Annotated in this window: 104 protein-coding genes and 2 pseudogenes (1 of these 106 only partly in view); 51 read left to right on the forward strand and 55 right to left on the reverse strand. The window is 70.0% G+C overall.

Going from position 1 to position 113,991, the window contains the following annotated elements; translation table 11 throughout:
* Positions 1-278 precede the first annotated feature (278 nt).
* Together G9C85_RS15460 and G9C85_RS15465 are read left to right on the forward strand one after the other, a co-directional pair.
* Entirely contained in the window at positions 279-1,091 is an 813-nt protein-coding gene (locus G9C85_RS15460) for an HpcH/HpaI aldolase/citrate lyase family protein (protein WP_205254388.1), read from the forward strand.
* Complete coding sequence (locus tag G9C85_RS15465; RefSeq protein WP_166041673.1) at positions 1,092-2,198, forward strand: MBL fold metallo-hydrolase; 1,107 nt, start codon at positions 1,092-1,094, stop codon at positions 2,196-2,198. It begins immediately after the preceding gene.
* Between the two features lie 52 nt (positions 2,199-2,250).
* On the opposite strand, the gene G9C85_RS15470 is transcribed toward G9C85_RS15465, so the two are convergent.
* A complete protein-coding gene (locus tag G9C85_RS15470; RefSeq protein WP_166041675.1) occupies positions 2,251-2,901 on the reverse strand; it encodes a helix-turn-helix domain-containing protein in 651 nt (216 codons plus the stop codon).
* Positions 2,902-3,005: 104 nt separating this feature from the next.
* Between G9C85_RS15470 and G9C85_RS19140 the strand changes: the two genes are divergently transcribed.
* Positions 3,006-3,137 carry a hypothetical protein gene (locus G9C85_RS19140; protein ID WP_275690787.1) on the forward strand — a complete coding sequence of 44 codons (132 nt, stop codon included), beginning with the start codon at positions 3,006-3,008 and terminating at the stop codon, positions 3,135-3,137.
* Positions 3,124-4,191, forward strand: a complete 1,068-nt coding sequence (locus G9C85_RS15475) for a YeiH family protein (protein ID WP_166041677.1) — start codon at positions 3,124-3,126, stop codon at positions 4,189-4,191. Before G9C85_RS19140 ends, G9C85_RS15475 begins: the two co-directional genes overlap by 14 nt.
* 35 nt (positions 4,192-4,226) lie before the next feature.
* On the opposite strand, the gene G9C85_RS15480 is transcribed toward G9C85_RS15475, so the two are convergent.
* Both G9C85_RS15480 and G9C85_RS15485 read right to left on the reverse strand, forming a co-directional pair.
* Positions 4,227-4,988 (reverse strand): cyclopropane-fatty-acyl-phospholipid synthase family protein, encoded by a 762-nt coding sequence (locus G9C85_RS15480; RefSeq protein ID WP_166041679.1) that lies wholly within the window; start codon positions 4,986-4,988, stop codon positions 4,227-4,229.
* Between the two features lie 153 nt (positions 4,989-5,141).
* Positions 5,142-5,378 carry a hypothetical protein gene (locus G9C85_RS15485; protein WP_166041681.1) on the reverse strand — a complete coding sequence of 79 codons (237 nt, stop codon included), beginning with the start codon at positions 5,376-5,378 and terminating at the stop codon, positions 5,142-5,144.
* Between the two features lie 197 nt (positions 5,379-5,575).
* Here G9C85_RS15485 and hutU point away from each other — a divergent pair, with 197 nt between their 5' ends.
* From hutU to G9C85_RS15500, 3 genes are all read left to right on the forward strand, one after another.
* Positions 5,576-7,426, forward strand: coding sequence for a urocanate hydratase (gene hutU / locus G9C85_RS15490; protein ID WP_166041683.1), 1,851 nt, complete (start codon positions 5,576-5,578; stop codon positions 7,424-7,426).
* Positions 7,423-8,673 (forward strand): imidazolonepropionase, encoded by a 1,251-nt coding sequence (gene hutI, locus G9C85_RS15495; RefSeq protein WP_166041685.1) that lies wholly within the window; start codon positions 7,423-7,425, stop codon positions 8,671-8,673. The genes hutU and hutI overlap by 4 nt, the downstream gene beginning before the upstream one ends.
* 109 nt (positions 8,674-8,782) lie before the next feature.
* A complete protein-coding gene (locus G9C85_RS15500; RefSeq protein ID WP_166041687.1) occupies positions 8,783-9,103 on the forward strand; it encodes a tRNA-binding protein in 321 nt (106 codons plus the stop codon).
* Positions 9,104-9,136: 33 nt separating this feature from the next.
* Here G9C85_RS15500 and G9C85_RS15505 read toward each other — a convergent pair whose 3' ends face one another.
* The 7 genes and pseudogenes from G9C85_RS15505 to G9C85_RS15535 all read right to left on the reverse strand — a co-directional run bounded on the left by G9C85_RS15505 (position 9,137) and on the right by G9C85_RS15535 (position 16,514).
* A complete protein-coding gene (locus G9C85_RS15505) occupies positions 9,137-9,907 on the reverse strand; it encodes a response regulator (protein WP_166041689.1) in 771 nt (256 codons plus the stop codon).
* Positions 9,908-10,047: 140 nt separating this feature from the next.
* Positions 10,048-10,824, reverse strand: a complete 777-nt coding sequence (locus G9C85_RS15510) for an SIMPL domain-containing protein (protein WP_166041691.1) — start codon at positions 10,822-10,824, stop codon at positions 10,048-10,050.
* 184 nt (positions 10,825-11,008) lie between these two features.
* Complete coding sequence (locus G9C85_RS15515) at positions 11,009-11,755, reverse strand: ABC transporter ATP-binding protein (RefSeq protein ID WP_166041693.1); 747 nt, start codon at positions 11,753-11,755, stop codon at positions 11,009-11,011.
* A 34-nt stretch (positions 11,756-11,789) separates the two neighbouring features.
* Positions 11,790-12,605 (reverse strand): ABC transporter ATP-binding protein, encoded by an 816-nt coding sequence (locus tag G9C85_RS15520; protein WP_193570785.1) that lies wholly within the window; start codon positions 12,603-12,605, stop codon positions 11,790-11,792.
* 256 nt (positions 12,606-12,861) lie between these two features.
* Positions 12,862-14,118, reverse strand: a pseudogene (locus tag G9C85_RS15525) (branched-chain amino acid ABC transporter permease); the annotation flags it as partial.
* Positions 14,119-14,216: 98 nt separating this feature from the next.
* Positions 14,217-15,164 (reverse strand): branched-chain amino acid ABC transporter permease, encoded by a 948-nt coding sequence (locus tag G9C85_RS15530; protein WP_166041695.1) that lies wholly within the window; start codon positions 15,162-15,164, stop codon positions 14,217-14,219.
* A gap of 12 nt (positions 15,165-15,176) precedes the next feature.
* The gene (locus G9C85_RS15535) at positions 15,177-16,514 is read right to left on the reverse strand and encodes an ABC transporter substrate-binding protein (RefSeq protein ID WP_166041697.1); all 1,338 of its coding nucleotides are present in this window, start codon (positions 16,512-16,514) and stop codon (positions 15,177-15,179) included.
* Between the two features lie 180 nt (positions 16,515-16,694).
* On the opposite strand from G9C85_RS15535, the gene G9C85_RS15540 reads away from it, so the two are divergent.
* Positions 16,695-17,531 carry a proline dehydrogenase family protein gene (locus tag G9C85_RS15540; protein WP_166041699.1) on the forward strand — a complete coding sequence of 279 codons (837 nt, stop codon included), beginning with the start codon at positions 16,695-16,697 and terminating at the stop codon, positions 17,529-17,531.
* A gap of 83 nt (positions 17,532-17,614) precedes the next feature.
* On the opposite strand, the gene G9C85_RS15545 is transcribed toward G9C85_RS15540, so the two are convergent.
* Positions 17,615-18,334, reverse strand: coding sequence for a helix-turn-helix domain-containing protein (locus G9C85_RS15545; protein WP_205254389.1), 720 nt, complete (start codon positions 18,332-18,334; stop codon positions 17,615-17,617).
* A 177-nt stretch (positions 18,335-18,511) separates the two neighbouring features.
* On the opposite strand from G9C85_RS15545, the gene G9C85_RS15550 reads away from it, so the two are divergent.
* Complete coding sequence (locus tag G9C85_RS15550) at positions 18,512-19,492, forward strand: DMT family transporter (RefSeq protein WP_166041702.1); 981 nt, start codon at positions 18,512-18,514, stop codon at positions 19,490-19,492.
* Positions 19,493-19,656: 164 nt separating this feature from the next.
* Here G9C85_RS15550 and G9C85_RS15555 read toward each other — a convergent pair whose 3' ends face one another.
* The 5 genes from G9C85_RS15555 to G9C85_RS15575 form a co-directional block, all read right to left on the reverse strand.
* The gene (locus G9C85_RS15555; RefSeq protein ID WP_166041704.1) at positions 19,657-20,274 is read right to left on the reverse strand and encodes a hypothetical protein; all 618 of its coding nucleotides are present in this window, start codon (positions 20,272-20,274) and stop codon (positions 19,657-19,659) included.
* Between the two features lie 34 nt (positions 20,275-20,308).
* Positions 20,309-21,163 (reverse strand): ABC transporter permease subunit, encoded by an 855-nt coding sequence (locus G9C85_RS15560; protein WP_166041705.1) that lies wholly within the window; start codon positions 21,161-21,163, stop codon positions 20,309-20,311.
* Positions 21,160-22,140 (reverse strand): ABC transporter ATP-binding protein, encoded by a 981-nt coding sequence (locus G9C85_RS15565; protein WP_166041707.1) that lies wholly within the window; start codon positions 22,138-22,140, stop codon positions 21,160-21,162. The genes G9C85_RS15560 and G9C85_RS15565 overlap by 4 nt, the downstream gene beginning before the upstream one ends.
* 73 nt (positions 22,141-22,213) lie before the next feature.
* Positions 22,214-24,538 carry a S9 family peptidase gene (locus G9C85_RS15570; RefSeq protein ID WP_166041708.1) on the reverse strand — a complete coding sequence of 775 codons (2,325 nt, stop codon included), beginning with the start codon at positions 24,536-24,538 and terminating at the stop codon, positions 22,214-22,216.
* Positions 24,539-24,623: 85 nt separating this feature from the next.
* Complete coding sequence (locus tag G9C85_RS15575; RefSeq protein WP_166042182.1) at positions 24,624-26,024, reverse strand: PQQ-binding-like beta-propeller repeat protein; 1,401 nt, start codon at positions 26,022-26,024, stop codon at positions 24,624-24,626.
* Positions 26,025-26,454: 430 nt separating this feature from the next.
* Between G9C85_RS15575 and G9C85_RS15580 the strand changes: the two genes are divergently transcribed.
* Both G9C85_RS15580 and csg read left to right on the forward strand, forming a co-directional pair.
* Positions 26,455-27,396, forward strand: a complete 942-nt coding sequence (locus tag G9C85_RS15580) for a COG1361 S-layer family protein (RefSeq protein ID WP_166041710.1) — start codon at positions 26,455-26,457, stop codon at positions 27,394-27,396.
* A gap of 595 nt (positions 27,397-27,991) precedes the next feature.
* Positions 27,992-30,625: an HVO_2072 family ArtA-dependent S-layer glycoprotein gene (gene csg / locus G9C85_RS15585; protein WP_166041712.1), complete on the forward strand. Its 2,634-nt coding sequence runs from the start codon at positions 27,992-27,994 to the stop codon at positions 30,623-30,625.
* Positions 30,626-30,739: 114 nt separating this feature from the next.
* Here csg and G9C85_RS15590 read toward each other — a convergent pair whose 3' ends face one another.
* The 3 genes from G9C85_RS15590 to G9C85_RS15600 all read right to left on the reverse strand — a co-directional run bounded on the left by G9C85_RS15590 (position 30,740) and on the right by G9C85_RS15600 (position 32,760).
* Complete coding sequence (locus G9C85_RS15590) at positions 30,740-31,765, reverse strand: Cdc6/Cdc18 family protein (RefSeq protein ID WP_166041713.1); 1,026 nt, start codon at positions 31,763-31,765, stop codon at positions 30,740-30,742.
* A 120-nt stretch (positions 31,766-31,885) separates the two neighbouring features.
* Entirely contained in the window at positions 31,886-32,290 is a 405-nt protein-coding gene (locus G9C85_RS15595; RefSeq protein ID WP_166041715.1) for a hypothetical protein, read from the reverse strand.
* Positions 32,287-32,760, reverse strand: coding sequence for a hypothetical protein (locus tag G9C85_RS15600; protein WP_166041717.1), 474 nt, complete (start codon positions 32,758-32,760; stop codon positions 32,287-32,289). Before G9C85_RS15600 ends, G9C85_RS15595 begins: the two co-directional genes overlap by 4 nt.
* 319 nt (positions 32,761-33,079) lie before the next feature.
* Here G9C85_RS15600 and G9C85_RS15605 point away from each other — a divergent pair, with 319 nt between their 5' ends.
* The 8 genes and pseudogenes from G9C85_RS15605 to G9C85_RS15640 all read left to right on the forward strand — a co-directional run bounded on the left by G9C85_RS15605 (position 33,080) and on the right by G9C85_RS15640 (position 42,581).
* Entirely contained in the window at positions 33,080-34,147 is a 1,068-nt protein-coding gene (locus G9C85_RS15605) for a phytoene/squalene synthase family protein (RefSeq protein WP_166041718.1), read from the forward strand.
* Positions 34,148-34,339: 192 nt separating this feature from the next.
* Positions 34,340-35,803 (forward strand): phosphomethylpyrimidine synthase ThiC, encoded by a 1,464-nt coding sequence (thiC, locus tag G9C85_RS15610; RefSeq protein WP_166041720.1) that lies wholly within the window; start codon positions 34,340-34,342, stop codon positions 35,801-35,803.
* 108 nt (positions 35,804-35,911) lie between these two features.
* Positions 35,912-36,949 (forward strand): hypothetical protein, encoded by a 1,038-nt coding sequence (locus tag G9C85_RS15615; RefSeq protein WP_166041722.1) that lies wholly within the window; start codon positions 35,912-35,914, stop codon positions 36,947-36,949.
* A gap of 128 nt (positions 36,950-37,077) precedes the next feature.
* A complete protein-coding gene (locus G9C85_RS15620) occupies positions 37,078-37,680 on the forward strand; it encodes a hypothetical protein (protein WP_166041723.1) in 603 nt (200 codons plus the stop codon).
* Positions 37,658-37,957, forward strand: coding sequence for a hypothetical protein (locus tag G9C85_RS15625; RefSeq protein WP_193570786.1), 300 nt, complete (start codon positions 37,658-37,660; stop codon positions 37,955-37,957). Before G9C85_RS15620 ends, G9C85_RS15625 begins: the two co-directional genes overlap by 23 nt.
* A 312-nt stretch (positions 37,958-38,269) precedes the next feature.
* Positions 38,270-38,545: pseudogene (locus G9C85_RS15630) on the forward strand (hypothetical protein); the annotation flags it as partial.
* 290 nt (positions 38,546-38,835) lie between these two features.
* On the forward strand, positions 38,836-41,253 hold the full coding sequence (locus tag G9C85_RS15635) for a type B DNA-directed DNA polymerase (RefSeq protein WP_166041725.1): 2,418 nt from the start codon (positions 38,836-38,838) through the stop codon (positions 41,251-41,253).
* Between the two features lie 275 nt (positions 41,254-41,528).
* Positions 41,529-42,581 (forward strand): NADH:flavin oxidoreductase, encoded by a 1,053-nt coding sequence (locus tag G9C85_RS15640; RefSeq protein ID WP_240148929.1) that lies wholly within the window; start codon positions 41,529-41,531, stop codon positions 42,579-42,581.
* A gap of 71 nt (positions 42,582-42,652) precedes the next feature.
* On the opposite strand, the gene G9C85_RS15645 is transcribed toward G9C85_RS15640, so the two are convergent.
* The gene (locus G9C85_RS15645) at positions 42,653-43,603 is read right to left on the reverse strand and encodes a DUF4397 domain-containing protein (protein WP_166041726.1); all 951 of its coding nucleotides are present in this window, start codon (positions 43,601-43,603) and stop codon (positions 42,653-42,655) included.
* A gap of 317 nt (positions 43,604-43,920) precedes the next feature.
* Between G9C85_RS15645 and G9C85_RS15650 the strand changes: the two genes are divergently transcribed.
* Entirely contained in the window at positions 43,921-44,535 is a 615-nt protein-coding gene (locus G9C85_RS15650) for a hypothetical protein (RefSeq protein ID WP_166041728.1), read from the forward strand.
* Between the two features lie 455 nt (positions 44,536-44,990).
* On the opposite strand, the gene G9C85_RS15655 is transcribed toward G9C85_RS15650, so the two are convergent.
* Positions 44,991-47,438 carry an AAA domain-containing protein gene (locus G9C85_RS15655; protein ID WP_166041730.1) on the reverse strand — a complete coding sequence of 816 codons (2,448 nt, stop codon included), beginning with the start codon at positions 47,436-47,438 and terminating at the stop codon, positions 44,991-44,993.
* A 464-nt stretch (positions 47,439-47,902) separates the two neighbouring features.
* Here G9C85_RS15655 and G9C85_RS15660 point away from each other — a divergent pair, with 464 nt between their 5' ends.
* From G9C85_RS15660 to G9C85_RS15670, 3 genes are all read left to right on the forward strand, one after another.
* Entirely contained in the window at positions 47,903-49,654 is a 1,752-nt protein-coding gene (locus G9C85_RS15660; protein WP_166041731.1) for a DUF4397 domain-containing protein, read from the forward strand.
* Positions 49,655-49,720: 66 nt separating this feature from the next.
* Positions 49,721-50,521, forward strand: a complete 801-nt coding sequence (locus G9C85_RS15665; RefSeq protein WP_166041733.1) for a hypothetical protein — start codon at positions 49,721-49,723, stop codon at positions 50,519-50,521.
* A gap of 710 nt (positions 50,522-51,231) precedes the next feature.
* Positions 51,232-51,603 carry a helix-turn-helix domain-containing protein gene (locus G9C85_RS15670; RefSeq protein ID WP_166041734.1) on the forward strand — a complete coding sequence of 124 codons (372 nt, stop codon included), beginning with the start codon at positions 51,232-51,234 and terminating at the stop codon, positions 51,601-51,603.
* Between the two features lie 57 nt (positions 51,604-51,660).
* Here the strand turns inward: G9C85_RS15670 and G9C85_RS15675 are convergent, their stop codons facing one another.
* Complete coding sequence (locus G9C85_RS15675) at positions 51,661-52,119, reverse strand: nucleoside deaminase (RefSeq protein ID WP_166041736.1); 459 nt, start codon at positions 52,117-52,119, stop codon at positions 51,661-51,663.
* Between the two features lie 110 nt (positions 52,120-52,229).
* Between G9C85_RS15675 and G9C85_RS15680 the strand changes: the two genes are divergently transcribed.
* On the forward strand, positions 52,230-52,508 hold the full coding sequence (locus G9C85_RS15680; RefSeq protein WP_166041738.1) for a hypothetical protein: 279 nt from the start codon (positions 52,230-52,232) through the stop codon (positions 52,506-52,508).
* A gap of 15 nt (positions 52,509-52,523) precedes the next feature.
* Here G9C85_RS15680 and G9C85_RS15685 read toward each other — a convergent pair whose 3' ends face one another.
* Positions 52,524-53,420 (reverse strand): universal stress protein, encoded by an 897-nt coding sequence (locus tag G9C85_RS15685; RefSeq protein WP_166041740.1) that lies wholly within the window; start codon positions 53,418-53,420, stop codon positions 52,524-52,526.
* Positions 53,421-53,624: 204 nt separating this feature from the next.
* On the opposite strand from G9C85_RS15685, the gene G9C85_RS15690 reads away from it, so the two are divergent.
* Together G9C85_RS15690 and G9C85_RS15695 are read left to right on the forward strand one after the other, a co-directional pair.
* Complete coding sequence (locus G9C85_RS15690; protein ID WP_166041743.1) at positions 53,625-54,875, forward strand: hypothetical protein; 1,251 nt, start codon at positions 53,625-53,627, stop codon at positions 54,873-54,875.
* Between the two features lie 234 nt (positions 54,876-55,109).
* A complete protein-coding gene (locus tag G9C85_RS15695; protein ID WP_166041745.1) occupies positions 55,110-55,832 on the forward strand; it encodes a hypothetical protein in 723 nt (240 codons plus the stop codon).
* An 82-nt stretch (positions 55,833-55,914) separates the two neighbouring features.
* Here the strand turns inward: G9C85_RS15695 and G9C85_RS15700 are convergent, their stop codons facing one another.
* Entirely contained in the window at positions 55,915-56,718 is an 804-nt protein-coding gene (locus G9C85_RS15700; RefSeq protein WP_166041747.1) for a hypothetical protein, read from the reverse strand.
* Between the two features lie 306 nt (positions 56,719-57,024).
* On the reverse strand, positions 57,025-57,654 hold the full coding sequence (locus G9C85_RS15705; RefSeq protein ID WP_205254390.1) for a peptide-methionine (S)-S-oxide reductase: 630 nt from the start codon (positions 57,652-57,654) through the stop codon (positions 57,025-57,027).
* 202 nt (positions 57,655-57,856) lie between these two features.
* Between G9C85_RS15705 and G9C85_RS15710 the strand changes: the two genes are divergently transcribed.
* Complete coding sequence (locus G9C85_RS15710; protein ID WP_166041751.1) at positions 57,857-59,347, forward strand: RtcB family protein; 1,491 nt, start codon at positions 57,857-57,859, stop codon at positions 59,345-59,347.
* 69 nt (positions 59,348-59,416) lie between these two features.
* On the opposite strand, the gene G9C85_RS15715 is transcribed toward G9C85_RS15710, so the two are convergent.
* Positions 59,417-59,866 (reverse strand): universal stress protein, encoded by a 450-nt coding sequence (locus G9C85_RS15715; protein WP_166041753.1) that lies wholly within the window; start codon positions 59,864-59,866, stop codon positions 59,417-59,419.
* A gap of 225 nt (positions 59,867-60,091) precedes the next feature.
* Positions 60,092-61,207: a YhjD/YihY/BrkB family envelope integrity protein gene (locus G9C85_RS15720; protein ID WP_166041754.1), complete on the reverse strand. Its 1,116-nt coding sequence runs from the start codon at positions 61,205-61,207 to the stop codon at positions 60,092-60,094.
* Positions 61,208-61,455: 248 nt separating this feature from the next.
* On the opposite strand from G9C85_RS15720, the gene G9C85_RS15725 reads away from it, so the two are divergent.
* Entirely contained in the window at positions 61,456-62,877 is a 1,422-nt protein-coding gene (locus G9C85_RS15725) for a PQQ-binding-like beta-propeller repeat protein (protein ID WP_166041755.1), read from the forward strand.
* 31 nt (positions 62,878-62,908) lie between these two features.
* On the opposite strand, the gene G9C85_RS15730 is transcribed toward G9C85_RS15725, so the two are convergent.
* Both G9C85_RS15730 and G9C85_RS15735 read right to left on the reverse strand, forming a co-directional pair.
* Positions 62,909-63,763, reverse strand: a complete 855-nt coding sequence (locus tag G9C85_RS15730; RefSeq protein ID WP_166041757.1) for an ABC transporter permease subunit — start codon at positions 63,761-63,763, stop codon at positions 62,909-62,911.
* Positions 63,760-64,746 (reverse strand): ABC transporter ATP-binding protein, encoded by a 987-nt coding sequence (locus G9C85_RS15735; protein WP_166041759.1) that lies wholly within the window; start codon positions 64,744-64,746, stop codon positions 63,760-63,762. The genes G9C85_RS15730 and G9C85_RS15735 overlap by 4 nt, the downstream gene beginning before the upstream one ends.
* 204 nt (positions 64,747-64,950) lie before the next feature.
* On the opposite strand from G9C85_RS15735, the gene G9C85_RS15740 reads away from it, so the two are divergent.
* From G9C85_RS15740 to G9C85_RS15750, 3 genes are all read left to right on the forward strand, one after another.
* Positions 64,951-65,472 (forward strand): hypothetical protein, encoded by a 522-nt coding sequence (locus G9C85_RS15740; RefSeq protein WP_240148930.1) that lies wholly within the window; start codon positions 64,951-64,953, stop codon positions 65,470-65,472.
* Positions 65,473-65,596: 124 nt separating this feature from the next.
* Entirely contained in the window at positions 65,597-67,321 is a 1,725-nt protein-coding gene (locus G9C85_RS15745; RefSeq protein WP_166041761.1) for a histidine kinase N-terminal 7TM domain-containing protein, read from the forward strand.
* A 97-nt stretch (positions 67,322-67,418) separates the two neighbouring features.
* Entirely contained in the window at positions 67,419-68,072 is a 654-nt protein-coding gene (locus tag G9C85_RS15750) for a type 1 glutamine amidotransferase (RefSeq protein ID WP_166041763.1), read from the forward strand.
* A gap of 34 nt (positions 68,073-68,106) precedes the next feature.
* On the opposite strand, the gene G9C85_RS15755 is transcribed toward G9C85_RS15750, so the two are convergent.
* The 6 genes from G9C85_RS15755 to G9C85_RS15780 form a co-directional block, all read right to left on the reverse strand.
* Positions 68,107-69,444 carry a bifunctional metallophosphatase/5'-nucleotidase gene (locus tag G9C85_RS15755; protein WP_166041765.1) on the reverse strand — a complete coding sequence of 446 codons (1,338 nt, stop codon included), beginning with the start codon at positions 69,442-69,444 and terminating at the stop codon, positions 68,107-68,109.
* Positions 69,445-69,590: 146 nt separating this feature from the next.
* Complete coding sequence (locus G9C85_RS15760; RefSeq protein ID WP_166041767.1) at positions 69,591-69,776, reverse strand: hypothetical protein; 186 nt, start codon at positions 69,774-69,776, stop codon at positions 69,591-69,593.
* An 83-nt stretch (positions 69,777-69,859) separates the two neighbouring features.
* The gene (locus G9C85_RS15765; RefSeq protein WP_166041769.1) at positions 69,860-70,672 is read right to left on the reverse strand and encodes an MOSC domain-containing protein; all 813 of its coding nucleotides are present in this window, start codon (positions 70,670-70,672) and stop codon (positions 69,860-69,862) included.
* 118 nt (positions 70,673-70,790) lie between these two features.
* Positions 70,791-71,225, reverse strand: coding sequence for a DUF2237 family protein (locus G9C85_RS15770; RefSeq protein WP_166041771.1), 435 nt, complete (start codon positions 71,223-71,225; stop codon positions 70,791-70,793).
* Positions 71,226-71,318: 93 nt separating this feature from the next.
* The gene (locus G9C85_RS15775) at positions 71,319-71,930 is read right to left on the reverse strand and encodes a hypothetical protein (RefSeq protein ID WP_166041772.1); all 612 of its coding nucleotides are present in this window, start codon (positions 71,928-71,930) and stop codon (positions 71,319-71,321) included.
* Positions 71,931-71,979: 49 nt separating this feature from the next.
* Positions 71,980-72,522 carry a hypothetical protein gene (locus G9C85_RS15780; protein WP_166041773.1) on the reverse strand — a complete coding sequence of 181 codons (543 nt, stop codon included), beginning with the start codon at positions 72,520-72,522 and terminating at the stop codon, positions 71,980-71,982.
* Between the two features lie 862 nt (positions 72,523-73,384).
* Between G9C85_RS15780 and G9C85_RS15785 the strand changes: the two genes are divergently transcribed.
* The 6 genes from G9C85_RS15785 (at position 73,385) to G9C85_RS15810 (ending at position 77,737) form a co-directional block, all read left to right on the forward strand.
* Positions 73,385-73,702 carry a hypothetical protein gene (locus G9C85_RS15785; RefSeq protein WP_166041775.1) on the forward strand — a complete coding sequence of 106 codons (318 nt, stop codon included), beginning with the start codon at positions 73,385-73,387 and terminating at the stop codon, positions 73,700-73,702.
* A gap of 187 nt (positions 73,703-73,889) precedes the next feature.
* Positions 73,890-74,141 carry an MTH865 family protein gene (locus G9C85_RS15790; RefSeq protein ID WP_166041777.1) on the forward strand — a complete coding sequence of 84 codons (252 nt, stop codon included), beginning with the start codon at positions 73,890-73,892 and terminating at the stop codon, positions 74,139-74,141.
* A 120-nt stretch (positions 74,142-74,261) separates the two neighbouring features.
* The gene (locus tag G9C85_RS15795) at positions 74,262-75,131 is read left to right on the forward strand and encodes an MBL fold metallo-hydrolase (RefSeq protein WP_166041779.1); all 870 of its coding nucleotides are present in this window, start codon (positions 74,262-74,264) and stop codon (positions 75,129-75,131) included.
* 57 nt (positions 75,132-75,188) lie between these two features.
* Positions 75,189-75,623 carry a universal stress protein gene (locus G9C85_RS15800; RefSeq protein ID WP_166041781.1) on the forward strand — a complete coding sequence of 145 codons (435 nt, stop codon included), beginning with the start codon at positions 75,189-75,191 and terminating at the stop codon, positions 75,621-75,623.
* Positions 75,620-76,087, forward strand: a complete 468-nt coding sequence (locus tag G9C85_RS15805; RefSeq protein WP_166041783.1) for a pyridoxamine 5'-phosphate oxidase family protein — start codon at positions 75,620-75,622, stop codon at positions 76,085-76,087. Before G9C85_RS15800 ends, G9C85_RS15805 begins: the two co-directional genes overlap by 4 nt.
* 72 nt (positions 76,088-76,159) lie before the next feature.
* Positions 76,160-77,737 carry a succinic semialdehyde dehydrogenase gene (locus G9C85_RS15810; protein ID WP_166041785.1) on the forward strand — a complete coding sequence of 526 codons (1,578 nt, stop codon included), beginning with the start codon at positions 76,160-76,162 and terminating at the stop codon, positions 77,735-77,737.
* Between the two features lie 34 nt (positions 77,738-77,771).
* Here G9C85_RS15810 and G9C85_RS15815 read toward each other — a convergent pair whose 3' ends face one another.
* From G9C85_RS15815 to G9C85_RS19300, 4 genes are read right to left on the reverse strand one after another with little or no spacing between them, the layout of a single operon-like run.
* On the reverse strand, positions 77,772-79,265 hold the full coding sequence (locus G9C85_RS15815; RefSeq protein WP_166041786.1) for a hypothetical protein: 1,494 nt from the start codon (positions 79,263-79,265) through the stop codon (positions 77,772-77,774).
* Complete coding sequence (locus G9C85_RS15820) at positions 79,262-80,536, reverse strand: DUF58 domain-containing protein (protein ID WP_166041788.1); 1,275 nt, start codon at positions 80,534-80,536, stop codon at positions 79,262-79,264. The genes G9C85_RS15815 and G9C85_RS15820 overlap by 4 nt, the downstream gene beginning before the upstream one ends.
* The gene (locus tag G9C85_RS15825) at positions 80,533-81,510 is read right to left on the reverse strand and encodes a hypothetical protein (RefSeq protein ID WP_166041790.1); all 978 of its coding nucleotides are present in this window, start codon (positions 81,508-81,510) and stop codon (positions 80,533-80,535) included. The genes G9C85_RS15820 and G9C85_RS15825 overlap by 4 nt, the downstream gene beginning before the upstream one ends.
* A complete protein-coding gene (locus G9C85_RS19300) occupies positions 81,510-82,592 on the reverse strand; it encodes a DUF4129 domain-containing protein (RefSeq protein WP_166041792.1) in 1,083 nt (360 codons plus the stop codon). Before G9C85_RS19300 ends, G9C85_RS15825 begins: the two co-directional genes overlap by 1 nt.
* Positions 82,593-82,722: 130 nt before the next feature.
* Between G9C85_RS19300 and G9C85_RS15835 the strand changes: the two genes are divergently transcribed.
* Both G9C85_RS15835 and G9C85_RS15840 read left to right on the forward strand, forming a co-directional pair.
* Complete coding sequence (locus tag G9C85_RS15835) at positions 82,723-83,775, forward strand: M48 family metallopeptidase (RefSeq protein ID WP_166041794.1); 1,053 nt, start codon at positions 82,723-82,725, stop codon at positions 83,773-83,775.
* A gap of 94 nt (positions 83,776-83,869) precedes the next feature.
* Positions 83,870-85,744 (forward strand): PGF-CTERM sorting domain-containing protein, encoded by a 1,875-nt coding sequence (locus G9C85_RS15840; RefSeq protein ID WP_166041796.1) that lies wholly within the window; start codon positions 83,870-83,872, stop codon positions 85,742-85,744.
* 98 nt (positions 85,745-85,842) lie between these two features.
* On the opposite strand, the gene G9C85_RS15845 is transcribed toward G9C85_RS15840, so the two are convergent.
* Positions 85,843-86,628, reverse strand: a complete 786-nt coding sequence (locus G9C85_RS15845) for an SDR family NAD(P)-dependent oxidoreductase (protein ID WP_166041797.1) — start codon at positions 86,626-86,628, stop codon at positions 85,843-85,845.
* A gap of 328 nt (positions 86,629-86,956) precedes the next feature.
* Between G9C85_RS15845 and G9C85_RS15850 the strand changes: the two genes are divergently transcribed.
* Complete coding sequence (locus tag G9C85_RS15850; protein ID WP_166041799.1) at positions 86,957-87,496, forward strand: NUDIX domain-containing protein; 540 nt, start codon at positions 86,957-86,959, stop codon at positions 87,494-87,496.
* 70 nt (positions 87,497-87,566) lie between these two features.
* Here G9C85_RS15850 and G9C85_RS15855 read toward each other — a convergent pair whose 3' ends face one another.
* The 5 genes from G9C85_RS15855 to G9C85_RS15875 all read right to left on the reverse strand — a co-directional run bounded on the left by G9C85_RS15855 (position 87,567) and on the right by G9C85_RS15875 (position 93,105).
* On the reverse strand, positions 87,567-88,403 hold the full coding sequence (locus G9C85_RS15855) for an ABC transporter permease subunit (protein ID WP_166041801.1): 837 nt from the start codon (positions 88,401-88,403) through the stop codon (positions 87,567-87,569).
* On the reverse strand, positions 88,400-89,335 hold the full coding sequence (locus G9C85_RS15860; protein WP_166041803.1) for an ABC transporter ATP-binding protein: 936 nt from the start codon (positions 89,333-89,335) through the stop codon (positions 88,400-88,402). Before G9C85_RS15860 ends, G9C85_RS15855 begins: the two co-directional genes overlap by 4 nt.
* 162 nt (positions 89,336-89,497) lie before the next feature.
* On the reverse strand, positions 89,498-90,433 hold the full coding sequence (locus G9C85_RS15865; protein ID WP_166041805.1) for a helix-turn-helix transcriptional regulator: 936 nt from the start codon (positions 90,431-90,433) through the stop codon (positions 89,498-89,500).
* A gap of 31 nt (positions 90,434-90,464) precedes the next feature.
* Positions 90,465-92,786, reverse strand: coding sequence for a nuclease-related domain-containing DEAD/DEAH box helicase (locus G9C85_RS15870; RefSeq protein WP_166041806.1), 2,322 nt, complete (start codon positions 92,784-92,786; stop codon positions 90,465-90,467).
* 70 nt (positions 92,787-92,856) lie between these two features.
* A complete protein-coding gene (locus G9C85_RS15875) occupies positions 92,857-93,105 on the reverse strand; it encodes a hypothetical protein (RefSeq protein ID WP_166041808.1) in 249 nt (82 codons plus the stop codon).
* A 158-nt stretch (positions 93,106-93,263) separates the two neighbouring features.
* On the opposite strand from G9C85_RS15875, the gene G9C85_RS15880 reads away from it, so the two are divergent.
* The 3 genes from G9C85_RS15880 (at position 93,264) to G9C85_RS15890 (ending at position 96,696) form a co-directional block, all read left to right on the forward strand.
* Positions 93,264-94,388, forward strand: a complete 1,125-nt coding sequence (locus tag G9C85_RS15880) for a prepilin peptidase (protein ID WP_166041810.1) — start codon at positions 93,264-93,266, stop codon at positions 94,386-94,388.
* A 117-nt stretch (positions 94,389-94,505) separates the two neighbouring features.
* The gene (locus tag G9C85_RS15885) at positions 94,506-95,927 is read left to right on the forward strand and encodes a M48 family metalloprotease (RefSeq protein ID WP_205254391.1); all 1,422 of its coding nucleotides are present in this window, start codon (positions 94,506-94,508) and stop codon (positions 95,925-95,927) included.
* Between the two features lie 64 nt (positions 95,928-95,991).
* A complete protein-coding gene (locus G9C85_RS15890) occupies positions 95,992-96,696 on the forward strand; it encodes a 5-formyltetrahydrofolate cyclo-ligase (protein ID WP_166041812.1) in 705 nt (234 codons plus the stop codon).
* Between the two features lie 52 nt (positions 96,697-96,748).
* On the opposite strand, the gene G9C85_RS15895 is transcribed toward G9C85_RS15890, so the two are convergent.
* Positions 96,749-97,810 carry a zinc-dependent alcohol dehydrogenase family protein gene (locus tag G9C85_RS15895; RefSeq protein ID WP_166041814.1) on the reverse strand — a complete coding sequence of 354 codons (1,062 nt, stop codon included), beginning with the start codon at positions 97,808-97,810 and terminating at the stop codon, positions 96,749-96,751.
* Positions 97,811-97,987: 177 nt separating this feature from the next.
* Between G9C85_RS15895 and G9C85_RS15900 the strand changes: the two genes are divergently transcribed.
* The 3 genes from G9C85_RS15900 (at position 97,988) to G9C85_RS15910 (ending at position 99,390) form a co-directional block, all read left to right on the forward strand.
* Positions 97,988-98,680 (forward strand): HAD family phosphatase, encoded by a 693-nt coding sequence (locus tag G9C85_RS15900; protein ID WP_166041816.1) that lies wholly within the window; start codon positions 97,988-97,990, stop codon positions 98,678-98,680.
* On the forward strand, positions 98,677-99,102 hold the full coding sequence (locus G9C85_RS15905; RefSeq protein WP_166041818.1) for a RidA family protein: 426 nt from the start codon (positions 98,677-98,679) through the stop codon (positions 99,100-99,102). The genes G9C85_RS15900 and G9C85_RS15905 overlap by 4 nt, the downstream gene beginning before the upstream one ends.
* 147 nt (positions 99,103-99,249) lie before the next feature.
* On the forward strand, positions 99,250-99,390 hold the full coding sequence (locus G9C85_RS15910) for a hypothetical protein (RefSeq protein ID WP_166041820.1): 141 nt from the start codon (positions 99,250-99,252) through the stop codon (positions 99,388-99,390).
* A gap of 46 nt (positions 99,391-99,436) precedes the next feature.
* Here G9C85_RS15910 and hutH read toward each other — a convergent pair whose 3' ends face one another.
* Positions 99,437-101,032, reverse strand: coding sequence for a histidine ammonia-lyase (gene hutH, locus G9C85_RS15915; RefSeq protein ID WP_166041822.1), 1,596 nt, complete (start codon positions 101,030-101,032; stop codon positions 99,437-99,439).
* A 306-nt stretch (positions 101,033-101,338) separates the two neighbouring features.
* On the opposite strand from hutH, the gene G9C85_RS15920 reads away from it, so the two are divergent.
* Positions 101,339-101,923: an NUDIX domain-containing protein gene (locus tag G9C85_RS15920; protein ID WP_166041824.1), complete on the forward strand. Its 585-nt coding sequence runs from the start codon at positions 101,339-101,341 to the stop codon at positions 101,921-101,923.
* Between the two features lie 51 nt (positions 101,924-101,974).
* On the opposite strand, the gene G9C85_RS15925 is transcribed toward G9C85_RS15920, so the two are convergent.
* Positions 101,975-102,271 carry a hypothetical protein gene (locus tag G9C85_RS15925; RefSeq protein WP_166041826.1) on the reverse strand — a complete coding sequence of 99 codons (297 nt, stop codon included), beginning with the start codon at positions 102,269-102,271 and terminating at the stop codon, positions 101,975-101,977.
* 123 nt (positions 102,272-102,394) lie between these two features.
* Here G9C85_RS15925 and G9C85_RS15930 point away from each other — a divergent pair, with 123 nt between their 5' ends.
* A complete protein-coding gene (locus tag G9C85_RS15930; protein ID WP_166041828.1) occupies positions 102,395-103,393 on the forward strand; it encodes an aldo/keto reductase in 999 nt (332 codons plus the stop codon).
* A 41-nt stretch (positions 103,394-103,434) separates the two neighbouring features.
* Here G9C85_RS15930 and G9C85_RS15935 read toward each other — a convergent pair whose 3' ends face one another.
* The 4 genes from G9C85_RS15935 to G9C85_RS15950 all read right to left on the reverse strand — a co-directional run bounded on the left by G9C85_RS15935 (position 103,435) and on the right by G9C85_RS15950 (position 106,900).
* The gene (locus tag G9C85_RS15935) at positions 103,435-104,139 is read right to left on the reverse strand and encodes an energy-coupling factor transporter transmembrane protein EcfT (RefSeq protein WP_166041830.1); all 705 of its coding nucleotides are present in this window, start codon (positions 104,137-104,139) and stop codon (positions 103,435-103,437) included.
* 37 nt (positions 104,140-104,176) lie between these two features.
* On the reverse strand, positions 104,177-104,875 hold the full coding sequence (locus G9C85_RS15940; RefSeq protein WP_166041832.1) for an energy-coupling factor ABC transporter ATP-binding protein: 699 nt from the start codon (positions 104,873-104,875) through the stop codon (positions 104,177-104,179).
* Positions 104,872-105,456, reverse strand: coding sequence for a biotin transporter BioY (locus tag G9C85_RS15945; protein ID WP_166041834.1), 585 nt, complete (start codon positions 105,454-105,456; stop codon positions 104,872-104,874). The genes G9C85_RS15940 and G9C85_RS15945 overlap by 4 nt, the downstream gene beginning before the upstream one ends.
* Before the next feature lie 121 nt (positions 105,457-105,577).
* The gene (locus G9C85_RS15950; protein WP_166041836.1) at positions 105,578-106,900 is read right to left on the reverse strand and encodes an MFS transporter; all 1,323 of its coding nucleotides are present in this window, start codon (positions 106,898-106,900) and stop codon (positions 105,578-105,580) included.
* A 113-nt stretch (positions 106,901-107,013) separates the two neighbouring features.
* Here G9C85_RS15950 and G9C85_RS15955 point away from each other — a divergent pair, with 113 nt between their 5' ends.
* Complete coding sequence (locus tag G9C85_RS15955; RefSeq protein ID WP_240148931.1) at positions 107,014-107,805, forward strand: response regulator; 792 nt, start codon at positions 107,014-107,016, stop codon at positions 107,803-107,805.
* 37 nt (positions 107,806-107,842) lie between these two features.
* Here the strand turns inward: G9C85_RS15955 and G9C85_RS15960 are convergent, their stop codons facing one another.
* A complete protein-coding gene (locus G9C85_RS15960; RefSeq protein ID WP_166041840.1) occupies positions 107,843-108,838 on the reverse strand; it encodes a ZIP family metal transporter in 996 nt (331 codons plus the stop codon).
* 132 nt (positions 108,839-108,970) lie between these two features.
* Between G9C85_RS15960 and G9C85_RS15965 the strand changes: the two genes are divergently transcribed.
* Positions 108,971-110,107, forward strand: a complete 1,137-nt coding sequence (locus G9C85_RS15965) for a hypothetical protein (protein ID WP_166041842.1) — start codon at positions 108,971-108,973, stop codon at positions 110,105-110,107.
* Here the strand turns inward: G9C85_RS15965 and G9C85_RS15970 are convergent.
* The gene (locus tag G9C85_RS15970; protein ID WP_166041844.1) at positions 110,098-111,789 is read right to left on the reverse strand and encodes a glycosyltransferase family 39 protein; all 1,692 of its coding nucleotides are present in this window, start codon (positions 111,787-111,789) and stop codon (positions 110,098-110,100) included. The two genes, G9C85_RS15965 and G9C85_RS15970, sit on opposite strands and share 10 nt — an antisense overlap.
* Entirely contained in the window at positions 111,786-113,177 is a 1,392-nt protein-coding gene (locus tag G9C85_RS15975; RefSeq protein ID WP_166041845.1) for an arylsulfotransferase family protein, read from the reverse strand. Before G9C85_RS15975 ends, G9C85_RS15970 begins: the two co-directional genes overlap by 4 nt.
* A gap of 138 nt (positions 113,178-113,315) precedes the next feature.
* On the opposite strand from G9C85_RS15975, the gene G9C85_RS15980 reads away from it, so the two are divergent.
* On the forward strand, positions 113,316-113,991 hold the start of the coding sequence (locus G9C85_RS15980) for an ABC transporter substrate-binding protein (protein WP_166041847.1). Its footprint extends 1,178 nt past the window's final position; only the first 676 of its 1,854 coding nucleotides appear in the window; it begins with the start codon at positions 113,316-113,318; the stop codon falls past the right edge of the window.

The raw sequence follows: 113,991 nt of genomic DNA on the forward strand, positions 1-113,991 counted from the left end.
GCGCACCCGCCGAGTGAGGTTCGTCATGGGATGGCACACGACGAGCGGCGTGAAAGCGGTTTGCGTCACCGACGCGTTCGCCGCCACTACCGACCGGTTGCCGTCACCGACGCGTTCGCCGCCACTACCGACCGGTTGCCGTCACCGACGCGTTCGCCGCCACTATCGACTCGACCGTCGCTGTTCGTGCCGCGGTCGCGGGCTGCGGCACGGTCTCCCGCGACGCCGGACTCGCCGCGACGCGTTGGTTTTTACGCATGCGTGGGCTTTCGGACCGTATGCAAGATGCATTCGCCAGTCGCCTCCGCGGCCGCGAGTCGCTCGTCGGCGCGTGGTGCACGGTCGGGCACCCGGTCGTCGCCGAGGTGCTCGCCGCCGAACCCGTCGACTTCGTCGTCCTCGACGGCGAGCACTCCGAGAACGACCTCGGGGACCTCGCGGACTGCGTGCGCGCCGTCGACGCCGCGAACCATCGCGCTCGGGAGCGCGAGGGAGCAGACGCGACACAGACTGCGACCGTCGTCCGCGCGAGCGGCCCGGACCGCGCCGAGATCAAGCGCCTCCTCGACCTCGGCCCCGACGGCGTGCTCGTCCCGCAAGTAGAGTCGCTCGCGGACGCCGAGGCGGCCGCACAGGCCAGCCAGTACCCGCCCGAGGGCGTGCGGGGCGTCGCGGGCGGTCGGGCCGCCGACTACGGCCGGACGCTCGGCGACTACTACGAGCGCGCGAACGACGACGTCGCGACGTTCGTCCAGGTCGAGACCACGGGCGCGCTCGACGACGCGGACGCCATCGCCGACCTCGACGGCGTCGACGCGCTGTTCGTCGGCCCCGCCGACCTCTCGGCGCGCCTCGGCGCGTTCGCCGAGTTCGACGACGCGGCGTTCGCGGACGCGGTCGCGGACGTCGTCGCCGCCGCTCACGGCGCGGACGAACCGATCGCTGTCGGCACGCTCGCGACGAGCACGGCGAACGCGCCCGAGCGAAAGCACGACTGGGGGATGGACTACGTCGTCGGCGGCGTCGACGTCGCGCACCTCCGCGAGGGACTCGGCGGGTACCTGGACGCACTGGACGGAGGTGCGGACTGAATGGGCGGCGAGAGGACGCGCGTCGAGCGCGTCGCGGTGACGACGCCCGAGTACGACGCACCCGAGGGCGGGAACAGCGCGTGGGTGCTCCCCGAGGACGGCGTCGTCGTCGACCCCGGCCCACCCGGCGACGTCCCCTGGGAGCAACTCACCGAGGGACTCGCCGACGCCGGACTCGCGCTCGCGGACGTCGAGCACGTCGTCCTCACGCACTGGCACGTCGACCACGTCGGGCTCGCGCCGCGGCTCGCCGACGCCGCGGACGCGACGGTCGCCATGCACGAGCGCGACGCACCGCTCGTCGGCGACTACGCGAGAGAGCGCGAGCGCCGCGTGGAGCGCGACGCGGCGACGCTCGCGCGCTGGGGCGTCCCCGACGAGCACGTCGCGTCGGTCCGGGGCGCGGACTCGCGGACGCCGTTCCCCGACGAGTTCCCCGTGACCGCGCTCGCCGGGGGCGACCGCGTCGGCTCGCTGTCGGTCCTCGCGACGCCGGGACACACGGCCGGACACGCCGCATTCGTCGTCGTCGAAAGCGACGCGGATGGAGAGAGGGCCGGTAACGGCGACACCGGGCGCGCGATAGTCGGCGACGCCGCGCTCAGGACGGTCACGCCGAACGTCGGCGGCGGCGACACCCGGTTGGACGACCCGCTCGCGGCGTACCGCGGGACCCTCGACGCGCTCGCTGCGCGCGCCGACCGCGCGCTCCCCGGGCACGGGACCGCGTTCGACCTCGACGAGCGCGTCGCGGAGATCCGGACGCATCACCGCGAGCGCGCCGGGAACGTCCGCGACGCGCTCGTCGCACTCGACGGAGACGCCGCCGACGACGCTGGAGACGACCGGTCATCCGCCGACGGCGCGACGCCCTGGGCGGTCGCGGAGGCGTGCTTCGGGGAGATGGCGGGCTATCACGTCAAGTTCGGCGCGGGCGAGGCGTTCGCGCACCTCCGCGACCTGACGGCGCTCGACATCGCGGAGTGCGTCGGGAGCGACCCGCTCCGGTACGCACCCGCGAACGACGGCGGTGACGTCGGCGCCGACGACGGTGACGCCGACGCGGCCGCGCGGCTCGACGACGCCTGGTACGTCGACGAGAACTGACCGCAGACGGGACGCGACTGGACCGACTGGTACGAGGCACGCTCGCCGTCGGTCAGGCGAACAGCTCCTCGACGAGCGTCCCGATGAGCTTGTTCTCCGCCAGCCGGAGGTGTTCCTCGAACGTTCGCCGGTCGATCCCCATGTCGTCGGCGAGCGCCTCCGTCGTGCTGTCCCGCGGGATGGCGTAGTAGCCGCCCTCCCAGGCGTTGACGACGGCTTCCTCCTGGCGCGCGGAGAGGTCGGGGACGAGCGAGTCGAGCGAGAGCAACGGTCGGTCCTGCGTGACCGTGTCCACCTCGCGCTTGGAGCGCACCGTCACCCGGAACGACTCCTGGACGTCCTGGTAGAACCGCGTGAGGTTCTCGGGGTCGAGCGTGAGGACGCGGACGACCTTCCCGCCGCTCTCGTACCGGAGCGGCGGGAGCAGCAGGCAGTCGTGGCGTTCGAGGTACTCCTCGACGTTCCCTTCCGTGAACGGGCGGAGGCACTCCTCGGTGATGAGCACCTTCTCTTCGCCGCGCGAGATGACGTCCTTCAGGCCAACGGCCGCCTCGATCTCGCTGGCGACGACGTCGTCTTCGTCCCCGCGGACGTGCAGGAGGTCGCAGTGGTCGTTGCACCAGAGTTCGATGCTCACGTCGCGTCCGGCCGTCGCGTCCTCGTACGCGACGTCGCCGCGGATGTGGAAGGTCGCCTCGTACATGCTCGTACTCGAACGGTCGCCCACGACGGTAAAGAACCCCACCACGTGCTGCTCTCTCTTCGCGGTGTTGGATTGCGTGGCCGGTCGACGGCGACGGGTTCGTGATGAGTGCGCTGCTCATGGACGCCTTGGACTTCGCGGTCGACGAGAGCGAAGAGACCATCGACCACGTCGTCGCGACTGCGGTGCAGTTAGGCGTCTCCATCTCCTTGTGCTGGACAGATGACCGACGGTGACGGGCGCGGGACCACCACAGACGACCCAGAGGAGAGTCTCGGTCGGTCGGTCCCTGCGGTCGCGCGCGAGTACGCGCCCGGCGTCGCCGCACTCGTCGTCTTCGCCGTCGCCGCGCGCCTCGCGAGCGACCTGGTCCCGCACGCGAGCGCGCTCGTCGTCGCCGTCGCGTTCGGCATCGTCGTCGCGAACACGGTCGGCGTCCCGGACGTCCTCGCGGCCGGCGTCCGCACGCACAAGTTCTGGCTCGCGGCCGGCATCGTCCTCATGGGCGCGCGCGTCTCGCTGTCGACGCTCGTCTCGGCCGGGCCTCAGATCGCCGTGCTCGTCGTCGGCGTCGTCGTCGCCACCGTCCTCCTCGTCGAGGGACTCTCGGCGCTCGTCTTCGACGTCCAGGCGGAACTCGGGTCGCTGCTCGCCGCGGGCGCGAGCGTCTGCGGCGTCTCCGCCGCCGTGGGCGTCGCCGGCAGCATCCGCGCCAGCGAGGACCAGCTCGCGTACGCCGCCGGCACCATCCTCCTCTTCGACGTCGTCACGCTCTTCGTCTATCCCGCGCTCGCCGGCCCGCTCGGGCTCTCCGACCGCGCGTTCGGCGTCTGGGCTGGACTCACGATGTTCTCGACGGGTCCCGTGACTGCCGCAGGGTTCGCGGTCTCGGACGTCGCGGGCCGCTGGGCGACCATCACGAAACTCACGCGGAACCTCCTCTTGGGCGTGCTCGTCGGCGCGTACTCCATCCGGTACGCGAACGCGAGCGAGTACGACACCGCCGGGAGCGCGTTCTCGCCGCGAGAGCTCTGGCGGACGTTCCCGAAGTTCGTCCTCGGGTTCTTCGCCGTCGTCCTCGTCGCGTCCACGCCGCTCGTCTCCGACGCCGCACGCACGCAACTCACGCACGGCTACCGCTGGCTGTTCCTGCTCGCGTTCGCCGGTCTCGGCCTCAGCGTCGAGTTCGAGGACCTCCGCTCGACGGGCCTGACGCCGATCGTACTCCTGCTCACATCGCTCCTCGTCGTCAGCGCGCTCGCGTTCGTCGCCGTCGGCGTCCTCCTCTGACCCGGGCGGCTCCGACGAGTCGGTCGCGTTTCGCACTACGCCCGTGCGACGACGAGGAGCCGTTCGGCGTCCTGGTCGAACGGGTCGCCGTCGAGCGTCCCATACGCCTCGACCCCATCGAACCCGGCGTCCGCGAGGAGTTCGGTGAGTTCGTACGCGGAGTAGAGCCGATGCGAGACGTCGAACTCGCGGACGTCGCCGTCGACGACGAGCCGCCACGTGTTCTCCATCCACGACCAGTCGTCCGCGACAGCGTGCTCTTCGAGGACGTAGCCGTCGTCGAAGTCCTCCCACGTCCGGGCGCGGAAGTCGCTCGCGAGCGTCTCCTTCGACGCGAGGTCCATGACGAGCGTGCCGCCGGGCGCGAGCACGTCGTGGAGGTTCCGGGCGACGCGCGCGTCGTCCGCGCGGTCCTCGAAGTACCCGAAGGACGTGAACAGGTTCAGCGCGAGGTCGAACGCGCCGTCGCGGCGGAACTCGCGCATGTCGGCCTCGACGAACTCGACGGCCTCGGCGACGCCGCGGTCGGCGGCGCGCTCGCGCGCCTCCTCGACGTACGCCGCGGTCGCGTCGACGCCGGTCACGTCGAACCCACTGTCGGCGAGCGCGACGCTGTGCCGACCCGGCCCGCAGGGCAGGTCGAGGACCGCGTCGCCGGGTGAGACGTCGACACCGGGGAGCGCGAGCACGCTATCCAGTTCGTCGCGCGCGTCCGCGAACCGCTCCGCGGGGAACATCGCGTCCCGGAACGCCTCCCAGAACCGTTCGTCCTCGTGCCACGGTCGCTCCGTTTCCATAGGCGACACGTCGAGGCCTTGACTTCAATGCGTGCCGATGCTGCAGTCTCGCGCTGCCGGACCGGTCTCCGTCGGTCCTGGCCGTGGCGACGCCGGAACGAGTCCGTCCATCGGGACGAGGACGTCCCCCGGGACGAGCCCGACGGACGCGACTTACTCCTTCTTGTGCGTGAAGATGACCGCCTGGTCGTCGACGCTCCCGACGCAGAGGTCGAGCTGGCGGGAGAGGTTGAGGCTCGTCGGGTTCTCCTTGCAGACGACGAGGTCGTCGAACGGCTCCTCGCACGCCGGGCACGTGACCGCGACGGTGTTCTGGTAGCTCTTGATCGCCTGGTTCTCCTCTCGGCGCGTGAGCGAGGCCACGAGTTCGTCGAAGTCGACGTCGTCCATACCACGCCTAACCGCGCCCGCCGACATAAATCCGTGCGAGAGCGAGCCACGATTCGCTCGCCGGCCGAGCGGGTAGGTCACCGTTCGCTGCGAGCGGTGGTCAACGCGCGACGGTGGCGAGCACCCCACCCCGGTATTTGAACGACCCCGCTTGTGGTGGGTCAAAGGCAAACCGGCCGGCGGTCGAACGCCCGAGTATGGCGAGCAACTCCGGCGGCGGAAACCTGGACGTCGGCGACGTGAGCGACCAGTACCGCGAGTACGAGGGCGCACCGACCGGCACCGACATCGAGTGCGAGGGCTGGCGGCAGGAGGCTGCCCTTCGCATGCTGAACAACAACCTCGACCCGGAGGTCGCCGAGAACCCCGAGGAGCTCGTCGTCTACGGCGGCACCGGGCGCGCGGCCCGGTCGTGGGACGCGTACGACGCCATACTGGCCGAGCTGCGCGAGCTCCCGGACGACGAGACGCTGCTCGTGCAGTCCGGGAAGCCCGTCGGGCGGTTCGAGACGCACGAGCGCGCGCCACGCGTCCTCATCGCGAACTCGAACCTCGTCGGCGCGTGGGACGACTGGGAGCACTTCCACGAGCTCGAGGCCGAGGGGAAGATCATGTACGGCCAGATGACGGCGGGGTCGTGGGCGTACATCGGCACGCAGGGCATCATTCAGGGGACGTTCGAGACGCTCGCGGAGGCCGCCCGACAACACTTCCCCGACCAGGAGGGCCTGCGCGGAACCATCACCGTCACCGCCGGGCTCGGCGGAATGGGTGGTGCACAGCCGCTCGCGGTGACGATGAACCACGGCGTCTGCATCGCGGCGGAGGTCGACGAGCACCGGATCGACCGCCGCATCGAGACCGACTACTGCATGGAGAAGACCGACGACCTCGACGAGGCCATCGCGATGGCCGAAGACGCCGCCGAGAGCGGCGAACCCCTCTCCATCGGCCTTCACATGAACGCCGCGGACATGTTCGAGGGGATGCTCGAGCGCGGATTCGTCCCGGACGTCGTCACCGACCAGACGAGCGCGCACGACGAACTCGAGGGCTACTACCCGAGCGGGTACACGGTCGAGGAAGCCGACGAACTCCGGCGCGAGAACACCGAGCGGTACGTCGAGGAGAGCCTCGACACGATGGAGCGCCACGTGCAGGGCATCCTCGACATGCAGAACGAGGGCGCGGTCGCGTTCGAGTACGGGAACAACATCCGCGGGCAGGTCCAGGACCACCGCGACTTCGAGGAGGCCTTCGACTTCCCCGGGTTCGTGCCGGCGTACATCCGGCCGCTGTTCTGTCGCGGCAAGGGGCCGTTCCGCTGGGCGGCGCTCAGCGGGAACGAGAACGACATCGCGCGCACCGACGAGGCCGTGCTCGAACTGTTCCCTGGGAAGGACGACCTGGCGCGCTGGATCGACCTCGCTCGCGAGCAGGTGTCGTTCCAGGGGCTCCCGAGCCGGGTGTGCTGGCTCGGGTACGAGACGACGCCCGTGAGCGAGACGCCGCTGGACGCGACGCACGTCGACGAGGACGCGGAACTCACCGAGCGCGCGCTGTTCGCGCTCCGCATCAACGAGCTCGTCGCGAGCGGCGAGATCGACGCGCCGGTCGTCGTGACGCGCGACCACCTCGACGCGGGCTCGGTCGCGAGCCCGAATCGCGAGACCGAGGCCATGAAGGACGGCACGGACGCGGTCGCGGACTGGCCGATCCTGAACGCGCTCCTCAACACCGCGTCGGGTGCGGACATCGTGAGCGTCCACGACGGCGGCGGCGTCGGGATCGGGAACTCCCTGCACACGAACAACCACGTCGTCCTCGACGGCACGGACCTCGCCGCGGAGAAGGCCCGGCGCGTGTTCACGACCGACCCCGGGATGGGCGTGATCCGGCACGCCGACGCCGGCTACGACGAGGCGCTCGACGAAGCCGACCGGAGCGGTGTGGCGGTACCGATGCGCGACCGGCACGAGCCGCCACGCGGCTCGGAAAGCGCGAGCGGCGACGCCGCGAGCGACGCCGCGGACGAGGAGGCAGAATGAGCGCTGGAAACCTCCAGACGGTCGTCCACGGCGCCGCCGAGGTCGTCGTCGGGAAGCGCGACGGCGCGTGGCCTGGCGGCGACCCCGCCGACGAACTCCTCGAGGTCCACGAGGACGCGGCGATAGCGGTCGTCGACGGCGAGGTCGCGGCGGTCGGCCCGACCGAGGACGTGCTCCGCGAGTACCCGGCGGAGAACGCTGACGAGGCGTACGACGCGAGCGGTCAGTCGGTCGTCCCGGGGTTCGTCGACCCGCACACGCACGCGGTGTTCGCTGGCGACCGGAGCGACGAGTTCGAGGCGAAGCTCCGCGGGAAGTCCTATCAGGACATCCTCGCAGAGGGTGGCGGCATCCTCCGCACCGTCCGCGCGGTCCGCGAGGCGAGCGAGAATGCGCTCGCGGCGAACCTCCGCGAGCACCTCGACGCGATGCTCGCGTACGGCACGACGACCGTCGAGGTCAAGTCCGGGTACGGGCTCGACACCGAGACCGAACTGAAGCTCCTGCGCGCGGTCGACGACGCCGCGAGCGACCATCCCATCGACGTCGTGCCGACGTTCATGGGCGCGCACGCCATCCCCGAGGGCGAGGACGCGGACGAGTACGTCGACGCCGTCGTCGACGAACAGATTCCGGCCGCGGCCGAGCAGGGCGTCGCTGAGTTCTGCGACGTCTTCTGCGAGGAGGGCGTGTTCAGCGTCGAGCAATCCCGTCGGGTCCTCGAAGCCGGCGAGGAAGCCGGACTAACGCCGAAGGTGCACGCCGAGGAACTCGCACATATTGGTGGCACGAAACTCGCTGCGGAGGTCGGTGCGGCGAGCGCGGACCACCTCCTGCACTCGACGCGGGAGGACGTCGACGCGCTCGTCGACGCGAACGTCGTCCCCGTCGTCCTCCCCGGGACCGCGTTCGGCCTCGGTGCGGACTACGCGGACGCCGAGACGATGCTCGACGCGGGCGCGCCCGTCGCCGTCGCCACGGACTTCAACCCGAACTGCCACAGTCGCTCGATGGGGTTCGCGCAGTCGCTGTGCTGCGTAGAGATGGGGATGACGCCCGCACAAGCGCTCGTCGCCGCCACCGAACACGCGGCCATGGCGCTCGACCGTCCCGCGAGGGGCCGACTCGACGAAGGCAGCCGCGCCGACATGGCTGTCGTCGACGCACCCAGTCACGTCCACGTCCCCTACCAATTCGGCGAGAACACCGTCGACGCCGTCTTCAAGGCCGGCGACCGCGTCGTCTGAGCGAAGCGGACGGCCTGATCGTCTGGCCGAGCACAGTCGGCCAGGCGACGTGGCGCCCGTCGACGCGACCGCCGACACCTCTTTCGTCGTCGACCGAGACGACTCCGCCATGAGCGACCTGTTCGAGACGACATTCCGCGTGGCGACCGTCGAGGACGCCGAGCCGTTCCCGGAGGCGCGCAAACCCGAGCTCGTGAAGGTGCAACTGGACTTGGGGGACGAGACCCGCCAGTCTGCCGCGCAACTCGGCTACAACTACGACGTCGAGGATCTCGTCGGCCGCCAGGTGCTGTGCGCGACGTCGCTCGGGACGGTGACCATCGCGGGGTTCGAGTCCGAGGCGCTCGTCGTCGGCGTCCCAGACGACGACGGCAATCCCGTGCTCGTCGTCCCGGACGACGACGTACCGAACGGCGGCGGCTTGTACTGAGGTACGAGCTGTACTGACCGCTGACCGGATCGTTCAGTTCTCGCGGACGACTTCCCGGACCCGGTCGGCGAGCACGTCGAGTCCCGCGGCGTCAGTCTGCTTCCGGAGGTACTTGGTCGCGCCGTTGTTCAGCGCCTCGCTCGCCACCGCCTCGCTGCCCATGCCCGTGTAGAGGATGAACGGGACGTCGGGATCGACGTCCCGGATCGCGCGCAGGAAGTCCAATTCGGTCATTCCCGGCATGTCGTAATCGCTGACGATACAGTCGAACGACCGGTCTCTGAGAGCCTCGACGGCGGCGGCGACGTCGGTCTCGGTGGTCACTGAGATGTCGGGGTGGTCGCGAGCGAACCGTTTCACGACGAGCGCCGCGAGGTCCTCGAAGTCCTCCACGAACAGGACGTCGACGCGGCCGTCGGCGTGGGGTGCGGGCGCCGACCCGGTCGCGTCGGTGACGTCGTCGGCGAGCGCGACCGCCAGCCAGGCGTCGAGGCGTTTCGGGTCGACTTCGAGCGCGACCACGTCCGCGTCGCGCCTCCACGACGCGATGCCGAGCCCCTCGAGCTTCGGGAGGTGAACGTGGTAGACCGCCGCTTCCAGCGCGTCCGAGTTCCGTGTTTCGCCTGCGCGGAACGTCGTCGTGCGGAGGACGTCCACGAGCTCGTCGACGGTGGACGCCCCGTGGTGGGCAAGGTGGAAGAGCAGGCGCCGTCGCACCTCGTCTTCCAGCGCGGCGCTGAACTCGTCCGCCGTCGCCGCCTTGGTAGGCGACGGCGGCCGGTCAGTAGTCGGAGTATCTGGCATTACGCTTCCCGGGAGGATGCGGGCAGATATCGTCGTTGTGCTGGTTTGCGGGTGCGTGCTCGCCAGTTCGTGAACAGTTGCCGACGGTCACTCTGCGATCGGGACCTGACGGGATTCGCATCGCCGAGTGCGACCGATCTTCACGCCTGGGTCGCGTTGTACGTCACCTCGACGGTCACGGACACCGACACCGGGCTGACGTCGATGTTGGTTCCCCCGGCGTCCGCCGCCTCCGCGAAGCGACCGTCGCTCGCGGTGCCGCCGACGCGGACGTGCCGCACGGAGTCGATACGCAGGTTCGTGCTCGACGCGACGATCGTCGCCTGCTCGCGGGCGTCCGAGACGGCGCGGTCGATGGCCGTCTCGCGCAGTTCGTCCAGTTGCTCGTCGGACAGCACGAACTGGACGCCGAACACCTCGCTCGCGCCGTTCTCCACGGCCACGTCGACGAGTTCGCCGACGGCGCTCGTGTCGTTCGTCGTCACTTCGAACGTCTGTCTGGCGACGAACGCGCTCTGGTTCTGGCGGTCATCTGGTGCGACGCTGAAGTCGATGGTCCGCACCGAGTCGTTCGAGAGGCCGGCGTCGGCGAGCGCGTTCCGCAGGTCGCTGCTGTTGTTCGCGAGCGCCGCCGTCGCCGCGCTCGCGGAGTCGGCTCGCGCCGTCGTCGCGACCAGGATCACCGCCTGGTCCGGTTGGGCCGACACCGACCCAGTCCCGGATACCGTTATCGTCGACTCGTTCTGCTGGCTCGAGCTCTCGGCCGTCGGGGCTTCACTCGGGATTGCCGGTGACTGGTCGCCGGTCGTGCTCGCGTCGGCGCCGAGGGCGGGCCCGGCGAGGACGCCCGCGCCGAGAACCATCGTGCCGAGAAGTATCGCTACGACCGTCGCGCCGTTCCGATGATCGAATCGCATGCTCGTCCTTCACCGGGAACCCGCATTGTAATCGAGACGTTATCGGGTACGAACCCGGCACGTCGCGGACGAACCCGTCGGTCGCTCCCGGGTCACGGTCGGCGAGAAACCCGATGCTAGTCCGTCATCGGTGAACGTGCGAAAACGGAGCGGTCCCGTTCGACCGGGACCCGGTGGCTGCCGCCTACCCGCCGAGGTAGAGCCGCGAGACCTCGGGGTTGTCGAGGAGGCCGTCGGCGTCGTCGGCGTACGCGACGGTTCCCTGGTCGAGGACGTAGCCCTTGTCGCTGATCGAGAGGCCCTTGCGGGCGTTCTGTTCGACCATCAGGATCGCCGTCCCGAGGTCGTTCACCGCCATCACGTCGTCGAACACCTCGTCCGCCGTGTTCGGCGCGAGGCCCGCGGACGGCTCGTCGATGAGGAGCACGTCCGGTTCCATGACGAGCGCTCGCGCGAACGCGAGCACTTGCCGCTGGCCGCCCGAGAGCGTCTTCGCCTTCGCGGACTGCTTCTCGGTCAGTAGCGGGAACCGGTCGTAGAGTTCGTCGATCACCGGCCCGATGTCGTCGCTCCGGGCGACGCCGCCCATGCGGAGGTTCTCCTCGATCGTGAGGTTCCCGAACACGTTCTCGGTCTGGGGGACGTACCCGATCCCGGTGCGGACGATGTCCTCGGGCGCCATCCCGCCGATGTCGTCGCCGTGGTACCGGACGTGGCCCGTCCACGGCGTCAGCATCCCGAACACGGTCTTCAGGACCGTCGACTTCCCGGCGCCGTTCGGGCCGACGAGGCACGCGATCTCGTCCTCCGCGAGCGTCATCGACAGGTCGTCGAGCACCTGCACGTCCCCGTAGCCGGAGTCGACGTTCTGGACGTCCAGCACGACGTTCTCCTCGGGGTCGCGTTCGATGACGCCAGTGCTAGCGCTCATTCGCCGGCCCCTCCGTCCCGCAACGCATTCGTGGTCATTGGCCGGGGCCTCCGAGGTACGCGTCGATGACGCGGTCGTCGTTCCGGACGGCGTCCGGCGTGCCCTCTACGAGCACGCTCCCCTGGTCGAGGACGATGATCGGGTCTGCGAGGTTCATGATGAAGTCCATGTCGTGTTCGATGATGCAGAACGTCACGCCCTGCTCGTTGAGGCGCGCGATCTGGTCGCGGAGCTTGTTCGCGAGCGTCGGGTTGACGCCGGCGACGGGCTCGTCGAGCAGGAGCACCTCGGGTTCGGCGAGCATCGCGCGAGCGAGCTCGACGAGCTTCATCTGACCGCCCGAGAGGTCCGTCGCGGACTGTGCGGCGAGATGCTCGATCTCGAACTCCTCCAAGATGCGGTGGGCGTCCTCGAGGTTCTTCCGTTCCTGCTCGTGGACGTCGCCGGGGCGCGTGAACAGCGAGACGAACGACTCGCCGATCTGGTCCTGCGCGCCGACGAGCATCGCCTCGCGGACGGTCATCCCCTCGAGCTTGCGGGGGGTCTGGAACGTCCTGATGAGGCCGTGGTCGGCGACCCGATGCGGTTCCGCGTCCGTCACGTCCGCGCCGTTCACGCGCACGTGCCCGGAGTCCTCCTCGTAGAACCCCGTGATGAGGTTGAACAGCGTGGACTTCCCGGCACCGTTCGGACCGATGAGGCCCGTGATGGTGCCCTTCTCGACCTGGAACGACGCGTCGTTCGTCGCGACCAGGCCACCGAACGTCTTCCTGAGGGTGTCGACCTCGAGGACCACGTTCTCCTTGTCGAGGTTCGGTCCGTCCCGCAGTCGCGGCTGCTGTTCACTCATCGGAATCACCTCGGTGGACCGTGCCGTCGCTATCGTCCGCGTCCGCGCGGTGAGCCGTGGAGTCGGTATCGTCCGCGTCGGCGTCGTCGGCCGCCGATTCCGCGTCGGCGTCGTCGGCCGCTGACTCCGCGTCCGTGTGGTCGGCCGCCGGGTCGGCGTCGGACGTCTCTGCGACGCCGGTATCATCCTCGCCGACGTCGCTCGCGTCCGCGTCGTGGACGGTCGAGTCGACGCCGTCGTGCGCTCGTGCCGGCTCCTCGTCGGGGCCGGGCGAGTCGTCGACCTGCGAGCCCGTGACGACGCCGCCGGCGACGTCCGCGGACCGCGCGGCGCTCGGCCAGATGAGCTCGCGCTGTGGCGGCAGCACGCCCTCGGGGCGGTACCGCATGACGAGGATGATGACGACGCCGACGACGAGGAGGCGCGTCGACGCGAAGTTGTTCACGATCGTCGCGTACGTCGACTCGATCACGGCGAGGAACGCGGGCAGGTCGACGGGCAGCGTCTCCGGGAGTGCGCCGCCGATGAACCGCGTCCCCTCCTGGATCGCGATGATGACGAACCCGCCGAACATCGCGCCGCGGTTCGACCCACTCCCGCCGAGGATGACCGCGATCCACACGTAGAACGTGTTGATCGGGTTCAGGTCGCCGGGACTCACGTAGAGGTTCAGGTGCGCGTAGAACACGCCCGCGAGCGCCATGATGACGCTCCCGAGGACGAACGCCTGCATCTTCAGCGCGTACGTGTCCTTCCCGAGTGCCTCCGCGAGGTCCTCGTCGCTCCGGATCGTCCGGAGGACGCGCCCCCACGGCGACTGGTGGACGCGCCGCAGGACGACGTACGTCACTGCGACGAACGCCGCGACGAGGAAGACGTTCAGCAACTGCTGCCAGAACGACTCTCCGAGCGTGAACCCGAGGATCCGCGTCGTCCAGAGACCGGGGAGTCCGACCTCGAGTGCCTGGAACCGGAGTCCCGGCATCGCCTGCGGGAACGTCCCGAGGAGCGGCCAGCCGTCGAAGAACCCGGGGATGCCCCGGAGGCCGGCGCTCCCGTTCGTCCACCCGCGCTGGTTCAGCATCACGAGCCGCACGACCTCAGCGAGCCCGAGTGACGCGATCGCGAGGTAGTCCGCGCGCAGGCGGAGCGTCGGGATCCCGATGATCACGGCGAGCACCGCCGCGAGCGCGAGCCCGACGACGATGCCGACGAGCGGCACCGGGACGAACCCGAGGATCGGGTCCATACCGCCGGTCAGCGGCGACGAGTCCGCCGTCAACAGCGCGGTCCCGTACGCGCCGAGGCCGAAGAACGCGGCGACGGAGAAGTTGATCAGTCCCGTGTACCCCCACTGGACGTTCAGGCCGAACGACAGCAGGATGTACATCCCGACGAGGCCGACGAGGTACATGAAGTACGTCGGGCCGAGGCCGCCGGAGACGAGCCCCCAGAGCAGGAGCGCGAGCAGTCCCGCGACGAACGCGGCGACGCCCCGCTCGGCTCCCGTCAGCGTCGACCAGTAGCCGTGTGGGTCGCTGAGAACGCCCGGCCGCTCGGTCTCGCCGGGCTCGCTTCCTTCGGTAGGCTCGCCGGTCTCGGTGGTCTCGCTCACGTCGCTGACTCACCCATTATGCCGTTCGGTCGCGCGAGCAGGACGGCGACCATGATGACGAACGCGACCGCGTTCGCGTACTCGATACCGATCGGGATCCCCCAGTCGGTCGGGACGAACGGCGCGTACTGGCCGAAGTTCGAGAGCAGCGGCATCATCTGGTTGATCATCCCGATGAGGAACCCGCCGAGCATCGCGCCGTACACCGACCCGATGCCGCCGAGGATCACCGCCGCGAACACGACGAGGAGGATGTCGAACCCCATGCGCGGCGAGAGCTGGTTGAAGAGGCCGAGGAAGCCGCCGCCGGCGCCGGCGAGACCGGCGCCGATGATCCACGTCCAGATCTCGATGCGATTCGTGCGGATCCCGCTCACTCGTGCGAGGTCGGGGTTGTCCGCGGTCGCGCGCATCTTCCGGCCGAGGTCCGTGTACTGCAGGACGACGTGGAGTGCGGTGACGAGGATGACCGCGGAGAACACGATCGCGAGGTCGTGCTCGGTCAGGCGCACGCCGTACGGCAGGAACGCTTCGATCGGCCGCAGTACCTGGATCCCGTACTCCGTGAAGTCCGCGCCGAAGCCCATCCGGATGACCGACCGGTAGACGAACGCGACGCCGATGCTCGTGATCAGGAGGCCGATCGAGCCGATCTCGACGGGTTCGTAGATGATCTTGTGCGTGATCACGGCGACGAGCGCCGCGACGAGCGTCCCCGCGAGGAGCGCGACGAAGAACCCGTACGGGACGCCGAGGAGACTCCCGCCGAGCGTGCCGACGGCGCCAAACGTCACGAGCGCCGCGTACGCGCCGACGGTCATCGTGTCGCCGTGCGCGAAGTTCGCGAAGTTCGCGATCGAGTACACGAGGGAGAGCCCGATGCTGGCGAGGACGATGATGCTACTGAAGACCAGGCCGTTCGCGACGAACTCTAGGACGGACATCGTTCGGAGTTGTTACTCCGAGGAGATGGTGCCCGTCGAGACGTACTCGTGCTCCTGGACCTCGAAGATCTGGAGGAACCCGGCGGGGTCCCCGTTCTCGTCGAAGTCGATCGGGCCCGAGACGCCCTGGTAGTCGATGTCCGACGCCGACCCGTCGTCGCCGAGGACCTCCACGGCGTCGGCGTACGTCGCGACCTCCTCGCCCTCGGGGCGCGTGACGTCGCGGACGGTGTCCTGGAGTGCGCTCGCCGTGAAGTCGCTCGCGGTGGCGATGCTGAGCGCCGCCGTGACGACGCAGTCGTACGCGTACGCGGACCACGCGGTCGGCTCGGTGTCGTACTCGTCCTGGAACCGGGAGGCGAACTGCTGGTAGTTCTCTTGGTCGATCGCCGCGCTCGGCGCGACGACCTTCATGCCGTCGAGACTGCCCTCGGGCGTGTTGTTCAGGACCTCCGGCCCCTTCACGGAGTCGGCGCCGTAGAACTGGGCCTCGTACCCGCTGGAGTACGCTTCCTGTGCCATCGTCGCGAACTCGGGCTGGTACGTGATGAACAGCCACGCGTCGGCGTCGGCGTTCGCCATCCCGGAGACGACGCTCGAGTACGACGACTGGCCCTGGTCGTGGCTCTGGTTGTACGCGACGTCGCCGTCCCACGCCTCGGTGAAGGCGTCCGTGATGCCCTGGCCGTAGTCGTTGTTGATGTACGTGACGGCGACGGAGTCGTAGCCGTCCTCGGCGATGATCTCCGCGAGCGCGCCGGACTGGACGCGACCGGTCGGGCTCATGCGGAGCAGTCCCGGGAAGTCGGTGAGTGCGGGGCTCGTGGAGTTCTGACTGAGCTGGACGACGTCCGTGTTCTGGATGACGGACTGGTAGATCGCGAGGCTCACGCCGGAGCCGACCGCGCCGATGACGAACGGGACTTCGTCCTGGTTCACGAGCTTCTGGGCCGCGCTCACGCCGGGCTGGGACTCGGACTGGGAGTCCTCGGTGATGATGTCGAGGTCGCGATCGCCGATGCCTGCGTCGTTCACGTCCGCGAGTGCGAGTTCGACGCCGCGCTGGTTGCGCTCCCCGAACGCGGACAGCGATCCGGTGAGGGAGTCGACCATCCCGATCTGGTAGGCGGAAGTGTCACCGCCATCTCCACCGTCGCCGCCGTCGCCGCCGTCGCCGCCATCGCCGCCATCGCCACCATCTCCACCGTCGCCGCCGTCGCCGCCGGCGTCGGTCTCGGTCTCCGTCTCGTCGGTCGTGGTGACGCAGCCCGCGAGCAGCCCGACGCTGCCGATGCCCACGCCTTTCAGTACGTCTCTGCGAATCCGTCCGCGCTTGTTATCAGGTGCCATAGCGGTATACAGTAGTCATTACGAACTAGAGGCCTATAGTACCGCCCGACCATGGTCGGATCTTGTCGAAAATCGCACGGAGAAGGCCTGAGGGCTCCCTAATCGTTACTTGCTGATGTGTCCGGAACGAAACGGCTGGTCGGGTGTCCATATACCACGACCCGGGCACCGTGTTCGTGCATGATCCCGCCGATAGCGAGCAACTTCGTCGCGGGGAAGACGCCCGCGACCGCGCTCGACCACGCGGCCCAGACGAACCGGGACGGCGTCGCCGTCATCCTCAACCTCCTCGGCGAGCACTACCACGACCGCGAGGACGCGGACGCGGACGCAGACGCCTACGTCGACCTCGCGTCGGACCTCGCCGCGAGCGACGTCGACGGCTGCATCTCCGTGAAACCCAGTCAAATCGGACTCGGAGTGAGCGACGCGGCGTTCGAGGAGAACCTCGCACGCATCGTCGACGAGGCGACCGACCGCGGCATCTTCGTGTGGATCGACATGGAGGACCACGAGACGACCGACGTCACGCTCGACGCGTTCGAACGGCACGCCCGCGAGACCGACGGGAACGTCGGCGTCTGCATCCAGGCGAACCTGAAGCGCACGCGCGACGACCTCGAACGCCTCGCAGCACTCCCCGGGAAGGTCCGCCTCGTCAAGGGCGCGTACGACGAACCGAAGGAACTCGCGTACGCGGACAAGGCGCGCGTCGACGAGGCGTACCGCGACCTCCTCGCGTACGCGTTCGAGCACTTCGACGACGGCGTCGCCGTCGGTAGCCACGACCCCGCGATGATCGAGTACGCGAAGGAACTGCACGACGAGCACGGCACGCCCTACGAGGTCCAGATGCTCATGGGCGTCCGCGAGGACGCACAGCGCGACCTCGCCGCCGACGGCGTCGACGTCTACCAGTACGTCCCCTACGGTGGCAAGTGGCTCCAGTACTTCTACCGCCGCATTCGCGAACGCAAGGAGAACGTCCTGTTCGCCGCGCGCGCCGTCCTGACCTGACCCGACTGCGACTCGGTTCGACGTCTCGGTACCCGGGACGTGCCGCCGACTCGGCCTCGCGGAGACTCGCTCTCGGGACGCCGTCAGTCGTCCGGGTCCAGGAGCTTCGATTCGGCCTTGCGGAGGTGCTCGAGGAGCGTGGTCTTGGAGACGTCGAGGTCGGCGGCGAGGTCGCGCGTCGAGCAGCCCCGCGGCCACTCGTAGTAGCCGGCTTCGCGCGCGTGCTCGAAGACCTTGCGCTGGGTCGGGGTGAGGGAGTCGAGCCGGCGTTCGCGCTCGCTTCGTGGACTGCCGCTGTCGGGGCCGGTGATCGCAGCGACCGAGACTTCGGCGCCGGCGTCCTCGCGGACGCGGTCGAGGGAATCCTCGATGTTCTCGCGGTCGCCCGTGAAGCAGACCTGCCACTCCTCGCTGCCGTCCTCGATGCGGACGGGCGCGCTGTGCACGAACCCGTGCTCGAGGAGGGTCGGGCAGACCATGTCCGCGGGGTCGTACTCGAGGAAGAACTCGCGGACGACGTTCCCGGGTGCGTCGCGAGCGCGACCGAAGCGCTCCTGGAGTTCGAGGAGTTCGCCGGCGTGCTCGGACGCCTGGATCTCCTCTAAGAGCGCGTCGACCTCCGCCTGGGTCTCGCCGAACGCGGTGAACAGGCCGTTCACGGACTCGGGTGCCGTCATCGGGGTGTTGTAGATGGCGTGTGCCAGGACGCCGCCCGGTACCTTCTCGGTGCTCTCGATCGCCCAGCAGTTCGGGTGCCAGAGCGAGAGCGTGAGGCGCGTCCCGGCGTTCGCCGCTTGACTCATCCTCGTATCGTACATGCCCAGTAGATATGTGTGTAGCGGTGTGACAGGTCGGGCGACCATGGTCGGCGTCCGGCAAGAACTGCCACCGTCCGCGATCGAACCGGCGACGTCTGGAACCGGCAACTACCATGGACCCCGGCACGTTCAAGACCCCCGCGGCTTGACGTTCGATGACTGATGGCCGGTCCTCGCTTCGCCCGCGTCCGCTCGAACGCGTTCGCGCTCGCGCCCCTGTTCGCGAGCGTGCTCTGGGGCGGGATGTACGTCGTCTCGAAGTGGGGGTTCGCGTCGATCCCGCCCGTGACGCTCGCCGCGCTCCGCGTCGCCGTCGGCGCGGCCACGCTCCTCGCGGTCGTCGCCGTCGCGTACCCCTCGCGGGAGTTCTCGCGAGCGGACTGGCGCGGGTTCGGCGTCCTCGCCGTCTGGGTGTCCGTCACGCTCGTCACGCAGTTCCTCGGGACCGACCTGACGACCGCGAGCGAGGGCGCGCTCGTCACGGTACTCACGCCCGTCGCGACGCTCGCCCTCGGTGTGACCGTCCTCGGCGAGTCGCTCACGGCGCGCAAGACCGGCGGGATGGCGCTCGCGCTCGCCGGGACGGGCGTCGTCCTCGCGAGCCGGTACGACCTCGCGACGTTCGGCGCGGGCGCGGCCTCGGGCGTGGCACTGCTCGTCCTGGCGAGCGCCGGGTGGGCCGCGTACACCGTCTGGGGGAAGCGCCTCGTCCGCGAGTACTCGGCGCTGGAGACCGCGACGTACTCGTCGCTCCTCGCCACGCCGCCGCTCGTCGTCGCGGCCGGGGTCGAACTCGCCGTCACCGACACCGCGCTGTCGACGATCCCGGTGACGCCCGAGACCGTCGCTGCGGTGCTCTACCTCGGCGTCGCCGCGACCGCCGTCGCCTGGTACGCGTGGTACAAGGGCGTCGAGTACGTCGACACCGGTACCGTCGCCGTGTACTTCTTCGCCCAGCCCGTCGTCGGCGCGGCACTCGGCGCCCTCTTCCTCGACGAGTCACTCGGCGTCGGGTTCGTCGTCGGCGGCGTCGTGATGGCCGTCGGAATCTACGTCGTCAGCACCGCCCGATCACAGACCGACGCCGATGCGGACCCGAAGACGGCGTCCGCGGCCGACGTCCCCCCGGACTCGCCGGACTGAACGCGCTTCGCTGAGACGACTGGCGGTCCCTACCGGAGCGATTGCCGCGCTCTGTTCGCGCTCTATCTCGTCGCCTCCCCTGTCACCAGCCGATACCCACCTAGGGCGGACTCCGTCGTCCCCCTCCGTGGTCGCGTCATCGGTGGTTCGACGAGCGGTGCTCGTCAGGGCTTCGACGAGACGTATCCGCCAGCCCCGGTGAGGACGACGCCGAGCATCGCGGCACCGAACCGGAGGAGTGCGGGCTCCGCGGTGAGGTCGGGCTGGGTCGTCCGCGTCTCCATGACGTCGTAGCGCGCGATCTGCGCTCGCACTTCCTCGACGGACATGTTCCGGCCGACGGTCTCCTCGCCCACCGCGGCCTCCTCGCTCCGGTTCACGAGGTGCTGGGCGGACTCCACGCGCTCGTCCGCCGGCGGGAGCGACGCATTCGGGGGCCGTTCGACGACGACGTACGCGAGACCGCGGTACGCCGTGGCGTTGTCTAGGTCGCCGAGTTCGCCCGCCGTCGGGTACCGGAAGTCGGACGCGCCCTCGTCGGCCGCGACGGCGTACGTTCCACCGTTCTGGAGCGTCTCGACGTAGAGCGCCTTGCCGCGCTCGGAGAGCGATTCGTACTCGACGACGCGATACCCCTCCGCTTCGAGCTGGGTCTCGTTCTGGAACTCGGTGCGGTGGGTGTCGTGCTCCAGGACGGGTTGGAGCGGCGCGAACGCTGGCGCGACGAGCAAGAGTAATCCGACGGCGATCAGGACGTGCGAGCGAGTCGGTCGAGCGATCATGGCGAACACGTGGAGTGGTGCGTTGCGAGTGCGGTCATAGGAGGTCTGCGCGGGAGAAGCGTTGGTAGCCGAGCGCGAGCGGTACGACGATCCATGCGGCGAGGACGACGAGTGCGACCTCGTCTGCGAGGTACCACGGGAGGGCGCCGGTCGCGTCCGCGGTCCGCCGGAACACCGACGCCTGCTGTTCGGGTGGCAGGAGGAGGTTCGTCGCCTTCCGGTAGGCGACGTACGGGCTCGTGAACGTGATGGCGTTGTAGAGGTCGAGGTTCGGCTCGAACCCCAGCATCCGCGTGTGGAACCAGCGGACGATGGCTGTGATGCGGACGCCGGGGACGACGTAGAGGAGCACGAGCAGGAAGTAGCTCCCGATGGCGGCCGTGACGGCGCGACTCCGCGTGGCGACGGCCGCCGAGACCGAGATTGCGATGCTCACGAACGCTCCCGCGTACGCGAGCGAGAGCGCGAGCAGGCCGAGGACGAGCCCGGCGAGTACGACGCCGTGCTTCGCGGCCGCGACCGTGGTCGCCGCCAGGAACGCGAAGCAGAGGCCCGCAGCGACGACGAGGAACCGGCTCGCGAGCTTCCCGAGGAAGACGTCCCGGCGCGTGTTCGGGAACGCGAGCAGGAACTTCACGCCCCCGCTCTCGCGCTCGCCGGCGATCGCCATGTACGTCGCGACGAGCGCGACGATCGGCAGGAGGAAGGCGAGCACCATCCCGAGGACGGAAAAGAGCGCCCGGACCGTCTCCGCGGGCGAGAGCTGGTAGCCACTGAAGCCGTACGCGATGCCGGCGAACAGGAGCGCGAGCACGGTCGCGAGCGCCCAGAGCCCCCGGGAGCGACTGGTGGCCGTGAGGTCATTCGTCGCGACGTCCCCGAGGGTCATCGGGACACCTCCGCCTGGGTCGTCGCGGGGTCGTCACCGGCGTCGCTCTCTTCGGAGGCCTCGCTCTCGCCGTCGCGACCACCGTCCGTGAGTTCGCTGAACAGCGACTGGAGCGAGGCGCCCTCCGAGCGGATGTCGTCGACGCTCGTTCGGCCCGCGAGGTGCGTCACGACCTCCGCCTTCGCGCCGGGGTGCGCGCACGCCACGTCCACCGTGGTGCCCTCGACCGCGACGTCGACGACGCCGTCGACGCGTTCGAGCGCGTTCTCGTCGGGGCGGTCGCCGCACTCGAGCGTGATGTTCGCGTGCCCGCCGAGGCCCTCCTGGAGTCCCTCGATGGTATCGACCGCGACGAGCCGGCCGTCGTTCATCACGCCCACGCGGTCGCACACCGACTGGACCTCCGAGAGGATGTGGCTCGAAAAGAAGACGGTCGTCCCGTTCGCGGCGCGCTCGCGGACGACGTCCCGCATCTGCTGCATACCGTTCGGGTCGAGTCCCGTCGACGGTTCGTCGAGCACGAGGAGGTCCGGGTCGTCGACGAGCGCCATCGCGAACGCGAGGCGCTGCTGCATGCCCTTCGAGTAGTCGGTCGCGTACCGGTCGGCGTCCTCGGCGAGGCCGACGAGGTCGAGCAACTCGTCGGGGTCGTCGCTCGCGTCCTTCGTTCCGATCGCCCACTCGAGGTACTCGCGACCCAGCAGGGGGTCGTCGAACCCGTAGCCCTCCGGGAGGACGCCGACGCGCTCGCGGACTGCGAGCGGGTCGGCCTGGACGTCCGTCCCGAACACCTCGACGCGGCCCTCGGTGGGGCGGACGAAGTCGAGCATCATGTTTATCGTCGTGGACTTCCCGGCGCCGTTCGGCCCGAGGAACCCGAACACCTCCCCCTCGGCGACGGTGAGGTCGATGCCGTCGACGGCGACCGCGTCCGCACCGAAGCGCTTCCGTAACCCCTCAATCTCGATTGCAGCCATTCACGAACACCGAACCGTCCCCCGGGTACAAGTGTCTTCCAGAAGGTACGACGCGGCTTTCACCCAACGGGTCTCAGTCGGCGCTCTCGCCGGGCGGGGCATCGTCGGTCGCGTCGCCGTCGTCGGTCGCGTTGCCGTCGTTGGTCGCGTCGTCTCCGTCAGTCGCTTCGACCGCGGGGTCGTGCTCGCGGAACCACTCGGTGACGGTCTCCAGGCGGTGCGTCGCGGTCTCGGGCGGCCCGTACGCGTGCGGGAGTTCGGGGTAGACGACGAGTTTCGCGTCGACGCCCTGTTTCTTGACGGCGACGTACATCTGCTCGGCCTGCGTCGGCGGACAGCGCCAGTCGTTCTCGCCCGCGGTCAACAGCAGTGGGTCCTCGATCCGGTCGACCTTCGTGACGCTCGAGAGCGAGTAGTACGACTCGGGGTCGTCCCATGGCTGGCCGAACTCGTCGTCCCACCAGACGTGGCAGTCGTCGGTCCCGTAGCTCGAGTAGAAGTCGTAGATGCCGTGCTCGGCGGCGCCGGCGGTCGCGACGTCGGTGTACGCGAGCACGAACGCGGTGTTGATCCCGCCCTGGCTGAACCCGGTGACGAACACGCGCTCGGGGTCGACCCACCCGCGGTCGACGAGGTGCTCGACGCCCGCTTCGACGTCCCGTGCCTCGCGCGGTCCCCAGTCGCCGCTGATGGCTTCGGCGAACTCGTGCCCGAAGCTCGTGCTCCCGCGGTAGTTGACGTTCAGGACGACGTACCCCTTCGAGGCCCAGTAGTGGTAGCGGAACTGGTACCAGGGCTGGTCGTAGACGGTCGGGCCGCCGTGGATGTCGACGACGACCGGGTAGTCGTGCGCGTCGACGTCCGCGTCGCCGGCGCGGTACGCGAACCCGTTCACGTCGACGCCGTCGTCGCTCTCGAAGGAGAGGCGCTCGCACGCGAGGTCGACCTGTTCGCGGATGGCAGCGCTCGCGTCGGTCAGTCGCGTCAGCGGCCCGCCCGTGCTCGGGTCGGCGGCGGCGCGGTCGCTCGCGACGGGTGCGGCGTCGTTCGAGGCGTCGGTCGCGTCGTCGCTCGCATCGTCGCTCGTATCGTCGAGCGCGTCGAGGTCGAGCGCGTGCACGTTCCGTTCGTCGGCGCGCGTCAGTACGAACGCCGCGGCGGAGCCGTCCGCGGCGACGTCCGCGTTCGCGAACAACGCGCTCGTCATGTCGTCGTCCGCGGCGGGGAACACGCGCTCGCGGTCGCCGGTGACGGCGTCGACGCGGTGCAGGACCGTCTGGCCGTGGTCGCCCGTCGGCACCAAGAGCGCGTCGTCGCCCGTCCAGAACGCGCCCCACTCGGGGAGTTCGAGGTCGCCGGAGAGCACGGTCGGCGTCGCGGCCGGATCGTCGGCGCCGACGACGAGATCGGCGGTCTCGTAGTTGTTCTCCGGGTCGCCGACGGCGTACGCGAGGTGCTCGCCGTCGGGATGCCACGCCGCGATGCTTCCCGTCATCGTCCCGTCCGTGAGCACGCGGTGATCGGTGCCGTCGGGCGCGATCGTGTGGACGTCCATCGCCCACGTGTCGTCCGCGTCCTCGCGCTGGTAGGACGCGAACGCGATCCGGTCGCCCGACCCCCAGTGGGGGTCCATCCCGTCGCCGCCGAGGGCGCTCCGGGCGCCGCTCGCGTACGCCTCGTCGAGCCGTTCGCTCTCCCGCGAGTCCGCGTCGACGACGAACAGGTACGTTCGCGCGTCGTTCGTCCACCCGAATCCGTTCGCCTTGTGCTGCGTGCGCTCGACCTCGATCGGGCCGCCGTCCTCGCGCTCCTCCAGGTACTCGGCCTGCTCCTCCGTCGGGTCGAGCGCCGCGATCACGACGCGCTCTCCCTCCGGCCCCCAGTCGAACGCGGTCACGCCGTGCTCGCGCGTCGTCACCTGCCGCGCGTCCCCGCCCCACGCCAGATCGAAGACGAACACCTGTCGTTCTTCCTCGCCGAACGACGGCTCCTCGTCTTCGTCGTCCTCGTCGCTGTCTGCGTCGTCGCTACTCGTCTCGTCGTCGCTGTCGGTGTCATCGCCGTCGTCCTCGTCGTCGTCGTCGGACTTCGCGTTCGCCGCGCGGAGTTCCGGGTCGGCGTCGCGCGTCGCCAGGAACGCCAGTCGCTCGCCGTCGGGCCCCCAGGACGGACTGCCGGCGTCGGACGCGCGCGTCAACCGATGCGGGTCGCGGTGGCCGTCCGCGGGCGCGACGAACAGCGACGTCAGCGACTCCTCGGCGGCGCCGTCGTACTCGGTCATCGTGAACGCGACGCGGTCGCCGGACGGCGACACCGCCACGTCCCCGACCGTCTCCTGATCGTAGTACGTCGCCGTGGCGAGTCCCTCGTCGTCGCCGCGGCCTGCTGGCTCTGTCATGCACCACGCAGTGCCCGCCGACGGCAAGAACGTTCTGGACGACGGGGGGCTGCCGGCGCGCAGTACGTGACCGGCGCGTGCGGTGCTACGTCGCGAGCGCGACGAGGTAGCCGTCGTCGGTGCCGAGGTACGCGCGGCCGTCGTCGCCGGCGACGAACTGGGTGACGTCCGCGGCGTGCTCGAACGTCCAGGTTCGCGTGCCGTCGAGGCCGTACCGGACGAGCGTCGCGCCGCGGTCGTCGCGGAGGTTCGCGGTCAGGCCGCCGGCGTGCGCGACGACGCGAGTCGCGCGAGCGTCGAGTCGCGTCCGCCACTGGCGTTCGCCGGTCGCGGCGTCGAACGCGACGAGACCGCCCCCCTCGCCCGCGTACACGACGAGATCGTCGACGATGACGGGGCCGTCCGCGACGTCCGACCCGAGTGCCCCTCGCCAGCGCTCGGTGCCCGTCGCGGCGTCGAGTGCGACGTGGAAGCCGCCGAACTCGGCGACGTGCACGAGCCCGTTCGCCTCGACGGCGTCGACGGGGACGAACGTCGAGTCCTCGGGCGTGGCCGTGTACCGCCAGCGCTCGCTCCCGTCGGTCGCGTCGTGCGCGACCACGTGCGTCGGCCCGTCGCCGACGTCGTCCTCGACGTAGATGGCGTCCCCGTACACCCTCGGGTCGTCGTAGCCGGCGAGGATCCCGCCAGGTGCCTCCCAGACCGTCTCGCCCGACGCGACGTCGACGCAGCGCGTCAGTCGGTCGGCGAACGAGAGGTACGCCCTGCCGTCGACGACTGCCCCGCCGAACGCGTCGCCGGACTCGACCGACCAGCGCTCGCGGCCGTCGGCGTCGTGCGCGAACAGCGTCTCGCCGCCGACGTTCAGGCCATCGTCGTGCGTGCCGGCGAGCACGCCGCCCTCGGCGGTCGTCCCGACGAGCGACAGCTCCTTGCGATCCCCCGCGGAGCGCCACGCGCGCTCGCCGCCCGAGAGCTTCTCGACCCGGAAGTCCGTGCCCTCGGGCCACGTCGGCCAGCCGACCGCCGCGTACGCGCCGCCAGCGGCCGGCATGAGGTCGACGACGTCCGCGGTCGCCGCGTACCGCCAGGGCTCCGCGCCGTCGTCCGTGCTCGCAGCGACGACGTCCCGCGCGGCCTGGTCGTCCGACGCGTCCCGCGGCCGCTCGCCGCGTTCGAACGAACCGGCGGCGGCGTAGAGGACGTCCGCGTCCGGGTCGAGCACCGGCGTCGTCGCGACCGGCGCACCGACGTCGAGCGTCCACGCCACCGCGTCGCCCGACGGCGGCGTCCGGTCGTCGCGATCGGTCGTCTCCCCGTCGTCCGTCCCCGACCCGCGGTCGTCCGTCGTCCGCGACCCGGGCGGCGTCGTCGCCGGCCGGGTCGACGGTTCGCCGTCGGTTCCCGTCGAGGTGGTCGCGGGTCCGGTCGTGCAGCCGGCGAGCACGAGGCTCGCCGTCGCGAGGAACGATCGTCTGGAGGGCATGCCGGCAACCTGCACGCCGACCGGAATAAGTCTTATACGCCCACGAGCGGGAAGTCCGCTGGACTCGTACCGGGCTCGCGGCGACCGCTCCGACGATGAGTGCGAGCGCCGCTGCCACGCCCTCTGGAGCGTCTTGGCGGTACCGGCCGGTCCCGTCGCCGACGTACGCGTGCACGCTCTGGGTGCCCCGCCACGTACACCACGGTGTCCGCAGTTCTCTCCCCGGTCGCGGTCGTCGCCACGCCACCGTTCCCCGCCGCGTCGTTTTCGCAGGCGCAGTCAGGGACCGGCGTCTGTGCGTCGGGACCGCCAGTAGCTGTCCTCGACCCAGAGAGTTGCCCAGCCCCTAGAGCCCGAAGCGGCCAGTAACGCCGGGTTCCTCCCCGGTACGCGCTTCATTGTAACTACCCGTGCCGACGAACCGTCCAGCATGCGAACCATCGTCGTTGCGGTCGTCGTGGTCGTCGCGGTCGTCGTCGCCTCCACCGGCGGCGTCTCCCAGGTCGACGAATCGTCTGAGGGGACCGTGCTCGGGAACCCACGCCTCAGCGTCGTCGCACAGAACAACTCCCTGGAGTGGGGGCAGGTGCGAGAACTCCGGATCACGGTCGCGAACGCCGGCGTACTCGTTCGTGGTGGCCCCGAACGGTTCGAGGACCGCGTCACGACGGCCCGGAACGTCCGGCTCTCCATCGCCACGGACCGCCTGCCGCCCGAACTCGACGGGCGACTGCATGCCGAGGCCGAGACCGCGCTCCTCGGCGCCGTGCCTGGTTCGTCGGCGAGAACGGTCTCCTTCTCGATCGCGGTCCCACAGAGCGTCCCGCCCGGGACGTACGAGCTCCCCGTCCGGATCGCCTACGACTACACGTCGTTCGTCAGATACGGGCCGGACGAGCCGGTGTACAACGACGCCGACAGGGAGGTCATAGAGCGCGTCACGGTCGTCGTCGAGGACCGCCCGCGCCTCGCCCTCTCGTCGGTGCAGACGACGGACGTCTCGCCCGGCGAGACCGGACAGTTCACGTTCACCGTCACGAACGAAGGAACGACCGTCGCGCAGGGCGTCGGCCTGACGCTCAGAACGCAGGGTTCGGCCGTCGGGTTCGGGCGGTCGAGCGCCGCGCAGTCGACGACGGGCGTGTTCCTCGGCGACCTCGAACCGGGCGAGTCCCAGACCGTCACGGTGACGGCGAGCGCCGCGTCCGCGACGAACCCCGGTCGCTACCTCGTCGAGATGACCGCGAGATACACCGAGCGCGGCGGGTTCCAGCGCGTCCAGCGCGACTTGCGAGCCGGGATTCGCGTGACGGTCGACAACCGGACCGTGGCGGGATCGGCGGTGTCGCGCAGACCGCTGTGGGCCGCCTGAGCGCGCCGAGCCCGTGGCGAGGTCAGTCCGGTGCGACGCGACTGGCGCCGAATCCCAGTATGCATCCGCTTGCCGATGCGGGCGTCGACGCCGGAGCGGAGAAGCGTAAAAACCGCTCGTTACTGGGTCTATGAACCAACTTTGAATGAACGAAGTGGCGGCGCGCGGCGTCCACATCGGTCGGCGATTCCGTTTCACTGGGGCGGGTGAAAACCCTCGATTTACTGTCGCCTCCCGTCTGCCTATCGGTCGCCAACCTTCACAAACCGGTGATATCCCGTGTTTTCGGTCAACCACACACGCCCCTATGGGGGTAAGCGACCGGGCACTGACGGATTGTCTTGGACTTCTAATTTCCCGAGTTCAGGGCTCTACAGGCAATCTGGCCTTATGAATTGTCGTCTGGACATAACAATGGATGCTCGAAACAAACCACCTGCTACGCAGACGGAGGTGAGACGTAACTACGAAAAACACCCGATAGAACACCGTTGAAACGACATGACAGAAAATGTCCAGAAATTAACATGGGCGAAACAACTCGAAAATGACAACTAATACCACTCTATCGTTGCGGAAAATCGGCGTAATCACGATGGTGATTCTCATGGTCGCCGCGCCCGCAGTCGCGGGCATCGCGTTCGGTTTGAACGTCCAGCGTGGCGGGGACGCCGGACAGTTCAACCCGGGCGTCGGCGGCCCGGACGACGTACAGATATCGACAGAAAAACCGGTCGTCTTCCAGGGCGAAGAGGACATCAACTTCCTCGGTGAGGACGGCACGCCCATCGACGCGGCGCAGCTGACCGGCGTCTCCGGTGATGCCGAAGGCATCCCGCTCGAGGAACCGATACCGCAGGACCAGGAACGCGGCCAGTACACTCTCACCGGATCCGGTGACGCCGCCGGCGTCGTCGTCCAGACGCCGCGGGTCACCGAACTCGAAGTCATGAACGAGCGCGGCGTGGACGTCGAAGGATCCACGGTCCAGGAGGACGAGACGCTCCTCGTACGCGCCGAATGGAACTTCCAGCAGGCCGAGGACCTCGAACTCGTCATCCGCGACTCGAGAGGCGACGAGATCACTGGCGAAGTACTCGCCGACTCCGGTGCGCTCTCCGAGCAACAAGTGAGCGCACTGACCGGCCCGTACGCCCAGAACACCGATCTGGTGACGAACCCCGGCCAGCGCGGCACTGGCACCGGTATCGTCTACCTCCAGGGACTTGGCCAGCTCGAGGACAGCAACTTCAACGTCAGTCCGACCAACGCCACGGAGGGTAACGCCACGGAGGGTAACGCCACGGAGGCCATCGTCACCTCGCTCGACGCGACCTACTGGGCGCTCGACGTCAGCGGCGTCGACGTCAGCGAACTCTCCATCACCGTCGAGGGTTGGGACAACCTCGACTTCGGCCCGGCTAGCCAGTCGTCGAGCCTCAGCGTCCAGACCGAGGACGACGTGAACCTCGACCTCCAGGACGAAGCCGTCACTCGTGGCGAGAACGTCCGGTACGAGGTCCGCGGATCCACCGCTGGCGCGACCCACTACGTCGTCATCGAGGACAGCGAGTTCCGCAACGAGCAGGTCACCGCTGACGTGTTCCGAGACGTCCAGGACGTCGTCGACAAGGGCACGTTCGACACGAACAACGACAGCGAAGCCGACTTCGCGTGGGCACAGATCGAGATCGACGAGGACACCGGCATCGGCGTCGGACAGATCGACACGTCGTTCCTCGACGACGCCTCGGTCAGCATCGACCTCTTCCAGGCCGATCGCTCGCTCGAAGACATCGCAGCGAACCTCGGGAACACCGAGGACGACCAGACGCTCGACGTCGACCAGGGCGACCTGACGTTCGACAACCCGCCTGGCATCTACGTCGCCGGTAGCGACGTCGACGTGAGCGGCACCGCCGCACTCGGCGTGGACGACGTCGTCCTCTACGCTCGCGACCAGGGCGACTGGGAGCTCCTCGACATCAACGAGGACGGCACGCTCGACGCGGGAGACACCCTCAGCGTCGACTCGACCGGCGAGTGGGATCGCGACGACGTCGTGCTCTCGGAGGCCAGCGACATCTTCTCGATCCCCGGCCGGTATCGTATCGGCGTGGTCGAGGCGCAGGACGTGATCTCGAACGGCGAGATCCAGACGACGCTCTCGACCTCGGACTTCTCCAGCGCGACGAGCTCGCAGACGTCGCTCGTCGTGCAGGAGCCCGGACTCGACGAAGCGCGGACGTTCCAGGCGATCAACGCACAGATCGCGACTGAGGACGGGACCGTCGACGTGATCGGTACTGCACCGGGTCTCGACTCGGTGATCGCCGTGATGATCGACTCGCGCGGTCGCGTCGCGACCGAGCGCATCACGGTCGACGAGGACGACACGTTCGACGAGGACGACATCCCGCTGACCACGATGGACGGACGGGAGCTCAACGAGGGCGAGATCCGCGCGTTCGTCATCGGTCTCGGCCGCGACGGCGTCGCCGGTGACGGCGTGCTGCCCGGCCAGCCTGACGCGGAACTCTCCTCGCTCGAGAACTACGTCCAAGGCTTCGGGACCGGACTGACGCAGGAACAGGTCGTCGCGCGCATCAACGACGAAACCACGAACGAGGTCGCGAGCGACGACCTCTCCATCGAGGAGACCTTCCGGTACACGGACGGCGCGACGTCGATCGAGTCGGTCGGACCCGCCGGTAACGTCGAGCAGGGCGAGGTCCAGGACGTCTCCGTCGGCGACCAGATGGTGGTCGCCGGTCTGACGAACCGCAAGCCGGACGACAACTCCATCTCCGTCGAGGTCATCGATGGCCCGAGTGCGAACGAGTTCGAGACGAACTCGACCGACGAGTGGGGTCTGGACGGCCGCTGGACCGCCTCGCTCGCCACTGACGGCGTGGAGCCCGGCACCTACACGGTCGAGGTCGACGACGGCGACAACACCGACACTGTCCAGGTCGAGATCCTTCCCGCCGACGACGGCGGGAACGAGACGCCGACGGATGACAACGAGACTACCACCGAAGCGGAAGAAACCACCACTGAAGCAGAAGAGACCACGACCGAACTGAACGAGACGACGACCGAAGCGAACGCGTCCGCGATGGCGACCGGCGAGACGCCCGCACGGAGCGGGATGTCGGCGTTCGTCGTCCTCGGACTCGCCCCCGCGATGCTGGTCTTCGCGCTCGTTCGGCGTCGCCAGAGTCGCTGAACTACCGGAGCTAAGGCTTCCGGCTTTCGCGGTTCTTTCTTCGCCGCCGTCGATCCGACACGCCGGCGACCGCATCGGACGCAACGGTGAACGCGCCAGCGGTCCGTGACGTACTCACGAACCGGGCGACGGCAGGTCGTCGTCGACGACCTCGTACACGCGAGTGCGACTCGACCCGCTGGCGACGAGGAGGTCGTACTGCTGCATCTTCGAGAGGTACGACCGGATCGTCCGCTCGGTCTTCGGGTCGTCGACGCGCTCGCAGTACGCGTCGTAGATGCCGCCCGGACTCACCGGCCCGCGCTCGCGGACGACCTCGAACACTGCGACCTGGTCGGGCGTAAGGTTCTCGACGTCCGCCTGCCGGATCTCGGTTTCGGCGGTCGGGACGGCGTCCTCGAGGACGGCGTCCGTTATCTCGTCCTCGTCCTCGCGCTCCGCGGCGCGCGCCGCACTCCGGAGGATGCCGATGGCGAGGCGCGCGTCTCCCGCGGCCGCGTCCGCGATGCGCTCCAGTTGCGCGCGGTCGACGACGCCGCGCTCCAGGCCGTTGTCGACGCGGGACTGGAGGATGGCGACGAGCTGGTCCGCGCCGTACGTGTCCATCCGGACGTGCTCGCTCGACTGGAGGCGACTCCGCAAACGGTTCCCTTCGTGCGCGTACAGGTCGCGTTCGCGGTTCGCGACCACGACGACCGCGTACTGCGGGAGGCCGTGGAGGTCGTAGATGACGTCCGGCGCCTCCAGCTGGTCGGCCTCGTCGAGCACCACGACCGCCTGCTGGTCGGCGCGCTCGATGCGGTCGATGAGCTCGTCCGTCGGCGTCGACTGTCGGTGGACGTCGACGGTCCGTCCGACCGCTTCCAGCACGCGATAGAGCGCCCGATAGCGCGTGTAGTTCCGCCAGCAGTTCACGTACACCGTCTCGACGTCCAGCGTCGCCTCGCGGAGCTTCCCGGCGACGAACCGCGTCAGGCACGTCTTCCCCGCGCCAGACGGCCCGGTGACGACGGCCGTGTCCGCGGTCTGCCCGCGCGTCACGGGGTCGAGCACCGAGGAGAGGTGGTTCACCTCGCCGTCGCGATGCACGACCTCGCTCGGCACGAAGTCGGTCCGCAGCACGCGCGCGTCCCGGATCACGGCCGGGGCTTCGGCGTGCCGTCACGTAATTCTTCCCACCGACAGCGGCCGTCGTCTGCACGGCCGTCGTTTGCACGGCCGTCGTCCGTCCCGCTGTCCTCACCGTTTCGGCCCGGGGCGTTACGACGACCGCGTCGCCACGGTGGCTGTCGACCGTGACGATTCCACCGCGTCATCGGCGGACGCGCTGGTGTGGGCCGCATCGACGACGACGCGATACCGGGGGAGAGCGGGGTCGTACTCGCGGAGCGTCCCGCGGTAGCGTTCGACCGCCCGCGCCGCTCGCCGCGCGGTCTCGCGGGACGCGAACCGCAATCCGCGAGCGGGCACCGGTTCCTCCATCCGCCGGGCACCCACGACGCGGTACGCTCCGTTCGCGTCCGCGAGCGACTCGATGGTCGCCCGCGCGTCGGCGAGGGGGGTCGTCGAGGTCGCGTCGGCGAGGGGGGTCGTCGAGGTCGCGTCGGCGGCCGTCGACTCGTGGACCGATGGTCCGTCGGTCGAGGGTCGGGCGTGCTCGCTCATAGCTTGCTCTGGAGCTGGCGCGTGACGAGTTCGTCGTCGAGCAGTTCGTCGGGCCCGGTGAGGTGAACGAGCGGGGCGTTCTCGACGCGGAGCCACTCGTCGCGGCGGTCGCCGGTGAGGGTGACGGTCTGTCTGGCGCGCGGGACGCCGTTCGTCCGGCGTTCGCGAGTGGACTCGCGGACGGTCGCCACCTCTATCGGGTTCGAGTCGGTTTCGCCGACGACGAGGTCGTACTCGGGGAGTGCGGGGTCGTGCTCGCGGAGCGCGCGGCGATAGCGGGCGGCGGCGTCTCGCGCTCGCTCGGCGGCCTCGTAGTCGTCGAAGGCGAAGCCGGTGACGGGGTCGGGGCGGACGCCCGTCTCCTTCCCGACGACGACGAACTCGCCGGCGGGCGTGGCGAGGTCCTCGACGAGTACGCGGGCGTCGGTCAGGGCGTCTCCGGGGTCGGCGACTGGGTCTGACGCGGCCATGGGGTTTAGGCTCACCTAAACACAGTAGAGTCTTTCGGAATTTAGGCGGGCCTAAATGACGCTGCCGATGACAGTGGGTGGCTGAAGCGCCAGGACTGGGACGACGAAGATCGCGTCGACGTCTACGGCGAGGGAAGACGAGCGTCCAGTGCGTCGACTACAAGCGTCGGGCGTTCCTGCCGCTGGCGGACCGCTTCGACCGACCCCTCTGACCTCAAACGGACGACGCGATACCGGCCAGCGTCGGATGCTGGCCGGTTCTGGTCGCGGTTACCCCGGAGGCTTTTTGCTATTCGGCCCTTTTTGTCCGATATATCTGATGAGCGGGCGCGAGTGTTACCGTGGTGATGTCGACGAGGCGTGGTGTCACGAGGCTGTCCAGGGCGTGTCGCGGACGTTCGCCCTGACAGTCGACGTACTCGAGGAACCGATGTCGACGCACATCTGTCTCGGGTACCTCCTGTGTCGCGTTGCGGACACCGTGGAGGACGCAGGACACCTCCCGCCAGGTGAACAGGCGACGCTCCTCCGAACGTACCGGGACGCGGTGGACCCCGACGCGACCACCACCATCGAGTCGTTCCGCGAGGACGTCGACGAGTACGTGCCCGCCGCCGACGGTCGGAGCGACGACTGGGAGGTCGTCGCGGAGTCGCCGACGGTGCTCGCGACGTTCGAGGCGCTCCCCGACGACGTCCGTCGCGCGGTCGTCGGGCCGGTCGTCGAGATGGTCGACGGGATGGCGTCGTTCGTCGAACGACACAGTCACACGGGCGGGTTGCGGATCGACGACGCGGCAGAGCTCGAGGAGTACTGTCACTACGCGGCCGGGACGGTCGGCGAGCTCGTGACGAATCTCCTGACGCGGACGGACGTCGACCAGGAGCAGGCCCGCCGCATGCAGGGGACCGCCGAGGAGTTCGGCCAGTTGCTCCAGTTGACGAACGTCTCGAAGGACGTCTACGACGACTACGTCGAGGAGAACAACGTCTACCTGCCCGACGAGTGGCTGCAGGCGGAGGGCGTCCCGCAAGAGGAGGTCGTCGACCCCGAGCATCGCGGCGCGGCGGCACGGGTCGTCGAGCGCACCGCGAATCACGCGCGCGGGTTCCTCGACGACGCGCAGACGTACCTCGAGTCGATGCCGCTCGTACACGGGAACACGCTGGAGGCGTGGAGCGTCCCGTTCCTGCTCGCGGTCGGCACGCTCCGCGAACTCGGCGCGCGCCCCGAGGACGCACTCACCGAGCGCGGCGTGAAGATCTCTCGCGAGGAGGTGTTTGCGGTCACGCACGCCGCGTCGACGACGGGCCGCGAGGCGCTCGCGGACCTCCGCGAGACGATCGCGCACGAGCCCTACGAGGGCGTCGAATCCAGCGTGGACTGACCCGCTCGCAGGCGTCTCTGTCGTAGTCCGCTCGGTCGTAGTCCGCTCGGTCCTTAGCGGCTCTGCCGCTGCGCCCCGTCGCTCGTCGTTCTCTCGTTCGCCGTCGTCCGAACAGTCGGTGGGTCGCCTCGTCCCCGTCCGAATTCGGCAGGACCCACACGCTTATCATCTAGTGGTATTACCTAGTGGTTGATGCCCGGAACCCAGTTACAGCGAGCCCGCGACGGCGAGATCACCGACGAGATGGAGCGCGTCGCCGAACGAGAGCAGGTCGACCCGCGCTTCGTCCGCGAGCAGGTCGCCGACGGCCAGGCCGTCATCCCCACCAACCACCACCACGAGTCGCTCGACCCGATGATCATCGGGCGCGAGTTCGCGACGAAGGTGAACGCGAACATCGGGAACTCCGAGACCACGAGCGACCGCGCGGGCGAACTCGAGAAACTGCACGCCGCCGTCCACTACGGTGCCGACACCGTCATGGACCTCTCCACGGGCGACGACCTCGACGCGATCCGCGAGACGAACGTCGCGCACTCGCCGGTCCCCGTCGGGACCGTCCCCATCTACGAGGCGCTCACGCACGTCGACGGGCCAGCAGACCTCACGCACGAACGCCTGCTGGACGTGATCGAGAAGCAAGCCGAGCAGGGCGTCGACTACATGACGATCCACGCCGGCGTCCGCATGGAACACCTCCCGCTCACGGACGACCGGAAGACGGGCATCGTCTCCAGGGGCGGCTCGATCCTCGCACAGTGGATGGAGGAGAACGCGATGGAGAACCCACTGTACGCGCAGTTCGAGGAGATATGCGAGATCTTCGCCGAGCACGATGTCACGTTCTCGCTCGGCGACGGCCTCCGCCCCGGGTGTCTCGCGGACGCGAGCGACGACGCGCAGTTCGCGGAACTGGAGACCCTCGGCGAACTCACGCGGACCGCGTGGGACAACGGCGTCCAGGTGATGGTCGAAGGCCCCGGGCACGTCCCGATGGACGAGATTGCATCGAACGTCGACCGCCAGCAGGACGTCTGCGACGGCGCTCCGTTCTACGTCCTCGGGCCGCTCGTCACGGACGTCGCGCCCGGGTACGACCACATCACGAGCGCGATCGGCGCGACCGAGGCGGCGCGTCACGGCGCCGCGATGCTGTGCTACGTCACGCCGAAGGAGCACCTCGGGCTGCCCGACGCGGAGGACGTCCGGGATGGCCTCGCTGCGTACCGGATCGCCGCGCACGCCGCGGACGTGGCGAACGACAGACCGGGCGCGCGCGACTGGGACGACGCGCTCTCGGAGGCACGCTACGACTTCGACTGGCGTCGCCAGTTCGACCTCGCGCTCGACGCGGACCGCGCTCGCGACTACCACGACCAGACGCTCCCCGGCGACAACTACAAGGACGCTCGATTCTGCTCGATGTGCGGCGTCGAGTTCTGCTCGATGCGCATCGACCAGGACGCCCGGGACGTGGCCGACGGCACGATGACGGACGACCGCGACCACACCGACCTTGACGCGACCGACGCCGCCGCGGTCAACCGGCCGCCGGTCGGCACGCACGACGCCAGTCGCGTCCCGGACCTCCCCGACGACGTCGACGCTCACGGCGACGAGGTCCGTGGCGACGCGGACGCGCACGGCGACGACTGACCGCTCTCAGGCGCTCTCGGAGGTCGCGGTCGCGACGCGAGCACGTTCCCGGAAGTTTCCGGAAACGACACGCCTCGCGTTAACTGATACGCGGTCGTCCCTCCGCGTATGCCAGCGCCGATGCACTCGAACGCGACGGATCGATCCGACCGCCCAGACCGCCCCGAGCGCGGCGCCGACCGGAACCGGCGCGCGCTCGCCACCGACGACCACGCGCCCGATCCCGTGCTGCCGTCGCTCGACGACGGCGTCACGCTCTTGAACGTCGACGGTCGCGGCGTCCCCGTCCTCCAGTCGCTCGCGCTCGACCACCTCCTCACCGAACCCGGGCCAGCGTACTGGGTCGACACCGCCGGGTGCGCGCGCACCACGACGCTCGCTCGCGTCGCGCCGTCCTGGCGGCTCCTCGAACGCATCCAGGTGGCTCGCGGCTTCACGCCCCACCAGCATCACGCCGCCGTCGCGGACGTCCCGGACGCGATCGCCGAAACCACCGCCGCCGCAGCAGGCAGCGCCGCCGACGGCGCGGACGCTACTGACGGCGCGGACGCCACGGCGAGCGACGCACGCGACCCCGCGCTCCTCGTCGCACCCGTCGTCGACGGCCGCTACCGCGACGCCGACGACCTCCCGCACGAGCACGCGACGCAGCTCCTCGCGCGAACGCTCGCCAGGCTCCGCCGGTACGCCGACGCCTACGACGCCCCCGTCCTCCTCACGCGCACCGGCGGCGGTGGTGCCAGCGACGGGACCGACGACGCGGACGCGTTCGCCAGCGTGGTCGACCGCGCCGCCGACCACCACCTCCGCTGCGAGCGCACGCCGCAGGGCCCGCGGTTCGTCGGCGACGACGACGTCGAGACGCTCGTCTACCCCCAGCCCGACGGAACGCTCCAGACCACGCTCGCCTACTGGCGCACCGTCCTCGACCGGCGGGCGAGCGCCGCCGGCGTCGACGTCGACGGCCCGACGCCGACCGCGAACGCGGGCGGGAGCGGGACCGCACCGCGCGGGTCGTCCTCGCTCGGGTCGGCCACCGCGTCGCCCGACCGGTTCGGCGACGCCGACGGCGTCCTCGCCAGCGGCGGACGCGGCCACGGCGCGGCACACGAACGCGCGCTCTCCCCGTGGCGAGGCACTCGCTGAACGCGCCCGGTCGAAGGACATCTCGGGGACGGACCGGCGACTCGCTCGACGCCCGATCCGAAATCCACCGTCGAAACCATCGCCACGCAGTGCTGTGACTTTAACACGAAGCCGACGCAAGTCGTGGCATGGGCGGCGTCACGCTCCGCGACGGCGAACTCGTGGTCGAGCGACCGCCGAACGAACTCGACGAACTCGCCATCGCGTTCTCGCGGACTCTCTCCCGACTCGGAATCCGACACGCGTTCGTCGCCGGCTACCTCGCGATCCTCACCGGCCGTGCTCGCGCGACCGACGACATCGACGTGTTCGTCGAGCCGCTCTCGGCGGACGAGGTCGACGAACTCGTCGCGGTACTCGAGTCAGAGGGATACTGGGGGCCGGCGATGCCGCTCGACGAGATGCACGGGAACCTCGACGCCGGGACGAACATCTGGGTCGCCCCCGAGGGCCAGATGACGCCGCACCTGGAGGTGAAGTTCCCCGTCGACGAGTTCGACCGCGCGTCGCTCGACCACGCGATCACCGCGCACGTCGGGGACGCGACGATCCCGGTCGGCCCCCTCGAACTCCAGATCGCGTACAAGCTCCACCTCGGCGCGCAGAAGGACTTCGAGGACGCCGCGCACCTCTACGTGCTGTTCCGGGAAAGCCTTAGGACGACGCACCTCGAAACGTGGGTCGAGAAGCTCGGGGTGACCGACGAGTATGAGCGACTCCAGTCGATCTGACGCGCTCGACGCTAAGCACCGCGCGAACCGAGCGGCGCGACTGGAGGGCGTCAAGCGCTGGGTCGCGTACATCCGAGAGCAGCCGGCGGCGGTCTGGGGCGAGGAGCAGAACCGCGTCGTGAACGCGCAACTGGAGAGCGCGCGAGCGACGGACGTCTCGCCGGAGCACGAGCGGCGCGTGACCGCATTCGGCGAGGCGATGACCGCGGACGCGGACGACGGGGACGCCGACGACGGGGACGCAGCCGATGTGGACGCCGACGACGTGGCGGAGTGACGCGGTGTCGGCCGTCGCCACCGAATCTCCCTGCTATCTCTACCACTCCAGTAGCGAGCGACGCACGTCAGGGGGACGACCGAGTTCACGACGAATTCCGGAAACCGCAAACCGAACGATACGAGGCAGCTACCGGCTCGTCTCGCCACATCGAGCGTTCCCGGAAATTTCCGGAAATCACACGCCCTCGGTTACGTGCGTGGTGGCCGTTCACTCGCGTATGCAGGACTCGTCTCGACTCGGTGATTGGACGTGCTCGACCGCGAACCGTACGCATCGAGGGATGCGCTCGCCGCGAGGAGGTGGTGCGTGATGGGGCGGACGAACCCGACGTACCGCGACGCGCTGTCGGCGACCGAGAGTCGCTGGCAGCCCTACCGGCGGGCGCTCCGGCGCGTCGACCGGGAGCGATTCGATCGATTGTTCGCGTACGCTCGCGAGCACGCGGACGCGGCCGGGACGCGGAACCACCGGAATCCGCTGGTCGCGGCGCTCGTGGGGATCGCGCTCGAGCAGGAGCGCCGGCACGACGACGCCGAGAGCGAGCGCGAGGGGCTGGCGGACGAGCTCGCGGCGGTCGCGGACCGACTGGACCGCATCGACGGCCACCGCGACCGGTCGGATGACCGATTGGACCGCATCGACGGCCGGCTCGACCGGTTCGAGGACCGGCTGGACGAACTGGAGGCGACGGTGGACGCGGCCGCGCTTGACTACCACCTCGCGGAGTCGACGTTCGACGCGCACCTCGGGGACGCAGCCCTCGGAGACGAGTTACCGCCGGGACCGGCGACGTTCGACCGCGACCGCGAGCGGCCACCCGGTGACGCGGACGACGTGGACGCGGACGCGGACGACGGCGAGGGGGTGGAGTAGTCGTGGCGTTCGTCGTGGACTTCCTCGACGACGGCCGCGTGCGGTCGTGGACGCTCGACGCCGACGGCGGGGCGACGGCGACGACGCGCGCGTACGCGCCGCGGTTCTACGTGGGCGTCCGCGGGCGTCGCGACGGCCAGGGACGACTGCGCGAGGGTGCGGACGACCGCGGGACGTTCCTCGACTTGCGCGCGCACTACGAGGCGCACCCGGACGTGCTCGGGACGACGTTCGTCCACAAGCGCACGTACTTCGGGCGGCCGCCCGAGCGCGTGCTGGCGGTGGACGCGACGCACGTCGACCGCGTCCGGTCGCTCGCCCGGCAGTCCCACGAGGTCGCGCCGACCGGCGACTTCGCGTGCTTCGACGTCGACCTGTCGCCGGGGTTCCGGTACCACCTGGACGCGCTCGGCGACGCGGGCGGGCGCGTCGCCGGCGGAATCTCCGACTCCAGCGACGCCACCGACGCTCCGGCGCCGGCGGACCCGACGCCCGCCCGCGACCCGGTGACGCTCGAGATATCGGTCCCCGAGGGAGAGCGCGGGAACGACGCGCACGAGGCGCTCGTCGTCGACAGCGTCGCGTCGACGACGCGACGAGCAGACGGAACCGCGAGCGGCGGTTCCGTCGGCGGCGAGCGCGTCGCGGGCGACCCGGCCGCGGTCGCGTCGGCGGTCGAGTCCCGCGTCGCCGCGGCGGACCCGGACGTGCTCGTGCTCGACACCGCGACGCTCGTCCCACGGCTCGCGGCCGCGAGCGAGCGCCCGGCGAGCGAGTACGCGCTCGGCCGTCGCCCGGGCTACCGCGAGCTCGCGGGCGAGTCGACGTACACGAGCTACGGCCGGGTCGGGCACTCGCCAGCGAGGTACGCGATCCCCGGACGGGCGATCGTGGACCGCGCGAACACGTTCTTCCTGAACGAGACGAGCATGGCGGGCGTCCTCGACCTCGTCGGGCGCTCGCACAAGCCCCTCCAGGAGGCGGCGTGGGCGAGCATCGGGAACGTCCTCACCGCGATCCAGATCCGGGAGGCGCGCTCGCGGGACGTGCTCGTGCCGTGGCACGCGTGGCGTCACGAGTCGTTCGGGTCGCTGCGGACGCTTCACGACGCTGACCGCGGCGGCCTCACGCTCTCCCCCGCGGTCGGCCGGCACCGGGACGTGCACGAGTTGGACTTCGCGAGCCTCTACCCGAACGTCATCTGCACGCGGAACGTCTCCCCGGACACCGTCCGGTGCGCGTGCCACCGCGAGCGCGAGGACGTCCCCGGGCTCGGGTACGCGATCTGCGACGACGACGGCTACCTGCCGGACGTCCTCCGGCCGCTCGTCGACGACCGCCGCGACGTCAAGGCAGCCATCGCCGCCGAGCGCGCGAGCGACGACCCGGACCGCGAACGCATCGCGGAACTCGAGGGTCGGTCGAGTGCCATCAAGTGGATCCTCGTCTCCTGCTTCGGCTACCAGGGGTTCTCGAACGCGAAGTTCGGCCGCATCGAGTGCCACGAGGCCATCAACGCCTATGCCAGGGAGATCCTCCTGTCCGCGAAGGAGCGCCTCGAGGCGGGCGGATGGCGCGTCCTCCACGGCATCGTCGACAGCCTCTGGGTGACGCCCGCACCGGACGTCCCCGACGACGACCGCGAGCCGCTGGACGCGCTCGCGAGCGAGATTACGGACGCCGCCGGCATCCGCCTGGAGCACGAGGCCGCGTACGACTGGGTGGCGTTCTGTCCGCTCGCCCACGAGGACGGCACCTCGACCGCGGACGCGTCGACGTCGGCCGTCAGCGGCGCGCTCACGAAGTACGTCGCGAAGCGCGCGGACGCGCCCGACGAGGTCCCGGCGGACGACGACTGCACCGCAGACGAGGCGGCGCCTGGAGGCGCCGCCGATGCGACCACCTTCGGCGAGGCGTTCAAACTTCGCGGGATCGCCGCGCGCCGCCGGAACACGCCCGCGTTCGTCGCGGCCGTCCAGCGCGACTGCCTGCGCGTTCTCGACGCCACCGACGACCCCGACGCCGTCTGCGAGCGCGCTCGCGAAGCCGTCGACCGTCTCCGCCGCGGCGACGTCGACCCGGACCGCCTCGTCGCGCGCCGCCGCACCAGCCAGCCAGCCGACGCCTACGACCGCTACACGGACGCGACCGCCGCGCTCGACCGCGCCCGCGACCGCGGCGTCCCCGCAGGTCCCGGCCGCGACGTCCGGTACGTCGTCGTCGACGGCGACAGGGACACTCGCGAGCGCGTCCGCCTCGCCAGCGAACCCGTCGACCGGTACGACGCCGACCACTACGCCACCCAGGTCGTGCGCGCCGTTGCCGACGTCCTCGGGCCGCTCGACTGGAGCAGAGACGACGTCCGCGACGCCATCCACGGCCACGAGAACGCGAGCATCCGGGGGTTCTCGGCGAAGTGACCTCGAAACGAACAGTCGGGTGGCTCCAGCGAGTCACTATCCGACGCGAGGAACCGGTCGGCGAGACGGTTCGTGAAGCGGTCGAGCACCTGTTTCCGGACGCGACTCGACGGCGGCGACGAACGCACGCCCTGGTCGGTTCGGGTCCGCCCGTTTCCAGTGGCGTCGCAATCCGAGCGATTATTCGAGTTCGGCTCGAAGTCGACCGCAACGTGTTATTCGACTCGACGTCGCTCGGCGAGCTGACATTGGACAATCGCGTTGGCCTGGCGCCGATGACGCGGGTGAGTGCGACGGACGACGGGCGAGCAACCGACAGGATGGCCCAGTACTACGCGAAGTTCGCCACGGGTGGGTTCTCGTTCCTCGTGACCGAAGGCGTCTACACCGACGACGCCTACAGCAAGGGCTACCTGAACCAGCCCGGGCTCGTCACGGACGGCCACGTCGACGGGTGGACGCAGGTCACCGACGCCGTACACGACGAGGGTGGGGCGATCTTCGCGCAATTGATGCACAGCGGCGCCCAGAACCAGGGGATTCCACGGGACGCCGACCGGGAGACCATCGCGCCGTCCGCGGTCCAGCCCGAGGGCGAGAAGAACCCCGCCTACGGTGGCGACGGCCCGTATCCCGAGCCGAAGGAAGCCACCAGGGACGACCTCGACACTGCGCGCGAGGGGTTCGTCACGGCGGCGACGAACGCCGCCGACGCCGGGTTCGATGGCGTCGAACTGCACGCCGCGAACGGCTACCTCCTCAACGAGTTCCTCTCGACGAAGATGAACCGGCGTGACGACGAGTACGGCGGTGCGCCGGACGCTCGCGTGCGGTATCCGGCCGAAGTCATCGAGGCAGTCGCCGATGCGACCCCAGACGACTTCGTCGTTGGCGTCCGGGTCTCGCAGTCGATGGTGACCGACTACGGCTACGAGTGGCCCGAGGGCGAAGCGGCAGCGGCCGTGTTCTTCGAGACGCTCTCGAGTGCTGGGGCGGATTACGTCCACACGACCGAACGCTACGCCACGGAACCGACGTTCGGGGACGACGGCCCGTCGCTGGCGGAAGCCGCCGTCGAGTACGTCACCGACGACACGGTCGTCATCGCCAACGGCAACCTGGGCACGCCCGAGGCAGCACGCCAAGTCCTCGAGGACGGAGCAGACCTCCTGACGCTCGGGACGAGCGCACTCGCGAACCCGGACTGGCCAACGCGAGTCGCAGCCGGCGAAGAACTCGCAGAACTCGACCGGACCGCGATGCTGGAACCGGAGGCAACGATCGGCGACGACGAACTCTCGGTCCACGAATCCCCCGTCGACGACTGAGTCCCCGACGAAGCGTGTCCGGTGCCGACGACGAGGCAGACGAGTTCAGTGTTCCACCCTCGCTACTCGGACTATTGGTGGCGGTGTCTCGGATGGTCGAGAGTGTGTTGGGTCCGTTTCGAAGTCGCGGTCTCGTTCTCGGTCGCGGTCTCGTTCTCGTCCGTGGTCCCGTTCTCACCGATTGCCGCGCCGTCGCTGGCGTTCCGGTCGACGGTGAGTGCGGCGATGAGCGGGGCGGCGTCCTGGACGCCCTGCGGTTCGAGGAACCCGAAGGCGACCGCGGTGTACGCGGTGCCGCCGTCGAGCGAGACGTTCCGCTGGAGGACGAGTTCGCCGAGGCCCGCGGCGTCGGCGGGCGCGACGGTCAGCGTGTAGTTCCCAGCGGGGACGGTCGTGTAGTTGCTCGCGGTCCGGAACGTGACGTTCTCGCCGACGGTCTCGTTCGCCGGCTCGAGGGTGACGGTGACGGCGGGCCCGTCGGAGATCGCGTGCAGGAACCGGACGGAGGCGTTCTCCTCGTCGGGTGCGTCGGCGTCGTCCTCGAGGAGCGCCGGCGCGTACGTGGTGGTGTTGTTCTCGGCGACGCTCGCGGTCCCGAGGACGGTGTACGTCGTGTTCTCGTCGAGCGCGACGTCCTCGTCGTAGACGACTTCGTCGGTCTCGTTGATGCGGACCTCGACGGTCGCGTTCCCCGGGTCGACGGCCCGGTACTCGGTGACGCCGACGAAGGAGACGTTCGTCGCGACGGGTTCGCCGTCGACGACGACGTCGATCGGCGGGAGGAGCGACGAGACGTGGAGGACGCGCACGGCAGTCCCGTTGTCGGTGTGGTTCGGTGCGGCGTTCGCCACGCCGGCGGTGGGGTTCGCGTTCGCGACGTCGTCGCCGGCGTGGACGTCGGTCGCGGACGAGGGGGCGTCTGTCTGCTGTACGGTCGCGCTCGCCGCGAAGCCGCCGGCGCCGAGGACGACGACGGCGGCGAGTGCGAGTGCGAGGACGGTTCGGTGCGGGTCGCTTGTCATGCGAGTGTTGCTGATACGTGCCGGGAGAAAAGGCCGGTAGACCGTCCATCGAGTAGCGTCCGCGTTCGAACATTTCGCGGACGCGTGACGAACGATACGGTCGCGTTACGCGACCCCTCGACGCGAGGAGTCGGGAGTGCGTCGTCGCGCCGACGGAGGCCGGAACGAGCCGGTACGACTCGCTTACGTCGAGTCGAGCAGCGCGGCGACATCGAACCGAGCAGCGCGTCGTCGTCGACGAAACCCGAGCGGGAGTCCTCGGGCGTCCCGGCGACACCGGCAGAAGACACTTGACGGAGACGGTCGCGTACTCGCGTATGCCCTCCAGACGCGCGGTACTCCGAGCGACCGGTGCGGTCACTGCGGCGAGCGCGGCCATGGCGAGCGCGGGCTGTCTGTCCGGCCCACTCGGTTCGACCCCCGTCGAGCCGACCACGACGACGGCAGCGAGCGACACGACGGAACCGTCGGGGCCGGTGCGCGGCGAGGCCGACGAGATCGCGGTCGAGGAAACGATCGCGGCGGAGAAGTACGAGTACGTCGCGAGCAACGACACGGTGCGGTACCCGGCGGCGAAGTCCGGGGGCGAGGTCGTCGAGTACGGCCACCAGCCGTTCGAGGAGTGGACCGAGGTCGAGGGTGCGAGCGTCGCTGCGCGCGACGTCCTCTCGAGACTGGAGCGCGCATTGTCCTCGTCCGACGGCGTCGGGGCCGGGATCCGTCGATTCGACGGCGGCGAGTTCGGCGTCTCCGTCGACGTGGAGACCGTCCTCGACAGGGACGGCGAGGTCGTCTCCGAGCCGGCAGTCGAGTTCCCGGCCGTCGTCGACGCGACCCCTCGGGGTGCGCGAGCGACCGTGCACTTCGCGGGCCGGACGGGCACCCACGAGTACCCCGTCTACGTGTCGGCCGTGACGCTCCGGTACGACTGACCGGGCGACGGAATCGATCGTCGCAGCCGTTCGCGTTCGCGGCCGACGACGCTACCAATCCTCGGTCGCCGAATTCGCGACTCCAGCGACGCGTCGCAACGCGTCAGCGCGCCATGAACGGACAGTAAAACCCGCGAATACCGTTCTCGGGCCGTGACGTATTTGTCCCTCGCTTTCCAACGAGGCGTTGGTGGGTTGGGTGGTGGACGCGACCGCCAGGGCGGCGGTGGACCTTTCGAATCGGTGGATGCAGGACGGCACTTTGGCCATGAACTTCCGAAGCGTGGCGGGAGGGATTCGACGAACGCGGACGGGCGGCGGTCCACTGCCGAAGCGGATTCTGACTGCGCTCCGCCTCGATAGCGACGACGACCCGATAACGATGACGCCTCGATAGCGACGACGACCCGATTGCGAACGTTCCGGACGCTGAACGACGGCGATAGGCGGGGCCGTCACCGCCGGGAACGCATGCGGTCGTCGCGCTCCAGTCGGTCGCGGAGCGCGGCGTAGACGCTGGCGCAACTGCACTCGGGGGTCCGGTTCGGGCCGACCGTCGAGAGCGTCGCCCAGTCCCCGACGAGCACGAGGCGCTTCCGGGCGCGCGTGAGCGCGACGTTCAGCCGCCGCGGTCCCTCGTCGGGGACCTCCAGGAACCCGCTCCGTGCGGCGTCGTTGCTGCGGACGAACGAGACGACGACGGCCTCGCGCTCCCCGCCCTGGAACGAGTCGACGGTGTCGACCGTCGTCCGCCCGACGCCCTCGATGTCCGCGTCGCCCAGAAGCGAACAGAGGAGATCGACCTGTCCGCGGTACGTCGCGATCACGCCCACGTCCTCCGGGGCGACGCCGTGCTCGACGAGGCGACGGACCTCCTCGACCACGACCTCGGCCTCCGCGGGGTTGGCGTAGGAGTGCTCGCCCGCGGCCTGCCGATCGCCGCCGCGGACGTCGACGCCGACCAGCGGGTCGAGGCCGTCGATCGTTCGATCGCGGACTGCCGCGGCCGTCTCCAGGTCGCCGTCGTAGAACGCCTCGTTCGGGAACTCGGCGATCGCCTCGTGCATCCGGTACTGGCGGCCCAGGAGGACGGAGACGTCGTCGCCGTACCTGTCGAGGAGCGACTCGAACAGCGACGTTCGCGTGCGACCCCCCTCGCCGTCGCTCTCGGGGTCGAGAGCACCGTTCGCGCCCTCGCGGGTGGCGTACGGCGGAAGCTGGCGGTGGTCGCCGGCGAGCACGAGTTTCTCCGCGCGGTCGAGCGCGATCGCGGTCGCGGCGCGACTCGCCTGCGTCGCCTCGTCGACGACCGCGACGTCGAACGCGTCCGCGTCGAACGTCGCCGCGCCGCTGGTCGTCGCCGCGACCACGTCGGCGGTCGCGACGGACGCGGTCGCGTAGTGGCGGTCGACGACGTCGTTCGTCGAGTTCCGGCCGACGCGCGCGACGCGCAGCGCGCGGTCGTCGTCGGCGTCCCGGTCGCCGTTGTCGGGTTCGCCGTCGGCGCCGGCGGCGAACGCGTGCAGCGTCTCCGGCTCGGGGTCGGCGAGCGTGCTGTCGCCGACGAGGAGGTTGTCGACCGCCTGGTTCGAGTGCGCGGCGACGAGCACGGACTGGCCGTGGGACGCCGCGTGCAGGACGAACGCGGTGAGCGCCCGCGTCTTCCCCGTCCCAGGCGGCCCGTGGATGCAGACGACGTCTTCGGCGTCGACAGCCCACTTGAGCGCCCGCCGCTGGTACGCGTTCAATTCGAGCGGGACGCTCGGCGTCGACAGCGGGTCCGCGGCGAAGTGAACCGGGCGACTGCCGGCGAGGAGGCCGCGCTTCGCGTCGTCGGCTACGACCCGCTCTATCGCCTCGGTCCGTCGCTCGTACGGCACGGGATTCGACAGTGGTGCGAGCCAGAACTCGCGGTCGCGGTCCGAGAGGCGGTCCTCGACGACGCCGAGCGCGAGGTCGCAGGACTGCGCGGGCTTGACGGTCAGCACGGGCCCGTCGACGCGCGTCGCCCGAACCGCGAACGGGAACGCCTCGTCGTCGCCGTCGAGCGCGTGCGCGAGGAAGACGCTGTTCGGGTACACGTCCCTCATCCCGTCGCCGTCGCGTCCCCTGGCTGGGTCGCGTCCGCCGTCGTCACCGCCTTCGGCGAGCTGGAGCCGGAACTCGCCGAGGTCGTCAGGTCGGTTCGCGCGTCCGAGCGAGACGAACGGCCCGGTCGCGACGCCGTCCGCGACGAGCGCCTCCACGCCGGCCTCGCGGAGATGCGCGCGGTTCGCCGCTCGCTCCGCCTCGCGTTCGGACGCGACGAACCCCAGCAGGTCCTCGACGACGTCCTCGACGGCCGTCTCGTCGAGCGCCGTCGTCGGCTCGACGGTCGACGGCGGCAGTTCGACGGCCGACTCGTCAGCTTCCGCTGGCGCGCCGGAATCGTTCGGGCGCTCGCTCTCGCGCTCGTAGTCGTCTTGCTCGACGGCCGCCTCCGCGTCGCGTTCGTCTGGGTGCCAGCGGCGGAGCCGGTCGCCGATCGTGGTCGCGGCGGCGGTGTCGACGCCGACGAAGCGGACGGTGCCGTCGATGCCGAACCCCTCGTCGTACCACCCGAACTGGTCGGCGTCGGGCCGCCAGAGCACGTACTCGTCCGTGACGGCGTCGCCGTCGGCGTCGTGCAGTGGAACCGCGTACCCGTCGTGTTCCGCGGTCGTCTCTCGTACCGTCTCGGCCGCGTGGTCGAGCGCCGTCCGGAGGACGGTCGTCGAGATGCTCCCCCCGAAGCGGGATTGGTCGCCCGGTCGGTCGGCCGACCGGTACAGCGACGCACTCCCGACGCTCCAGTCGCTCGACAGGTCGCCGATGCTCGTCGCCGCCGACGCCCCGTCGTCGCCGTTCGCGCCCGACCGCTCCATCGTGTGTCTGGAAGACGCCAACTGAGAGACTTAGCCCCTGCGTTCCCGACTGGCCACGGTCACCCGCGACGAGCGTCCTCGGTGACGAGCGTCCTCGGTGACGAGCGTCCTCGGTGGGAGACCCTCAGTATTTGGTTCTACGAGTTGACTAGTGCCGGCGCTCGTCCATGCGTTCCCGACCAGTTCGTCCGTGAACGGTTGCGAAACCAGCCACGTACCGACCAGTACGGTACGTTCACCAATATTCACGCACCGACGGCCCCTTCGTAACGTCGCTGTACGGCCGATAGACGGGGGTTTCCCCGACCCGGTCGGCAGACACATAACGATACTGTCAGGGTGTGGTTACACGACAGATTCGAGACTACAATGGGCGTCTGGCCCCGCGTAAAATCCGTACAGCGCTGTTACTGCGATGTAACGTCGTACGTGTATTTGACGGAGTCTGACGGACGTTCACACTGATGCAAGACGACAGACTGCTCGCAATAGTAGCACTTGCGGTCACGGCGACACTCATCGGGGGTGCCGTCGCGGCCGGAACAATGGTACAGGTCGGGGCAACAGACAGCAGCGAGGAAGCACTGCAGGGACCGGCGCAGCTGCGGACGGTGCACGCCGCGCCGGGCGTCGGTGAGGTCGACGTCCTCGTCGACGGCCAAGAGGTAACGAGTAACCTCTCGTACACGGAGGCGTCGCCGTACCAGTCCATCGAGGCGGGTTCGGTGAACGTCACCGTGCTCGAGAGTGCAAGCGGTGACGTGCTCTTCGAGGACTCGATCCAGCTCGCGGAGGACACGCGGTACTCGGTCCTCGGCGCGCTCGCTGTCGACGACAACGGAACCACGGCCTTCGAGCCGTCGGTCGTCACCGACGACTACGAGGTCCCGCAGATGGAGGACTCGACGGTGCGGTTCGTGCACACCGTCCCTGATCTCGACGCGGTCGACGTGAGCGTCGTCGGCCCGGAGGGCAACGAGACGACGGTCGCGGAGAACGTCTCCTTCGGTGAAGCGGGTGCGTACGTCACCCTGCCCGAGGGCGACTACACGGTCCAGGTCCGGAACGCGGCCGGGAACGAGACCGACAACGCGACCGACGGCGTGACCACGACGACGGAAGCGGAAGCCGGTGAGGAGACGACGACCGCCGCGGAGAACGAGACGGAAGCCGAGGCTGGCGAGGAGACGACGACTGCCGCGGAGAACGAGACGGAAGCCGAGGCTGGTGAAGAGACGACGACTGCCGCGGAGAACGAGACGGAAGCCGAGGCTGGTGAAGAGACGACGACCGCCGCGGAGAACGAGACGGAAGCCGAGGCTGGCGAAGAGACGACGACCGCCGCGGAGAACGAGACGGAAGCCGAGGCTGGCGAAGAGACGACGACCGAGGCAGAAGCCGGTGAGGAGACGACGACCGAGACGGAGCCGACCGAGCCAGGCGATGCTGAAGCGGCTGACGGCGAGGTCATCCTCGAGATGAACGTCACGCTCGAGGGCGGTACGGTGTACTCCGCCGTCGGCCTCGGGTTCGCGAACGCGAGCGCGACCGACCTCGGTGGCGCGACCGAGGGCGAAGCCGGTAACGAGACCGAGAACGAGACTGAGACGGAAGCCGGCGAGGAGACGACGACCGAGGCAGAAGCCGGTGAAGAGACGACCACGGAAGCCGGTGAGGAGACGACGACTGCCGCGGAGAACGAGACGGAAGCCGAAGCGGGCGAGGAGACGACGACCGCAGCAGAAGACGAGGCGGAGACCGAGGCAGCGAACGAGACGGAGACGGAAGCCGGTGAAGAGACCACGACTGCCGCGGCGGAAGAGACGACGACGGAGGCGGGCAACGAGACGGAAACCGACGGCGAGGACGTGACGAACGGACCGATGATGGATACGTCCGCGCAGGTCGTCCTGATCGAGGACGCACAGCGGCCACAGGTCTCGATGCCCGGCGAAGACGGTGAAGAGACGACCACCGCAAGTGACGAGAACGAGACCGAGACGGCCACCGCAGGTGACGAGAACGAGACCGAGACCGTCGCCGTCGGTGGCGAGAACGAGACCGAGACGGCCACCGCAGGTGGCGGCAACCAGACCGAGACCGCGGCGAACACGAGCGTCAGCGTCCAGGGAGCCGCCCCTGCTGACGCGTTCGCCGTCGCACCCGCCGACGCCGAGCGGTTCGCAGTGACCGCGCCGGCGGTGCGCGCGCCCTGACCGCGCTGCGGTCCGGGCGAGACTCGGTGCAACGACGCTAAGGCGTCCCGGCCCGACGCCGCAGACGTGACAGTGTTGCTCTGCGGCGTCGGTGCGGACACCGGGAACGTCAGGCCGGTGCCGCGCGTCGACGACGCCGGCCGCTTCGAGTACGTCCCGATACCCGAGAAGGGCGCGACCGCCGAGACGGCGACGTACGGGTCGCTCCCCGCTCGCACGACCGACGGGACGCTCGCGGACGGCATCGACGCGATCCGACCGGGGAGCGACGGCGACTGGACGTCGAACGCGGACGCCGTCGCCGCCCGGGCCGTCCATCGCGACCCGAACTTCGACGCGCTCACGTACGGCGAGCACCGGCCGGCGTACGTCGCTCGCTTGCGCGAGCTCGATCCCGGCGACGTCATCGCGTTCTACGGCGGATTCCGGGGGCCCGACTCCGACGTCAAGCACCGGTACCTGTTCGGGTACCTCACGGTCGCCGCTGACCCCGTCGTGCTCACGCCCGAGATGGACGACGAGGCGATCGCGGCGGCGCTCGACGAGCACCCCGAGAACGCGCACGCCAAGCGGTTCGCTGGACACGGCAGTCTCTACTATCACGACCCCGCGTTCGTCGACAATCCGGAGCCCGTCGTCGTCGTTCCCGGACGCGAACCCGGGGGCGTCCTCGACCGCGCGGTCCGGTTGAGCGACGAACGCGTCGGCCCGAACTACTACATGGCCGACGCCGTCGAGAGCGTCCTCCGGCCCGAGCGCGGCGGCGCCCGCGGCACGCACCTCGGCGGATTCAAACCTGCCGTCGAATGCGACGTCACCCCGGAAGCGTTCCGCTCGTTCGTCGCGGACGCGACCGATCGTCCGTAGCAGTCCGAGACCGACTCCGTTCGAGGAAGTCGCTATCTGTGCCCGGTTCGAGCGGCGAGAAGCCGAGAGGACGTGTCGAGCGACGGCCGCTCCCGGCGAACCGTCGTTCGACTGTCGTCCGAGGGGACGGTGGACCGCGCGTCGCGTTCCCCCGTCTGCCGGTGGCGCTCCCGAGACGTCCGGCGGGTCGGCATGGTGCAGTCCGCGGTCGGTCCGTCGTCCCCACGCGAGAGTAGGGTCGGGACGGGTGTAGAACGAGGGGGTCGTTCCAACGAGGTGAGAACGCCGCCGGGGCCGTCGCTCGCTCCCGCCGACGCGGCGACGGCACGCTGCGGTGGCGGTAGCGGCGTCGCTCGCGACTCGAGTGCTCGACGCTGGGGTGCAGTGGGGTGGGGTCCGCGTCGGCGCGAGGCCGACGCGGGCGTAGATGGCTTCGAAAGAGGGTGGGGATTGGGGGTGGGGTGGGTGAGGCGTCGACGGGGTGGAGTCGACGCCTCGGCAGGCGTGGCACTCCGACCGGTTCGGGACTGGAGTGGGGTGCCAGTCCAGCGAACACGGGCGACTCGGAGTACCGGATTGACATTGCGCGCGAAGGGTCAAAAGTGACTCGCCTGTTCGAATACCGAACCAATCATCGATCCGACCGGAACCGCCGAGTCAGCCGGTCGTGTCGAGTAAGCACTACGGTGTACGGGTCCGTAGACGCACGTATGAGCGAGGAGTCGGGCGAGCGGCTTGCGGTCGGGTGCGCTGGCGAAGACTGGTGCCCGATCACGACGACTGCAGCGCTCGTCGGACGGAAGTGGCATCCAGTCATCCTCCATCGCCTGATGGATGGCGGCCCGGCGGGGTTCAACGAACTGGAGGCGCGCGTCGACGGCATCTCCAGCAAGGTGCTCTCGGAGAGCCTCGACGACCTCGAGGCGAACGACCTCGTGGTTCGCGAGACCGTGAGCGAGACGCCCGTGCGCGTCCAGTACTCGCTGACGGAGACGGGTGCGTCACTCGACGGGGTCGTGTACGCGATGCGCGACTGGGGAACCGAGCACCTCGTCGAACCCGATTCCGGGGACGGGGACTGACCGCTCGCCCGCTGTTCGGCCGAACCGTCGGCGCGTTGCGCATCGACCTCGTCGTGTCTACCAGTCGAACGATTCGTGGACCGCTCGGCCCGGCTCGTTCAGGACGGGGCCGTGAACGTCGGTGCGGTCGCCGAGGACGGCCGCGGCCCGGACCGGCGAGTTCTCGCCCGTGAACGCGCCGATCTCGTCGCCGCCGACGCTGTAGACGACGCGCGCGAACCCGGCGCTCCGCATGCCGCCGGCGCACATCGGACACGGTTCCGTGCTCGTGTACATCACCGTCTCCGCGCGCTCCGCGGCGTCCATCTCGCGGCACGCGCGGTACGCGAGGTGTAGCTCGGGGTGGCGACGGACGTCGTCCTCGGTGACGACGCGGTTCGATTCGGACATCACGACCTCGTCGTCCCGCACGAGCACGCTCCCGAACGGGTTGTCCCCGCGCGCCGCCGCCTCCCGCGCCAGGTCGAGTGCGGTACGCACGTGCCGCTCGTGATCGAAGTCGTCGAGGGCTCCCATACAGGGGACTGGTGGAGCTGGCGAGAAAAGCGTGTCCGCCCCGCGGCGTCCGGCACCGCACTGCTGCCCGGGGGGAAGGTTCTTGTCGCTCTCGGACGAGGACTCGGCCGATGGACGTCGACGCACTCGTCTCGCTGCTGGCCGCGCTCTCGCTCGGCGTCTTCGGCGTCGGCGTCGGCGTGGTCCAGACGTGGCGCGCGATCGTCGACGACCAGGACTCCCTCTACGTCGGTCGCTTCCGGCACGTCTTCGCCGCACTCGACCTAGAAGGGAACGACGCGGCGAGACGCGTCCTCTGGCTCTTCTGTGGCCCCCTGTGTGCGCTCTTCGGTCTCGGCTACCTCGCCGCAGTCGTCCTCTACCTGTTCCCGTCGTTGTCGCCGCTCTGAGTGCCGTGGCGGACTTCAGTCCCGGTCGCCGTTCCGGGCGTTCACGGCTAGCACGGGCCGGTCGGCGTGCCGGACGACGCGCTCGGTCGTGCTCCCGAGCAGGTACCGATCCAGTCCCGTGCGGCCCGTCGTCCCCATCGCGAGGAGGTCGGCGTCGTGCTCGCTCGCGTACTCGAGGAGCTCGTGGCCGGGGGACCCCTTCAGGATCGCCGTCTCGGCGTTCAGACCGGCGTCGCTCGCTCGTTCGGCGACGGCCTCGGTCGCCTCCTCGCCCGCGATCTCGAACCGCTCGAGGAGGTCCGCCGGCGGCGTCGTCTCGGCGGACGCCGCGAGCGACCCGACGTCGACGACGTTCACTGCGTGCACGGTCGCGTCGCCGACGGTGGCGAACGCGAGCGCGTGCCCGACCGCCGCGTTCGCCGCGTCGCTCCCGTCCGTCGGGACGACGACGTCGTCGTACTCGGCGAGCGCGCGCGCCGACTCGCCCTCCCGCACCGTCAACACCGGGACGTCGATGCGCCGAAGCACGCGCTCGGTCACGCTCCCGGCGACGTACCGGTCCACGCCCGTCCGACCGTGGGTCCCCATCGCGACCAGGTCCGCGTCGACCTCGTCGACGTACCCGAGGATGGACTCCATCGTCCGTCCGTCGACCACTGCCGTCTCCACGCGGTCGACGTCCGCGAGGACGTCCTCGGCGTCGGCGATCGCTGCCGTCGCCTTCGACCGGAGTTCCTCGCGCCGCTCGTCGTCGAGGCCGCCCCGCTCGAAGACGCTCGACGCTGCCTCTTCGTCGACGACCGACACGACGTGCACCGTCGCGTCGAACGCCACAGCCACCTCGCTGGCGTGCGACGCCGCCAGTCGCGCGTACTCGCTCCCGTCCGTCGGCACCACGATGGTATCGTACATGTTCGTACGTACACGTTCGACTGCCATCGGTCATAATTCAGGGGGCGATACTCACCGCGTGGGAACGACCGCGACCGCGGTCGGCGAATCCCGACGCGATCGGCCAGTCGCGACCGCGATCGGCCAGTCGCGACCGCGGTCTTCGAACCACGACCGGGACCGACGAACCCTTGACGGGCCGGTCCAGATGACGAACGCTACACGATGGCCGACACTCCCCCGCCGACGCCGGACGCCACGCACGAGCGCGTCTTCGAGCGAATCTGGACGCAGCTTCCCGAGCAGCAGAACCGGACCTCGTCGTCGTGGTGGTTCTTCATCCTGTTCCCGGAGGGCGACGCCGGCTACGGCCCCCGGCAGCTGATGTTCTCGATCGCGGCGCGCGTCGGCGACCGCATCCGCGTGAACGACGTCTGGCTCCCCGGCATGGACCTCGACCGCGAGATAGTCGACGGCGTCGACGAGTTCGACGCCATCTCCGTCGGGTGGGACGGCGACGACGAACGCGTCGACGAACGGATCGTGAACCAGCCCGCTCGCGCGACGCTCTCGCGGGACGGCTCCATCGAGGCGTGGACGGAGACCGCCGACGGCGAGCGCCGCGGGAGCGAGATCTCCGCGTCCGAGGACCGGCCGCTCGGGCTCGACGCCGAGTTCGTCGGGGAGAAGGGCGCGGTCGAGTTCGAAGCGTGGGGGGACCTGGATTCGCCGACGACCGCCCCAGTGCAGTCGATGGCGATGGACACCCCCGCCGGTGGCGTCGACGTCGTCGCCTTCCGACAGATGCGCTTCGAGGGTGAGTTCGACCTGCCCGCGGGCCGCGAGCAACTCGAGGGCGCGTGCTACTTCCAGCGCGTCTGCTTCAACGTCCCGCTGTTCCCCTGGAAGTGGATCTGGGCGGTGTTCCCCGACGGCGGCGCGTTCTCCGCCATGATCCCCTTCGTCGGTCCGCACGTCCTCCGCGAGGGGTACGGGTTCTACGACTCGGAGACCCTGGAGCGAGCGAGCATCCCCGTGCGTCCGTCCGCGTTCTGGAGTCCCGGCGACGGCGGCGACGTCGTCGAGTTCGACGACGTCACCATCGAACCCGTCCTCGACGGCCCGACGGTCGCCGCCGACGGTACCGGCGACGTCGACCACGCGGCAGCCGGCTCGACTGCGACCGATCCCGCCGCGGTCGACTCCACCGCGTCCGACGCCCACCCCGACTTCGCCGTTGAGGCGACCACCGACGACGGCGAGTTCGTCGAGTTCCGCGCCGAGACGTACGGCCACGCCCGCAACCACGTCGACCGACCGATACTTGGCGGCCGCCTCGAATCGCACTGGTCGTACAACGAGTACATGTTCCAGATGACCGACCTCGACGGCCGCGTCGGCGACTCGCACCTCTCCGCGGAGACCGTCGGCGACGCCTACGGCACCCTCGAGTACAGCACCGGCCTCGGGCTCTGAGACGCCCTCGGTAGAGTACGGTGACGCGCCAGGCGACGGACTTTTACGACCCCGTCGCGGACGCTTATTCGAAGCGGGAGGTTGGAGACGTAGGATACCTTCAACCTGCGGCTTCACTTGTACGGAGAACACCGCACGCAGCCCGTGGCTCGCCGAACGAGTCCTCTATCGTCGTCTCCCGCCCCAGCGTCGCGGACCGCACGACCTATCCTCGTGGAGGACCCCCCTCCAGTCGTGACTACGTGGCCGCCCGCGGAGCCGACTGACGCTTCGACGGTCGCCGACCACCGCGACGAACTCGTCGCCGCGGTCCGCGACCACGCCGGACAGCTCGCCTACCAGCTCGCGATCCTCGAGGGCGGGGACTACGGCGACTGGTCGACGACGACGGAGAACGGCGAGTGGACGGTGAAGTACGAGGGCGGCGACCTCGACTACCTCAAGTTCGCGCCGAGTCGCGGCGACGACGTCTACGTCGTCTCCACGAAGCGCGACCCCGAACCCGAACCGCTCGCCACCGCACTCCGGGACTACCCCGAGTTCGTCGACGCGTTCGACGCGTACGTCGACTCGATCTCGGGCGTCCTCGACGACGTCTCCACGGCGTTCCCCGCCGTCGCGTCCACGGACGGCGTCGTCGCGGAACGCGACCGCGTCCTCGACGCGATACGGGACGTCTGCGACCGCATGGCCGCGGAACTCCGCCGATACGAGGGCGGCGACTACGGGACGTTCACCGCGCGCGTCGACGGGACGCGCTGGGAGCTCAAGTGGGACGAGGACGGCGCGGCCTACCTCCGCGTCAACGGCTCCAACGGCGTCTACGTCCTCTCCCAGTACTCGCCGCCCTCGGCCGAGGACATCCGCGAGTACGCGCCGCGCTTCTCGGGGTTCGTCGACGCGTACAACGACGAGGTCGACGCGCTCGAGTCCGATCTCGCGACCGTCGACCTGTAGCGGCCGCGCCGCAGCGACGCTCTTCTGGCTCTGCGGGCGGGGATCCGTCCGCGACGGACAGTCGCACTGACACGACGTTGCTTCAGGCGAGCGCGTCCGCGATTCGATCCAAGTGCTCCATGCCGACGACCGCGACGACGCCGCCCGTCCGTCGGTGCGCGTCGACGTTCGCCGCCATCGTTGCCTCGCGCGTCTCGTCGAGCAGCACGTCCGCCTCCGGGCGTTCGAGCGCGCCGAGCAGCGATCGACTCCGCGAGATCTGCGCGCCCTCGTCCGCCGCCTGCGCGCTCGGGTCGGCGCCGGGCGACACGTCGTGGTCGACGCCGCCGCCGTGCCGGTGGTCGTCGTCGCGGCCGAAGCGTACGGCGAGCGCGCTGCGCGTCACGTTCCAGGCTCCTTTCGCCGCGCGACGGACGGTCGCGAGCGACGCGTCCCGCGACCGCGCGAGACGCGCGAACCGGACGCCGAACCGCCAGCCGACGGAGTCGACGCCGGCGACCGTCGCGTCCGGTGCGGCCGCAATCGCGGCCGTCATCTCGTCCGTGCCCGCGGGGGACGTCCCACCGTCGGTCGCCGGCACCGTCCCGTGCTCGTCCGGCGTCACGTCGTCGTACCGTCCGTCGACGTCGACGGCCACGGCATCGGCCTCGTGCTCGTAGTGCGGGACCGCCAGCCGCGGGAGTTCGAGCGCGACCACGTCCGGGTCGAACGCGTCCGCGACGGCCCGCACGCGGTGCGCGCTCGCCGGATGGTCGTGAACGACCCCGACCACGATCGCCGGCGCCCGGTCGTCCGTCGCGGGCACGGCGCGCCACCGTTCGTCGTCCAGTCGCGGATCCACCCCGTCGCTCAATCGCTCGACCGCAGTTGCGAGACTGTTCGCCATCGATGCTATCTGGCGCTCGTAACGGACGGGGACAGTTAAGCCTTCGCTAGCCGCCGATATGCGCCCTATAACCGCACACGGATTATCTGACGAATGTCGCAGGCACAAGTCGTCTAGTGCGATTTTACGGACGCCACGAATCGGTCGGAGGAGTCCGTTTCAGCGAGTGGCGGTGGAGACCGGTAAGAGCGCGCTACGTCGGCGAACCGGGCGCGGGTGGGGCAGGCCGCCGATCGGGGTAGGAGTGCGTTACGCCTGCCAGTCGTCGCCCGAGTGGTCGCCGTCTCGGTCTGCTGGGTCGTCGGCTCAGACCGCGCGGTCGTCGCGCACCGTGCGGTCGCCGAGCGCGCCGAGTTCGGGGACGTCTCGTCCCGCGAGCACCGCGTTCAGTTTCGCGGCGGCGGGCGACTCGCGGACGTCGGCGCGGTCGTAGCCCGCGTCGTCGAACGCGTCGGTCGCCCAGCGCTTCCCGCGCAAGTTGAACTTCTGGTGGTAGGGTTCCGCGACCGCGAACGACTCGAGGGGTTCGACGCGCGTCTCGACCTGCGGGACCGCGAGCGCGTCGAGTGCGCGCTCGACGGTCGCTCGTTCCTCGTCGGACTCGTAGAAGAGGACGTGGTGGTACTGGCGCTTCGCGGGCTGGCGCGTCGGGTCGTGCTCGGCGACGGCCGTCTCGACGAGCGCCTCGAACGTCGTCTCTGCGGGGTCGTAGTCGACCTGCACGACCTCGCTGTGGTCGCCGATCCGCTCGTAGGTCGGGTCGGGGTCGGTGCCGCCCGCGTACCCGGTGCGCGTCCGCACCACGCCCGGGAGCGCGCCGAAGGCAGCGTCCGGCCCCCAGAAGCACCCGAGCGCGGCGGTGAACGACCGCGTCTCGTCCGGCGCCGGTGCCCTGTCGTCGTACGCCCGCACGTCCGCCGTAGTCCATCTGCTCACGTCGCCCGGTAGGGGTCGCGGACGCAAGAACGCTCGGACGCGCGACTGCCGACGTGCATCCGCCGGACGCGCGACTGCCGACGTGCATCCGCCGGTCGCGCGACCGCTGGGACGTGCCGCGGAACCGTGGCGAGCGCGTGCCAGTGGCTCGCAGTCTCGCGACACGTTCATGGGGTCGACGCCGAAAGTGACGGCGAGAACGATGCCGATTCCAATCGAGGGCGAGCACACGACCGCTCGCGTGCTGGTCGACGACGAGTCGCTGCTCGAGGCGAACTGCCGCGAGCAGATCCAGGAGCTCGTGGACCACCCGGCGTTCACGGAGCCGGTGCGGGTGATGCCGGACACGCACTGGGGCGCTGGTGCGCCCGTCGGGTTCACGATGCCGCTCGGCGAGCGCATCGTGCCGAACGTCGTCGGCGTGGACGTCGGGTGCGGGATGGCCGCGGCGAACCTCGGGAACGACCTGCCGCTCGCGGACGCCGAGCGGGAGCGCCGCGTCCGCGACGCCGTCCCGATGGGACGCGACGTCCGCGAGTACGACGACGCCGTGCATCTCGTCGACGATTTCCCGTTCGACCGCGCGAACGACGTCTTCGAGTCCTTCGACGCCGCGTACGCCGAGCGGTTCGGCGAGCGCGTCGACCCGCTCGAGTTCGAATTCGACGGCTACGACGCCGACTACTTCGACGCCCTGTGCGATCGCGTCCTGGCACCGAAGGCGCAGGGCATGGGGTACGTCATCCGCGGCGTCGGCACCCTCGGCGGCGGCAACCACTTCGTCGAGTTCGCGCAGGGTCGCGAATCGGCCGAGTACTGGCTCGTCGTCCACTCCGGGTCGCGGTACCTCGGGCTCGCCGTCGCGGAGTACTGGCAGGCGAAGGCCACCGACCGCCGGAATCACGCCAGCATCCGGACCGCGATCCCGGACGACCTCGCGCCGTACGTGAAGTTCGACCCCCAGACGGTGTCGGACGAGGACCTCTACGAGTGGGTGACGGGCGGGAAGGGCGAGTCCCACATCAGGAAAGGGAAGGTGCGTGCGGAGTTCGACGGGAAGGCGATCGAGGAGACGTTCGACCGCCTCGCGACGCTCCGCCCCGGCATCGACGACGAGGACGACGAGTCCGCGGGCGGCGACGCTCCTGCAGCGGGCCGCAACGAGGACCTGGACTACCTCGAGGGCCGGGAAGCGCACGGGTACTTCGTCGACATGCTGTTCGCCCAGCAGTACGCGCGGTGGAACCGCGAGGTGATGGTCGACGCGATCTGCGACGCCCTCGGTGTCGACCCCGTCGAGCGATTCCAGTCCGTCCACAACTACGTCGACTTCCGCGACCTCACGATACGGAAGGGCGCGACGCCCGCTCGCGACGACCAGCGTCTCGTCGTCCCGTTCAACATGGCCGACGGCTCGGTCATCGCGAGCGGGAAGGGCAACGACGAGTACCACCAGACGGCGCCCCACGGCGCCGGGCGCGTGATGGGACGTGGCGACGCGTTCGACCGGCTCTCGATGGCCGAGTTCGAGGCCGCGATGGACGGCGTCTACTCCGAATCGGTCGTCGAGGGCGTCGTCGACGAGGCGCCGATGGCGTACAAGGACGCCGACCGCATCCTCGGCGCGCTCGAGCCGACCGCCGAAGTCGAGGAGCGACTCGACGTCGTTCACAACCTCAAGGCGAAGGAGTGAGAGCGGTGCCACCCGGCCGGCGACGTCGCCTGGGGCGAGGGCGACGAGAGCGCGAGACTCGCTGGACGTTCAGACCGCCGGTGGATTCCGGACGATCACGACGGGAACCGGGGACTTCCGCATCACCGCCCCGGCGGTCTCGCCCGGGAGAATCTCGACGAAACGAGTGCGTCCGTGCAACCCTATCGCGACGAGTCCGACGTCGAACGTGTCGATGGCGTCGAGGATCTCTGTGGTGACGCGACCGATACCGACCGCAGTATCGATTTCGGCGCCGTGTGCGTCCGCGATAGCTCGGGCGTCGTCGAACAGGTCCCTGGCGTGGTCCTCGCGGTCGTCCAGCCAGTCCTCCCACTCGCCGGGGTGGTCGCCCCAGCCCTCCGAGGCGGTCTCGTCGTGCTGTTGGTCGATGACGTAGAGGACCACTGCGGTAGAGTCCGGGAACTCGGTCGCGGTCCATTCGAGCGCGCGACGCGAGAGCGGAGAGCCGTCGAAGGGGACGAGGACGCGTTCGGGCATACGCGGCGAGTTGGGTCGCTCGACGAATTGGTATGACCTCCGTTATCGCGACCGTCTCCGTTATCGCGACCGAGACCCAGGACGAACTCGCTCGAGGCGACGACGAGTGTTGTCCGTGCCGTGGGGGTGTATGCACGCGTTATCCGAGAGGCGTGCTTCGATTCTGCGACGGACCGTCGACGAGCCCCGATCGGTGGGACGTCATCCCATGCTGCCTTCGTTCGCTCACTCGCCCTCGGGCGATCGCCACCGGACGGTTAGCGTCCGCTCGCGTTCGTCGCCGTCGCTCCGCGTTCGCTCGACGACTTCGACCTCGTCAGTGGTCGTCCCGAGCGGTCGCGCCTTCCGGAGTGTCCCCTCCAATTCGGTGACTTGAACGCCATTCTCGACCCGGTGGATAGTCTCGCTCGCGCCCGCGGTCGGCGTCACGTCCTCCTCGAACCCCGTCAGGTCGGCTCGGAAGTCCCGGAGGTAGCTCGCCAGTTCGGCGCGGTCGAGCGAGCGCTCGGTCTTCGCGTCCGGCTTCGGCGTGGCTGCGCCGCGGCCGACGCCGCCGGGTTCGCCCGTCGAGTGGTCGCCGACGACGGCGTTCAGGACGGCACCGAGGAGGAGCACGAGCCCCGAGAAGTACAGCCACGTCACGACGACGAGCACGCCGCCGAAGAAGCTCGCCGACCCGCCGCCCGTGAACGCCAGGTACACCTGGAAGAGCGACTGGAGCGCCGCCCAGCCGACCGCGGCGAACACCGTTCCGGGGAGCACGTCCCGCCACCCGAGGTCGGCGTCCGGGAAGCGATAGTACATCGGGAAGAACGCAACCACCAGTCCCGCGACGAGCACGAGCGGCGTGACGTACTCGAGGGCCGGGAGCAGGTCGGCGACCCGCGAGAGGAGCGCGTTCGCGCCGACCGTGGCGACGATGGAGACGACGAGCGAGACGAACACGACGAGCCCGTCGATGACCTGGTCGACGAACGAGTTCTGCTCCTCGGTCTCGTAGATCTCCGAGAACGCGGTGTCGAGGCCGCGGAATATCTTCAGCGTCCCCCAGAGGAGGACCAGGAGGCCGACGACCGACGCGCCCGTGGCAGTGGCGTCCGCGCCGAAGATCTGGACGACGACGTCCGCGATCGGTCCCGGGAGCGATCGCGCTGCGGCGGCCCGCAGTCGCTCTTCGAGACCGTCGACGAACGACGCGACGATCAGCACGAGGATCAGGAGGGGTGCGAGGGAGACGAACGCGTTGTACGCGATGCCCGCGGCCATGAACGTGACGTTCTTCTCGGAGAACTCGGTGAAGACTCGCTTTCCCGTCTCGACTGGCGAAGTGGATCCGGCCATGGTTCGCGTACGGCGACCGCGCCAAAGGCCGTTGACTGCGCAAATGCAGACGACGACCCGACGCGTCGACGCCGGCTCCCGATTCCGGTCTCGCCGGAACGACCGCTGCGAACGCCACGCCGCCGGCCGCGACCGGGACTCGCGCTGCACTCCTCGCGTTCGCGGGCGAGGCGTCGGACTGCTTGTGGACTCGCCCGTTCGAAGAGGTAACTATATGTAATCGCGATGTAGATTCGGAGACCACATCAATGCAGGACGGTTCCAGCAGACGGCGGTTGCTCGAGGTGGGGGCACTCGGGGCGCTCGCCGGACTCGGCGGCTGCCTCCGTCTCACCAGCGACGACGGTACTACCGCCGACGGCGCGACGGACTCCGGTTCGGCGACGACCGCGCCGGCAGCGACCGACCGCTCGACCGAGGGGGACGGCGAATCAGACGGCACGGAGACGGCGGACGAAACCGAGTCCGACCCGTCGACCCGAGAGATCAGCGGGCCGGCGTCGGTCGACCACACGTTCGTCGACCCGCAGAACGGGATGGCTCAGCCGGATGCGAGCGCGCCGGCGACCGCCCCGATCGTCGACTGGGAGCACGCCATCGACGGCGGCCTGAACACGCGGATCTTCAGCGGCCCGCTCGTCACGGCGGACGCGCTCGTCGTCTCGTCGTACCGGGACGTCGTCGCGTACGAACGCGGTGGTGGCGGCGTGCGCTGGCGGCTCTCCGAGTCCGCGATCGACGACTACCGGACGACGACGCGACCGAACCACCGCGAGGGAGCCGTCGTCCTCGTCGGTTCGAACGACCGCACCCGCGAGTGGGAGCTCGTCGCGTTAGAGAGCGCGGACGGGACGAAGCGCTGGTCGGTGACGCTACCCGTCGCCGAGGAGGAACAGCCACGCGCGAGCCTCGTCGACGGGAGTCGAGCGGTCGTCGTGACCGGCTCGATGAACGACGCGTCCACGCAGTACTCGGACCTGCTCGTCGTCGACCTCGACGCGCAGTCCGTGACGTACGAGGCCAGGCTGGCGGACGCCCAGCTCAACCCGGAGGACCTCGCGCTCGACGGCGACACGCTCCTCGTCACGACCGACGAGGCCGCGTCGGGCGTGGACAACGTCGTCGCGTTCGACCTCGCGGAGCGGGAGCGACGCTGGTCGAAGCGCCTCCCGATCGGCGAGAGCATCCCCGTCCTCGGCGACGACGACGTCTACCTCGCCACGGAGAGCGACACGCGAACCGCCGCCGTCCGCGCACTCGCTCGAAGCGACGGATCGGAGACGTGGACGTTCGACCTCCAGAGCGCACCCCGGACGGGGGTCACCGTCGCCCACGGTCGGGTCTACGCCGTCACCAACAACAAACTGTACGCCGTCGATGCGACCGACGGCACGCCGACGTGGTCGTACGCGCCGACGGAGGGCCCCCGCATCCACGGCGGGTCGAGCCAGCTCCCGGTCGCGACGAGCGAGCACCTCCTCCTCGGGAGTAACTTCGGCGAGGACGGTACCGGCGCCGTCCGCGCGGTCACGGTCGCGGACGGCGAACTCGCGTGGCGCGTCGACCTCCCCCACGTCGAAGTGTATAGCCCGTTCGTCGTCGACGACCACCTCTACGCGTTCGGTCGCGACCGCGAGGACGGCACCGGCGGCGTCTACGCGCTCCACTGACGCCGCTCCGGCCATGCGATGGGCCGCGTCGTCACCCGAGTTCTGCGACGCGGAACCGCGCGTAACTCAGGCCGAGCGCGACCGTGCCCCACGCCGTCATGACGAGGTAGTTGTACCAGTTCTCGCTGTAGAGCTCTTCGCCGTTGCCCGCGTAATTCCGCGTGACGCGCGGGTACTCGCCCGTTCCGACCACGCCGTCGTACACGGGCTCGAGCCCGGAGAGGTACGCCGTCGTCGGGGAGGCCATCTGGATGTACCCCAGCGTGTCGTCGGCGACGGTCGTCCCGAGCAGGTCGGCGATCGTCGTGACGACCGCGCTCAGGCTCACGACGGGGAGGAACCCGAGCCAGAACGGCCCGAGGAGGAAGTACGCGCCGATGACGCCGAACATCGCGCGCGACCGTCGGCTCGCGACCGTCGAGCACGCGACGAAGATCGCGGTCATCGACGCGACGAACAGCGACGAGACGGCGGCGAACGTGAGGAACCGCATCACGTCCACGCTCCCGTCGTACAACCCGAGCCCGATCAGGAGTGCGGCGACCGTCGACAGGAGGACGGCACCGATGGCGACCGCGGTCCGGGAGACGTACTTCCCGAACACGTACTCGGCGCGCGTGTTCGGGAGGCCGAGCGCGTGCTTGATCGACCCGCGCTCGCGGTCGCCGGCGACGGCGAGGTACGTGAGCGGGACGAGGATGAGCGGGAAGACGAGGAAGAAGAAGAACGACACGTCGAACAGCGCGCGGAACGCGTCGTCGTGGAACTCCGCGACCGAGTACGTGATGAGGGAGACGAACGCGGTGAGGACGGCGACGACGCCGATGACGACGTACGACCGCCGCGTGTTCTTGAAGTCGTCCCGGAGGATGGTGGTGAACGTCACGCGGACTCACCTCCGTCGGCCGCCGCCACTTGCTCTCGTTCGCTCCCGGCGTCCCCTGCCGTCTCTCGCGCGGCCGCAGGTGCGTCGCTCGTGAATTCGTCGAACAGCGCCTCCAGCGACGCCTCCTCGATGCCGACGTCGCGGACGGTCGCGCGCTCGTCGACGTGCCGGAGGACGCGCATCTTCGCCGTCGCATCGCTGACTTCGACGTCGACCCTGCGGTCGTCGACGGTCACCGACCTGACGTCGTCGAGGTCCGCGACGCCGAGGTCGGCGGGCGGCGCGCCGAGCGTGACCGATACCGTGGCACCCGCACCCATCTCCGACCGCAGGTTCTCGATGGTGTCGACGGCGACCAGCTCGCCCTGGTTGAGGATGCCGACGCGATCGCAGACCTTCTCGACCTCCTCGAGGATGTGACTGCAGAAGAACACGCTCGCGCCGCGGGCCGCCTCCTCGCGGATTATCTCCCGAAGGAGACCGACGCCGTCCGGGTCGAGTCCCGTCGACGGCTCGTCGAGGATGAGCAGGTCCGGGTCGCCGACGAGCGCCACCGCGAGCGACATCCGCTTGGCCATCCCCGTCGAGTACTCGCTCGCGGCTCGACGGGCGTCGTCGGGCGCCAGCCCCACGCGGTCGAGGAGTTCGTCCGGGTCGTCGCTCGCGCCCTTCGCGTGGATCGCGGACTGGACGTGCTCGCGCCCGGTGAGGTTCTCGTACGGCTCGTACCCCTCGGGGAGGAGACCGATCCGTCGTCGGATCGCGAGCGACTCCTCGGTGACGTCCATCCCGAGGACGTCGACCGATCCGGACGTGGGCTGGAGGAACCCGAGGATCGTGTTGATCGTCGTCGACTTGCCGGCGCCGTTGGGACCCAGAAATCCGAACACCTCGCCCTCGTCGACTGCGAGGTCGAGGCCGTCGACGGCGAGGACGTCCTCGCCGAAGCGCTTCGTCAGGGCGTCAGTTCGTATCGCTGTCATCATCTCGACCGAGAACTGGAAGGGGTAATAAATGTCGGGGACTGTTGCTCGCTCGGCAAACGCGACCCCGTCCCGTTCGAGCGACGCGGGCGGCACGTCACGTTCGACGCATCGACGTCACGACGACTCGGATCGAGCGCCGACCGTCGCCGCGAGCCCACGCCGCCGCGTACGCTTTTGTCGTTCGGCACCGTCGAGGTCGTCATGCACATGCTCGCCGTCCTCGCCACACGCGTCGCGCTCCAGTTCGACTCGCCGTTCGGACCGACGGGCGTCGACGTCGACGTCACGACCGGCCTCGGGAGCGGCGCCCTCGGCGCGTTCTTCACCACGCTCGTCGTCGGCGCGATCCTCGTCACGTTCGCGCCCGACTGGACGCGAACGATGACCGCACGAGTCGTCGACGACACCGTCGGGTCGTTCGTCTACGGCGTCGTCTCGCTCCTCTTCTTCGTCCTCGCCGGCGTCGTCCTCTTCGTCACGCTCGTCGGCATCCCGCTCGCGATCCTGCTCGCGATCGTCGTCGGCCTCGTCTGGGCGGTCGGCGCCGCAGTCGCGTACCTCGCAATCGCCGAACGCCTCCTCGGCGCCGACGAAAGCGATATGGTCCTGCTGGTCGCCGCCGCCGCGATGAACGGCGTCCTCACGCTCACCGGGATCGGCGGACTCGTCTCGTTCCTCGTCGGCGCCACCGGCTTCGGCGCTCTCCTCCGCGACCGCCTGTGAACTGCCTAGGGGCAAGCCCCGAGGCACTCGCCTCAAACCGCCTGTAGACTCCTCCCGACGAGGAACCACCACCGGGAGGCCGCCACAACGCGTTTATCCTGCCGCTCCTTTCGATACGAGTATCTTGCAACTGGGGGTCGTCGTCGCGTTGACGTCCGTACTCGTCGGAGCCGCGAACCTCGGGCTCCTCGCGTACCTCCGGCGGCTCCCCGATCGACCTGGACTCTCGTGGTTCAGGGGCGTCATCGCCGCCCAGGCCGTCTTCTGCGTGACGTACGGCGCCGGCTTGCTCGTCGGCGACAGCCCCCTTCGCGTCCCGCTCCTGATGGGGTACTGGCTCGCCGCCATCTGGATCGGGGTCGCGTACCTCGGGTTCGCGCTCGTCTACACGGGCCGGGCTCGCTACGTGCACTCGCGAGCGTTCCGCGGCATCGTCGCACTCCAGGCGGTCGCGAGCGTCGTCGTCCTCACGTATCCGCTGCACGACTACGGGCCGACGAACGTCGAACTCGTCGAGTTCGGCGGCGTGCTCGTCCTCGAGTACACGCACTCGGCGTTCGTCGTCCTCGAGTTCCTCACCGTCGTCGCGCTCGCGACGCTGGGCGTCGCGCTCCTCATCGATACCGTCGTCAGCTACGGGCCGCTGTACCGCAAGCACGCGTTCGCGATCGCGGTCACGCCGCTCCCGCCGACGGCCGCGTTCCTCGCGTGGCTCCTCGAGGTCGGGCCATTCTACCCGCTGAACTTCACGGCGCTCGCGTTCTTCCCGCATCTCGTCCTCGACCTGTACGCCCTCTTCGGCGAGGACATGTTCGAGTTCCCGCCCGCCACTCGCCGGCGCGCGGAACGCGCCGCCGTCGAGGACCTCGGGAATCCCGTGCTCGTCGTCGACCCCGACGACCGCATCGTCCGCCTGAACGCCGCCGCCGTGGACGCACTCGGCGTCGACGAGAACGCGGCACTCGCGACGGACGTCGCGACGTACCTCGACACCGTCGACGACGGGTTCGACGGCGACCACGTCCGCATCGCCGGCGACCGGGACTCCGGGACGTATGCCCGCACCCGGAACCCGCTCGACGACGGCGCTGGCGGCGTCGTCGGCCACACGGTCGTCCTCCAGGACGTCACCGCCGAACGCCGCCGCGAGCAACGCGTCGGCGTCCTGAACCGCGTCCTCCGGCACAACCTCCGGAACGACCTCACCGTCGTCCTCGGCACGGTCACCGCCGCCGCCGACGCCGTCGACGACCCCGAGATCGAGTCGCTCCTCGAGACGGCCGCGGAGCAGACTCGCGACCTCTCCGCGCTCGGCGAGCGCGCCCGCGAGGTCGAAGCCACGATGTCCGGCACCGTCGACACCGACCAGGTCGTCGACGCCAGCGCAGTCCTCGACGCGGTCCGCGACGACCTCGCCGCTCGCCACCCCGACGCCGCCATCGACGTCGACGTCCCCGTGGACTGTCGAGTGCCGGCGGACCCGGACGTCCTCCGCGTCGTCTTCGAGAACCTCGTCGAGAACGGCATCGTCCACGACGACGGCGACCGCCCGACGGTCGCGGTCGGCGTCGACGACGGCACCCACCGCGAGTCCGGAGGGGTCACCGCGGCGTCGCCCTCGGCGAGCGCGACCGACGGTGGATCCGTCACGTTCGTCGTCACCGACACCGGTCCCGGCATCCCCGGGCACGAACTCGACGTCCTCGACGGCCGCGAATCCGCGCTCGACCACGGCAGTGGCCTCGGGCTCTTCGTCGTCAACTGGGGCGTCACCACGCTCGGCGGCGACCTCGCGTTCGACGTCGACGACGACGGTACCCGCGTCCACGTCACGCTCCCCGCCGCGTGAGTCTGCGGACTGCGCCGCATCGAACCTCGTCGTCGCGCCATCCTGTGACGTCTCCGCTGCCGGTATCGCTTTCACCGACCAACGCTTACGCTCGACAATGACAGAACCTCGCGTCGTGGTCTGCCGGAACGAGGTCGACCCGGCGCACGCCTACCACTGCGACGCTCTCGCCGCGTCGCTCCCGGACGCCGTCGAACTCGACTACGCCGCGGGCGACCGACCCGACCTCGACGACGCCGACGCCGTCGTCCTCACGGGGAGTACCGCGGGGGTCTACGAGGCCGACGCGTACCCGTGGATGCACTCGCAGATGGCGCTCGTCGAGACGCTCGTCGACCGCGAGATCCCGACGCTCGCGGTCTGCTTCGGGCACCAGCTCGCGAACGCCGCGCTCGGCGGAACCGTCGAGGCGAAGGAGACGACCGCCCGACTGGTCGACGTCGAGTTCGCCGACGACCCACTCTTTGCGGGCGTCGAACCGGTCGTCCCCGCCGTCCACGGCGACGTCGTCGTCGAACCCGCGCCAGCGATGGACGTCGTCGCGACGACGGACTACTACGACGCGTTCGCTACGCGGCACCGCGACGCGCCGCTGTGGAGCGTCCAGTTCCACCCCGAGTTCACCGCCGCGCACCGCGACCGCCTCGACGCCGACTACGGCTGGAGCGACGGTGACCACTCCTTCGCGGACGTGAACGCGGGCCGCGTCTACGCGAACTTCACGCGAATCGTCGCCGACGGCGACTACTGACTCCAGGAACTGACTCGATGGTGTTACTGGCCAGTTACACCGAGTCGACGAAGCCCTCGGGGACGTCGGCGACGCGGCCCTGCTCGAAGAGCGCGACGACGGCCTCGTACTGGTCGTCGCCCTGCGCGAGCAGGTGCCGGCGGTCGACCGCGGGGAACTCGTCGCTCTCGACGACGTACGCGTTCGTTCCGACGACGTAGTCGCGGGTCCCGTCGATCTCCTCGCCGCCGACGCGCATGGCTTCGACGGTGCCGTCGCCGGCGACGCGGAGCGACGCGCCCGCGACCTGCAGCCAGCACGCGAACGCGCCGGTGCCGCGCGCGGCGCGTTCGTCCGTCACGACGCTGTCCCGGAGGAGTCGTGCGAGCGTCCGCCCCGAGACTTCCAGTCGGCACAGCGGCGCGGCGAACGGCACGAGTCCGATGACGTCCGCGCGCGAGACCGTCCCCTTCAGTCGCGGGCCCTCGCGGATGGCGCGCGTGTCGACGACGCCAACGTCAGCGCTCGCGCCCTCGCGGTACGCCGTCGCGACCAGCGACCCGGTGCGTTCTCGGCCCGCGAACCGACGCGTCGCGTCCCGGACCAGTGGCTCCTCCAGGTAGCCGACGGTGTCCTCGAGGCCCACGCGATACCGTTCGGCCTGCAGGATCTCCGCGACGGACTCGTCGACCGTCGCCGCCTCGACGTCGTGGTCGTCCGTCTCCACGCGCTCGCCCGTGAACTCGAGTTCCCACACGACCTCCCCGTTCACGCCCGGACGGACGATCGGCGTCCCCGAGATGCGTTCGCGACCGACGCGATGCACGTGCCCGGCCGCGATCGCGTCGACGCCCCGCTGCCGTGCGAGCGTCCGCACGACCTCGTCGCCGGCATGCGCCAGCACGAGGATCGCGCGGACGCCGTGGTCGCGCAGGTCTGCCACGGCGGTCCGCACCGCGCGGACCGGGTCCTCGACCGCCAGCGCGTCCGGCACCGACGACGCCGGGTCCGTGATGCCGACGACGCCGAGCGCGCCGTCCGAGCGGTCGACGATCGTCCACGGCGCCGCGTCCCCGAACGGCTGCCCGCCCTCGAGGACGTTCGCCGTCACGTACCGCGCCGGCGAGTCCCACGTCACCTCGCGCGCCGCCGCCCGACCGTGGTCGAAGTCGTGATTCCCGACCGTCGCCACGTCCGGCGACACCGCGTCGTGGAACGCCAGCGCGTGCGTCCCCTTCGTCTCCAGGCCGAGCACGCTGGGCGCGAGCGTGTCCCCGCCGTCGGTGACGATCGGCTCCGAGCCACCCGACTCGCGGAGGACGGTCGCCAGACGCCCGGCTCGCTCCGGCTCGTCAAGTCCGGCCTCCACGTCGGCGAAGTGCAGCACCCGCACGAGTTCGTCTCACCGACCGCTACCGGACGCGGGGCCGTAAGCCGTGCGGTCCCCGCAGCCGCCGCTCGCGACCATCGACGTGACACCTAGTCGTTCAGTGCGCGGCCCGATGCTGCCGGGTCAGTTCACGGCGCGCTGTGGTCGAGTCAGTTCGCGGGCTCGACGGGAGACTTCGGCTGGACGCGTTCGTCCTCTTCCTCGCCGTCTTCGCCATCTTCGCCGCCTCCCGCACCGTCTTCTTCGCCACCTTCCTCCTCCGGACCGGAGCAGCCGGCGAGCGCGAGCGGGACCAGCAGGGACGATCCGAGCGTCAGGACGCGTCTTCGATCCATATCCGGTCCCTCGCTCGTAGGTCGGAAGAGACTGCTGCAAGCGTCTGCATGGACGTTCGGGACGACGCAGGCTCCGAGGAGGGTCAGTCCGCCGCGCTGGCCGCGTCGCGCGGTCGCGTGCCGAAGACCTCGACCTCGTCCCCGACCGCGAGCGTCCCGCCGTCGGCGGACTCGTGGACGCGCGAGAGCGCCATCACCTGATAGTAGTGCTCGAGCGCGTCCGCGTCCGCCCACGCCGGCATCGTCGCCTCGCGGCGCTCGACGAACCGACGCTGGAACCCCTCGATCGCCTCGCCAGTATCCGGGTCCCGTGATGGGACGACGCAACGCGCACAGCACCCGACGCCCTCGAACTCCACGTCGCCGATGCGGAACGCGACCACCTCGTCTCCGCCGGTCCACAGGCGGTCCTCCCAGAACGGCTCCGCGTCCACGACGACGTTCGCGCGGATCCGACGCCTGACGTTCGCAGGGTCCAGGTCGAACCACTCGCCGATCGCCTCGAGCGTTCCCGTCGAGACGATAGAGGGCCCCTTTGCGTACTCTCGGTCCATGAACCCACCGCCGGCGTCCCGAACGAGCGCGACGGGATAGCCGAGGTAGTCGCTGAACCACGCGTTCGCGTCCCCGCGCTCGCTGTCGAGCGCGAACGACACCGCCGCGTCCGCCGCTTCGTCGTTCCTGCGGGCGGTGAGCGTCCGCGTCTCGGGGTCGTAGGAACTGCGGACGCGGTGGAGGGCCGGTTCGCCCGTGGCCTTGACGAGTTCGCGGTCGTCGTCCTGGAGCGCGTACTCGCGGTCGTGGCGGAGACGACCGCCGACGAGGTCGACCTCGTCCACGAGCAGCGGGTCCAGCGACTTCACCGGGTGCGTCACGAGTGCGTCCACAGTCGGCATACCACGACCACCGGGCGCCGGCGGCGTGAACGCTTCGGTCCCCCACCAGACTCGCCGCTCACCGGACTTGCCGCTCACCAGACTCGCTGCCTACCACATCTGGTCTCTGCTCTCCCGCTCAGTCCTCGGCGTCGTGGGCGTGCGCCTCCAGCGTCTCCAGGTCGACCGCGTCCAGCACGGATTCGTTCGTCGCCGCCAGCACCACCGGCGGCGCCGCCCGGCCCTCCACGGCCTCCACCCAGCGGGGGAGGCAGACGCACCAGCGGTCGCCGGGCGAGAGCCCCGGGAACTGCAGGTCCGGCCGAGGCTCCCGGAGTTCGTTCCCCATCGTCGCGGAGAACTCGAGGAACCGCTCGGTCAGCACCGCACACACCTCGTGCCGCCCCGGGTCCCGCGCCGGCATCGCGTGACACTCCCCGTCCCGGAGCACGCCCGTCTCCGGGTCGCGCCCGCACGGCTCCAGGGGGTCGCCGTACACGTTCCGCTCCTCGCCATCGACCTCGAGGCGGCGGTCGTCGACGCCGCCGCCGCCGTCGCCGTCTGGTTCGTCCATGCTCGAACCTGCGTCGCGGCACGGAAAACGCTTCGTCGCCGACGCGCCCGCACCGAGCCCCGATCGACTACTCGGCACTTCGAGGCGGACCGCTCAGCACTTCGTGAACGACTGCGTGCCCGCGACGCCCCGCGGCGTCAGTCGGATCTTCGTCACCGCGCCCTGTGGCGTCGACACCGTGATCGTCGCCTCGCCGCCGTTCTCCAGGGGCGCGTCGGTCCCGTTCAGCGCCGCGCCGCGGACCGCCGCGACGTCGACCGTCAGCCGCACCATCCGCGACGTGTTCGTTAGCGTCCGCACGCGCTCGCCGTCGTCCATCAGCGTGTACCGCGACGCGTTCGCCGTCGCGTTCGAGTACGATAGCGCCGTGTGGACCTGTCCGTCCGTGTAGAGGACGGTCGCGTTCGAGACGTTCACTGCGTCCCCGCCGGGTCGGAGGCGGACGTGGATCCACGCCTCCTCGATGCCGACCGGATTCGATGCGACGGTACACGTCTTGTCCTGGACCTGGACGCCGCCGACGAGCTGGCCGACGGCGTCCTCGCCGGCGTCCGTCGCACGGTCCTGCATCATCCCTGCCATGTTGACGAGGACGCCAGCGGCGATCGCGGACACGATGATCATCGCGACGAACATGACGAGGATGCCGATGCCGACCTGCCCGCGGTCGTCGACGCCCGTCACGCCACCCGCCCCCAGGGTCATGCGCAATCGCTTCGCGAAGCACCACCAAAACTGTTGTCGCCGCGACCGGTCAGCAGGCGACGAAGGACTCGCTCTCGCTCAACCCGCCAGGGGCGCGGACGCTCGTCGAGGCCACCGTCGCGTCATCGACGACGAGGTCGATGCTAGCGCGCTGCCCGGCCTCCAGCGGCCCCCCACGAACCGAGCTCACGTCCACGACGACCGTCAACGAGGTTCCGCGCTCGATGGTCGGGTCGAACGCCCCGCTGCCGTTTCGCACGCCGACCGCGCTCTCGCCCGGCTCGTCGGCGATCGCGAGGCGACGCTCGGTCGTCTCGTCGCCGTATCTGACCGCGGCGTCGGCGAGGTCGACCGTCCCGTTCCCCCGGTAGCGCATCGAGAGCGTGACCGTCTCGATCCCGGTCGCGTTCCCGTCTGCGCCGACGGTACACCGCGAGGAGTCCACGGCGAGTTGCGTCGGGTCACCGCCGCCACCGTCACTCGTGGCGAGGATCCAGAACGACCCCGCAAGTAGCGCGGTGACGATGGCGAGCCCGACGAACACCAGACCGACGGTGACGGCACTGGCGCGGTCGTCGCTCTGGCCACCCACGATCCGACGCCAAGCGACGCGACCCGGGCCCATCTCTACCGTCACTTCCGTCCAGTCCCTCCTAAACGTGCGCGTCGGCTCACGGTTCGAGTCGAGTTCGTTCGCCGGATCCCCTGCCCTCCGGGACAGCACCCACTCCTGCGTGCGGGTTGTTAGCACTGATGGGATAGTTTTATGTCAGCGGCCCCAGTTGATTTCGATACCCTGCGACGCCGACCTCTCGATCGGCGTCCAGCGCGACCCAACCATGTACATCGACCACATGAAGTCGGCGTCCACTCGCGGTGTGAGTGGCAACGCCGTCGCCGGGGAAGGTGACGATGCCTACCCGGTCGACGGCGCCGACGAGCAGTGGTCCGCTGTGCGTGCGACTCAACCGGGTCGCCGCTATGCTCGGTCCGTTCTCGTCGGCGCCACGTGACCTCGTGTCCGTGACGGTGTGCCGCTTCGACGTCTAACCGTCGAGGCGACGCCACGTCCGCCGACGGCACTCCTCGGACCGGGCGAGTTCTTCGCCCCGTCTCCTGGATCCTCGGCGGCGACGCCGCACGGCCACGAGTTCTCACGACCCGACCGAACCCGAGCCCCGGGTCCGCGATCGGCCGCGAGCTGACGACCGCCGCCGGTCGCGACTGACGTCAGTCGCCGGCCCCGTCGCAGTTGCGGTCCGAACGCTCGCTCGCGGTCGCATCCCCCGATTCGTCGGGGGCGAAGAGACGCATCGCCGTCGAACGACTAGCCGCGGCGCCGTCCCGCGCCCGGCCCCGCTGACGCAAGCCCCTCCCCCACGCTCGCGCCCGTGGATGATCCGGCATCCCACGACCCTGCGAGGTCGTGCGCGTTCGACTCGCGCCGGGCGTCTATGGTAGCGTCAACCATACGCCACCGATTCGAGGCGACCGCCCACCTCACCGTCCGCGTCCCCCACGGCGCCGACGGTGACATGACCACCGGTGCACGCACGGTCCTCCGCCGCCTCGACGCCCTCGACGGCGTCGAGATAGACCGCGTCACCGGCCTCACCCCGGGCCTGAACGCGCTCGAGGTCGACGTCGAGGTCACGGCGACGATCGCCGTCGCCGAGGACGGCGACGAGACCGAGGCCCGCGCGACGCTCGAGGACGGCACCGGCGTCGAGGCCGTTCACGACCTCGCCGTCGAACCCGCCGCCGGCGCGTAACCGACGCCGTGCACTGGCCGCGACGCGGAGCGCTGTCGTCCCATCCTCGCGTCTTCGACCGTCGAGCGACGGTCTCGCGCCGGCCACGACGAGGCTATCGTCGATTCGCCGTGCGCGCGCGATTCCGAGCAGCACCGAACCAACTACCCAAAGATTTACTATTTATCCCCGTGAAGGTCGAGTCGTTATGGCAGACGAGCAAGACCTTCGCGAACAGATGGAAGACGCGTTCGGTGGCGCCGACTACCCGATCTCGAGCCCGATGGACCTCGTCCCCGCGCTCCCCAACGGTCCCGGCACGCGCTTCGAGTCCGGCGACTTCTCCATGACGGCCATGGAGCTCCAGACGAAACTGCCGGGCGGGGACTTTCCCTACGACGACGTCGAGTCCTTCGTCGACGACGTCATCGAGAACCTCAAGGACGAAGGCCACATCTGAACGCCGCCGACGGCGCCCGGGCGTGACGACGGGCGCATCTCGTCTTCTCGAATCTCCAGCCCCGATCCACGAGCCGCCGCTACACTGAACCCGTCCGCGCCCGAACGCCCGAACGAAACCGTGACTCCCTCCTCGTTCGACGCCGTCTCCGTCGTGGACACGGAACTGTTCGGCGCACCCGGACTGCACGCCGCGTACCTCGTCGAGGGTCCCGAGCCGGTACTCGTCGACGCGGGCGCCGCGCCGGCCGCGGACGTCGTCGAGGCGGCCGTACACGAGCACGGCGTCGACGCAGAGGCGCTCTCGGCGATCGTCCCGACGCACGTCCACCTCGACCACGCGGGCGCGGTCGGCGACCTCGCCGAGCGGTTCCCGAACGCGACCGTGTACGTCCACGAACGCGGACTGCCGTATTTGACCGACGCCGACCGTCTCGAGCGTCTCGTCGAGAGCGCGCGAGCGGCGGTCGGTGACGCGGTCGCCGACCAGTACGGGACGCCGAAGACCGTCTACCCGGACCGCACCGTCGCCATCGCCGACGGCGACGTCGTCCCATGCGGTGACCGCGACCTCGACGTCGTGCACGCACCCGGTCACGCCCCCCATCAGGTCGCGCTTTCCGACCCGGCGTCGGGCGTCCTGTTCGCCGGTGACGCCGCCGGGATGACCCTCGGTGGCGACCTTCTCCCGACCACGCCCGCGCCCGACTTCGACCTCGACGAGTCGCTCGCGACCCTCGAGCGACTCCGCGCACGCGACCCCGACGCCGTCTGCTACGGTCACTTCGGCGTCCGCGAGGACGCCGTCGACGCCCTCGACGCGTACGCGGAACTGCTCCCGGCGTGGGTCGACGCCGTCGAGGCCGCGCTCGACGACCCCGACGTCGACGACCGGGGCGCGCTCGTCTCCCGCCTCCGCGAGAACTGGGCGAGTCCCACGCTCGAACGCGACGTCCACGGCGTCGTGCACGCACTCGACGCCGACAGCTGAGTCACCGCGCGAGAACCGCCACCCACATTTATCCTGTTGTCAGTCCGATATCCGACCATGAGCAGACACGTTCTGGTTCCGTTCGACGAATCCAATGGCTCCGAGCACGCCCTCGAGCACGCGCTCGAACAGCATCCCGACGCCACCATCACGCTCCTGCACGTCGTCGACCTGATGGAAGCCGGGTACTCCACTCCGGTCGACGGCACCCTCCCCGGGTTCTGGGAGGACTGGTTCGAGAGCGAGAAGGCCCAGGCCGAGGAGTTGTTCGAGGGAGCGCGAGCGCGAGCGAGCGAGGCGGGCGTCGAAGTGGAGACCGAGACCGTCGTCGGACGGCCGACGCGAGCGATCAACGACTACGCCGAGGAGCACGACGTCGACCACGTCGTGATGGGGAGTCACGGCCGGTCGGGCGTCTCGCGCGTCCTCCTGGGGAGCGTCGCCGAGGGCGTCGTACGCCGTGCACCCGTTCCGGTCACGGTCGTCCGATGACGATGCAGCTCCGCGGCGACCCCGACCGCGAGTGGGCGGACGCGTTCCTCGACTCCCAGACCATCCCGATCCGCGTCGCGACACGGACGCCCGCGGGCGGGCTCTGGATGCTCTCGCTGTGGTACGGGTACGAGCCCGGGGACGGCTCGCTCCACCTGGCGACGTCCGCGAGTGCGCAGGTCGTCGAGTACCTCGAGCACGACCCGGAACTCGCGTTCGAGGTGTCCACGAACCAGCCGCCGTACCGCGGCGTCCGCGGCCAGGGCGAGGCGTCGCTCGAACCCGACGACGAGAAGGCACTCCTCCGGGCGCTCGTCGACGAGTACCTCGGTGACCGCGACACCGACCTCGCGAACTGGCTGCTCCGGGACGACCGCGAGGAGATCCACGTCACCGTCGACGTCGACCGCGCGTACGCCTGGGACTACAGCGACCGAATGAGCGCAGCGGATTCGACCGACTGACGGGACGGGACGAGCACTGGTTGGGGTTCTGGGACCGATGCGGTTAGGGCGCTGGCGGCCGCAGTGACGGCCATGTCGAGTCTTCCGGACGCTTCCGTCCTGCCGCCGCGGCTGTCGCCTCGGTCGTTCGATCGCTGGAACGGGCTCGTGACCGCCGGCGAGGACGCGGACGGTCGCGAGGTCCTCGCGCCGTTCACGGGCGAGGCGTTCGGTTCCGTGCCGACGTCGACGCCAGCGGACGTCGACCGCGCTGTCGGGGACGCTCGCGACGCGCACGAGCGGTGGGCGGACCGCGACGTCGAGGCGCGCGCTGCGGTGTTCGAGCGCTTCCACGACCTCATCCTGGACCGCCGCGAGGAACTCCTGGACGTGATGCAACTCGAGTCCGGGAAGAGCCGCGGGGACGCCTACGAGGAGGTGATGGACGTCGCGATGACGGCGCGGTACTACGCGACGCGCGCTGGCGACCAGCTCGCGAGCGAACGTCGCCGTGGCGCGCTCCCGTTCCTGTCGACCGCTCGCGTCCACCACGACCCGGTCGGGGTCGTCGGTATCATCGCGCCATGGAACTACCCCCTCACGCTCGCCGTCGGCGACGCCATCCCCGCCCTGCTCGCCGGGAACGCGGTCGTGCTCAAGCCCGCCGGTGAGACCCCCTATACTGCGCTCGCGACCGTGGAACTCCTTCGCGAAGCCGGGCTGCCCCACGACGCGTTCCACGTCGTCGCTGGGGAGGGGAAACGCCTCGGGGACCCCCTGATCGAGCGCGTCGACTACGTGTCGTTCACGGGCAGTACCGCCGTCGGGCGTCAGATCGCGGCGAAGGCCGGGGAGGAACTCGTCGACGCGTCGCTCGAACTCGGCGGCAAGAACCCGATATACGTGCGGCCGGACGTCGACGTCGACACCGCGGTCGAGCGCACCATCGGTGCGTGCTTCACGAACGCCGGCCAGCTCTGTATCAGCGCGGAACGCGTCTACGTCCACGAGGACGTCTACGACGCGTTCGCGCGGCGGTTCGTCGACGCCGTCGGCGATCTGACTCTCGACTCGAACTACGGGTACGGCGTCGACGTCGGCTCGCTCGTCTCCGAGAGTCAACTCGAGCGCGTGAAGCGCCACGTCGCCGACGCGCGCGAACGCGGCGCGACCGTCGAAGTCGGCGGCGAGACCCGCCCGGACGTCGGTCCGTACTTCTACGCGCCGACGGTGCTGACGGACCTCCCAGCGGACGCGACCGCGGCGTGCGAGGAGACGTTCGGGCCGGTCGTCGGCATGGAGTCCGTCGCGAACGACGCCGAAGCGGTCGCGGAGGCGAACGACACCGAGTACGGCCTGCACGCGTGCATCCTCTCCGGGGACGTGAAGCGAGCGCGCGCCATCGCGCAGGACGTCGACGCCGGCACCGTCGCCATCAACGACGGCTACATGACGGCGTGGGCTGCCCACGACGCCCCGATGGGCGGCCGGAACGACTCCGGCCTCGGTCGCCGCCACGGCCCCGAGGGCATCGAGCGCTTCACGGAATCGAAGACCGTCACCACGTCCCGCGCACTCCCGTTCTCGCCCGTCAGCGGCCCGACGGCGCTCGAAGCGAAGGTGCTCGCCACCGGCCTCAAACTCTGGCGGCGAATCCCGTTCTTGCGGTGACGATACCGACCGCTGAAGGAGAGACGATCCCGCACTACGCGTCGGTCGACCCGGTTCTCGCGAGGCACGCGAACGCGACGAGCGCGACCGACAGGAGGCCGAGCGCCGTCAGCGCGCGCCCCTCCGACACGCCCGTCATTAGCGGGACGAAGAAGTGCGTCGCGAGCGACGCGACGACGACCGCGAGGGCGCCGACGGCGAGCGTCGCGAGGACGTGCACGGCCTCTATCGTCTGCGTGGACGCGGCCCGCCCGAGTTCCGTGCCGAGCGTCACCGAGTACTCGCCGACGTCCCAGACCGCGAGCGACGCGGCCATCGCGACGAATACCGCCGGTGCCGGAGCGCCGGCGAACGCACCGGCGACGCCGGCGACGAACAGCGACGCCCCACCGAACACGAACCCGCTCGCGTGCTCGGGCACGAACGGTAGCCCGAACGCGGCGACGTAGAAGAACAGGCAGCCGCCGACGACGACGAGGACGCCGGAAACGCCCGCGAGCACCGACGGGCCAACCCCGTACGCGTCGACGACGCCGGTCACGACCGACTCCTCGCCCGCGAGCCAGCGCACGAGCGCCTCGAACCCGGGGATGCTCGTGACGACGACGACGACCGTCGACAGCGCGACGCCGCCGGTCGCGAACGCGAGGGACTTCGGCGGCCGATTCCCGAGGACCGACACGACTGACCTGCGGACGAACGCTGCGATCGGGAGCGTCGCGAGCACGGCCGCGAGCACGAGGAGTGCCCCGTGGAGGTAGACGCTCGAGAGGACCACGGCCGCGATCACGCCGACGGGCCCGGCGAGCGCGAGCACGAAGTCGAACAGTGCCGCGCCACCGGGGAGAGCGACGAGGAGCACCTGGACGCCCAGGAGCAGCCAGACGCTCGTCGGGACGTCCCGGACGCCCATCGCGTCGACGTCCGACGCGGACCGTTCCGGATCGAGTTCGGCCGCCGCCCGCCCCGCTTTCGTCGCGAGCACGCCGACGAGCAGGAACTCGAACTGGAGCGCGACGAACCCGACCATCGGCGTCACTCCCAGGAGCACCGCGAACACCCCCCACGAGCCGCCGATGGCGGACCCGACAACGTTGGCGTACAGCGCCGCCGCGACGAACGTCCCGACGAGCGTCGCGACGAACGACCGCGAGAGCGCGGCGAACACCGGCCCGACGACCTCGTCGGGGTCGACGAGCGCCGAGACGGTGGTCACGCCGACGGCCGCCGGGACGGTGGCGACCAGGAGCGCGTCGGTGAACGTCCGCTTCTGGAGAGCGAGCGCGAGCACGACGAACACGGACGCGACCACGAGCAGCGTGCTGCCGCGGACGCGCGACCGAAGCGCGTCCTCGGACACGTCCCGAGCGGCGACGCCGAACGCGAGGCCGCCCACGATACCGAGCGCAGTCTGGAGCGCGTACCCCGCGCTGACGCCGAGCACTGCCGTGGCGACCGCTGCGATGGCGACCGCCGTCCGGGCGCCGAGCGTGGTCCGCGAGCCGTCGAAGGAGTACGCGTCAGTCACTGCGACCACCTCCGGCGAGCGCGCTGGAACGCCGCCCGCAACGGTTCGTCCGGCGACCACGCGACGACCTTCACGCCGGCCTCCCGGACGTCACCGATCCGGTCGAGCCACTGGATGCGGTCGACGGTCGACCCCGCGGTCTCCGTGCTCGTCACGTCCGGCGCGAGCATCCGGACCGAGTGCCCGGACGCCTGCAGGCGGCGCGCGGTCTCCGCCGGCTCGTCGTCGGGGACCGCCGAGACGAACACGACCTGCGAGCCGTCGGGCAACCGTCGACGCAGCCAGTCCACGCGCCGGTCGTCGTCGTACGTGCCGAATCCGCCGTCGGTCACGACCGGGAATGACGAGTCCGTACTCGTCTCCAGCATCTCCCGGACGCGGACCGCGTGCCCGTCGCCCACGCCGGGAGCGAGGTACTCGCTGTCGTGCCCGTAGAACGCGAGCCCCACGCGGTTCCCCTCGTCGAGCAGGTGCGAGACGAGGCGCGCTGCCGCGAACTTCGAGAGCGACACCGCGTCGGGTTCGTCCTCGCGTCGCGCCACCCGACAGACGTTCCGGACGTCCACGACCACGACGACGTTCGCCGCTCGCTCCTCCCGGAACTCGACGGTCGTCAACTCGCGCGTGCGAGCGTAGCGCTTCCAGTCCACGCGATTCATCGGGTCGCTGTGGTGGTAGTCCCTGGACTGGTAGAACTCCACGCCCTCCCCGCCCACGTCAGTCGGCACCATCCCCGTCTGCGGGATGGTCTGGTCGGCCAGCGGCACGTCGCCGACGTCCGCGTTCACCGTCATCGCCGTCGACGCCGTCACCGTCGTTCGAGACTCCACGTCCGCGCTCACGTTCCGCGCGACGACGGTGACGTCGTCGAACTCGTGGCGACCGCGGCGCGCACGAACGACGTACGAGTACGTCGCCGATTCGCCCGCCTGGAGCGTCGCCGAGTGCCGCGGCGACCCCTCGACCACGCCGATCGCGTCCGGGACGCCGTCGACGACGCGGACGTCCGGGACCAGCGAATCGCTCGTGTTCCGGACCGTCACCGTCACCTCGACGTCCTGTCCGGCCGTCGGCGCGTCGTCACCGAGCGTCCGCGACACCGCGAACGACGCCTCGACGGGCGCGGTCGCGTACCCGTACGCCGCGTACGCGAGCCCGACGCTCGCCGCCATGAACAGGACCGTGTTGTTCCCGACGATGCCGAGCGCACACGCGACGAGCGCGGCGAGCAAGCCGACCTGCCAGCGTTCCGTTCGCGTCTGCGTCGTCACGCGTCGTCACCTCCGTTCGTCGCGAGCGCGTCCTCCGCGAGACCCGTCGCCTCCGCGTCCGGCGCGGCCACGGTCGATTCGTCGTCGTTCGCCGATCCGTTCGAGCGCGACACGTCCGTCGCAGTCGCCGACTCGAACGTTCCGACGTCGGCCGTCGACCGGATCGAACTCGCGTCGATGCCGTCCTCTTCGATCCGGTCGTCAGCGTCGCTATCGCTCGCGTCCTCGATGGAGTCGAGCGCCGAAGATTCGTGCGTCCGGAGTGCGGACTCGCCGGCGGTTCGCGCGACCGACGACTCGCCGACCGAGTCGCCCGACCCAGCCGTCGACACGCCCGCGTGTCGAGCGAGGGCGTCGACGGTGGCATCGACGCGACGCTGGTAGGCCTCGCCGCTCAACCAGTCCACGAACTGCACGCGCAGCGGGAGCGCCCCGGCCCCGTCGTCGCCGAGGAACGCCGCTGCACGCGCGTCGTCCGTCCACGTCCCGGCCGCGACCATCGCCGCCGCGGTCTCGCCGTCGACGTCGTGCTCGTTCGCGAGCACGCGAACCGCGAGTTCCGTGAGCGTGCTCGTCACGTCGTTCTTCTCGCGGTACGTCCACCAGTTCTTCGCGGCCGACTCCGGGAGTTCACCACCGACCGTCTCGACGGACTGATCGATCTCCTCGCCGGAGACGTGATTCTCCGCGTAGTGCGCTCGCTCGGGCTCCCTCCCGACGAGCGGTGCCGCGGTCGACTCGCGCGTCCCCGTCAGGTACAGGTGCGCGAGCCCGTACACGCCACCGACGACGCTGGCCAGGACCACGAGTACGGGATTCCCGAAGGACGCGCCGAGGCTCCCCGCCACCGCGTCGCCGACGGCGGGCACCAGCGCCGACAGGACCGCGAGGGAGAGCGCGAGAACGCCGACGCCGGCGACCAGTCGCCGCACCGTCCGGCGGTCGCCGGCGTCGCGGAGGTCGTCGAGTCCCATCACGATGACTCACCCCTCAGGGCGGCCCGCACGCGCTCGTACGCGTCCCGGGCGACCGAGACGCGTTCGCCGTCGTCCGGCAGGCCACCGTAGCGGACGTCCCGGAACGCTCGCGTCAACGACCGGACGGCGTCCATCGGCAGGCCGCGGTCGATCGCCGCGCGCGCGATCTCGCCGGGCGTCGCGCCGTCCCGTCCAGAGACGCCGAGGTCCGACTGGAGGCGGTCCCACGCCTCGCGGACGGACGCCGGCGGGTCGGGATCGGCCGGCTCCGTGTCGGCGGTCTCGGTGTCGGTCGCGCCACTCCGCGGGTCCTCGTTGGCCGCGTCCGTGCTGCGCCCGAACAGGCCGCCCGACCCCACCGAGGTCGCGAGTGCGGAGAGGCCGAGCGAGAACGACCCGATGCCACGGCCGAGGCCGCCGACGGCGCCGACGAACCCACCGGGTACTTTCAGTAGACTCCCACCGATCGCGGCGCCGGCTCCCCCGAGGGCGCGCGCCATCGCTCCGAACCCGCTGGTCGCGGCGCCGAAGCGGTCGGCGAACCCGTCGAGGATGTCGGGCGCGTTCGTTCCCGCGAACATCACGAACGCGAGCGACGTTTGCGGGATGCGTCGTACGTACGCCAGCAGCCGGAGGTGTGGCGCCGACGGCAGGTCCCACTCGGAGGGGTTCCGGCGGCGGTGATGCCGGCCGAGACCGACCGCGGCGACGAGGAAGAGGGCCGTCCCGCCGAACAGGACGGTGCCGAACGCGAGCCAGGCGCCTTGCTCGCCGCCCGAGGCCGCGTCGTCGTACGCGGGTGCCTCGGTCGTCGTCGCTACGTCGTCTCGCGAACTCGTCGCCGTGTCGGTCGCCGTTTCGTCCTTCTGGGTCTTCGTCGTCGACGCGTCGGTGTCGGTGGTCGTCGGCGTCTCCGTGGCGGTCGCGGTGGCGGTACCGGTGCCGACGCCGCCGGGTCCGCTGCTACCCGCGGGGACCGGGTTCGCTCCGAACCCCGTCGCGGGGAAGAGGCTCGCGCCGAGCACGACCGCGATTACGCACGCGACTGCGAGCGCCGCTCGATACAGGTCCTGGTCCACACGTCGAGATACGTTCGAACGGTTAAATATATTACCTTTGATACGTGGAAGGAGGTCCCGGAAGGTACCCCGAACGCGTGTCAGGACGGAAACCCTTTTGGTTCGGTACTTCATTTCTTCGAGATACGGTATGGAACGCGACAGGCCCCTCGTGCGACGCATCCTCCTCACGCTCGCCCTGATCCTGGCGATCGACGCCGTCGTCGTCGGCGTCTTCGCCCTCCTCGCGTACCCCTGGCTCTCGGTCGTCCACGACCCCATCGCGGCCATCGTCGGCTCGCAGGCCGCGCTCCTCGCCCGCTGGCTCGTGGTGTTCGTCCCCGTCCTCGTTCTCTTCGTGTGGGCGCAACTGCGCTTCACGAAGCGCGAACTCCTCGCGGACGTCCCCGCGACCGACGCCACGCGCGAGACCCACCCCGACCTCCACGCTCGATTCGCGCGACTCTGCAAGCAAGCGGACGTGCAGCCCCCGAACCTCGGCGTCGTCGATAGCAGCGTCCCTAACAGCTTCGCGGTCGGCGGCGTGACGGACGCGACCGTCGTCGTCTCCGAGGGCCTCTTCGACGCGCTCTCGGACGACGAACTGGACGCCGTCCTCGCCCACGAACTCGCGCACGTCAAGAACCGCGACGCGACCGTGATGACGCTCGCGAGCTTCCTCCCGGCGCTCGTCAGCGACGACCGCCGCGTCGTGAACGGCGACGGTGCGCACCTCTTCGTCTGGATCGCCCTCACGTTCGTCCTCTACGTGTTATCGTCCGCGTTCGTCCCCGGGGCCCTGTTCTCGATGACCTCCGTCCTCGGGTTCGTCGCGCTCGTCGCCATCTCCGTCCTCGGCGGAGGCATCCTCCTCGGCGTCCTCACGGCCCCCGTCGTCCTCCTCTCCCGGCGGCTCTCCGAGAGCCGGGAGTTCGTCGCCGACCGCGCCGGCGCCGTCCTCGTCGGCGACCCGAGCGCGCTCGTCACCGCGCTCGAGAAACTCAGCGACCGCGGCCTCGGCCGCCCCGAGACCGACGCCCGTGCACACTACCGGGGCGTCGACGGCCTCTGCTTCCTCCCCTACGGACTCGACGAAACGGGAGACGAGGCAGCCAACGACGACGCATTCACCGTCGAGACGCGCTCGCATCCGCCGACGCACGAACGCGTCGCCAACCTCCGCGCCCTCGCCGACGAACTGTAGTCCGCTGTCCCGCCGTCGGCAATTCGAAGTCTCTCCCTTCGTCGGCAACTGGTCGGCCGTTGCGTTTATCTCTCGATATCCAACAGTCTCCGGTATGCAACGGGTAACCACCGTCCTCGTCCTCCTCCTCGTCGCCGGGACGCCCGCCGGGAGCGTCCTCGGGGCGAGCACACACGCCGGTCCCGGTCCGTCCGCGACTACCACCGGCGCAGCCCAGGTGGATGCTGCGGCTGCGGACGGCGCCCCCGCGGACGAAGTCGTTCATCAGACCGCCTCGAGTGTGGGGACGCCACGCAGTGCGCCAGCGTCGAGCGACCCGACGATCGTGGAGCGAACGCGACTGAACAGCACGCTCTCGGTCCCCGGACGGGTGACGATCACGTACGAGTACGAGCTCCCGACCTCGCTCTCGGAGTTCAGGATGCAGGCACCGTTCTTCGCGGACGACGCCGTCCAGTCCCTGCAGACCGACGACTTCGAGCGGACCGGCGAGACGGAGTTCACGTGGTCCGAGGACACCCAGACGCCGTCGGTGACGGTGACGACGAGCGTCGACCAGGGCGAACTGACGAGCGACGCGGTCGGCGTGGAGACCGACGCGTTCGCGTTCGTCGAGTTCCCCGCGACGTACGTCTCCTGGCGGTACTTCGGGACGGAACCGACGTTCACCACGACCGGCGAGGTCGCCGGGGACGGCGTCGCGAGTCGCGCGTTCGCGGTCGCCGGCGAGACCACGGCCGAGTCCGTCGCCGCGGGCGATCGAACCGTCGACGTCGTCCTCGCCGGCGACGCCAGCAGCCAGTCGACGCCCGCGGCGTACGGGGACGTGTTCCGGCTCGGCGACCGCGAACTCGTCGACGGCGCCGAAGGCGTCGACGACGACGGCGACGACCACGACGACGGCGACGACGGTCCGCAGAGCGTCGTGTACGTCCTCCCAGAGGACGCGTTCGCGTACGAATATCCCTGGGCCGGGCGCGCGCAGTACGACAGCTTCTTCGTGCAGGATTCGGCGTCGACGGTCGAACGCGTCGAGAGCACGCCCTACCACGAGTACGTGCACGTCCGCATGGCGACGTTCGGCGAGGACTCCTCGGCGTGGCTGAACGAGGCGCTCGCGGAGTACTACGGCCACCTGCTGGCGATGAACGCGGGCGACGGCGACTGGAGCGAGTTCCAGGAGGCGCTGGCGGTGACGCGCGACGAGTACCGGGACGCGAAACTCGCTGACACCGCGACCTGGGACCGCGAGCCCGTGGACTACGAGAAGGGGTCGCTCGTCGCCGCGGCGCTGGACGCCGAGATACGGAACCGAACCGGGGGTGCGAGGACGCTCCAGGACGTGCTCGCGTACCGGTACGGCGACGACGACCCGTACGGCGACCTGCGGACGTACGAGGACTTCTCGGCGGCGGTCGTCGCGGTCACTGACGACGAGTCGATGCGGGCGTGGCTCGACGAGTACGTCGCGGGCGAGTCGACGCCGCCCGTCCCGAGCGACCCGGACCGGTTCGTCCTGAACGCGTCGATGGACTCCGACGGCGACGGCGTCGAGAACCGCCGCGAGGTCCAGACGAACCCGTTCGAGTCCGACACCGACGGCGACGGCATCGACGACGGCGAGGACGCCTATCCGACCGACGACACTCGGTACGAGGCGTCGACGACGACCGAGGAACCGACGACTGTGGCGACGTCCGCGACGCCGACGACGACTGTACGGACGACCGAGAAGCCGACCACGAAGCCGACCACGACGGCGACCACGCAAACCACGGCGGCCACGGGATCGACCGCGTCGACCGCAACGGGCGAGTCGGCGCCGACGGCTGACGATACGGCAAACGGCGACTCCAGTGGTGGACCCGGTGACGGAGACTTCGACCCGACCGCGGTTCCGGGATTCGGCCCGAGCGTGGCCGTCCTCGCACTGCTTGCCGTGGCGTTCATCGTCCGCCGGCGTCGCTGAGGCCCTCTCGCCCCGTTATCGCGTCGGCCCCACCCCACCGTGTCCGGAGTAACCGGCACCCCTTGCCGGGGCGACCGTCCGGGGACCGGGGACGTCAGTCAGTACGAGAAGAGGTCCGCGCCGCCGGTCACGCCGATCACCTGCCCCGTCACGTAACGCGCCTGGTCGCTGGCCAGATAGCACACGAGTGGCGCGACGTCGTCCTCGCGACCCAGTTCCTTCATCGGGGTCGCCTGTCGGATGCGCTCGAACTGCGGATTGAACGCTTCCAGCTGCTCGGGCTCCATCTCCGCCAGGTCCTCGACGACGATGTTCGGCGTCAGGACGTTCGAGGTCACGCCGTACCTCGCGCCCTCCAGTGCGAGGGTCTTCCCGAACCCGATGAGGCCCGCCTTCGTCGTCGAGTACGAGATCTGCGCGAAGCTCCCGCGCCACCCGGCGATGCTCGCCATCGTCACGATGCGTCCCCACCCACGTTCCTTCATGCCCGGGTAGACCGCCTTCGTGACGTTGTACGCACCCGTGAGGTTCAGTTCCACGTCGCGATCCCAGAGGTCGTCGTCGAAGTCCTCCATTTTCGCGACAGCGTCGACGAACCCGGCGTTGTTCACGAGGACGTCGATACCGCCGGTCTCTTCCTCGACGGCTTCGATCGTCGATGCGACGTCCTCACGGTCGGTGAGGTCGCAGTCCACCGCCATCGCCTCGCCCGTCGCGTCCTCGTCGTCGTCGATCTCGTCCACGACGCGCTCGGCGCCGTCCAGGTCGACGTCGAGGACGACGACGGCCGCGCCCTCGCGCGCGAGGTGCTTGCAGTCTTCGCTCCCGAGTCGCCCGGCCCCGCCGGTGACGAGCGCCGTGCGTCCGTCAAGTCCGAGATCCATGTCGCGATACCACGAACCAACCGTTCATAGTTGTTAGCGTCTCGGCACGAACGTCACGTCGCCAGATCGCTCCCGGTAACTTCAGTCGTCGTTTCGAAATAAACGATCTTGAACCACGAACGCCCACTTCGAACGGTAAGTATGACACGACTGAAGCGAGAAGAGATGGTATAACGTCACGTACGCGCAGCAAAACAAAGTGGGAGGGGGTCATGGACGGTTCCACCAAGGCCCGTCCCGGATTCACAGAACGAGCATCCCGGCCCGCAGAACGGCCCTCCCGGCCTCAGACCGGCCCCTCCCGGTGACGGGCGTCGACTACCCTCTCATGTCCCACTCGCACGACCACGACCGACCAGACCAGAGACGCCCAGTAGACGGACGGAACCAGGCCGCCAACCACGCCGCGAACCGTCCAGTACGATCACCGAGCGGCCCGCTCGACGCCGCGACGACCGTCCGGAAGGTGTGCGCGTACGTCACTCGGAACCAGGAGGAACTCCTCGTGTTCGACGGCCCCGGCCACGACGACCCGCAGGTCCCGAAGGGCACCATCGAGGGCACCGAACCGCCGCCGCAGGCCCTCCACCGGGAGGTCCGCGAGGAGAGTGGCTTGACTCCCGACGACGATCCGACGCACGTCGCGACCGACGTCTGGACGCGTCGCCACCACCCACCGCGGCACTACCTCCGGCACTTCTACCACGTGAGCGTCGACGAACCCCGCGACGCGTGGACCCACACCGTCACCGGCGACGGCCCCGAGTGCGGCGCCGAGTTCGCGTACTCGTGGCTCGAACTGGACGAGGCGACGGACTTCGCGCTCGACCTCCACGACTACGTCCCCCTCCTCCGGGAACGACTCTGAATCGACCGGTCCGCCACACCACTGCGAAGACGGGGGTCAGCGCGTGGTCGTCTTCCACCGGCCACTGTCGTCACCCGAGGTCGCTCCGGGCGAAGGTCGCGTACCCCGCGAGCAGCGGGAGCGCCGTCCAGGCCGCGAGCACCACTGCGAAGACGCTCCAGTGCAAGTACGCTGGCGATCCGTCGGCGACTGCACCGGCGATACCGGGGAAGGAGTCGTCGGTCGCGTGGACGACTGCCTGGACGAGTGCGCCGTACGCCCCGGACGGACTGAGGCCCTGTACGAGCACGAACCAGCCGGGGACGGTGCCGGCGGGCGCGGCACCCTCGACGACGAGGTGTGCGCCTTGCGGAACGAGGTCCCAGAGGAGCGCGAGTGCGAGGTACGCCGCGATACCCAGCGTCATCGCTCGCCCGCGCGTCGCCGCGGCCGCCGAAACGCCTACCGCGATACCGACGAACGCGACGCCGAGCGCGCACGTCAGCGCGACGATGCCGGCGAACGCGACGACCGGCAGGCCGCCGTACGCTATCGCGGTCGGGATCGCCGCGAGCGCGAACCCGGCGACGAGACCGACGACGACCACGGCTGCTCGCCCCAGAAACTTCCCGAGGACGACCGTACCGCGACGTGGTTCGAGCCCGAGGAGGATGCGGATGCTCCCGGACTCGCGTTCGCCTGCGATGGAGAGGTATGCGGCGACGAGCGCGACGATGGGGACGAGCATCGCGGCGAACTCCGTCGCCGCCCCGAGTCCGGAGAGGACGTTCGCGTCGAACGCCGGGATGGCGAGCGGCACCATCGAGGTGACTGCGACCATCACCGCGACGAGGGCGACGACCCCCCAGACGACGCGCGACTGGACGGCGTCGCGGAACTCGCGTCGCGCGATGACCGCCCAGCTCATGCCTCGACCTCGCGATGGGGTGCCGGGTCGTTGCGGTGCGTGTACGCGGCGAAGAGGTCCTCTAGCGACGGGTCGTCGATACCGATGTCGAGTATCGTACAGCCAGCGTCCCGGACGCGGTCGATGAGTGCGAGCTTCGCCGTCGGTTCGACGCACGTCCCCCGGACCGCGTCGTCGGTGACGGTGACGTCGACGAGGCCAGGAACGTCCTCGACGACGAGGTCGCGCGGCGGTCGGTCGACGGCGACGGTGACGGTCGCGCCGGTGCCGACGGCGTCGCGGAGTCCGTCGATGGTGTCGACGGTGGCGAGGCGTCCATCGTCGAGGATACCGACCCGGTCGCAGACGGCTTCGACCTGCGAGAGGACGTGACTCGAGAAGAAGACGGTGCCGCCGTCGTCGGCGTGATCGCGCGCGATCGTCCGCAGGTCGCGGATGCCCTCTGGGTCGAGGCCGGAGGACGGTTCGTCGAGGACGAGGACGTCGGGGTCGCCGACGAGTGCCATCCCGAGCGCGAGGCGCTGGGTCATCCCCTTCGAGTAGCCGCCGGCCTTGCGGTCGGCGGCGTCGAGGATGCCGACGCGATCGAGAATGCTATCCGGGTCGGTAGTCGCACCCTTGAGGTCGTTCGCGAACGCGACGTGTTCGCGTCCGGTGAGGCGATCGTAGAGGCTGTAGCCGTCGGGGAGGATGCCGACCCGGTCGTGGACCGCGGGCGCCTCTGACTGCGCGTCGTACCCGAGGACGCTCGCGCTGCCGGCGGTCGGTCTGACGTAGTCCATGATGACGTCGATGGTCGTCGACTTCCCGGCACCGTTCGGGCCGAGAAAGCCGAATACCTCGCCCTCTGCTACTTCGAACGTGACGTCGTCGACGGCGTAGACGTCGTCGTCGTAGCGCTTCGTGAGGTTCTGGACTTCGATGGCGGTCATCGAGGACCTCCTGTCCGCACCGGTCTATACTGGTCGTCGTGGGTCCGCGTCGTCGCCATGCGTCCGGTCGGGGCCGGAGCCCCAAATAAATTATTGAGAATTTGATAACTTGTCGTGACGTTTACTCAAACATTCTTGAGAACGCCAGACGGCGTGTGCTCGTTACCCACCATTCCCGGAGCCGTCCGTCCCGACGACGGATACGGTCAGGTCAGCGTCGAGTGAAAGCGCCAGCGACTCGCCACCGTAGCGGACCGTCACGGACACCGACGGCTCCGTCGAAGGCGACCGGTCCGCCGACATCGGCGGATCGTTCGATTCCACTTCGGCGACGTCGACGTCCCACGCCTCGATGTACCGCGGCAGGTCCCAGAACGCGATCGCGGTCGCGTCGACGCCGTGCCGCCAGTAGAAGGCGACGACCGCTGGATGAAACAGGACGTGCGCCGCCACCGGCGCGAACACCCGATGGTTACAGCGCTCGCACACCGCCACCGCGTACGGGTCGGTCTCACCGTGGGACTCGCGCTGCTCGACCGACACCACCGCACGACCACCGCAGTTCGCACACGTCCCGCCGACCGCGACGGCGTACTCGTGGCGAACGCGCCGATCGCACGCCTCCAGGACCGCCCGCTCGCTCCGCCCCACCACCGCCGCTGGCGGCAGATCGTACGTCACGATTCGCATCCCGCAGCCGTCGCAGCGCACGGTCAACAGGCCGTCCTCCTCCGTCGCATCGAACGCCGTCTCCGGACAGCCCGGACACTCCCCCGACAGCGCGAGCGGCTCGAACGACGGCGTCTCCGTGAACGATCCCGCCAGGACCGCACGCATCACGTCCTCGCCAGCTCGATTCAGCTCGTACCCCGACTCAGAGCGTCGCAGGAACACGCCCTCCAGATGATCGAGGTGGTACGACAACTGGGACGTGCTGTCGATGTCGAGCGCGTCGTATATCTCCGTGAACGACAGCGTCCGCTCGCCGTCGCGTTCGGCGTCCGCGAACGTCCGGAGCACGGCGATGCGGTGCTCGCTCGCAAGTGCCCCGAACGCGTCCGCTGCCGGCACCGACGACGACTCGGCGTCCTCCGTCATGTCGACTGGTCCGTCCACGTTCCACAAACCACTACTGCTCCACCCACTCGAAGTCGTCGAGCGTCGCGTTCTCGCCACCGGTTCCGTCCTCGCCGTCGCCGTCGCCGTCCGTCTCCGCGCCTTCCTCGCCACCGAGCCGTCGGTCGAGGTCGTCGGGCGTCGGCGCCGGGAACTCCAGCGCGGGGAACGGACCAGTCGCCTGCTCGCGGACGCGCTCGACCTCGTCGAAGACGCCGTGGTCGACGCCGGAGAGCGACGCCCACGCTTGCGTCCGCGTGAGCCCGACGAACAGCTCGTTCCGGCGCGTGACGAGGTCCGCGCGCCGGTCGTCGTCGGCGACGCGGTCCACGCCCGCGACGTGCACAGACGCCGCCTCGTTCCCCTTCGCTCGATTGATGCGGGAGACAGTCACTGCGCCGTCCTCCCGGAAGTCGTCGACGTTGCCCTTCCAGACGCGGTTCGCGTCGACGCCCCGCTTGGCGAGTGCGTCCGCGACGCGGTCGCCGAAGTCCCGGGAGTCCCCGACGTCGCCGAGCGGGACGACGAGCACTTCCTCCGGCGCCAGCCCCTCCTCGTGCACGTCGGCTGCGACGGCGTCCGCGACGTGCTCGACCTCGCCAGCGCGACTGTGCGCTCGCGACACCGAGAGGAACGGCCGCGCCGCCTCGCGGTCCCGGAGCGGATGCGGCGAGTGCGCGTCGGGCCGCACGACCTCCACCGGCTCGCCGTGCCGCCGGAAGTCCCCACGCTCGACCTCGTACCCCAGGGACTCCCAGCCGCGCTGGGTCGTCAGCGCCTGCACGGCGCCAGCGTCCCGCAGGAGCCCCATCCCGAGCCCGTGCGCCGTCAACAGCACGGGCCGGGGCGTCCGGTACGCCTTCCGCATCACGATCGACTTCCGCACCCCGCCCTCGTACTGGCCCTTGAGGTCGACGACGGGAGCGCCGTCGTCGTCCGTCCCGAACACGGCCGTCGGACTCGGCGCCTGCAAGCTCTGGAGCGACTGCGCCTCGTCGTACGCCCAAACGAGCCGTTTCGGGGGCTTCAGGACCGCGTGACAGAGCTGCAGAAACCCCGGCTCGAAGTCCTGGGCCTCGTCCACGAGGATGGCGTCGTAGCGCTCCTGGGGCTGACCCGACTCGAGGACTTCCTCGCAGCAGTTCGCGAGCAACCCACCGTCGGCGTCCCCGAACGCCGCCTTCGCGTCCGAGAACGTCCGCGGCGCGACGCCCGCCGCCTGCGCCGCGTCGTAGTACAGGCCGCGACTCGTCTTCCCGCCCCACGCGTGCATCACCTGGAGGCGCGACCAGTCCACGTCGTCGTCCGCGAAGTACGCGTAGTACCTGTGGACGGCCTCGCGAGCGGCCTCGTACAGCGCTCGCGTCTGGAACGTCAACACGACGTTCCACTCGGGGTGCCGGGCGTGCAGTTGCGCCGCCTTCTGGGCGAGCACGATGGACTTCCCCGACCCCGCGATTCCCCGTACCTGCTGGGGGCCGTCCGGGACCTGCATGGCGAACTCTTCTTGCGCGTCGTCCAGGCGCTTCAGCCCCGACTCCAGTTCGTCGAACAGGTCCGCACGAGAGGGCCCACCATCGCCGACGCCGGTGGCGTCCGTGCAGTTCGCGACCGTCGACGCGCCACCGTCCGTGCCGGTCGCATTCCCACCGTCCGTGCCGGTAGCGCCCTCATCGTCCGTCCCTGTGGTCGCCCCTTCGCCCTTGCCCGCGTCCGGGAACCGCTCGCCGCTGATCGGCTGGCCGCCCGAGAGCACGGCTCGCGCGTCGCCGTACTCGCTCGTCGACAGCGAGTCGGCGTCCGGTAGCGAGTCGAACCGGTCGCGTAGCGCCGCGGGCGTCAACTCGTCGCCCGTGATCACGCGCGGCGCGGCCGGGAGGTCGTCGAACCCCTTCGCAACCCACTCCTCGCGCGTGACGTTCGGGAGCGCGACGACGGGATGCATCGCGACCACGCAGTTCGCGCGCCGGTCCATCAACGACGGCTCCTTCGTGAAGTGACTGAGGAGCCTGAACCCCTGCTCGCGGACCTGCGTGTACGGCGCCGCCGCGTCCTGACTCGTTCCCGACAGGACCCAGCGCTCGCCCTCGATGCGCGCGATCTGGTCGATCGTGTACCCCTTCACCTCGAGGACGACCAGGCCGTGCTCGCGCGAGAGGACCAGGACGTCGAGTTCGCGGTCGAAGCGACCGTCGGCCTCGTCCACGACCGGGTACCGACGGAACGCCACCCCCGTCGCGTCCGGCCCATACGCCTCCTTCAGCGACTCCCAGACCTCGTCCTCTGCGTCGACGCCCGCGTGCGTCGCCGCGACCCCGGACGCGACGAACTTCATACCCGGAGAATCCGCCGACCTCGGATAAACCCACCGCCTGCGTCGCCACCGAGCGAGCACGGGCGCGCCGTCAGGTCGCGCCGAACAGGCGCGCGAGCACGACGTCGCCGAGGAGGACGAACGCCATCCAGCAGACCGCGAGCACGACGAGGCCCAGCAAGAGGGCGTTCCCCGCGAGGCCCCTGTAGTACGCCGCGACCGCGGCGAACGACCCAACGACGAGGAACACCGCGGAGATCGTGCTGACGAGGACCGCGACCGCGGTCGCTCGCTCCTGCGGGTCTCCGTCGCGGACGAGCGCGAGCAGGTGTCCGAACACGTTCGTCGCACACTCCCGCCCGCGATGGCATAAATCGACGGGTCGACTCCGGTCGCGAGTCGAGTCCGCGTTCGACCCGCGAATCCAGTCGAGTCCCGTGTCGGGCGACGAGGCGTTGCGAGGGTTTTTGTAGGTGCTCGCGGTAACTCCGGCGAGACGTGAACTCCGCGCTCGACCTCCTGCGACTCCTCGTCGTCCCCTTCTTCGCGTGGGCCGCCTACACGGACGTCAAGACGCGACGCATCCCGAACCGCGTGTGGCCGCCGCTGTTCGTCGCCGGCGTCGTCCTGCTCGCGCTCACCGTCCAGCAGGCGCTCGCGCCGGGCGCGCCCTACGCCTCGCGCGTGCTGCCTGGAATGGTCGTGAGCCTCGGCGTCGTCGGGCCAGTCGCGTACCTGTTCTGGCTGTTCGGCGGGTTCGGCGGTGCGGACGCGAAGGCACTGCTCGTGCTCGCGTTGCTGTTCCCGATCTATCCCGCGTACGATGTCGCGGGCGTCGTGCTTCCGCTTCCGGGGAACGAGAACGCGCTCGGGAGCTTCGCGTTCACCATCCTGACGAACACCGTCGTCGTCGGCGTCCTCTACCCGACCGCACTCGCCGCGCGCAACGCCGCGAACGGCGAGTTCTCGCTCCCGATGTTCCTCGGTAAGCGCGTCCCCGCAAGCGCGGTCGTGGACCAGTACGGGACGCTGATGGGAACGAACGACGGCATGGACGCGGGGAGCCTCGACCTGGACGCCCTCCGCATGTACCTGACGTGGCGCGGGACGACGCTCGCGGCCGTCCGAGGGAACGCCGACGAACTCCGCGATCCGGCGTCGCTTCCCGAGGACCGGAACGATCCCGGCGGCGGCCAGGTCGCGGAGGGTATCGACGACGAGTGCGTGGACTCGGAGCCGGCGCGCGCACCCGACCACGGCGACGGCGCGGTCGATTCCGACGCCGAACCGGATGTCTCGGGAACGATCGACGATACGGCCGGTGAGGATGCGGCGTCAGAGGACGATACGGCCGGTGAGGATGCGGCGTCAGAGGACGATGCGGCGTCCGAGGAAGATGGGACGTACGAGGACGCGTGGGGCGCGGAACTGTTCCTCGAGGAGGTCGAGGGCGACGCGTACGGGACCTCCCCGGACGCGCTCCGGGACGGCCTCGATGTGCTCGCGGACGCCGAGGGGGTCTGGGTGTCGCCGGGCATCCCGTTCATCGTCCCGATGTTCCTCGGGCTCGTCCTCGCGCTCACCGTCGGCGACCTCCTGTCGGCCGCGGTCCCGATGCTGTAACCCGGACGGCGATCCGGCGGTGGCGAGAATAGGGTGCCGTCGTCGATTCGTCTGGAGCGGGAACAGGCCGCCGTCGGTATGGAAGCAACTTAGTGTCGGAACTGTCACTGTTCCCGCATGCCCTCCCAGCAGCAGGCGTCGATCGCTCCCGACGCCAACAGTTCGCTCTACGTCGCCGCGTTCGTCCTCCTGGCAGTGGCGGCCGTCGGTGCGACGTGGCTGACGTTCGCCCTCCCACTCGGCTACCTCGTCGACGACGCCATCGCGCAGGGAGTGGCGACCGTCGTCACGCTGGCGCTCGTCGTCCTGGCGGTCCACCTCGACAGCTCCGGCGGGTGGCGGGCTCGCGCGACGGTCGCCGCAGGCGTCCTCGGGATCGCCGTCGTCACCGCCCTCACCGCGCTAGCCGTCCACCAGCTACTTCTCATTCCGACCGCCGTCGTCCTCTCCGACCAGGTGCTCGGTACTGCGCTCGCCGCCGTCTTCGCGCTCGCGCTCGCCGCCGCGGTCGCCGTCGCCGTCCTCGCGGCGATCGGCGACACCGACACCGACTGGACGCTCACGCTCCGCATGGTCGCCGCCTGCCTCCTCCTCGTGGCACTCACCGTCGCGTTCCTCGACGTGGTCTGGGTGCTCGCGTTCCTAGCCAGCGGCATCGTCCTCGGCGACGTCGACGCCGGCGTCGTCGTCGCGACCGTCGTCGTCCTCGCCACTGTCGCGCTCGTCGCCATCCGACAGGTCGGGACCGTCGACCGCCTCGAGCGGCGCACGCACGCCACGCCAGTCGACCCCGGCGACTACCCCGCGCTGCACGCGACCGTCGGCCGCCTCGCCGCGCAGTTCGACGTCCCGAAACCCACGGTCGCTGTCGCTGACAGCGCGACCCCGGAGGCGATGGTCGTCGGGTTCCGGCCGTCGTCGATGCACCTCGTCGTCTCCGCGGGACTGCTGGACGCGCTCGACGACGACCAGCGGGCCGCTGTGGTCGCGCACGAACTCGCGCACGTCGCGAACCGCGACGCCATGGTGATGACCGCCGTGAACGCGCCGGTCGTCGTCGCCGACGGCCTCCGACGGTTCGGCGACGACGACGGTTCGAACGGCGTCGCCGTCCTCCTCTACCACGTCGGCACGGTGATGCGCACCGCCGCCCGGGCCGTCGTCGCCGTCCTCTCCCGTGCTCGCGAGGCCGCCGCCGACCGAGCCGCCGTCGCCGTCACCGGCGACCCGGCAGCGCTCGCCACCGCGCTCGAGGAGCTCGACGCCGCGGTCGCGGACACGCCGACCGTCGACCTGCGGGCGGTCGCCGGCCTCAGCGCACTCTCCATCGTCCCCGTCGACCCCACGGAAGTGGAGAAGGTCATGCTCGGCCCGGAGGGCGACCGCGAGCCGTACCTCTGGAAGTATCGCGCGCCGGTCGAACGTGCCGCCGCGGTCGTCTTCCGGACGCATCCCTCGACGGAGGCCCGGATCGACGCGCTCCGCGAACTCCAGGCCGAAGTCGCCACCGACGACGCCCGAGGACCCGCCGCACCGTGAGCGGGCTTCGAACGGGAGCGGGCGGACTGCAAGCGTTATTCGGCTGGCGACCCCGGGTCCGGGCATGGACAAGCAGTCGCTCCGCGAGGCGGTCTGGGACGAACTCGAGGAGTCGGGAGAGGCGCGGTTCCCGTTCCCGCCGCACGGCCGCATCCCGAACGTCGCCGGTGCGGCGGACGCGGCCGACCGGCTCGCCGCGACCGACGCCTGGCGGGACGCCGACGTCCTGAAGGCGAACCCGGACGCCCCGCAGCTCCCCGTGCGCCGTCGTGCGCTCCACGAGGGGAAGACGGTGTACATGGCGGTGCCGCGGCTCGCGACCGAGGAACCGTTCTACGAACTCGACCCCGAGCGCCTCGACGCGTCCGACTACGACGCGGCCGCGACCGTCTCGAAGGTCGAAAGCTACGCCGAGCCCGTCGCCGTCGAGGACGTCGCGCCCGTGGACCTCGTCGTCTCCGGGAGCGTCGCCGTCTCCGAGCGCGGCGCGCGCGTCGGGAAGGGCGAGGGCTACAGCGACCTCGAGTGGGCGGTGCTCGCGATGGCGGACCTCGTCGACGGCGACACGACGGTCGCGACGACCGTCCACGAGCGGCAGGTCCGCGACGTCCCGGAACCGGACGCCCACGACGTCCCGATGGACGCCGTCTGCACGCCCGAACGCACGATATGGACCGACACGCCGTACGACCGGCCCGCCGGCATCGATGCCGAACTGCTCTCAGACGACCGCGTCGAGGAGATTCCCGTTCTGCAGGATAGGACGTAATGGCGCGTTGTCGCGCTGGAGGGGCTCGGTGGCGTTCCCGGTGGCGCTCCTCTCAGAACTCGGTAACGACCTCGATGCCCGCGGTGTCGTAGGTCGTCATCGCGGCGAGGCGGTCGGAGACGTCCGCGAGCGCGACGCGCTTCGAGACGAGCGCGCCCGGGTCGAGTCGGCCCGCGTCGAGCAATCGCAGGAGTTCGTCGTAGCGCGTCGGCGGCATCCCGCGCGAGCCGTGGAACGTGACGTCCCAGCGCGTCATCTCGTCGACGGGGAGCGCGACCTCGCCGCGCTCGTCGTCGGTTGTGAGCCCGAGCTGGACGTGCTCGCCGCGCGAGCGCAGGCACCGGACGCTGTTCCGGCACGTCTCCGCGCGCCCCAGCGCGTCGACGGAGACGTGGGCACCCCCGTCCGTGAGCGCGTCGATCGCCGCTGGGACGTCCTCCACTTCGCTCGCGTCCACCGTTTCGTTCGCGCCTACGTCCCGTGCGAACGCCAGCGGGTCGTCGCGCACGTCGACGGCGACGACGCCGGCTCCGAGCGCGCTCGCGATCTGGACCGCCGCGAGCCCCAGGCCGCCGCAGCCGTGGACCGCGATCCAGTCGCCCGCGTCGACGTCGACCCGATGGGAGAGCGCGTGGAACGCGGTCACGTATCGACAGCCGAGCGCGGCCATCTCCTCGAACGCGACGCCGTCGGGGAGCGATACGACGTTGTATTCGGCGTGCGGGACGTGCACGGCCTCCGCGAACGCCCCGGGGACGTCGGCCTCGAACCCGAGCGCGTAGCCGTCCTCGCAGACGTTCCCGTGACCGTTCACGCACTCGTGACAGGAGCCGTCGCCGAGGTTGAACGGGACCGCGACGCGGTCGCCCGCAGCGAGTGCGTCGACGCGGTCGCCGACCTCCGCGACCACGCCCGCGGGTTCGTGCCCGAGTACCTGCCCGATCGGCACCTGGTCGTCCGCCCACTCGCCGTGGCCCTGCCAGGAGTGCCAGTCGCTCCGGCAGACGCCACACGCCTCTACGTCCACGACGACGCCGTGGGGGTCGGGCTCCGGGCGCGGACGAGACTCGATCCGCAGCGGTTCGCCGTACGCCTCCAGGACGGCTGCTCGCATACCGGACCCGTCGCGGGAGACCCACATAGACCTGTGGTCCCCGGCCGTTCGCGACGGTAGGCACGTTCCGCGGAGTCGGCCGAGTCGACGGTCGCGACGGCCGCGTCTCCCGCGGGCATCGGGCGAGTCGCCGTTCGCGACGGAACGCCTATCCCGCTGTCGACTGATTGGTCGCGCATGGACGCGTGCTGTTTCGACATGGACGGCGTCGTCGTCGACTCCGAGCGCCACTGGGTCCCACTGGAGAACGACCGCATCCTCCCGACCGTCGTCGAGGCGACCGACGAAGACGGCAACGTCGCCGGCTCCGACCGCGGCGGGCCGACGGCGAGCGAGATAACTGGCATGAACGTCCGCGACATCTACGAGTACCTCGACCGCGAGTACGGGACGACCGTCGACGAAGACGGATTCGTCGCCGAGTACGACGAGGCGGCGGTGGAACTCTACGAGGACCGCGTCGAGCTCGTGCCGGGGTTCGAGGCGCTCGTCGACGACCTCCGCGCCGCCGGGACGTCCGTCGCGCTCGTCTCCTCGTCGCCGCATCGCTGGATCGACCGCGTGCTGGAGCGCTTCGATCTCGCGAATCGCTTCGACGCAGTGGTTAGCGCGGAGGACGTCGACGGTCCGAGCAAGCCCGAGCCGGCCGTCTACGAGGCCGCCGCGCGGCGACTGGGCGTCGACCCGGCTCGTGCGATTGCGATCGAGGACTCCCGGCACGGAATCGCGGCCGCGAACGCCGCCGGGATGCACGCGGTCGCGTACCGCACCGAGGCGAACGCGGACGTCGACCTCTCCGCGGCCGCGACCGAGGCCGAAGGCCCGGAGGCGCTCCGCGAGACGCTCCTGTCGCTCGCGAGGGACCGATGAGGCGCGAACGCGTCGCCTCCGGGACGCCGTGGGAGGACGCCGTCGGGTACTCGCGCGCGATCCGGGCGGGCGACGAGGTACACGTCTCCGGGACGACCGCGACCGACGACGACGGCGACCTCGTCGGCGCGGACGATCCCGCCGCACAGATGCAGCAGGCTCTCTCTAACGTCGCTGACGCGCTCGAACGAGCAGGTGCGAGCATCGACGACGTCGTCCGCACGCGCATCTACGTCGTCGACATCGAGGACTGGGAGGCGATCGGTGCCGTCCACGCGGACGTATTCGAGGACGTCCGGCCGGCGACGTCGATGGGGCAAGTCGAGCGCCTCGTCGACCCCGAGATGCTCGTCGAGGTGGAGGCTGTCGCCATCGTCGACGGGCACGACGCCGACGGGGAGGCCGATTCGCCCGGCGAGTGAGCGACCGAGAAGGCCACTCGAGACGACCCCGACGCCGGGTGGTAGTCGACGACCCCGTAATGGCGTCAATCGTCGCGCCGTCCCCCGACTTTTCACTTTCACCGTACGAGGCTACTACTTAACACCTTACCGTCCGGATACCAGTTCATGTTCGATAGGCTACGAGCGGTCTTCCGGGCGCCGGGGACGGGCTTCGCGGAGTGCCGCCGCTGCGGGTCGAACGTCGACGACCCGACCGCGGGCTGCGCGACCTGTGGGTCGACAGAGGTCGCCGAGTACGACCTCTAACCGACCGATCGCTAGGTACGACGGTACGTGGTCCGCGTCGCCGACCTCAGGCGAGGTCGCCGTCGACGGCGTCCTCGACTGCGTCCGCGAGGAGGCCCGAGCGGACGAGCGTCCCGGCGGCGTCCATCTCGGGCGACAACTGGCGGTCCTCGGCGAGGGGCGGTGCGACCTCGCGCACCGCTTCGACGGCCGCGGCGGACCCGACGCCCGGCGAGAGGCCGTCGTCGACGTACTCGAGCGCTTGCGCGCCACAGAGCAGTTCCACGCCGACGACCGTCGCCGCGTTCTCCACGGCGGTCTGGGCGTGCATCGCCGCGCCCGCGCTCATCGACACGTGGTCCTCCTGGCCGCCGGAGACGGGCGTGTTGTCCGTCGCGGCGCGACCGAGACTCCGGCACTCGTTGACGAGCGCGGCGCTCGTGTACTGCGCGATCATGTACCCCGATTCGAGGCCGGGGTCGGCGGCGAGGTACGCCGGCAGGTGGTCCTCCTGGAGCTTCGGGTTCAGCAGGCGGTCCGTTCGGCGCTCGCTGATCGCCGCGAGGTCCGTCATCGCGGCGGTCAGGTAGTCGAGGCGGTGCGCGAGCGGGGCGCCGTGGAAGTTCCCGCCCGAGAGGATGGCGGCGTGCTCGGTGCCGCTCGCGCGCTCGTCGGTCGCGTCCGCGGCGAACACGAGCGGGTTGTCGGTCGCGCTGTTCAGTTCGGTCTCGACGGCGTCCCGTAGATGGTCGACCGCGTCGCGGACCGCGCCGTGGACCTGCGGCATGCAGCGGATGGCGTAGGCGTCCTGGACGCGGTCGCAGTTCCGGTGCGATTCGACGATCTCGCTCTCGGCCGTGGACGCGCGGACGTTCCGCGCGCTCGCTGCTTGGCCATCGTGGGGCCGCACGGACTGGAGGGCGTCGTCGCAGGACGCGGTCGTCCCCATCGTCACCTCCGTCGTCAGGCCACCGGCGACGTCCGCGGCCGTGAGGATGCGTTCGGCGTCCACGACCGCCATCGCGGCGATGCCGACCGTCAACTGGGTGCCGTTGATGAGCGCGAGGCCCTCCTTCGGTGCGAGCGACACCGGGTCGAGGCCGGCGGCGGAGAGTGCCGCGGCGCCGTCGACGCGCTCGCGCTCGTCCGGCGGCCCGCCCTCGGGCGGCTCGACGACTGCTTCGCCCTCGCCGAGGAGGACGAGCGAGAGGTGCGCAAGCGGTGCGAGGTCGCCGCTCGCGCCGAGACTCCCGCGCGAGCGGACGACGGGGTGAACGCCCTCGTTGAGGAACGCGACGAGGTGGTCGACGACGCGCTCGCGGATGCCGGAGTACCCCTTCGCGAGCGCGTTCACGCGAGTGACGAGCATCGCGCGGACCTCTTCGCGCGTGCAGTCCCGGCCGGCGCCGGCGGCGTGACTCCGCAGGAGGTTCGTCTGGAGCGTCTCCACGTCCTCCCGCGGGATGCGCTCGGTAACGAGGTCGCCGAACCCCGTATTGAGGCCGTAGACGGCCTCGCCGGAGTCGACGACGTCCTCGACGCGCTCGCGGGACTCGCGGATCCGCTCGCGCGCCACCTCCGGGACGGCGACGGGCTCGCCCTCGCGGGCGGCCGCGACGACGTCCTCCGGTGCGAGCGTCTCGCCGTCGAGTTGGACGGTCATACTGACTGCCTCCAGTTGCGCGGTGCGGTCATACTGACTGCCTCCAGTTGCGCGGTGCGGTCATACTGACTGCCTCCAGTTGCGCGGTGCGGTCATACTGACTGCCTCCAGTAGAGTCGTGCCGTCATCGAATGCACCTCTGGTACTCGGTTCGCATATCTTCTGGAACTGGTACGGCCGACGCCTTCGACCTTTCGCCGCCGGGCTTTTTCGACGTACAGAATCCCGCATACGAGGGCAGTCCTGTCCAGCGGGGGACGCGAGTTCACCGAACGGATAAGGAACGTGGGGTCGTGGTCCCGCTCGATGACTGGGCGAGACGACGCGGAGCCAGCCGACTCGGGGTCAGCCGACCCGACGCCGACCGCGTACGCGGCGGCGTACTGTCCGCGCTGCGGGACCGCGACCGGGGAGAAGGTCGTGGACGGCCGCGAGCGCACGTGGTGCCCCGAGTGCGACGTCGTGCACTGGCGCGCCGCGGTCCCCGTCGTTGGCGTCGCGCTCGTCGACGACGGCGAGGTGCTGACGTTCCATCACTCTCGAACTGGATCGTTCGACCTCCCGAGTGGTCACCAGGAACTCCCCGAGAGCGCGCCCGAGACGGCGTCGCGCGAGCTCGAAGAGGAGACGGGGCTCCGCGTCGATTCCGCCGACCTCTCGATCTTCGACGTCACCGTCAAGGAGCATCCGCTCGGCCGGTACAACTTCTCGACGACGTACGTCGCCACCGTCGACGACGCGACCGGCGAGCTCGAACCGGAGACCGAGGCGGACGTCGTCGAGTGGACGACGCCGACTGCGGCGCGCGAGCGCGAGGCGGATTTCGTCCCTGGCGTCGTCGACGTCGTGGAACGAGCCGTCGACGCGGTCGCCGGGAGCGAACGCCACTGAGAACCCACGACCCGGCCGACCGAGAGTTCGGCCTCGGGCTCCGAGCTGCGCTTACGCGGCTTCCTCGAGGGCGTCGTCGAGCCGGTCCAGGCAGCGGTTCGCGGCTGCGAGGTGCTCGTTCGCGTCCTCGTTTCCGGTGTCGTCGACCTCCCCGAGCAGTCGGCGTACCTTCTCCGCGCGCTCGCGGACGGTCGCCGCATCGAGGTCCTCGGCGTACCGGAGGTCCGCCGCGATGGCTTCTGCTTCCCCGAGCCACCGGCTCTCCTTCGGGGCGACCGCGCACTCGCCGGTCGCCTCGAGGTGCGAGTGTAGCGTTGCGAGCAGGTCGGTCAGGGAATCTGTGGGCACAGTCCGAACTGGCACCGGACAGTGTTAATTGTTACCGTCTCTCCCCTCCGTCGGGCGGTTGGGTTCCGGAAGCCCACGTCGCGTTCGACGCCATTTATGCCGCTCGCGGGCGACGACTCGACCATGGACGTGACAATTGACGACGTCGCTCTCGGGTCGACAGGACTGACCGTCAGCGAACTCCCCTTCGGCACGTGGCGGTTCGGTCGCGAGGCACCCGACGGCGACCTCGAGATCGACCGCGACGCCGCACTCGAACTCCTCGACGCATACGACGACGCCGGCGGGTACTTCGTCGACACCGCCGACGTCTACGGCGGCGGGAAGTCCGAGGAGTGGATCGGTGACTGGCTCGCCGACCGCGACCGCGCCGACTACGTGATTGCGTCGAAGATCTACTGGCCGACGCGCGACGGCCCGAACGGACACGGCCTGGGCCGGAAGCACATCCGCCAGAGCATCGACGAGATGCTCGACCGCCTCGGCGTCGACGCCATCGACCTCCTGTACGTGCACCGCGTCGACGACGATACGCCGATCCGCGAGTTCATGCGGACCCTGAACGGCCTCGTCGAGGACGGGAAGGTCCACTACCTCGGCGCGTCCAGTTTCGAACCCGACGCCTGGAAGATCGCGAAGGCGAACGAGATCGCCGAGCGCGAGGGCTGGGAGCCGTTCTCGGTGACGCAGCCGCGGTACAACCTCGTCGACCGCGAGATCGAGGGCGAGTACAGGGAGATGTGCGAGCACTACGGGATGGGAATCGTCCCGTGGAGCCCGCTCGGCCAGGGCTTCCTCACCGGGAAGTACTCGCGCGAGGACCGCAATCCCGAGGACACGAAGGCCGGCCTCGGCGACCGCTTCCGCGAGAACTACCTCACCGAGGAGAACTTCGACGTCCTGGACGAACTGCAGGCGGTCGCCGACGAGGCGGGGGCGACGGTCGCCCAGACCGCGCTCGCGTGGCTCCTGCATCGCGACGGCGTCACCGCGCCCATCGTCGGTGCGCGCACCGTCGAGCAACTCGAGGAGAACCTCCGCGCCGCCGAGGTCGAACTGACTGACGACCAGGTCGACCGCCTCACCGAAGCGAAGGGCGGTCCGTTCTCGCACCTCCAGTAGTCCGCTCTCGTCCTCGCGTCCACCTCGAGTATGGGGCGGACTTAGAGGAACGCTGACGCGGCGAGCGCGACGGCGGCGACGAGTGCGGCGTAGTCCCGTCCGCCGAACGCGAGCGGTGGGAGCGTCGGGTCGTACGCGAAGCAGCGGGCCTGGAGGGCGACGGCGAGCGCGTCGGCGCGGTCGAACGCGCGATTGAGGCCGCTCGTCGCGAGGAACTGCATGCGTTCGCGTAGCGGCCGCTCGGTCCCGAGTCGGGCGTGCATGGCGGCGCGCGAGCGCTTCAGGTCGGCGACGAGGACGGGGACGAACCGGAAGACGAGCGCGACGCCGACGCCGAGCAGCTGCCCGACGCGGCCGGGGACGAGGCGCTGGACGGCAGCGCGGGAATCTCTGGCCGGCGTCGACGCGACGTACGCGCCGCTGACGAACAGCACGAGGAGGACGCGGTAGCTCGCGAGCGCCGGGAAGCGAGCGTCCGCGAGCACGAACCACGGCGCGCCGAGGCGCGCACCCTCCAATATCGGTGCGAGCACGAGCACGGGCAGTACGAAGCGGACGTCGTACACGACGGTGACGGGCGATAGACGCGCGCTGGCGAGGATCCCGAGCGCGACGAGCGAGAGGGCGGCGAGCCCGCGCGGCGTCGTGTGCGCGAACGCCGCGAGCGCGAACGCGACCTGGACCGCGAGCTTCGAGCGCGGGTCGAGCGCGTGCGCGAGCGTCCCACCGGACTCGTACCTCACCATGAGTGAACGGACGGTCTCGTCGTGGTCGGCCGTGGGTTCACCATGGCCTGACGTCCAGTTCGTCGAGTCGCCCCCGGACGTCGCCGGGCGGGCCGTCGAGCGCGATCTCGCCGTCGGCGAGCACGACGATGCGGTCCGCGAGGTCCGAGACCGCGTCGAGGTCGTGCGTGACGACGACCACGCTCGTCCCGTCGGCGTGCAGGGCGGCGAGGTGGTCGCGGACGGCGTCGCGCGACGGCGCGTCGAGGCTCGCGAGCGGTTCGTCGAGCACGACGTGATCGGGTGCCATCGCGAGCGCGCCCGCGATAGCGACCCGCGACTGCTCGCCGCCAGACAGTTCGTCGAGTCGTTCCTCGCCGCGGCCGTCCATGCCGACGGCGGCGAGCGCGTCGTCGACGCGGGTGGCGATCTCCTCGCGGGGCAATCCCAGGTTCTCCGGGCCGAACGCGACGTCCGCGCGCACCGTCGCCGCGACGAACTGGTCGCGGGGGTCCTGGAACACCATCCCGACCGCAGTCCGGGCCGCGACGAGGTCGTCCGCGACGCGGCGGCCGTTCACGAGCACCTCGCCGCTGTCGGGTTCGAGGAGTCCGTTGAACTGGCGGACGAGCGTCGTCTTCCCCGCGCCGTTCGCCCCAGCGAGCACGAGGAACTCGCCGTCGTCGACCGACAGCGACACGTCTTCGAGGACGACGGCGTCGCCGCGGTGAACGGTCGCGTCGCGGACGGTGATCATTCGACGGCGAGCGCGTCGCTCCGGACGATACCGACCGCGGCTGCGATCTTCACGGCCTCCGCGGGGATGAACGCGGCCGCGCCGACCGCGAACGCCTTCGACAGCGAGTAGCCGACGACGACCATCAAGCCAGCGATACCCATCGCGTAGATGACGACGGTGCCGGCGACCATCGCCGCGACCAGTCGCCACACGGGGATCTCAACGCGGGGCACCGTCTCGAGGCCGCCGTGTGCGACGACCCCGACGAGTGCCGCCGCGAACGGGTACGAGAGGAGGTAGCCGCCGGTCCCCCCGAGGAGGTGTCCGAACCCGGCCGCGCCGCCGCTGAAGATGGGTGCGCCGAGCGCGCCAGCGACCAGATAGAGGCCGAGCGACGCCGCGCCCCACGTCGAGCCGAGGAGTGCGCCGGCGAGGAACACGCCCAGGACCTGGAGGGTGACGTTCGCTGCGGGACTCACGGGGTTCGGGAAGCTCACGTAGGCGAACGCGCCGACGAGCGCCGCCACCATCGCTGCGCGTGCGACGTTCAGTGCGACCTCGTCGCCGACCAGGTCGACGTCTTCGGTTCGCGTGCTCACGGCGACCACCGCGTCTGCGCGCTCGACGTAGTCATACGCGAACGCTCGCCGTCAACCGAGTTCAAAACTTCGGTTCACGACGCGCCTCGGCGGTCGGCGCACGGGTCGCCGTTCCCGGCGGTCAGTCGGCGGGCGCTTCCGTTCGGTCTTCGTGGAGGAACGCGGTCTCGTACACCTGCGAGTACGTCAGGACGAACGCGAGCGCGGCGAGCACCGCGACGAAGACGAACGGCGTCGCGAACCCGAACCGAACGAGGTAGCCCGCGGCGAGCGGGCCGATGGCGACGCCGAACCCGAACGCGGTCGTGAGTACCGAGAGCGTCGTCCCGGACTGGCCGCGGCGCGCGAGGTCGCCGGCGAGCGCGAGGCCGGGCGCGAACACCATCGCGACGGAGACGCCTTGGAGCAATCGCAGGAGGATCATCACGAGCGCGGGCCCGTTCACGCCGAAAATCGTCGCGGGGAACAGCGCCTGGAACTCCGGCACGTACCCCTGCAGGAGGACTGACGGGGCGAGGAGCGCGAACCCGACGACGAGGAACGGCCGGCGGCCGTACCTGTCGCTGGCTCGTCCGATCGGGACCTGGAAGAGGACGTTCGCGATGACGACCGCCGCGAACTGGACGGAGAACAGGAACGGCCCCTGCCCGAGCGCGGCGTTCACGACCTCCTGGAGCGTCGCGTAGATCGCGATGCCCGTCGCCATGAAGAACGTCCCGACGCCGACGACGAACACCGGGTCGAACAGCTGATCGGACCCGAAGACGGCCACCGAGAGGTCGTCCGAGGCCGCGACCTCGCCCTCCGGGTCGTCAACGAGCACGGAGACGAGGACGAGCGAGACGAGTGCGCCCGCGACCGCGACCGCGAACGCCGCGTCGAACCCGGAGACGCCGGTTCCGAAGACCTGGTACGTGACGACCGTGTTCGACGCGAATCCGCCCGTGATGAGGATCCCGGCGAGGATGGGGCCGAATCCGAACCCGATGAGCCGAAACGTGTTGAACACGCCGAAGTTCCCGCCGCGCTGGCTCGCGTCCGTCGAGTACTCGTTCACGAGCGCGATCGTCACGGGGATCGTCAGCGCAGCGCCGATGCCCTGGAGCGCACGGAGCGCGATTACGCCCCAGTACGTCGTCGCGAGCGGGTAGAGCGCACTCGCGATCCCGAAGACGACGAGGCCGGCGAGGATGAACGCCTTCCGGCGACCCGAGCGGTCACTCGCCCGGCCCGTGAACTGCTGGAGGCTGCTGTTCAGGAGCCCGAACAGGGAGAGGACGACCCCGATGAGCAACTCCGTCGAGAACCCCTCGAGGCCCGCGAGCGAGATCTCGCCGCTCGCGATGTACAGCGGGAGCACGATGACGAGGAAGGAGTTCCCGAGCGAGTCCGCGAGCCGCGCCATCGCGAGCGCGAACACGCGGTCGTCCGTACCCAGCACCATTCGACCGAGGCTTTCGGTTCGAAGGGCTTGAAGGGCGTGGATTGCGCTGTTCGTCGCCGAAGTGCCACTGGTATGGGCGCAACGTCCTTACCATGCGCGGTTCAAGACCATCTATGACGAAACCCCGGGTGGTGTGCGTGGACGACGAGCCGTCGTTCGCGGACCTCACGGCGACGCACCTCGAACGGACGGCGGCCGTGTCCGCCGAGGGCTACACCGATCCGCGGGACGCGCTCTCCGCCATCGAGGACGCGGACGACGTGCGATGCGTCGTGAGCGACTACGACATGCCGGCGATGAACGGCCTGGCGTTCCTCGACGCCGTCAGAGAACGCCATCCGGACCTCCCGTTCGTCCTGTTCACCGGGAAGGGCAGCGAGCAGGTGGCGAGCGAAGCGATCTCGATGGGCGTCACGGAGTACCTCCAGAAGTCGACGGCGGCGAGCCAGTACGAGGTCCTCGGGAACCGCGTCGAGAACGCGATCGAGCGGTACGAGGCCGAGTGCGCGCTCGCCGAGCAACGCGAGCTCGTCGACCGGATCGTCGAGGCGACGCCGGTCGCGATCGTCGTCCACGACGCCGACGGTGACGTCGAGGTGGCGAACGAGCGCGCGAGGGAACTCCTGTCGATGGACGTCGACTCGCTGCACTTGCGCTCGTACGACTCCAGCGACTGGTCGCTGTACGCCGCGTCCGGCGAACGATTGCCGGAGGCGGAACTCCCGGTCGCTCGCGTCCTCGACACCGGGGAGACGATGCGCGCGGAGACGTTCGTCGTCGCGGTCGACGGACGACGGACCGAGGTCGCGCTGAACGCGGAGCCGCTCGTCGGCGACGACGGCGCGATCGACCGCGTGGTCGTGGTCTTCGCGCCGACCGCGGACTTCGATGGCGTCCCCGGCTAGGTGTCGACGCGGACGCGTGTCGCGTTCGGCGTCGGGTTCAGCCGACGAACAGCAGCGGGATCATGACGGCGACCCCGGCGACCAGTCCGACGGCGAGTTCCCTGTGGCCGCGACCGGGGAGGTCCGCGCCGGCTTCGAGCGCTTCCGGGACGAACTCGGTGAGGACGAGGTACACCATCGCGCCGGCGGCGAACCCGAACCCGAACGGGAGGAACTCGCGCGCCCAGCGCACGAACGCGAACGCGACGACCGCACCGATCGGCTGGGGGAGACTGGAGAAGATGGCGGCGCCGACCATCCGCCACTCGCCGACGTCCATCGCCCGCAGCGGGATGGAGATGGCGAGCCCCTCGGGGACGTTGTGGATACTGATCGCGACCGTCATGAATATCGCGAGCACGGGGACGGTGAGTCCGAGTATCGGAACTCCGCCTTCGAGGCCGAGTTCGGCGAAGGACACGCCGACGGCGACGCCTTCCGGGAACGAGTGCACGGTCAGGACGCCGAGGATGAGCACCAGTTTCTTGACGTCCGCCTCGGCGAACGCCGCCGGATCGATCCCGTGGTCGTGCCCGTGGCCGTGGTCGTCGTCGGCGTGGTGGCCGTGGTTGTGCTCGTCGTCGGCGTGGTGGCCCTGGTTGCGCTCGTCGTCGTCGTCGTGCTGGATGCTATCGTCCTGCGCGTCGTCGGCGTCGTCGTCGCGTGCGACCGGTTCGCCGCCGTCCGTGCTCGCACGACTGCCGCCGACGTCGACGCGTTCGAGGACGCGGTTCGCGACGACGACGAGGGCGACGCCGGCGAGCAGGCCGAGCGCGAGGAGCCACGGGGTGCCCGTGGACTCGGCGAGCCCCTCGTCGATGAGTCCGAACAGGGACGCCGAGAGCATGATGCCGGAAGCGATCCCCCAGAGGGCGACGTTCCAGCGGTCGCTCACGTCGTCGACGAGGAAGAACGGGATGGCGCCGAGCCCGGTCGCGATGGCCGTGACGAGGCCGGCCACGAACACGAACGCGAGCGCGACGAACTCGACCATATCGGTGCTCGGGTCCGAACCCGCATAATACCTTTCACCGAAGTGTCAGGTTTTGGGTGGCCTAAACGACGTCGATCCGAACGACGCCGATCTGGACGCAAACGTCTTGTGCTCGTCTATCCAGTTCGAAACGTGCGACGCACTCTCGCACTCGTCGTCGCAACTCTCGCCATCGGGGCGGTACTCGTAGCGCCCGCCGTCCCGGCCGAAGAGCCGGGCGAAGCGCCGACCGAGATGGCCAACCCGGCGCCCGACCAGCTCGTCGCCCCCGACGCCACCGGCAGCCAGCTCTGGCCGTACACCAGTCGAAGCCGGTCCGTCGACGGGCGCACGCTCGCCGTCAACGTCGTCATCGTCGGCCCACCCGCGACCGTCGAGCGAGCGCTCGCCGACCGCACTGGCGCGAACTGGACCACCGCCGAGGAGCACCAGACCACGCCCGTCGTCGACGATCCGTCCCCGTGGACCGCCGCACGCGGATCGACGCGCTACACGTACGTCGTCCCCGCGGACGCGAACGGGGGCCAGTGGGTGGACGCCAGCTACCAGCTCGGGACCGGAACCTACCTCGGGACGCGCGTCCACATCCGCGCCTACCCCGCGCCGACGGGGAACTGGACTGCGATCCAGGCCCACACCGAGTACTGGGACTGGTACCGCCTCCGGCACACCGTCACGAGCGTCCCCGACGCCGCCCGGTTCGTCGAAGCGGACCTCCAGGACGAACCGTTCGTCATCGACGTCGACAGACAACACCACGGCCGTAGCGGTGGCGGCAGCCGCGGCTGGATGACCGTCGTCCAGTTCGCCGCCATCGGCGTCGCCGCGAGCGCGTTCGTCGACCGCGGGACGATTCGTCGCGAGGACGTCGCCGTCCCGGTGCTCGTCGCGGCGTCCGTCCTCGGCGTCCGAGCGGCCGGCCTCCTCGCGGAATCGATAGCGCCAGGCGTCTCCCCGAAGGCGTTCGCGGCCGTCCTCTACCCGATCCTGGTCGCCGGCCCACCACTCGCGCTCTCACTCGGCCGCGACCGGCCGGCCGCCCGGACCGTCGCGCTCGCCACTGTCGCGCTCGCCGTCGCCCTCGTCGCCGACCTCGCGTTCGTCGGCGTCGCGCACGTCCCGGACCGACTCCTCCACCATCGCATCGCGCTCGTCGGCGCCTTCGGCCTCCTCGCGTTCGGCGTCGCGGAACGCGACCGCCTCACTGCCGCATTCGGCGTCCTCGCGTGGCTACTCGTGCTCGTCGCACCGCTCGCCGGCTACGTCTGACGGCCCGTCGCGCGCCAGTCCGACGCGACCGTCGACGTCGACCGCGAACGCGCTCGGCGCTCGCGCGCACTCTCGTTCCCGCTCTCGCTGACGTCGACGGAACGGTACACGACGACGCCGTCGTTCTCGTACGCGCGCTCCCATCCAGGCGACGCTGCGAACGATCGTTCGAGCACGCCGAACTGGACCGCTGGCTGCCCGCGGATCGTGTACGCGCCCTTCGGGACGACGACGTAGTCCGGCACGACGCCCACGCCGGACGCGCCCACGCCGACGCACCACGCCGTCTTGCACGCCGAGACGTTCTCGTACGCGTCGATCTGGGCCTCGAACGAACTCGGCGTGACCCACTCCACGCCCCACGGCGACACCACGATCGTCCGGTCGGCGAGCACGGGGAACCACTCCGCGGCGTCGCCGAGCACGACGAACGTCGCGTCCTGCGGCGTCTGCTCGGCCGCCCACTCCATCGCTGCGACGTCGTCGTCGTCGACGAACTCCGGCGTGGATGGATCGTTCGCGAGCGTCATCTCGTGCGCGAGGTACGCGCCGCCGACCGCCGTCCCGAGGACGATCACGACCGCGAACCCGGCCGCCGCAGGCGTCTCGAATCGGTCCGCGAATCGAGCGCTCGTCGAATCCGCCGGTCGCCATCGCGCGAGGGCGTCGCGGCGCACGAGGTCCACGACCGTCGTTGCCATCGCGAACGCGCCGACGGCGTACGCGAACCGGGGCTGCTGGAACACGACCTCTGCAACGACGAGCCACGCCGGCAGGAAGTACCGGCGCCTGGCGAGGAGGTACGCGCCCGTGGCGAGCGGGACGACGACGAGAGACGACGCGAATCCGCCGAGTGCCGCCCCACCGCCGACCCCGCCGTGCGTGCCGGCGGCCGACACGTACCGCCCGATGCCGTGCGTCGTCACCGTCCACGCCAGCCAGGGAGCGGCGACGAGCGCACCACCGAGTGCGATCGCCGCGCCTCGAACCAGCCCGTCGAGGGACCGCGACTCGGTCGCGTAACACGTCAAGATCGAGAGCGCCGCGAACAGCGTGTACGTCGGATGCGAGAGGACGGTCGCGCCGAACGCGACCGCCGACACCGCGACGGCGCCCCAGCCGTCCGTGGTGAACGCGCGATAGGCCGCGTAGATGGCGACGAGCGCGTACAGGAACGCGAATGCGCGAACGACGCCGCCCGCGGAGACGTGCCACTGGAGGACCTGCGGGTTCAGACTCAGGAGCGTCGCGGCGAGCGCACCGCCCGCTCGCGACTCCGAGAGGTCTCGACCGAGGAGGTACGCGGGGACCGTCGCCGCGACGACCGCGACTCCGGGCAGGAAGCGAGCGATCGCGAGCGGATCGACGCCGAGGTCCAGGAGGACCGCGAGCACGTAGAACTGCAGCGGCGGGTACGCGAACGGGACGCCGATCGCGGTGTATCCCTCCACGTCCGTCGGCGGCGCGTACCCGTTCGCGGCGATCTCGGACCCGAACTGGAGGTACAGTCCGGCACCGAACGCCGGGTAGGGATTCGTGGCGATGTAGACGGCGACCGCGACGACGGCAGGGAGCGCCGCGAGCGCGAGCCACCGGCCGTCGCCGCGCTCGAAGGGAAGGCCAGCACGAACCCGACTGGCGCTCGGCCACGGTCCACTCCAGAACGACTCGGTGTCCGTCATTCCTCGCGCTCGAACGTGACGGGCGAGCGAACGCCCAGCGAGACGGTCGACCAGCGATACTCGAGCGCGAGCCACGTCGGAACGACGAGGAGCAGGAGGACCACTGCGACGGCGTGAATCGGCGTCACCCAGCGGGGTAGCACGTACGAGATCGCGTTCTGGACGCTCGGCGGCAGGAGTGCGCTCGCTCTCGACTCGAGCGAGCCGTCCTCGTCTGGCGTCCGGTCCGGGAGGTCGAGCGCTGCCGCGCTCGGCCCGTTCGCGCTCTCCGGCCCGGTTCCGAGGCGTTCGGCCTCGTACGGGAATCCGATCGACGCCGACCAGACGACGTCGCCGTCGCGGTCGACCTCGAGCACGCGGTCGCCGTTCGAGTCCGTGACGAGCGTGTGGCCGTTCGGGAGCCGGTCTGCGTCCCGCGGCCACGTCAACCGCGCGTCCGACCACGTCCAGGACTCGTTCCACGTCCCGTCCTCGTGCTGGTACTCGACGACGCGACCGTTCTCGGAGTCCGCGACGAGGACCGCTGGCCCACCCTCGCTGGCCGGCACGAAGTCCGGGTTGTGCTGCTCGTAGAGCACGTCGTGGTCGCCGTCCGTACCGAGCGTCCACTCGTCGAGCAGGCCGCGCTCGTAGTCGACGAACACGACCTGATCCTGGTTCCGGAGGCTGAGCATCGCCGCCTCGCGCCCGTCGATGGTGACGGACTCGACGTCGTTCAGGTGCGTCCAGTCCGAGGGGAACGGTCCGCCCGAGTCGATGTCGTAGTCGGCCTGGGCCTCCCACTCCCACTCGATCAGCTCGGTCGTCGTGTTCACGACGAACGCTCGGTCCTGCGCGATGTCCGCGACGAGGAGGCGCTCGTCGTCGACGCGGTCGACGTCGTGCCAGCGCGTCGAGTGCTTCCCGGCCGTCACGCGACTGAACACGGTCGTCCGCTCGCCGTTCGTGAGGTTCACGCGAACGACACCGTTCTCCGTGCAGACGCCGTCGCCGTCGCACTCGTCGCTGTCAAGGTGGTCGGCGTACACGAACTCGACCGTCGCCGCCGTCCCCTCGACGGGGTCGACGTCCCAGTACCGCGTGTGCCGGTTCTCGTAGTAGTGGATGCTCCCGTCCGGGGCGAACGCGACGAGCTCGGCTTGCGCGCGCGGGCCGTCGTTCTCGTCGCTGACGAACGCGTTCGAGTCCGTCGCGACAACGGTCACGTTCTCGCGCGCGCCGACGACCGCCGACCTATCGCCCGACCGGAACGCCTGCTCCACCGCCGGGTCGCCCGTGACGGCGTCCTGTTGGCGTTGCGCGTCCACGTACCCGAAGACGAGTACCGCCAGTGCCAGCACGAGAACGACGGCGAACGCGCGACGAATCGTCCGGCGACTCACGACCATCGTCCGGTCGTTCCAGCCACAGTGTATAAAAGTAACCGACTCTATCACAGTCGTTCCCCGAACAGGAACCGTCCCCAGGCGACAGTTCGCGGGCACGATACCGAACTCATTTCAACTCGAGCGAACAACCTCCACGCGATGCAGAACGCGGCGGGATCCGCTACCGTGGGGCGACGCGAGCTCCTCGGCGCGCTCGGCACCAGCACGCTCGCGGCCAGCGCCGGCTGTACGCGCCGCCTTCGGTCGATCGCGGGCTGGCAGAGCCGATCCCAGATCTCGCTGTCCATCGCGACGCTGCCCGACGACGCCGACCCGTTCGCGCTCCGGGCCGCACGACAGATCGCGGAGTGGTTCCGGGCCGCCGGCATCGACGCGACCGTCACCCCGATGGCCAGAGAGGAACTCCACAGGCGGACGCTCCTCGACCACGACTACGACGCCTTCGTCGGCCGGATCGCTCCCGAGGTCGTCCGACCGAACTCGATGTACGCGCTCGTGCACTCGAAGTACGCGGACGTCGCCGGCTGGCAGAACCCGTTCGGGTACGCGAACCTCGACGTCGACGACGGCCTCGACGAGCAGCGCCGAGTGACCGGCGACGACCGCGTCGAGGTCGTCGCGGACGTTCAGGAGACAGTCGCGCGGACGCAACCGTTCACGACGCTCGCGAAGCCAGACGACGTCCGCGCGGTCCGCACGTCGCGCTTCGAGAACTGGAGTGCGGACGTCCTCTCGAACCCACTCGGGTACCTGGCACTCGACCGCGCCGCGGACGCCCCGAGCGACGAGTCGACGCTCCGCGTCGTCGCTGCCG

It is taken from the genome of Halorubellus sp. JP-L1 (assembly GCF_011440375.1).
Taxonomy (GTDB): Archaea; Halobacteriota; Halobacteria; order Halobacteriales; family Natrialbaceae; genus Halorubellus.

Bases quoted from the DNA above. Each gene is read 5' to 3' on its own strand.
- G9C85_RS15460 (WP_205254388.1), top strand. From the start codon at position 279: ATGCAAGATGCATTCGCCAGTCGCCTCCGCGGCCGCGAGTCGCTCGTC.
- G9C85_RS15465 (WP_166041673.1), top strand. From the start codon at position 1,092: ATGGGCGGCGAGAGGACGCGCGTCGAGCGCGTCGCGGTGACGACGCCC.
- G9C85_RS15470 (WP_166041675.1), bottom strand. From the start codon at position 2,901: ATGTACGAGGCGACCTTCCACATCCGCGGCGACGTCGCGTACGAGGAC.
- G9C85_RS19140 (WP_275690787.1), top strand. From the start codon at position 3,006: ATGAGTGCGCTGCTCATGGACGCCTTGGACTTCGCGGTCGACGAGAGC.
- G9C85_RS15475 (WP_166041677.1), top strand. From the start codon at position 3,124: ATGACCGACGGTGACGGGCGCGGGACCACCACAGACGACCCAGAGGAG.
- G9C85_RS15480 (WP_166041679.1), bottom strand. From the start codon at position 4,988: ATGGAAACGGAGCGACCGTGGCACGAGGACGAACGGTTCTGGGAGGCG.
- G9C85_RS15485 (WP_166041681.1), bottom strand. From the start codon at position 5,378: ATGGACGACGTCGACTTCGACGAACTCGTGGCCTCGCTCACGCGCCGA.
- hutU (WP_166041683.1), top strand. From the start codon at position 5,576: ATGGCGAGCAACTCCGGCGGCGGAAACCTGGACGTCGGCGACGTGAGC.
- hutI (WP_166041685.1), top strand. From the start codon at position 7,423: ATGAGCGCTGGAAACCTCCAGACGGTCGTCCACGGCGCCGCCGAGGTC.
- G9C85_RS15500 (WP_166041687.1), top strand. From the start codon at position 8,783: ATGAGCGACCTGTTCGAGACGACATTCCGCGTGGCGACCGTCGAGGAC.
- G9C85_RS15505 (WP_166041689.1), bottom strand. From the start codon at position 9,907: ATGCCAGATACTCCGACTACTGACCGGCCGCCGTCGCCTACCAAGGCG.
- G9C85_RS15510 (WP_166041691.1), bottom strand. From the start codon at position 10,824: ATGCGATTCGATCATCGGAACGGCGCGACGGTCGTAGCGATACTTCTC.
- G9C85_RS15515 (WP_166041693.1), bottom strand. From the start codon at position 11,755: ATGAGCGCTAGCACTGGCGTCATCGAACGCGACCCCGAGGAGAACGTC.
- G9C85_RS15520 (WP_193570785.1), bottom strand. From the start codon at position 12,605: ATGAGTGAACAGCAGCCGCGACTGCGGGACGGACCGAACCTCGACAAG.
- G9C85_RS15530 (WP_166041695.1), bottom strand. From the start codon at position 15,164: ATGTCCGTCCTAGAGTTCGTCGCGAACGGCCTGGTCTTCAGTAGCATC.
- G9C85_RS15535 (WP_166041697.1), bottom strand. From the start codon at position 16,514: ATGGCACCTGATAACAAGCGCGGACGGATTCGCAGAGACGTACTGAAA.
- G9C85_RS15540 (WP_166041699.1), top strand. From the start codon at position 16,695: ATGATCCCGCCGATAGCGAGCAACTTCGTCGCGGGGAAGACGCCCGCG.
- G9C85_RS15545 (WP_205254389.1), bottom strand. From the start codon at position 18,334: ATGAGTCAAGCGGCGAACGCCGGGACGCGCCTCACGCTCTCGCTCTGG.
- G9C85_RS15550 (WP_166041702.1), top strand. From the start codon at position 18,512: ATGGCCGGTCCTCGCTTCGCCCGCGTCCGCTCGAACGCGTTCGCGCTC.
- G9C85_RS15555 (WP_166041704.1), bottom strand. From the start codon at position 20,274: ATGATCGCTCGACCGACTCGCTCGCACGTCCTGATCGCCGTCGGATTA.
- G9C85_RS15560 (WP_166041705.1), bottom strand. From the start codon at position 21,163: ATGACCCTCGGGGACGTCGCGACGAATGACCTCACGGCCACCAGTCGC.
- G9C85_RS15565 (WP_166041707.1), bottom strand. From the start codon at position 22,140: ATGGCTGCAATCGAGATTGAGGGGTTACGGAAGCGCTTCGGTGCGGAC.
- G9C85_RS15570 (WP_166041708.1), bottom strand. From the start codon at position 24,538: ATGACAGAGCCAGCAGGCCGCGGCGACGACGAGGGACTCGCCACGGCG.
- G9C85_RS15575 (WP_166042182.1), bottom strand. From the start codon at position 26,024: ATGCCCTCCAGACGATCGTTCCTCGCGACGGCGAGCCTCGTGCTCGCC.
- G9C85_RS15580 (WP_166041710.1), top strand. From the start codon at position 26,455: ATGCGAACCATCGTCGTTGCGGTCGTCGTGGTCGTCGCGGTCGTCGTC.
- csg (WP_166041712.1), top strand. From the start codon at position 27,992: ATGGTGATTCTCATGGTCGCCGCGCCCGCAGTCGCGGGCATCGCGTTC.
- G9C85_RS15595 (WP_166041715.1), bottom strand. From the start codon at position 32,290: ATGAGCGAGCACGCCCGACCCTCGACCGACGGACCATCGGTCCACGAG.
- G9C85_RS15600 (WP_166041717.1), bottom strand. From the start codon at position 32,760: ATGGCCGCGTCAGACCCAGTCGCCGACCCCGGAGACGCCCTGACCGAC.
- G9C85_RS15605 (WP_166041718.1), top strand. From the start codon at position 33,080: ATGAGCGGGCGCGAGTGTTACCGTGGTGATGTCGACGAGGCGTGGTGT.
- thiC (WP_166041720.1), top strand. From the start codon at position 34,340: ATGCCCGGAACCCAGTTACAGCGAGCCCGCGACGGCGAGATCACCGAC.
- G9C85_RS15615 (WP_166041722.1), top strand. From the start codon at position 35,912: ATGCCAGCGCCGATGCACTCGAACGCGACGGATCGATCCGACCGCCCA.
- G9C85_RS15620 (WP_166041723.1), top strand. From the start codon at position 37,078: ATGGGCGGCGTCACGCTCCGCGACGGCGAACTCGTGGTCGAGCGACCG.
- G9C85_RS15625 (WP_193570786.1), top strand. From the start codon at position 37,658: ATGAGCGACTCCAGTCGATCTGACGCGCTCGACGCTAAGCACCGCGCG.
- G9C85_RS15640 (WP_240148929.1), top strand. From the start codon at position 41,529: ATGACGCGGGTGAGTGCGACGGACGACGGGCGAGCAACCGACAGGATG.
- G9C85_RS15645 (WP_166041726.1), bottom strand. From the start codon at position 43,603: ATGACAAGCGACCCGCACCGAACCGTCCTCGCACTCGCACTCGCCGCC.
- G9C85_RS15650 (WP_166041728.1), top strand. From the start codon at position 43,921: ATGCCCTCCAGACGCGCGGTACTCCGAGCGACCGGTGCGGTCACTGCG.
- G9C85_RS15655 (WP_166041730.1), bottom strand. From the start codon at position 47,438: ATGGAGCGGTCGGGCGCGAACGGCGACGACGGGGCGTCGGCGGCGACG.
- G9C85_RS15660 (WP_166041731.1), top strand. From the start codon at position 47,903: ATGCAAGACGACAGACTGCTCGCAATAGTAGCACTTGCGGTCACGGCG.
- G9C85_RS15670 (WP_166041734.1), top strand. From the start codon at position 51,232: ATGAGCGAGGAGTCGGGCGAGCGGCTTGCGGTCGGGTGCGCTGGCGAA.
- G9C85_RS15675 (WP_166041736.1), bottom strand. From the start codon at position 52,119: ATGGGAGCCCTCGACGACTTCGATCACGAGCGGCACGTGCGTACCGCA.
- G9C85_RS15680 (WP_166041738.1), top strand. From the start codon at position 52,230: ATGGACGTCGACGCACTCGTCTCGCTGCTGGCCGCGCTCTCGCTCGGC.
- G9C85_RS15685 (WP_166041740.1), bottom strand. From the start codon at position 53,420: ATGTACGATACCATCGTGGTGCCGACGGACGGGAGCGAGTACGCGCGA.
- G9C85_RS15690 (WP_166041743.1), top strand. From the start codon at position 53,625: ATGGCCGACACTCCCCCGCCGACGCCGGACGCCACGCACGAGCGCGTC.
- G9C85_RS15700 (WP_166041747.1), bottom strand. From the start codon at position 56,718: ATGGCGAACAGTCTCGCAACTGCGGTCGAGCGATTGAGCGACGGGGTG.
- G9C85_RS15710 (WP_166041751.1), top strand. From the start codon at position 57,857: ATGCCGATTCCAATCGAGGGCGAGCACACGACCGCTCGCGTGCTGGTC.
- G9C85_RS15715 (WP_166041753.1), bottom strand. From the start codon at position 59,866: ATGCCCGAACGCGTCCTCGTCCCCTTCGACGGCTCTCCGCTCTCGCGT.
- G9C85_RS15720 (WP_166041754.1), bottom strand. From the start codon at position 61,207: ATGGCCGGATCCACTTCGCCAGTCGAGACGGGAAAGCGAGTCTTCACC.
- G9C85_RS15725 (WP_166041755.1), top strand. From the start codon at position 61,456: ATGCAGGACGGTTCCAGCAGACGGCGGTTGCTCGAGGTGGGGGCACTC.
- G9C85_RS15735 (WP_166041759.1), bottom strand. From the start codon at position 64,746: ATGACAGCGATACGAACTGACGCCCTGACGAAGCGCTTCGGCGAGGAC.
- G9C85_RS15740 (WP_240148930.1), top strand. From the start codon at position 64,951: ATGCACATGCTCGCCGTCCTCGCCACACGCGTCGCGCTCCAGTTCGAC.
- G9C85_RS15750 (WP_166041763.1), top strand. From the start codon at position 67,419: ATGACAGAACCTCGCGTCGTGGTCTGCCGGAACGAGGTCGACCCGGCG.
- G9C85_RS15760 (WP_166041767.1), bottom strand. From the start codon at position 69,776: ATGGATCGAAGACGCGTCCTGACGCTCGGATCGTCCCTGCTGGTCCCG.
- G9C85_RS15765 (WP_166041769.1), bottom strand. From the start codon at position 70,672: ATGCCGACTGTGGACGCACTCGTGACGCACCCGGTGAAGTCGCTGGAC.
- G9C85_RS15770 (WP_166041771.1), bottom strand. From the start codon at position 71,225: ATGGACGAACCAGACGGCGACGGCGGCGGCGGCGTCGACGACCGCCGC.
- G9C85_RS15775 (WP_166041772.1), bottom strand. From the start codon at position 71,930: ATGACCCTGGGGGCGGGTGGCGTGACGGGCGTCGACGACCGCGGGCAG.
- G9C85_RS15785 (WP_166041775.1), top strand. From the start codon at position 73,385: ATGGTAGCGTCAACCATACGCCACCGATTCGAGGCGACCGCCCACCTC.
- G9C85_RS15790 (WP_166041777.1), top strand. From the start codon at position 73,890: ATGGCAGACGAGCAAGACCTTCGCGAACAGATGGAAGACGCGTTCGGT.
- G9C85_RS15800 (WP_166041781.1), top strand. From the start codon at position 75,189: ATGAGCAGACACGTTCTGGTTCCGTTCGACGAATCCAATGGCTCCGAG.
- G9C85_RS15805 (WP_166041783.1), top strand. From the start codon at position 75,620: ATGACGATGCAGCTCCGCGGCGACCCCGACCGCGAGTGGGCGGACGCG.
- G9C85_RS15810 (WP_166041785.1), top strand. From the start codon at position 76,160: ATGTCGAGTCTTCCGGACGCTTCCGTCCTGCCGCCGCGGCTGTCGCCT.
- G9C85_RS15825 (WP_166041790.1), bottom strand. From the start codon at position 81,510: ATGGGACTCGACGACCTCCGCGACGCCGGCGACCGCCGGACGGTGCGG.
- G9C85_RS15835 (WP_166041794.1), top strand. From the start codon at position 82,723: ATGGAACGCGACAGGCCCCTCGTGCGACGCATCCTCCTCACGCTCGCC.
- G9C85_RS15840 (WP_166041796.1), top strand. From the start codon at position 83,870: ATGCAACGGGTAACCACCGTCCTCGTCCTCCTCCTCGTCGCCGGGACG.
- G9C85_RS15845 (WP_166041797.1), bottom strand. From the start codon at position 86,628: ATGGATCTCGGACTTGACGGACGCACGGCGCTCGTCACCGGCGGGGCC.
- G9C85_RS15850 (WP_166041799.1), top strand. From the start codon at position 86,957: ATGTCCCACTCGCACGACCACGACCGACCAGACCAGAGACGCCCAGTA.
- G9C85_RS15855 (WP_166041801.1), bottom strand. From the start codon at position 88,403: ATGAGCTGGGCGGTCATCGCGCGACGCGAGTTCCGCGACGCCGTCCAG.
- G9C85_RS15860 (WP_166041803.1), bottom strand. From the start codon at position 89,335: ATGACCGCCATCGAAGTCCAGAACCTCACGAAGCGCTACGACGACGAC.
- G9C85_RS15865 (WP_166041805.1), bottom strand. From the start codon at position 90,433: ATGACGGAGGACGCCGAGTCGTCGTCGGTGCCGGCAGCGGACGCGTTC.
- G9C85_RS15870 (WP_166041806.1), bottom strand. From the start codon at position 92,786: ATGAAGTTCGTCGCGTCCGGGGTCGCGGCGACGCACGCGGGCGTCGAC.
- G9C85_RS15885 (WP_205254391.1), top strand. From the start codon at position 94,506: ATGCCCTCCCAGCAGCAGGCGTCGATCGCTCCCGACGCCAACAGTTCG.
- G9C85_RS15890 (WP_166041812.1), top strand. From the start codon at position 95,992: ATGGACAAGCAGTCGCTCCGCGAGGCGGTCTGGGACGAACTCGAGGAG.
- G9C85_RS15895 (WP_166041814.1), bottom strand. From the start codon at position 97,810: ATGCGAGCAGCCGTCCTGGAGGCGTACGGCGAACCGCTGCGGATCGAG.
- G9C85_RS15900 (WP_166041816.1), top strand. From the start codon at position 97,988: ATGGACGCGTGCTGTTTCGACATGGACGGCGTCGTCGTCGACTCCGAG.
- G9C85_RS15905 (WP_166041818.1), top strand. From the start codon at position 98,677: ATGAGGCGCGAACGCGTCGCCTCCGGGACGCCGTGGGAGGACGCCGTC.
- G9C85_RS15910 (WP_166041820.1), top strand. From the start codon at position 99,250: ATGTTCGATAGGCTACGAGCGGTCTTCCGGGCGCCGGGGACGGGCTTC.
- hutH (WP_166041822.1), bottom strand. From the start codon at position 101,032: ATGACCGTCCAACTCGACGGCGAGACGCTCGCACCGGAGGACGTCGTC.
- G9C85_RS15920 (WP_166041824.1), top strand. From the start codon at position 101,339: ATGACTGGGCGAGACGACGCGGAGCCAGCCGACTCGGGGTCAGCCGAC.
- G9C85_RS15930 (WP_166041828.1), top strand. From the start codon at position 102,395: ATGGACGTGACAATTGACGACGTCGCTCTCGGGTCGACAGGACTGACC.
- G9C85_RS15935 (WP_166041830.1), bottom strand. From the start codon at position 104,139: ATGGTGAGGTACGAGTCCGGTGGGACGCTCGCGCACGCGCTCGACCCG.
- G9C85_RS15940 (WP_166041832.1), bottom strand. From the start codon at position 104,875: ATGATCACCGTCCGCGACGCGACCGTTCACCGCGGCGACGCCGTCGTC.
- G9C85_RS15950 (WP_166041836.1), bottom strand. From the start codon at position 106,900: ATGGTGCTGGGTACGGACGACCGCGTGTTCGCGCTCGCGATGGCGCGG.
- G9C85_RS15955 (WP_240148931.1), top strand. From the start codon at position 107,014: ATGACGAAACCCCGGGTGGTGTGCGTGGACGACGAGCCGTCGTTCGCG.
- G9C85_RS15960 (WP_166041840.1), bottom strand. From the start codon at position 108,838: ATGGTCGAGTTCGTCGCGCTCGCGTTCGTGTTCGTGGCCGGCCTCGTC.
- G9C85_RS15970 (WP_166041844.1), bottom strand. From the start codon at position 111,789: ATGACGGACACCGAGTCGTTCTGGAGTGGACCGTGGCCGAGCGCCAGT.
- G9C85_RS15975 (WP_166041845.1), bottom strand. From the start codon at position 113,177: ATGGTCGTGAGTCGCCGGACGATTCGTCGCGCGTTCGCCGTCGTTCTC.